This window comes from Brevundimonas sp., assembly GCF_046299535.1.
GTDB lineage: Bacteria > Pseudomonadota > Alphaproteobacteria > Caulobacterales > Caulobacteraceae > Brevundimonas.
Window position 1 is genome coordinate 1 of sequence record NZ_JBKBIB010000007.1, and the last position, 109527, is coordinate 109527.

Consider the following 109527-nt stretch of genomic DNA (forward strand, 5'->3'; position numbering starts at 1 on the left):
CGGAAGGCCGCGCCTTTTTGCACGCCGCCCTGCGGGCCCGGCCGGGCGGCGACTATCGCGCTCTTGGCGAGCCGGTGTCGCGGGAGGTGGAGGCGGTGCGCAAGGCCATGTCCGAGTATGCCGACGCCGTGCGCTCAGGCGAGGAGACGGGCGCCACGGGCAAGCGGCTCAAGGCGGTGGTCCATGTAGGCATCGGCGGCTCCGACCTTGGGCCCCGCATGATCTGGGACGCCCTGTCGCCCCGCGCGCCGGACATCGAGGTCCGCTTCGTGGCCAACATCGACCGGGCCGAGATGGACCAGACCCTGACGGGGCTGGATCCCGAAACCACCCTGATCATCGTGGTCTCCAAGACCTTCACCACTCAGGAGACCCTGGCCAACGCCGAGCTGGCCCGCCAGTGGCTGGCGGCCGCCCTGCCCGCTGACGGTCTGGACCGGCACTTCATCGGCGTCACCGCCGCGCCGCAATTGGCCGAGCGGTTCGGGTGCGGCCGCACCTTCGCCTTCCGGGACTGGGTCGGGGGACGCTATTCCCTGTGGTCGGCGGTGGGTCTGTCGTGCGCCATCGGCCTGGGGCCGGACGTGTTCCAGCGCATGCTGGACGGGGCGGCGGACATGGACGCCCACTTCCGCGACGCGCCGCTGGAGCGGAACGCGCCGGTGCTGATGGCCGCGGCGGAAATCTGGAACGTCAACGGACTGGGGCGCGGGGCGCGCACGGTGGCCCCCTACGCCCACCGCCTGCGCCGCCTGGCCGCCTTCCTGCAGCAGCTGGAGATGGAGTCCAACGGCAAGCGCATTCGCGATGACGGATCGCCCGTGCCGCGCCAGACCTGTCCGGTGGTGTTCGGCGAGCCCGGCACCAACGGCCAGCACGCCTTCTTCCAGCAACTGCATCAGGGGCCGGAGACCGTCCCCGCCGATTTCGTGGTGGTCGCCCGTGACGACGAGGGCCGGCCCCAGCCCGCCCTGTGGGCCAACGCCCTGGCCCAGGCCGAGGCGCTGATGATGGGCAAGTCGCTGAAGGCCGCGCGGGACGAGCTGATCGCCGCCGGTCATGCGCCCGCCGAGGCCGACCGCCTGGCGCTGCACAAGACCTTCCCCGGCAATCGGCCGTCCACCGCCATCCTGATGGAGCGCCTGACGCCCGAGACCCTGGGCGCCCTGCTGGCCCTGTACGAGCACAAGGTGTTCGTGGAGGGGATCATCTGGCGCATCAACAGCTTCGACCAGTGGGGCGTGGAGCTGGGCAAGGCCATGGCCCGCACCATCCTGGGCGAGGTGGAAAGCGGGCAGAGCCGTCCTCACGACCCCTCGACCGCCGCCTTGATCGAGCGCCTTTCTGACTGACCGCAAGAGAAAGGGGCGGACCCTTGCGGACCCGCCCCCTGGAGAGAGACGATCTGACGTCGTCCTGAAATTCTACCAGCGACGATCGTTGCGGCGATCCTGGCGCCAGTCGCGGCGGTCATCCCGACGGTCGTGACGCACGTCCCGCCGATGCTCTCGACGGTCATAGCGCTGGTTGTGACGACGCCACTCGTCCGAATTCCGCCAATAGCGTCCGTCGCGGTAATAGCGGCCGTCGCGGTAGTGGTTACGGTCGTCGTCGTTGTTCGAGACAGCATAGCCAAGTGCGGCGCCGGCCAGGGCCCCGCCTGCCACATAGGCGCCGTCGCCATTGCCCAGCAGGGCGCCGGCTAGGGCTCCGACGCCGGCCCCTATGAGGGCGTCGCGGCCTCGATCATCGGCCGACACGGGAGCGGCGGAGGCGGCGGTCAGGGCCAGGGCGCCCGCGGCGCCAGCGGCCAAGGTGCGGAAATTGATCATGATGGGCTCCTTTCAGTCGCATTCGCCGGAACAGGGGGATGTTCATTGAGCCCCATCATGGCCGCCCGGCCTGAATACGACCGGAGCCTTTCGTTCATCGGGCGTTCAGGGCCGGGGCGTCGGCGCGCCGCGTTTTTCTGCCCCGGGACGCCGTGGGAAATTCTCAAAAGCCTTGACCTGCAGGGGGCCGGGGCCTATCTCCCGGCTGCATTAGCACTCGGGCATGGCGGCTGCTAACAGACGGCGGCCCGGGCAGGAACTCGATCCTTTAAGGAGATCATAAAGATGGCGTTTCGTCCTCTCGGCGACCGCGTGCTGGTCAAGCGCGTGGAAGAAGAATCCAAGACCAAGGGCGGGATCATCATCCCCGACACGGCCAAGGAAAAGCCCCAGGAAGGCGAAGTCGTCTCCGTGGGCCCCGGCGCCCGTGACGACAGCGGCAAGGTCAACGCCCTGGAGCTGAAGGCCGGCGACCGCATCCTGTTCGGCAAGTGGTCGGGCACGGAAGTGAAGATCGACGGCGACGACCTGATCATCATGAAGGAATCCGACGTCCTGGGCGTGCTGTCCTAAGGCGAAATCGGTCGGGACCCGCAGCGGCCCGGCTCAGATCATTCGCTTCGAATAAAGCACCCGACGTCTGATTTCTCGAACACAATCATCTAGATAGGAGCTGCCCACCATGGCCGCCAAGATCGTACATTTCAACACCGACGCGCGCGACAAGATGCTGCGCGGCGTCAACGTCCTCGCCAATGCCGTGAAGGTCACCTTGGGTCCCAAGGGCCGCAACGTGGTCATCCAGAAGTCCTTCGGCGCCCCGCGCTCCACCAAGGACGGCGTTTCGGTGGCCAAGGAAATCGAGCTGGAAGACGCCTTCGAGAACATGGGCGCCCAGATGATCCGCGAAGTCGCTTCGAAGACGAACGACAAGGCGGGTGACGGCACCACCACCGCCACGGTCCTGGCCCAGTCCATCGTTCAGGAAGGCCTGAAGTCGGTCGCGGCCGGCATGAACCCGATGGATCTGAAGCGCGGCATCGACAAGGCGGTCACCGCCGTCCTCGCCGAGATCAAGGCCAACTCCAAGAAGGTTTCGGCCAACTCGGAAATCGCCCAGGTCGGCACCATCTCGGCCAACGGCGACGTGGAAGTCGGCGAGATGATCGCCAAGGCCATGGACAAGGTCGGCAACGAAGGCGTCATCACGGTTGAAGAAGCCAAGACCGCCGAGACCGAACTGGACGTCGTGGAAGGCATGCAGTTCGACCGCGGCTACCTGTCGCCGTACTTCATCACCAACGCCGACAAGATGGAGGCCGATCTCGAGGAGCCTCTGATCCTGCTCCACGAGAAGAAGCTGTCCTCGCTGCAGGCCATGCTGCCGATCCTGGAAGCCGTGGTTCAGTCGGGTCGCCCGCTGGTCATCATCGCCGAGGACATCGAGGGCGAGGCCCTGGCCACCCTGGTGGTCAACAAGCTGCGCGGCGGCCTGCGGGTCGCGGCGGTCAAGGCGCCGGGCTTCGGCGATCGCCGCAAGGCCATGCTGGAGGACATCGCTGTCCTGACCGGCGGCCAGGTGATCTCGGAAGACCTGGGCATCAAGCTGGAAAACGTCACCCTGGACATGCTGGGCAAGGCCAAGAAGGTCACCATCACCAAGGACGACACCACCATCGTTGACGGCGTCGGCGAGAAGGACGCGATCGAGGGCCGCATCGCCCAGATCAAGCGCCAGATCGAGGACACCACCTCGGACTACGACAAGGAAAAGCTGCAGGAGCGTCTGGCCAAGCTGGCCGGCGGCGTCGCGGTGATCCGCGTCGGCGGCTCGACCGAGGTCGAGGTCAAGGAGAAGAAGGACCGCGTCGACGACGCCCTGAACGCCACCCGCGCGGCCGTTGAAGAAGGCATCGTCCCCGGCGGCGGCATCGCCCTGCTGAAGGCGACCAAGGCGCTCGAAGGCCTGAAGGGCGACAACGCCGATCAGACCGCCGGCATCGCCATCATCCGCCGCGCCATCCAGGCCCCGATCCGGCAGATCGCCGAGAACGCGGGCGTCGAAGGCTCCATCGTGGTCGGCAAGGTGCTGGAGAACAAGGACGCCTCGTTCGGCTTCAACGCCCAGACCGAGGAGTACGGCGACCTGGTGAAGATGGGCGTGATCGACCCCGCCAAGGTGGTCCGCACCGCCCTGCAGGACGCCGCCTCCGTGGCCGGCATCCTGATCACCACCGAAGCCGCCGTGGCGGACGCTCCCAAGAAGTCCTCGGGCGGCGGCGCCCCGGACATGGGCGGCGGCATGGGCGGCATGGGCGGCATGGACTTTTAAGTCCGTCATCCCGGCCAACGAGCGGGTCGCCTGGCGACCCGCGAGGCCGAGCCGGGACATTCGCTCAAACTGAACAGAGGGGCGGGGCCGAGAGGCTCCGCCCTTTTTCGTGGGCTCTCCCCGCTTGCCCCTCATGCCTGCCCGCCGTAAGTCGGGGCATGGCGAAAACTCCCCTGATCTGTCCGTCGATCCTGGCCAGCGACTTCGCGAAGCTGGGACAGGAAGTGGCGGCCATCGAGGCCGCGGGCGCCGACTGGGTGCATGTGGATGTGATGGACGGCCATTTCGTGCCGAACCTGACCATCGGCCCGGCGGTGGTGAGGGCGCTGCGGCCCCATTCGACCCTGCCGTTCGACGTGCACCTGATGGTGGCGCCGGTGGATCCGTGGCTGGAAGCCTACCGCGAGGCGGGCGCCGATATCCTGAGCGTTCATCCCGAGAGCGGGCCGCACCTGCACCGGACCCTTGGCACGATCCGGGGTCTGGGAGCCAAGGCGGGCATCGTGTTCAATCCCGCCACGCCGCTCAGCATCCTTGAGGAGGTCTTGGACCTCGTTGATCTGGTGCTGATCATGTCGGTCAATCCGGGCTTCGGGGGCCAGAAATTCATCGACACCGCCCTGACCAAGATCGGCCGCGCCCGCGCCATTCTGGACCGGGCCGGCAGCCCCGCGCACCTGCAGGTGGACGGCGGGGTGGTGGCGGCCAATGCGGGCGCCTGTGTCGCCGCAGGGGCCGATGCGCTGGTGGCCGGGTCCTCGGTGTTCAAGGGCGGGCCGGGCGCCTACGCCGACAACATAAAGGCTTTGAAGGCCGCCGCGTGAAACTGCCCAGCGCCCCCTTCGCCGATCCCTCGCGCCCGCCGGCGCCCGCGCCGGTGAAGGCTGCGCCGAGCCCGGGCGGCTGGAGCCTGGCCCCGGCTGTCGCCGGACGCCTGCTGACCCGCCAGTCCTTCATCGAGCTGTACGGCCTGCCCGGCTATCACCAGACCCTGAAGTGGCCCCGCGCCGAGGGCTTCGCCGCCACGCCGCGCGACTTCCGGCCCAGCGACGCCGAGATCGGCCGCGCGCTTCTGGCCGGGCGCATGATGCTGTCGGGCGTGTCTATGGACCTGAGAAGTCCCGAGGACCCCTGGAACCGGGCCAGCCCCAGCCGGTCGTTCGCGGTCGCCCTGCATGAGTTCGCCTGGCTGCCGTCGCTGATGCTGGCCGGCGAGAAGGGCGCACGCGAAGCCGTGCGTCTGACCCTGGGCTGGCACGCGGTGTTTTCCCACTGGTCGCCTTTTTCGTGGCAGCCCGACATTCTGGCGCGGCGGGTGTTCAACCTGGCCTGCGCGGCGCGGCGCATGGCGGCGGTGGCCAATGAGGCCGACCGCGCCCTGCTGGCCGACATTCTGGCGCGGCAGGCGCGGCAACTGCTGCGCCCGCCCGGCGGGCTGGCCGAGAACGCCCTGCAGCGCACGGCGGCGGCGGTGGCCGGATGCGCCCTGGGCGGCAAGGCGGGGGCGTCGCTGCGCCGCCGCGCCCTGAACAAGCTGGCCTCCGCGCTCAGGCACACGGTGCGCGAGGACGGCGCCCACGCCAGCCGGTCGCCGCAGGCGGGGCTTGAACTGCTGCTCGACCTGCTGACCCTGGACGACGTCCTGCTGCAGCTGGCCGAGACGCCGCCGCCGGAGCTGGCGCTGGCCATCGGGCGACTGACCATGGGCCTGCGCACCCTGACCCTGCCCGACGGGCGGCTGGCCGCGTTTCAGGGGGGCGGGGCGCTGGACCCGGCGCTGGTGGCCGCCGCCCGCGCCCACGACGAGGACGACCCCGGCCCGGTGGAGGGCGTCGGTCCCGGCGGATACGCCCGGGTGCACACGCCGCTGCTGACCCTGATCGCCGACGCGGCGCCGCCCGCGACCGGTCCGTGGAGCAGTTCCGCCTGCGCCCAGACCGGGGCCATGGAGATCATCTGCGGGCGCGACCGCATCGTCACCAATTGCGGCTGGACCCCCCGCGCCCATGAGCGGCAGGCCATGCGGCTGACCCCGGCCGGCTCGACCCTGTGTCTGGGCGACGGGGCCATGGCCCAGCCCCTGACCGGCTGGAAGGCGGACCTGCTGGGCACGCGTCTGGTGGGACCCGCGATCCATGTGGACGCCCAGCACCGCGCCGCCGAGGGCGCCGTGTGGCTGGAGATCGAGCACGACGGCTGGGTCCCGCGCTATGGCCTGAAGCATCAGCGGCGGCTGTATCTGGACCAGCGGCTGGACGAGCTGCGGGCCGAGGAGCGCCTGTATCCTTCCGACGGCCACAAGGACGCCGCCAGGCCGCTGGCCGCCCCCTACGCCGTCCGCTTCCATCTGGAGCCGGGGGTTCAGGCGTCTCTGGCGCGGGACAAGCGCAGCATCCTGCTGCGCGGGGCCTCGGGCCGGGGCTGGTGGTTCCGGAGCGATGCGCCGGACGTGGACATCGAGCCTTCGGTCCATGTGGCGGACGGCCTGACGCGGCGGTCGCTGCAGCTGGTCCTGCGCGGCTCGGCCCGCACCGACGCCGAGACGAAGATCCGCTGGAAGATGAGCCCGGCCGGGGCCAGCGGCGAGGCGGGTTAGGGCGCGGCGAAGGTGGCGAAATCGGGCGGCGCGTGTTAACGGCGCGCCGTTCCCGCCTCCCCCGCCCCAAGCTCGCCAGAACGGATGCCCATGCCCGCCGCGCCCGACTTTCCGCCCGCCCCCGACGCCGTCAAACCCGTCCGGGCGCTGATCTCCCTGTCCGACAAGTCCGGGCTCGAGGACGTGGCCCGCGCCCTGGCCGAGCTGGGGGTGGAGCTGGTGTCCACGGGCGGCACCCGGGCGACCATTCAGAAGGCCGGCCTGCCGGTGAAGGACGTGGCCGATCTGACCGGCTTCCCCGAGATGATGGACGGACGGGTCAAGACGCTGCACCCGGTGGTGCACGGCGGCCTGCTGGGCGTGCGCGACGCGCCCGAGCACGCGAAGGCCATGGCCGAGCACGGCATCGCGCCGATCGACCTGGTGTGGATCGATCTGTACCCGTTCGAGGCGACCATCGCGGGCGGCGGCGACTTCGCCTCGGCGGTGGAGAACATCGACATCGGCGGCCCGGCCATGATCCGGTCCTCCGCCAAGAACCACGGCTATGTGGCCGTCTGCGTGGACCGGGAGTCCATCGACGAGGCCGTGGCGGCCCTGAAGGCGGACGGGACCACGTCGCTGGCCCTGAGGAAGCGGCTGGCGGCCCGGGCGTTCGCGCGCACGGCGGCCTATGACGCGGCGGTCTCCGGCTGGTTCGCCGGGCAGGTGGACGACGCCGCCCCCGCCCGCAAGACCATCGCCGGGACCCTGGCCCAGACCCTGCGGTACGGGGAGAACCCGCACCAGGCGGGCGCCTTCTACCGCACCTCCGAGACCCGCCCCGGGGTGGCCAACGCCCGCCAGCTTCAGGGCAAGGAACTGGGGTACAACAACATCGCCGACGCGGATGCGGCCTATGAGCTGGTGGCCGAGTTCGATGAGCCCGCCTGTGTCATCGTCAAGCACGCCAACCCGTGCGGCGTGGCCGTGGGCGAGGATCTGTCGGAGGCCTACGCCCGGGCGCTGGAGTGCGACGCGGTGTCGGCCTTCGGCGGGGTGGTGGCCGTCAACCGGCCCCTGACCGAAGCCGACGCGAACCTCATCACCGGGATCTTCACCGAGGTGGTGATCGCGCCCGGCGCCGACGAAGCGGCGAAGGCCGTGTTCGCGGCCAAGAAGAACCTGCGCCTGCTGATCACCGACGGCCTGCCCGATCCCCTGCAGCCGGGTCAGGTGTTCCGCTCGGTGGCCGGGGGCCTGCTGGTGCAGTCGCGCGACCTAGCCCGCATCACGCCGGCGGACCTGAAGATCGTCACGAAGCGCCAGCCCACCGACGAGGAGGTGCGCGACATGCTGTTCGCCTTCACCGTAGCCAAGCACGTGAAGTCCAACGCCATCGTCTATGCGAAGGCGGGCCAGACGGCGGGCATCGGCGCGGGCCAGATGAACCGGCGCGACTCCGCCCGCATCGCCGCCATCCGGGCGAAGGAAGCGGGCGAATCCAAGGGGTTAGCCCACTCGCTGGCGCAGGGCTCGGCCTGTGCGTCGGAGGCCTTCTTCCCCTTCGCCGACGGCCTGCTGGAGGCCGTGGCGGCGGGAGCCACGGCGGTGATCCAGCCCGGAGGTTCGATCCGCGACGAGGAGGTCATCGCCGCGGCCGACGACAAGGGCGTGGCCATGGCCTTCACCGGGGTGCGGGTGTTCCGGCACTAGGTTTCGGACTCCGGGCGCGCAAAAACAGAGTCCGAATTGTCCGAATTGTCCGAAATCGTCCTCCCGCGTCATGACCGTCGACGGCCATTGTAAGGGCGCCGAAAACAGCGGGACGAAATAGAGGATTGTCCCGCCCATTCCATTCGTCATTCCCGGCCTCGTGCCGGGAATCCAGACGCGCGGGACGGGCCGGGGTCGCTCGGACAGGGCGGAGTTTATGGATCCTCGGGACAAGCCCGAGGATGACGGATTAGGGTGGGCTGACGGTCTGCCGCTGTTGCTGAAGGAGCCTCCATGGACACCACCGCAGAGCGCTGGGCGATGCTGGAGCCGCACATGCGGCAGGTGGGGCCGGATGACGACCGGGCCCGGCCGGCGGTGCTGCTGTTCCACGGCTGCGGGGGCTTGAGGGATCACCTGCCCCTGTACGCCGAGGCGGCGAAGGCGGCCGGGATCCGGGCCTTCATCATCGACAGCTACGCCCCCCGGGGATGGAGCCGGGCCTTCGCCCTGGCCACGGTCTGCACCGGGATGCGCCTGCGCGGCTGGGCGCGGGCGGGGGATGTGATGGCGGCCATCCACGGACTATCGCAGCGGCCCGATGTGGATGGATCCCGGATGGCCCTGGCGGGCTGGAGCCACGGGGGCTGGGCCATCATGGAGGCCCTGAGCGCGCCGCGCGCCATGGCGGGCGAGATGCTGCTGCGCGATCCGGCGGCGGCGGACCTGTCGGGGGTGAAGGCGGTGTTTCTGGCCTATCCCTATGTGGGCGTTGCGGCGACGGGGCGTTTCCGGGCCTGGCGCCACTGCCCCAAGACCCTGGCGATCATCGCCGCCCGGGATCACCTGACCACCGTGCGCAACGCCGAGCGGGTGCTGGACGTGGCCTGCGGCCATGTGGAGATCGAGCGCTGGACCGTGGACGGCACCCACGCCTTCGACGAACCCACCGGCGCCGGCCCCATGCGCCACGACCAGGCCCTGACCGACGAGGCGCTGAAGCGGTTCGCGGGGTTTCTGGGGGCGGCGCTCGAGCTTGACGGGCCAGTCCCGCCTGAAAGCGGCGGTTAGCCTCCTTGCGTGTAATGCCGGTCACAAGGGGTAGGCGGCGGCGCTGCATGCAGTCTTGAATATACGGCTTCATCCGTACGATCGCCGCCAAGCGCAGGACCCGTCATGAAGGCGAGAGGGATTTCCACGTTCTGGACGGGGTGGCGGAGTGCGAATGCATAAAACAAGCCTGGAGCGTCAAATCGGTACACGGAGACGGACATGTCACGGCGCACTAACGCCCCGGCATCCGGGGAAGGGGCGCCGGGTATGTAGCCCGGCAGAATGACGTAAGAGCCTCGGCTGCTCTCGATATGGATTCCATCGCTGTCCTCGCGCACAATCCGCTCGCCTTCGCTGACTTCGAAGTATCCGGCAGGCAGGCACACAAGCAGAGGGCCCGAGCTCGCATCGCCACTCGCCCGGGCGCTTGCATCCCCGTTCTGAGACGCAAACGTCATGACGGCAGGCTGCTCATAGACCGTGGTAGCGGCGGCGGCGAACAACGCCGAGGACACCAGAAACGCCAGCATCGTGAAGCCCAAAATAGACCGGTTGAAAGGAAATGCGAGCGAGATGTCGTACGCATTTCATTGTTCTACTGCGCTGGGGCGGCCCTGTCCCGTGGGAATTTTTGAGCCTCATCCGGACGCAGCGTCAGCACCCGGACGCCGCTTTTGGTCACAGCGACGGTGTGTTCGAACTGGGCGGAGAGCTTGCCGTCGGCGGTGACCACGGTCCAGCCGTCGTCCTCGGTGCGGACCGCCGCGCGGCCCTGGTTCAGCATGGGCTCGATGGTGAAGGTCATGCCCTCCTTCAGGGTCAGGCCGGTTCCGGGTTTGCCGAAATGCAGCACCTGGGGCGCCTCGTGCATCTCGCGGCCGATGCCGTGGCCGCAGTACTCCCGCACCACCGAATAGCCGGCCCGCTTCGCATGCCGCTCGATGGCGTGGCCGATGTCGCCGAGACGGGCGCCAGGGCGGACGGCGGCGATGCCCTTCCACAGGGCTTCATAGGTGGTCCTCGCCAGCCGGCGGGCCGGGGCGGACACGGTTCCGATCAGGTATGTCTTGCTGGAGTCGGCGATGAAGCCGTTCTTCTCCAGCGTGATGTCCAGATTGACGATGTCGCCGTCGGTGAGGATGTCGTCTGCGGACGGCACGCCGTGGCAGACCACGGCGTTGCGCGAGCTGTTGAGCACGAAGCCGTAGCCGTACTGGCCCTTGCTGGCGGGCCGGGCGTTCAGCGGACCTGTGATGAAGGCCTCGACCCGGTCGTTGACCTCCAGGGTGCTCATGCCCGCCAGCGGCAGGCCGTCCAGATGGGTGAACACAGAGGCGAGCAGGCGGCCGGACTCGGCCATGAGCTCCACCTCGGCCGGGCTTTTGGTCATGCAGCGGCGGTCAGATCGGGGGCGGTCAAGTCGGGGGCGTCGACGCCCGCCGCCTTCAGCTCGCGAGCCACCAGCTCCTGAAAGGTGAGGCCGGGGTACAGCTCGCACAGCATGCCCAGCCTGATCCAGAACGCGGCCTGGCCGTTGATCGACCGACAGGAGGCTCGACTGGCCCGGCGCAGCTGTTCGTGCAGCTCATCCTCGATGTTGACGATGCCCATGGAGCGCCCCGGAATATATGATTTATATGCGCATCATATATAGGCGCTCAGGCCTGGGCAACGCCCCACCCGCCCCCACCTTAAATCCGCTCCGTTTTGTGCTATAGGGGCGGCCTTCCTCCAACGCATGGACCTTTGCCCGTGGGCGTGACCCTCGATCTTTCGCGTGTTTCCGGCGCGGCCGTCGCCGCCCCCGTCAATCTTTCCGGATTGACGCGCGCGGGCCTGCGTCAGGCCCTGATCGACGCCGACATCTGCCCACCGGAGAAGGCGAAGATGCGCGCCTCGCAGGTGTGGGGCTGGATCCATCACTACGGCGTCACCGACTTCGCCGCCATGAGCAACATCGCCAAGGACACCCAGGCCAAGCTGGCCGAGGCCTTCACCCTGGCCCGCCCCGAGATCGTCGAGCGTCAGGTGTCGAAGGACGGCACCCGCAAATGGCTGATCCGCACGGCGCCGGGCATCGAGGTCGAGGCCGTCTACATCCCGGACGTGGGTCGGGCCGGCGCCCTGTGCGTGTCGTCGCAGGTGGGCTGCACCCTGAACTGCACCTTCTGCCACACCGGCACCCAGAAGCTGGTCCGCAACCTGACGGCGGCCGAGATCGTGGCCCAGGTGCAGGTGGCGCGGGACGACTTGGACGAATGGCCGTCGCCGAAAGAGGACCGTCGCCTGTCCAACATCGTCTTCATGGGCATGGGCGAGCCGCTCTACAATCTCGACCACGTGGCCGACGCCATCGACATCATCTCGGACAACGAGGGCATCGCCCTGTCGCGCCGCCGGATCACGGTCTCCACCTCGGGCGTGGTTCCGCAGCTGGAGGCGCTGGGCGCGCGGACCCAGGCCATGCTGGCCATCAGCCTGCACGCCACCAATGACGCCCTGCGCGACGTGCTGGTGCCGCTGAACAAGAAGTACGATCTGGAACAACTGATGGCGGGCATCCGGGCCTATCCGGGCCTCTCCAACGCCCGCCGGGTGACGTTCGAGTACGTCATGCTGAAGGGCGTCAACGACAGCCCGGAAGAAGCCTGGGCCCTAGTCAAGCTGATCCAGGGCATTCCGGCCAAGGTCAATCTGATCCCGTTCAATCCGTGGCCGGGCACTGATTATGAGTGCTCGGACTGGAAGACCATCGAGCGCTTCGCGGCGATCCTGAACAAGGCGGGCTACGCCAGCCCCATCCGCACCCCGCGCGGACGCGACATCCTGGCGGCCTGCGGCCAGCTGAAGTCCGAAAGCGAGAAGCTGCGGGCCAGCGCGCGGCGCGCGGCGACCGCTTCCGAAGCGGCGGCCTGAACCAGTCGCCGGACAACCCATCAGCGAATTCCTCGCGGTGTGTCCCGCACGCGCTTGCGGATTGGGGCGGGATTCGGGCAAGGCTTTCGACACCCATCGCCCCTATATGAAGCCCATGGATCCCCAGACGCTCGTTCCCAGCCTGTCCAGCCCCGAAGTCCAGGCCTTCGCCGCAGGGTTTCCGATCGCGCTGATGCATGCGGCGGTGACGCTGGGCCTGCTGTTCGCCGGGACCACGGTCTACGCCCTGCTGACGCCGTGGAAGGAGATCGCCCTGATCCGCGAGGGCAACGCCGCCGCCGCCGTGGCGCTGGGCGGGGTGCTGATCGGTCTGGCGATTCCGCTGTCGGTCTCGCTGTCGGTGTCCACCTCGGTGCGCGACATCCTCATCTGGGGCGTGGCCACCATCGTCATGCAGTTGCTGGCGTTCCGGGTCGTGGACATGGTCCTGACCGGCCTGCCCCAGCGCATCCAGGACGGCGAGGTTCCGGCCGCGGTGCTGCTGGTCGCCGCCAAGATCGCCACGGCCCTGATCCTGGCTGCGGCCCTGACCGGCTGACGGAGGTCCAGACCCCATCGTGCGCTTTCCCAGGGTTCCAGACTGGCTGATCTACGGGATCGTGGTGCTGGCCCTGTTGATGGTCGCCACCACGCGGCGCGAGCGTGTCTACAACCCGCCCGCCCCGCCGCCGCCGGACGAGGCGGAGGGCGCGTTGCTGGGCCCCATCACCCCGTTCGATCCCACTGTGATGGTGGAGGCCCCGCCGAATTTTCAGCCCGCCATGGGCACGGCCTTCGCCATTTCCTCCCAGGGACGGTGGCTGACCGCACGCCACGTGGTCGAGGGCTGCCGCCGACCGGCGCTGATCATCGGCGGCGGACGCGCGGTGGCGGCCGACGTGCGTCTGGCGCCTCGCGCAGACGTGGCCTTGCTGATCACCGACGGCGGGCCGACGGCCATGCCGCTGGCGGTGGAGGCGCCCCTGCATCAGGGGCAGAGGGCCTTTCATCCCGGCTATCCGCAGGGCGTTCCGGGCGAGGTGACCTCCCGGCTGCTGGGCCGCGAGACCCTGCGCATTTCCGGACGGGGCGCGCGGGACGAGCCGGTTCTGGCCTGGGCCGAGGTGGGGCGCACCGACGGCCTGGCCGGCACCCTGTCGGGACTTTCCGGCGCGCCGGCCATGGACCGGCAAGGCCGGGTGATCGGCGTGACCATCGCAGAGGCGCCGCGCCGGGGTCGAATCTACACCACCTCGCCCGACACCCTGGCTCCGGTGCTGCGCGGCACGGTGCGCGCCGGAGAGCCCGCCCTGGGCGAGCCGGTCACCATCGACAACTATTACCGCGTCGCCGACCGCCTGCGGCGCGACCTGCGCGTGGCGCAGGTGGTCTGTCTGGAGTGACGCGGCTCAGGCCCGGTCGGGCCTGTCCCGATAGCGGGCCAGCACCGCCTCCGTGTGTTCGCCAAGGGCGGGCGGCGGCCGGTCGCTGACGGCGGCCACGCCGTTCATGCGGATGGGGCTGGCCACCGTGCGGACGGGGCCGTCCAGGTCGGGGCGGGTCTGTTCGATGGTGAGGCCCCGCGCCACGGCCTGGGGCTCGGCGAAGACCTGATCCACGGTGTTGACGGGCCCGCAGGGCACGCCCGCCGCCTCCAGCCGCTGCATCAGGGCGACCATGGTCAGGGGCGCGGTCAGGGCCGAGAGGATGGGCCCCAGCTGGTCGCGGTTGGCCACACGTCCGGCGTTGGCGGCGAAGCGGTCGTCGGTCCCCAGCTCCGGCTCTCCCAGGGCCTGGCACAGGGCGCGGAACTGACCGTCATTGCCCACGGCGATCACCACCATGCCGTCGCTGCAGGGGAAGGGCTGGTAGGGCGACAGGTTTGGATGGGCGTTGCCCATGCGGGTCGGGGCTTTTCCGGACACGAACCAGTTGGCGGCCTGATTGGCCAGCATGGCCGCCTGGACGTCGAACAGGGCGATGTCGATGTGGCGGCCCTGACCCGTCTCGCGCGCCGCGTAGAGGGCGGCGAGAATGGCGTTGGAGGCGTACAGGCCGGTGAACAGGTCGGCCACCGCCACGCCGACCTTCATGGGCTCGGCGCCCGGCGCGCCGTCAGGCTGGCCTGTGATGGACATCAGCCCGCCCATGGCCTGGATCATGTAGTCATAGCCCGCCTGACGGGCGCGGGGACCGGTCTGGCCGAAGCCGGTGATGGAGCAGTAGACCAGCCGCGGATTGACCGCCTTCAGGCTGTCGAAATCCAGGCCGTACTTCTTCAGGCCGCCGGTCTTGAAATTCTCGACCACCACATCGGCGTCGGCGGCCATGCGGCGGACGAGGTCCGCGCCCTCGGGGGTTGCGATGTCCAGGGCCACCGACTGCTTGCCCCGGTTGGCGCACAGGAAATAGGCGGCGTCGCCGGGCCCGCCATCCGTGCGGGTCGTGAAGGGGGGACCCCAATGGCGAGTGTCGTCGCCCGCGCCCGGTCGCTCGATCTTGATCACATCGGCGCCCAGATCCGCCAGCAGCTGGGTCGCCCAGGGTCCGGCCAGGACGCGGGACAGGTCGAGGACGCGGACGCCGGCGAGGGGGGCGGAGGGCATGGAGGCGTCTGGGGCGCTGGTCATGCCCTCCGTCTAGCCCATTTCCGCCGCCGGGCGAATCCGCAGCGTCAGTCGCGGTTCGCGCGCTCGGCCGTCAGACGCCCGCCGTCGCGGATGTCACACTGGTAGTCCAGCGCCGGACGCCCGGACGACGGGCCCGAGGACGGCGTGAGCATGCCGCCCCGCTCCTGGCAGGATGCATTGAGGCGGCTGTATTCGGACTGATAGGTTTCGCCGCCGGTGCTGGCGCACGCGGTCAGGGCGGCGACGGCGAGAACGGCGGACACGGTGGTCGGAATCATGCGCATGGCGCTCTCCATTCGGGATACCAGCTTTATCATAACATATGGCCTCACCGGGTGCGGAATTGAAGGTCCGCCAGATGGGCGTAGAGCCCGCCCCGCGCCATCAGTTCGGCGTGTGCGCCTTCCTCGACCACCCGACCGTCGTCCATGACGACGATGCGGTCGGCGCGCAGGACCGTGGCCAGGCGGTGGGCGATGACCAGGGTGGTGCGAGCCTCCATGGCCTTGTCCAGAGCGGCCTGGACCAACCGCTCGTTTTCCGCGTCCAGGGCGCTGGTGGCCTCGTCCAGCAAAAGGATCGGAGCTTCCCGCACCAGGGCCCGGGCGATGGCCAGCCGCTGCCGCTGTCCCCCCGACAGGGAGCGGCCGCGCTCGCCCAGCGGGGTGTCGAAACCCTCGGGAAGGGCGTCCAGGAAGGTCAGGGCCTGGGCTCGCCGGGCCGCGTCGCGCGCGCCCTCCAGCGTCACGTCCTCGCGCCCGAACCGGATGTTCTCCAGCGCGGATCCCGAGAACAGGGGCGCCTCCTGAGACACCCAGGCGAAGCGCTCCCGCACGGCCTCCGGATCGGCCTCGCGCACGTCCACCCCGTCCACGAGAATCCGGCCGGCCTGGGGGTCATAGAAGCGCAGCAGAAGGCGGAACACCGTGGACTTGCCCGCGCCGGAGGGACCCACAAGGGCCACGGTCTCGCCGGGACGCACGGTCAGATTGAAATCCTTCAAGGCGGGCAGGTCCGGCCGCCCCGGGTAGGCGAAGGACACGCCCGACATGGCCAGCTCGCCGCGTGGCGGCGACGGAAGAGGGCAGGGTTTGGGCGGCGCGGCGATGGAAGGCTCGGCCTTCATCAGCTCATCAATGCGGGCCATGGCCCCGGCGGCCTTCTGCACATCGCCCCAGCTTTCGCCCAGGGCGCCCACAGCGCCGGCGGCGAACACGGACAGCAACACGAACTGCAACAGGGCGCCCGGCGTCATGACCCCGGCCACCACGTCGCGGGCGCCGAGCCACAGAACCAGGCTGACGCCGCCGAACATGACAACAATAACCAGGGCGGTCATCCAGGCCCGGGCGTTCATGCGCCGCAGGGAAGCGGCGAAGGCCGCCTCCACCGCGTCGTTGAAGCGCGACCGGGCCGAGGGTTCGCGGCCGAACGCCTGGACCGTCTCGATGGCGTCGACGCTTTCACCTGCGAAGCCCACGGCTCCGGCGAACCGGTCCTGGGACTCCACTGTCAGGGTGCGAACCTTGCGACCGAACAGGAACAGCGGACCGATCAGCAGGGGCGTGATCAGCATCACCATGCCGGTCAGCTTGGGGCTGACGATCAGCAGCAGGATGGTGGCGCCGATCAGGGTCAGCACATTTCTGAGCGCATAGGAGATCGAGGTGGTGAGCAGGGCGTCCACCAACTGGATGTCGGTGGTCAGTCGCGACAGCACCTCCCCGGTGCGCATGTGGGTGAAGAAGGCCGGGTCCAGTCTCAGGATGCGGCCGAACAGCGCCTGACGCAGGTCCGCGATCATGCGCTCGCCCGTCTTGGTGACGTAGAAATAACGCAGCGCCGTGGCCAGCCCCAGGCCCACGGCATTGGCGCCCAGAACAAGGAACCAGACGTCCAGGTCCGCCCCGCCCTCGGCGAAGCCGTTATCGATGGCGCCGCGTGCGGTGATGGTCAGGCCCAGCGAGGCCATGGTCGACATGGTCAGCCAGAAGGCCGCGGTCAGGGCGCTGCCCTTGTGACGGGCGAGGAACGGCAATAGGCGTCCGAGGGGACGGACGTCGCGCCGACGCTCCCGGCGATCTGCCGCCTCGGTTATGGATTCAGCCAGAACCGCCCCCGGACTGGGGCGGTCGAGATCGGCGCGGGATGGCGGCGGCGTGGCGGTCATGGCCGCGCCTCTTGCCTCAGAAGGTCCATGGGTGTAAACGCCGCCCCTCTCCCGCCGGGGCTTCCGGCGGGTTTCCATTTTCTGCGCGCGGACGGTCGGTATCGTCCCGACCCAGTCACGGGGCGCTAATCAGGACACGCCGGACCGATGAAAAAGGACACCCATCCCGACTATCACTTCATCACCGTGGTGATGACCGACGGGACCACCTATCAGACGCGCTCGACCTACGGCAAGGAAGGCGCGACGCTGAACCTGGACATCGATCCGTCCACCCACCCGGCCTGGACCGGCGGCAACCAGACCCTGCTGGACCGCGGCGGCCGCGTGTCGCGCTTCACCAACAAGTACGGCGGCTTCCTCAAGAAGTAAGGCGCGGCCTGCGGGCCACAGCCGTGACCAACAAGGGCGCCGGTCAGCCGACCGGCGCTTTTTGTTTGCCCGGAACGCCGTTAAGGTTCGGGTGTTGGAAAACTGGGGCGTCCCGTCGGCGGCGCCGGCGAGGCTGGATTGCATATGGTCATGAATCGACGGGAACTGGGGCTGGGCGTAGCGGCGGCCGCCCTGGCCACGACAGCCCGGGCCCAGACCCCCTATTCCGCCATGCCCGGCGCCCCGTCGCAGGCGCCGCAGGATCCGGCGGCCCGCGCCTTCTACGATGGATTCAACGTTCAACTGAACCGCGCGCCCGCCGCGCTTCAGCCCGAACTGCGCCGTCTTTACGAGATGGCGGGCTGGCGGCCCATCTGGACGACGCAGCGCGTCCGGGTGCTGGGCCAGGTGGCGGAACGGTCGGAGCGCCATGGCCTGTCCGGGAGCGACTACTTCGATTTCGCCGGCCTCGCCTCAGACCCGGCCACTTCCGACATTCGCACCTCAATCGCCGCGCTCGGCTATGCGCGGGTTCTGGCCGAGGGCGCGGTTCGTCCCGAGACGGTCGAAAACCTCTGGGAAATGCAGAAGAACCGCGTCGATCTGGCGGGCGGGCTGCACGAGGCCGTGTCGCGAGACCGGCTGCTGGACTGGTTCGAGGCCCTGGCCCCCACGGACATCGGCTACACCAATCTGTCTGCTGGCTATGTGCGCTATCGCCGTCTGATCCGGGAAACCGGCGGCTGGCCGGCGTTCCCGCAGGGCGGGACCATAGAGCCGGGCGCCCCGGACCGGCGCATCGCCGCCCTGCGCGCCCGTCTGGTGGCCGAGGGAGATCTCGAAGCCCGTGCGGATCGGGCCATCGCGCTGAACGGCGACATCTATGGGCCTGAACTGGTCGAGGCGGTGCGCGGCTTCCAGCTTCGGCACGGTCTGGGCGTGGACGGCCGCATCGGCCCGGCCACCCAGCGGTCCCTGTCGGCGTCGGCCGAGGACCGCGCCCGCCAGATCGCCCTGAATCTGGAGCGGCGACGCTGGCTGAAGCGGGAGCTGTCGCCCGAGCGCATCGAGGTGAATACCGCCGCGGCGATCATGGTCTACTGGAAGGACAACCGACCGGTTCACTCCAACCGCGTGGTGGTGGGCACCGCCGCCAACCAGACGCCCAGTCTGGAAAAGCCCTTCGCCTCCGTGGTGGCCAACCCGCCCTGGTATGTGCCGGCCTCCATTGCGCGCAACGAGATCCTGCCGCGCGGCCCGGCCTATCTGGCCTCCCAGAACATGTACATCGCCCCCGCCGGCAATGTGGTTCAGCGAGCCGGACCTAACGCGGCGCTGGGTTATGTGAAGTTCGAACTGCGCGACAGCCACGCCATCTTCCTGCACGACACCCCGTCCAAGGCCGCCTTCGACAGCGCTTTCCGTCACCGCAGTCACGGCTGTGTGCGAGTCCACAACGCCGTGGATTTCGCGCGCCTTCTTCTGTCGCCCGACCCGTCGCGCCTGAACCAGTTCGACACGGCGCTGGACAGCCGCCGTACGCAGCGGGTGGAGACGGGCCGGGAGATCAGCGTGCGACTGCTCTACTGGACGGCCTTCGTGGACGGGCAGGGAAGAGTGGCGTTCCGCGAGGACGTATACGACCGCGACGCCCGTCTGGCGGAGGCCCTGGGCATCAATCTCAGCCTGCCCCAGCCCGTGGAAGCCGCGCGCACGACCGAGGACGACGTCGGTCCCTGACCTGCCTGCGGCCCTCAGGCCGTAAAGGCTGCGGCCAGGCGATCAATCTGGGATTGCACGGGGTTGGGGGCGGCGGCTGAAACGCCGTCGCCATACATGCGCTGGTCCAGATACAGGACCCGGTCGTAAAGCTTCTCGGACCGCACCAGATACTCCACCAGGGCGATGGGCAGTTCGGCGTGGCTGGGCGCGGCCTCGATCCTGCGCTCGGCCAGACGATAGCGGGCCTCGCCCGCCGCTTCCGGGCCCATGTCGCCCTCCCGCACAGCCCTCTGGATCAGCAGCCATGACGCGACCTGCATCAGGCGGGTGGTCAGCTTCATGCTTTCGGCGGCGTAGGCCAGAGCGGCCGAACGCGACAGCAATTTTGAATCGCGTCGACCGTCGCCATCCAGATAGGCGGCGGTGTCCTCGACCAGCTCCATGCCCTCCTGGAAGGTCCGGTCGAAGAGCTCCGAGCGGGAGAAATCACCCGGGCCAGGGCCCTGGACGGTGTCGCTCCCCGTGGTTTCGGCGGTCAACTCAGACATGCACTCTTCCTGGCTCGCGCCCGATTCCTGCGCCCATGCTGGCGCCCTGCGCCCCCTGTTTGCAACCCGCGTGCCAGATCAGCGGCAAGACATTGGACAATTTCAGGATTTGAACCTGAACAGGGCGTCGGCGGCGCTCTTCTGGGACTGTTTGCCCTGGCGCGCCCTTTCGCAGCGGGCGATCTCGATATTCAGTCCCTCGATGCGTTCGTCCAGTTCCTCGACCGAATACAGGTCTAGGTCCTCGCGGCCCAGGGCGGCGACGGCCGCACCGCGGGCCGGCCGGGGGTCATGATCCTCGAACACCATTGCCGTCTCCCTCGTCTTTGCGCTCGCTCCCCGAACGCCTATGAAAGCGCCGTGACGCCAAGGATTGCAAGGGTCGGGCATGCGGGTGATCGAGATCAGGAACGGCAAGGGCGACGCCCGGGCCCTGCAGCCCGGCGAACGACCGGTCCCGGACGTCTGGCCCGGGGAGGTCCTGATCCGCGTGCGCGCGGCGGGGATCAACCGACCGGATATTCTGCAGCGCAAGGGCCTGTATCCGCCTCCCCCGGGCGCTTCCGACATTCTGGGGCTGGAGGCGGCGGGCGAGATCGAGGCGGTCGGGGCGGGCGTAACCCGCTGGCTCCCGGGAGATCGGGTATGCGCCCTGCTGGGCGGCGGCGGTTATGCGGAGTACGCGGCGGTCGACGCCCGCCACGCATTGCCCATTCCCGCCGGGCTCGATTTCGTTCACGCCGCAGCCCTGCCCGAGACCGCCTTCACCGTCTTCACCAACGTCTTCGAGGATGGTCGGCTGGAAGCCGGCGAGACTCTTCTGGTTCACGGCGCCACCTCGGGCATCGGGGTCATGGCGATACAGGCGGCCCGGGCGGCGGGCGCGAGGGTCATCGCCACCTCGCGGGGGGCGGCCAAGGCGGAGGCGGCCCTGGGTCTGGGCGCCGAGGTCTCCATCGACGCCGAGGACGGGCGGTTTCTGGAGGCCGTGAGAGACGCGGGGGGCGCGGATGTTGTGCTGGACATGGTGGGCGCCGCCTATGCCGGGCAGAATCTGCAGGCGCTGAAGCCAGGTGGTCGCTGGGTGGTGATCGCCTTCCAGTCGGGGAATCTGGCTGAAGTGGACCTTGCCCGGTTGATGCGCGGCCGTCTGACCCTGACCGGATCCACGCTCAGAGGCCGCGACGCAGACGAGAAGGCGCGTCTGGCGGAAGCGGTCGAGGCGCGCCTGTGGCCGTGGGTCGCCGACGGGCGTGTCCGGCCCGTGGTGGACAAGGTTTTCCCGCTGGAGGAGGCCGCCGGCGCGCATGCGCACCTGGAGTCCGGGGTTCACACGGGCAAGGTGGTTCTCAGGGTGGGCTGAACCGCCTAGTTGAGAACCCGCCGTGCGTCGGGAACGTCCAGCGAGAACGGCGGGATGGCCACGTCGAAGCTGGCGCCCGACTCGTCCACCATGCGGTAGGCGCCCTGCATGGAGCCGGAGGATGTGGCCAGGGGACAGCCCGAGGCGTAGGCGTAGGTGTCGCCCGGCGAGAGCACCGGCTGTTCGCCCACCACCCCCGATCCGCGCACTTCCTCCACATGACCCATGGCGTCGGTGATGATCCAGTGACGGGCCAGCAGCTGAACCTCGGCGTCGCCACGGTTCTCGATCTCGATATGATAGGCCCAGATCCAGCGCCCTTCCTCGGGTTCGGATTCACCGTCCAGGTACATGGGCGTGACCCGGACCCTGATGCCCCGTGTTTCGGCTTCGTAGGAACCCTTGCGTTTCATGTCGCCACCCTTACGGACCCATACACAGGGTGCAACCGCGACCGTGCGCCTTTCCCTCTCGTCCCTCCGGAATCTGTGTAAGCTTTGGCCATGACCTTCGATTTGTCCCACCCCGGAATTCTGCCCTGCCAGGCCATCGAGGCCCTGATCGCCGCCGGCGCGGTGACCTCTGCCACCCCGTTTGACGCCGACCAGGTTCAGCCCGCCAGTCTCGACCTCAGGCTGGGCGCGCGTGTCTGGCGGGTGCGGGCCTCGTTCCTGCCGGGCGACCGGCGGGTGGAGGAGCGCCTCAAGGACGTGGCCATGCACCAGATCGACCTTGAAGGGGGGGCTGTTCTGGAGAAGGGCTGCGTCTACATCGCCGAGCTTCAGGAGCGGCTCAAGCTGCCGGTCGGCCTGCTGGCGCGGGCCAATCCCAAGAGCTCGTCGGGCCGCGTGGATGTGTTCGTGCGGCTTCTGACCGACCGGGGCCTGGCCTTCGACGATGTGGCTGAGGGCTATGACGGGCCGCTGTATCTTGAGATCGCACCCCAGACCTTCTCGGTTCTGGTGCGGCCAGGCACACGGCTGAACCAGTTGCGTCTGAAGGCGGGCGAGCCCCCCCGGCTGGAGACCCGCAGCGTGGGGGTGGAACTGAGCGAGGGAATCATCGGCTTCCGGGGCCGTCGCCACGCCGGGGTTATCGACCTGGACCGGGAGGACGGCCACGACCCGCGCGATTTCTGGGAGCCTCTTGAGACGCGCAGCCGGAACGGCCGCCCCGGCGAGCTGCTGCTGGATCCGGGCGAGTTCTACATCCTGGCCTCGATGGAGGCGGTGGAGATCCCCGTCGATCAGGCTGCGGAGATGACCCCCATCGACCCGTCGGTAGGCGAGTTCCGGGTTCATTACGCCGGCTTTTTCGATCCGGGCTTCGGCACCGACGAGGCGCACGGGGCAGGATCACGCGGGGTGCTGGAGGTGCGCACCCATGACACCCCGTTCCTGCTGGAGCACGGCCAGACGGTGGCGCGGCTGGTCTACGAGCCCCTGACCGAGCGGCCGTCGCGGCTGTATGGCGAGGGCGGGTCGCACTATCAGCGCCAGGGCCTGAAATTATCGAAGCATTTCAGGGCGTGGCCCGGCGCCTGACGCCTTTTTTGGACAAGGTCGTTTGATTTTATGTCAATGACGCTTGACATGCTCGCCGTCGGTTAGGTAAAGGTAGCTTGTCACATTGACAAGGACCATTGCCATGACGCCTGCGAAAGCCCCTCGACGAAAACTGAGCAGCGCCGCCCGCTTCTGGGTGCTCATGGGCGCAGCCCTGATTGCCGGGCTCGTCCTTGGCTTCAGCCAGGCGTTCTTCTTTCCTGAGGGCGCATCGCCCTCTCCGGCCCTGGTCGGCGCGGGGCTTCTGATCGGGTTCGCCATCCTGCTTCTGGGAACCTGGTGGTGGTGGGTCCGTGCGGACGAGGCCGCCCGGGAGGCTCACAAGTGGGCCTGGTACTGGGGCGGCTCCATCGGCATGACCCTTGGTCTGATCGGCCTCGTGATGCTGAGCCTCTACGCGCCTGATGCGCCCCTGCCCGCAGGGGCCAGCTATGCCGACGCCCTGCTGACCGGCGCCTTCGGCCTGCTGTTCCTCATGATGCTGGGCTACGGCGTCGCGTGGGCGGCCTGGTGGATCTCCAGGAGGCGCTGAGCATGAACAACCGCCTCAAGGTCCTGCGCGCCGAACGGAACTGGAGCCAGGCCGACCTGGCCGACCAGCTCGGCGTCTCCCGCCAGACCGTCAACGCGCTGGAGACCGGCCGCTACGACCCGTCCCTGCCCCTCGCCTTCAAGATTTCCAGGACCTTCGGCCTGTCCATCGAAGACATCTTTTCCGAGTGAAGGAGGACACCATGACCACTCTTGAGAAATCCGCCGACACCCGATCCAGACTGCTCAAACTGGCCGGCATGGCCCTCGCCGGCGGCCTCTTCGGCTACGGCTCGGCCTGGCTGGTGATCCAGTACTCAGGCTTGCCGTCGCCTGACAGTGTGCGCTGGAGCGACCTGGGGGCCATGCTCGTGGCGCTGATGCTGGTCGCCGGCGGCCTGTCCGTCCTGGCGGCTTCACGCAGCGGCCGCGCCCTGGCCGCCGCCACCGCCGCCGATGCGCCGGCCGGTCCTGCGGAGATGCGCGACATGCGGCTTCAGGGGGCGGTCCTGATCCTGTCAGGGCTGCTGCTTGCGGCGCCGCTGGTGGCGGTGCTGTCGGGCAATGCCGCCCCGGTGCTGACCCTCGTCGCCATAGGGGTGGTCTTCGTCCTGCACACGGCGATGAACCTGAGCCTTTGGCGGCGCGGCGACGAGATGGTCCGGCGCGTCGTTCTGGAGGCCGGGGGCATGGCCTTCTGGATCGGCCAGGCCGCCCTGTTCGGCTGGGCCGTGGCCGAGCGGCTGGGGGTCGCCCCGCCCCTGACGGCCTGGGACATCCTGGTCGTCGTCATGGGTCTGTATCTGACCTGCTCCGTCATCGTGGGGCTGCGCCGCGGCCTCAGCTGATCCTCTTTTCCAACGCCGACTATCCATCAATCTGTCCCTTCAAGAAGGAAGCCGACCATGACCCTCATCAACCGCCTCAAGCACGCCGGAAGCCTGACCGCCCGTCTCGCCGCAGGAACCGCCTTGGGCGTCGGCCTGTTCGCCGCCGTCGCCGGAACCCCCGACTTCGCCCTGGCCCAGAACGCCGCCCATCAGCCCGGCCCCGCCGTCTGGGTGGTGTCCGACGAGGACTCCACCATCTATCTGTTCGGCACGGTTCACCTGCTGAAGCCCGACGTCCAGTGGCGCAGCGCCGAGCTGGACGGGCTGATGGCGGAGGCGTCGGAGCTGTGGCTTGAGCTGGACAATCTGGACGACCAGGCCGCCGCCATGCCGCTGATCCAGCAGTACGGCCTGAATCTGGGCGGGCCGCCCCTGTCGAGCCTGCTGAGCGACGAGGAGAACGCGCAGCTTCGGGTCGCTGCGGGCGTCATCGGCGTGCCGCCCCAGGCCATGGAGGTGATGCAGCCGTGGCTGGTGGGCCTGCAGCTGTCCATGGCCGCCGCCGTGAAGGCCGGCTACGACCCCACCTCGGGCGTGGACATGGTTTTGAAGGCTCAGGCTGACGCGGCCGGCACGCGGGTCCGGGGGCTGGAGACCATGGAGCAGCAATTCCGCTTCTTCCATGACCTGCCGCAAGAGGTGCAGCTGCAGTTCCTGCGCCAGTCCCTCGCCACATGGGAAGAGGCGGACGTCCTGCTGGACCGCATGGTCGAGCTGTGGGCCGCCGGCGACGTGGACGCCTTCGACCAGTTGATCGTCCAGGACATGAAGAACGAGTGGGGCGAACTCTATGACGTGCTGCTGACCCGTCGCAACGCCGACTGGGCCAACCAGATCCAGACCATGCTGGAAGGCTCGGGCACCACCTTCATCGCCGTGGGCGCCGCTCACCTGGCGGGCGACGACAGCGTCCAGTCCATGCTGGAGGACCGGGGCGTCACCGTAACGCGTCGCTGAACCTGACATCCCGAAACGGAGAAGGCCCGGCGAAAGCCGGGCCTTTTCATGTGCGGCTGGAGCGGGCAGCGGGAATCGAACCCGCACGAGCAGCTTGGGAAGCTAGAAGAAGACAAGCAAGATCAAACAGAAAGCGACAAAACAGGCGCTTTAGGCACCTTTGTCGATCAATGGCTTACGGTCGCATCGCAAAACCGAAAACTGCGTAAGCACCTCGCGAAGGGCGACCTTTCGACCCTTCTCGAACTGCATGATTTTTTCGCCAGCGGACGCGCTCTGGCTGAGCTGGGAGAGACTGCTCATCTGCCGGCCATCGTCGGCTCCGCCCAGCAGATCGAAGATGAACTGATCCGCCGAGGCCAGCCGCTGGCGCCAGGCTCAGCCATCCGAGGCCTGAAAATCCGGGTATCTGTTACACCCGGATTTCTTCCCACAGGTGAGAGCTGACCTGTGGCGGTAATGATCGACTGGATCACCGCACGAGTGCCTGTTCAGCTGCCTCGACCGATCTGGGGCGGCGAGTTCGTTTCGCTACGCCCAGATGGAAGCGTCGAATTCGCCGTGAAAAAGCGGGTCAGCGTCCCGGGATCCTACGCGTCCTCGATTCAGGTCCGCGCCATTCGAACGGACCAGCTGGAAATTGACGGCAACCCCGCCAAAATGCTGCGGGGCCACAACCTCTGGGGAAGCGGCGATCTGCCCACGCTCCTCGCGGCGATGGTGCGAAAAGCGATGGTCGCGACGCTCGGGGAGGAGTTCCCGTTCTCCATTCCCTGCGCGACGATCTCGCGCGTGGACTGCACCGAAATGCTGGAACTCCCTCATGCGGCCGACGTGCGCGCTTGGCTGAAGGCGGCAGCAGCCCACGGGACGGTCCGCTATCGAGGAAGGGGAACGTTCAAAGATGGGGTGCTGCGCTTCGGAGACTTCAGCGGGAAGGCGGCGGATTCCTGGCAGCTAAAGCTCTACCACAAGGGTGAGGAGGTTCGGCATCGACGCGACTTCCGGGATCTCGACGCCCCGCTACGTGACGAGGCGATTGGATGGGCTGATCGATGCCTTCGCGCAGAGGTTATGCTAAAACGAAAAGAGCTCGAGAAGCAGGGATTACGGTACGGAATCGGCTGGTATGGAGCCGACATGGACAAGAGCACAGCAGCCGCGCGGATTTGGGCTGAGAAGGTGAAGTTGATGGAACTGTCAGACGTGCGCATGGTCGAAGCTGAGCGCCTGGAGGGCCTGCCTCCCGGCGTCATTGGAGCCTACACCGCGTGGCGGAGCGGCGTAGATCTTCGGCAGATGTTTCCGAAGCAATCGACCTTCTATCGCTATCGGAAGCGGATTCGGGACACCCTCGGGGTGGACATCCAAAGCGCGCCGCCGACAAGCAATGTGGTTCCCATGGTGCGCGTGCTCGAAGCGTCCCCCGCACGACGGCCAGAGTGGGCTGGTGAGTTCGAAAGGGCGCTCACCGCCGCATGACGACGTACCTTCTCACTAACTATGCGTGGTTCGCTTTTGGCTTTCTGCTTTTCGGCTGGATCGTTCTCCTGGCGGCTCCGCTCATCGGCCATAAATGGCGGCCGGGGTGGCTCATCTTCATGACGGTGGTTTGCGGGCTCTGTCTTGCTGGGCTGATCTACAACGAGCTATGGGGCCCTGCCGCTGCTCACAGTCGTCAATGTGAGAGCCTGCGGGAACGATATGAGGCAGCCGAGACGATAGTGGATCTAGAACGCGCTCGGGATCGATTGCGCGCTTCGCGGTGTAATCTGGTCGCCAGTTAAAGCCGCCGCATACCACTGGAGCTAAACCGCAAATACACGGGGCTCGAGCCACATGGGGATCCGAGAGTGCGTCCCAGCGGCGGCCCATTGGCGCGCTGGCGAAAATCCTCTAACCAACTTGAACACCGCGCGGGAGCTATCGTGTCTGAAAAACTGTCCTTCCTGACCCCGGATACCGCCCAGATCCGCCACCAAATCAGAGGCGTTCTGGAGAGCTACAGCCATGAGTGGGACGTACTAGCGGAACTTAGTCAGAACGCTGTCGACGCCGTCGTGCGCGCAAATCCAACTCGCGGCCACATCGTCTTGGATATCAATGCTCAGCATCGAACGATTGAAATTCGCGATAACGGAGCAGGCATTGATCCGTCTGATCTGCTCAGGCTTCTAAGGCCATTTGGCAGCGACAAAGGCGGCCACACCAACCAGATCGGTCAGAAGGGGGTGGGCCTGACGTTCGTCCTGTTCTCGACCGTTTCGTTCGAACTGGACACCCACTCTCCGCACGGATCCGCTTCTGCTAAGGTACACTCCGCCAGGGCTTGGGCAGATTCCGAGGAGGATTCGGAGTTGCTCGTTGAGGTGGACAGCATCGAACCCGCCGCCCCGGGCACCACCATTAAAATCAAACTTGCCGATCTTGAAGCTGGGTTGTTCGACCTTAGCTTCGATGAGCTAACCTTCGCTTTGCGTACGCGGACGGCGCTCGGCAGCACCAACTTTATCTGGGGAGAACCCCTAAAATGCGACGTTACTTTTCGACACGTCGATGTCTCCGGAAACGCTAACGAGGTCGAGTTTGACTGCAACTACCTTCTCCCGATCGAAGGCTTGAAATCTGATGATTTCATCGCGGTCGATCAGTATCTTGATTGGCGAAATGAAGGTGACCGCAGTGATGCCGAAAAGCGCCGAAAGCTAAAAGACAAGATCGTCTATACGGTTGGAAAGAAATATCAGGCCGGACGCGACATTAAGTACTGGTCCTGCTTCGTACCAAACAGAGCTGTATGGCAAAAATTATCAGAATTTCGTGGTCTTTCCGACCCGTCTGACTCTGATGGCACTGCCAACGGAGACGACATGTTTCGGGGTTTCAAGTTCAGCGGGGGCTTGGCGACGTCTTCCAAAGGGATGCCTACAGGTATCTTCCTGGAGCTTAAGCCAAGGGGGTCAGCCGGGTATTTTCCGAACTTCTTTATAATCGTTGAAGATCCATCTCTTAGTTTCGACATTGGACGGAAGTCCATTCAGGGACGTCAGCAAGGGATGCTGCGCGAAATCGCTTATGAGCAGTTTAGAGCATACATAAACGATTTCGTTAAGTACATCAGCGGTAGTATAGACGATCCCGATCCGTCATATGACCGGGAGGAGCTTTTCGCTGAAATCGCGTCCATTGCTGAACTGGAGTCCACTGCTTCAAGATTTGTAAAGCGGCCAAACTCGCAAGAGGCCACGGTCGCTGCTATGTTTTTTGAGCAAGTTGGCAAGGGAAAGTTCGCGTCCTTCAGTCCTCATATTTCTGGCTACCGGAATCGATATGATCTTTACGGCCGGATCGGGGCGCGGAGCCAAGTAGTAGAGTTTAAGTTCGACTTGTCCGGCTTGTTCAGAGATTTCTCCGATGAACGAAAGATGTTCGATGAGATAAACACGGTGGTCCTTTGGGAGGTTACCGAACGCGACAGAGCCATCGTTGCTAAGCGTGGACTTACCCTGACCGAAATAGGCACTGGCCTGCTCTCAGCGGCCTCTAGCAAGTTCCCGGACGCGCATTTCAACCTGAACCTGGACGGGGTAAAATCGATCGAAATCGTTTCGATGCGGAAGATCCTGAAGCCGAACGAATAGACAGCGCTACCCCTACACTCGACCGCGTGGTTTGACCGCTGCGCGAGTCGGACACAGCCGGCTCTCTAGGCCCAGAGTGGGCGTCTAGCTCCCGAGGTCCCAGACCTTTGGGCGATTATCATTCGCTATTTCTGAGTAGCAGAGGCATTGGCGGCTGCACGATCCGCCGTGCGCCGTGCGATCTCCTTGCCGAACTCGACCACAACATCGAGGTCGTCCGCTGCAATATTCAAGCGATCGCTCCAGCGGCGATAAACCTTGAAGACAATCGACTCTGCTTGGTCATCGTCGATGGGTTTAGCTGGCTGACGGGGCCCATGTACGGGCCCGTTACCACTGTAAAGCCAGCTCGGGTTGATGTTGCGGGACCGCTCCAGCGCGAAAAACGCGGCCGCAGGAATGTCATTCTTCGCCTGCTCCCACCGTTTGTAAGTCGGGAGTTGGACGCCCAGCTCAGCAGCCATTTCAGCCTGAGTTAGCCGGTACGTCTCTCGGACCGAGCGGAGCCGTTCGGCGATAGCATCGTCAGCCACTTGACAGCCTCCTACATCTAAGGACACATAAGTGATCCCTTTTGGGATCATACATGCTTCGTTCAGTGCCGTCATGCCCGACGAATCTTAGGAGAATATCAGATGCCCGCTGCTGCCTCATCCTCGATCCCCGAATTTACCCTGTCCGGCCGCGCCGTCTATGTCCGGGAAGTCCCGCCCCGGGACCCCAAATGGCCCCCCACCTTCTACACAGACATCGTGGTTCCGGCGGCCGATGAGTATTCATCGCCCGCGACCTACCAAGTCCGCTCGCGCCATAGATTGGCGGAGAAAGACCAGGACGTCTCCGTAAAGGTTGCGCTTCGCTCCTTCGCCGGCCGTCGAACCATCCAGACACAGAGCGGTCCAAAGGAAGTGCCGAACCTGACGCTCTCGCTCCAAGCGCTCGAAAACTAAGGGGCGCAGATGTCGGGCTCGACGGTAACAGCCTGCGTTCCCGGAGAGGGCGAGGCTGGACCCTGCCCGGTGGGGTTCATACCCGCCGAGGCGGAGCCCATCGTGGCGGTGATCGGGACGCAGGACGCGCCCGTCGCCAGCTTCGGAACCGCTTTCATGACAGGGTTCGCGATCTGCTGGATGCCCATCTTCATCGCGTGGTGCATCCAGCAAATCTACTCGACGTTCGCGAGCACCCGTCTCGACTGAATTACGCGGACTCCGCGTGATCGGAAGCCGCCCTGTAGGCGGCATTTCAAGAGGGGCTTCAATGAAGACCATGATTACTCGTGTGGCGGCACTCGCCATCCCGTTTACTGCAGCTGCGGCTCCCGCCCTGGCAGGGCCGGTGGCTGACCCCTTCTCGGGCATGTTCAGCGACATGATGAACTACATCCCGTTCGTGATCGCAGGGATGGTCGGCATCGCCGGCATCAAGTTCGCGCCGTTGGCGGTCCGCTGGGGCATCAAACTGATCACTGGCTTCGCCCGCGGGTGAAGCATCGAAGAGGGGCGCTGCGGCGCCCCTCTTTTCTTCCGGTCGAGGATAAAGGGATGGCCGCGTTATGGACGATTGTAGGTTGGACCGTCGGCGCTTGTTGCGGGCTGGTTTGTGCGTACTTGGTGTTTCGGCGCTGAACGCACTGGCCTTGCCCGCTGCTTCGCAAACGCCCCCCGTCATCGACATGGTGAGGAACCCGACTACCGGGGTGTGGTCCGCACCCTCGCAGATCGGCGGCACTGCGCTCACCCGGGCGGACCGGTACGTGATTTCACAGGTCGGCGGCCGGGCCGCCTCAACTGGCATGTCGAGGACCGCCCTCTCTCGTGTGGTCGGAGCCGTTGCGAAGGGGGTGCTGGGAAGGGCCCTGGCAGTCGGAGGATTGGTCGGCGTGGCGATCAATGAGCTGCACAATCTAGCCACCGGGGAACGTCTGTTCAGCTACGACGGGATGTTAGGCCTCGGGTATGAATCGGCTTCCGACACCATAACGGTGGTTCGGCCAGGCTACGACGCTGGTCAGACCTGCGCGGGCGCGCCCCCCCTGCCTAGCAACTGGCCTCAAATGACCTCTGGGGCCTATCTCGACCCAACTGGCGCGAACCCTTGCCGACTCCGGCATGTCAGCGTGGTGGAGATTCACGCGACTTCGCCCATTGCCCTCGCGAACTACCGGCCGGTCGGATGGCAAACTGGCTATTCGGTAGCCATCACGCCGATGCCGCCTGCCACGTATGCACAGAGGGTGTGGTGGTACACGTACGGAACACCCAGCGGGACTCGCATTCAGCTTCCCGGCGTTCCCGTTTCGCAGCTTTATGAGACGCTTACGGCTGACGAGCTCGCCAAAGAAAGCAGCCGCGAAGTTGCCGTGGATGTCAGCAATGCCCTGCAGGGAATGTTCGCGCCCTCTGCCGACATTCCAACGTTGCCGCTCTCGCCTTGGGTGCCGGATGTGCCGGTACCCTACGTGCATGATTGGTTGACGTCTCGCCCGGCGATCATCGCTCCGGGGGTCGACCCCGTCGTAAACTGGCCAGGGATGCCGGAAGAGGGTGAGCCAGCGCCTGGCGGCGAGGGCGACCAGTCGAGTTTGGTGCGTATCGACACGAGCGGAGAGCCCGACTTGTCGCCTGATGCACCGCCCGATCTGCCCACTGTCGCGGACTGGCTGAATCCGCTGCAGACGCCCTTGGGCGGCTTCCTTTCGCCTGATGCGACAGCAGTTGGCGCTAGCTGCCAGCCGCTGGGCACGTTCGACTTGGCGGCGACCTTTCAGATCGGAAGTGACCCCCAAGTTCTGGATATCTGCCCGGCTTTTCTGAACGACCGTGCGGTCTCTTTTATCGATCTCATCTCGACCTATGGCCCGCCCGCCGCAGCGGCGGGCATCGTTCTCAAATCCTGAGGTAAGCCATGCCGCTTGTGGGCGTAATCATTTCGGGACTGGTTGGAGCGTTCAACCGCCTGCTCGTGACTGGGCTGGTCGGCAAAGCGATATTCGGCGTGGTGTTCTTCTACGTCATCTCGGTGCTGCTGAAGGCCGTCACCGATATCGGCGCCCCCTATTTCACGCCGCCAAGCTTCTCCGGCGCGTTCGCTGGCATGGGCTTCTACTGGGACTATTTTCAGGTCCACCGCTGGATCAATTTCATCCTGCCCGCCGTCGCCGTCCGGTTCATCATTCGACGCCTTCCAGTGGTGGGCTGAGCCATGGCGGTAAAGGTGTATTTCGGGGGTACAGGTGACGGCAAAACCTCAGGCGTTATGCGTCAAGAGATCGTACCGGCGCTTCGGCGAGGCCAGCGGGTCTGCCACAACATCGAAGGCGTAGATCCCGGCCGTTTGGCGGAATACTGCGGCCCGAACGTCACCCCTGATATGATCCGGGCCTACAGTGACGAGCAACTGAGCCAAGCCGATTTCTGGCCCGCCTTCGTCGGCCTCGGACGCAATGGCGTCCGGCTCTATGACGATGCTCACAGCGTCTTCAAAAAGGGCGACCTTTTGGTCGTGGACGAAGCCCGTCAGTTCTTCGGCTACAAAACCGTCGATGGATATCGCGAAAGGGCGCTGGAGTATCATCGCCACTGGGCTGCGGATGACACCAAGCTCGTGTCCGATATCGTGCTCATCTGCCAAACGTATGGCGACTTGGCCAAGAAGGCCCGCGACCTGGCGAAGAAGGTCTATGGCTGGCAGAAGCAAACCGATATCGGCCGTGATCACTGCTCCTGGCGAAGGGAATACGCCTCTCCCGGTGACGCACTGCCGAAGAAGGCTCCGATCCGAGAGACTGTAGAGTTCGATCCCGAGATATTCGAACTCTACGCCAGCCACGGAACACCAGGGGCCGTGCAGACCGAAACGGGCGGTAAGACGGTTTGGCAGACCCCGAAGTTTCGCAAGATCGTGGCGGTGTTCGTCGTCTGCGCTGCTGGTGGGGTGGGCCTCTTCGCATGGGCTTTCGCGGGGTTTGGCAAAGCTGGATCGCCCCGTGAGGCAGACTCCTCTGAGCCCCCGCCGACTAACGCGCCGGAATCGCGTCGGCCGGCTGAAGCAGCCGCCGAAAGAATCCGTATTGCGGGCCTGATTCACGAAGACGGCAGGGCGAAAATTCTCCTCGAACGCGATGGCGAGTTTGAGGTCATCGACTCGGCCGACTTCGTCGTAACGGCGGGACGCATTGAGGGAATCGTTGATGGAGTTCAGGTGCAATGGCCATGATGCGAACAGTGCTTATTGGTGCGGCGATGGCGCTCGTGGCCACAGCACCCTCAACCTCGGCCAGCCCCAGACACACTGAGCAATTCAGCAGCTCCGCTGGGCGGCCAGCACTCATACTCGACCGGGTGCCCATTTCGTTCGCCGTGGAAACCTTCTTCCAACGGATCTCTCGTGAGCCTTTCATCCTCTGCTCCGAGGTGCTGTCGGATGACCGCCTGGTGTCGCTTCGTTTGCCCGGCCATTTGGTGACCGCTCGAAGCTTCGAAACCTTTCTCCAGACGCGCGGCTACCAAGCCTACGTCCAGGGCGGCGTTTACATGGTGTGCGGCACTGGAACCGCCGAGGCGGTAGGTAGCACCAGCAGGGGGGCTGGCGAGCCGTTTACGGCTTCATACAGTCCCCAACCCGAAATCTACCCGTCGCCAGCGCCACTAGCCGCTGACCTTGATGCCGAGCTCGTTGAGATCGCGTCTGCTCCTGAAACAGGTGTGTACCTGACGAAATATCGTTCGGCGCAGGAGTTGGCCCAGGTGGCTAGGCCCCTAGTCCCCGAAGTTCGCATGGTCGCATCGAATGAAGGCGCTCGATCAGGTGAGGTCCTCGGGGTGTCGGGCGGAGAGATCGCCTACGCCGGTCCGGAAACCCATGTCGCGTCCCTGCTCGCTCTCCTAGAGCAGCTCGACGCCCGTCCGGACTCCGTCGAGATCCAAGCTGTCCTGGTCGAGGTGAGCCGCACCCAAAACCAAAGCTGGGGCATAGAGGTCCTGGGTGACCTCCTTCGCGACACGTTGGGGGTTTCCATCAGCGCTGATCGCAATCGGCAGCAGCTTGAATTCCAATTCGGCGACGTTTCCACCTTGCTCTCGACCCTATCTGGTGACGCGCGGGTGAAGGTAGTTTCGGCGCCCTTCGTGACTGCCGAGAACGGGCGGCGCACTCAGCTCACGGTTGGTGAGGAAGTGCCTGTCCTCGGCGCTGTTCACACCTCCGGTGATGGCACATCGCAACAGTCCGTGGAGTACCGATCATCCGGTATGATCCTGGGCGTCGTTCCGCGCATATATCGTCGGGCGCTCTACCTCGATCTTGAGCAGGAAGTCTCGTCGTTCGCCCGGACGCAAACCGGCGTCAACAATTCCCCTACGCTCACCAAGCGCCAGCTGACGACCTCACTCGAAATCCCCGAAGGGTCATGGGTCGCCCTTGGAGGGCTTCTGTCAGATCGAGAAGAACGGGGCGGTGATCGTCTGTTCCCACGAGGCCCGCGTGTCGGCGGCCGGGAAACAACGGCCCAAGCCGAGCTCGTCCTCTTGGTGCGCGCTGTGCGTCGCGAATCGGGGGAGCCGTGATGTCGCCCCCACAGAATGCAGTGGCAAGCGCGACTGGCCGGTGCGGAGGACGCCGCCGCAGTTGCGGCGTCGGCCGTTGCGCCGGCCGCCCCGACAGGGGCCATTGATATGAGGCGGAAGACATCGTTGCCGAACCGCGCCGTCATCAATCGCGCCTGGAAGATCCTCAAGGATCTGGGCGAAACACCCAGAGTTCTCGAGCTCCTGGAAGATGGGACTGTCAGGCTTCACCTTTCCGGTGGGGCTTCGGTCATGCCTTCATCGGACGATGAAGCCCTAGATGAAGAGCTTCAGAAGTTCAGGGCGCGCCGTGGTTACAACTAAGCTCAAGGGCGTATGCAAGGTCCGCTCGAAGGGCAGGATGTACTGGTACGCTTGGCGGGGCGGTCCCCGGCTTAAGGGGGCACCGGGCAGTCCTGAGTTCGTTACGAGTTATGCGGAAGCTCACCAATCGCGAACACGCCCCAACGACAAACGCATCAGCGGCCTAGTGTCCCTTTATCGCGCAAGCCCGGCATTCTCACGATTGGCCCCAACGACGAAACGGAACTGGTCGCGATGGCTTGATCGCATCAGCGACCACTTCGGCCCCCTTCGGGTTGCGCAGTTTGATCGACCCGAGAAGATACGGCCGGTCATTCGACACTGGCGCGATCAATGGTCTGACCGCCCTCGCACTGCGGACTATGCAGTCCAGGTGCTATCGCGTGTCCTGAGCCACGGCGTGGACCTCGATCTGATCAGCACCAACCCGTGCGAAGGGATAAAATCGCTCTACAGCGTGAACCGCGCCGCGATCATCTGGACGCCGGACGACATCAAGGCGGTGAAGGCCGTTGCGTCTCCTGAGGTTGGCTACGTCATCGACCTGGCAGTTCATACGGGACTAAGAGCTGGCGACCTCGCAAGGCTATCGTGGGCCCATATCTCAGCCGATGCGATCTGCATCCCGACCGGCAAGAGCCGTGGCAGCGTAGAGGCTGTGGTGCCGCTCTACGACGGTCTGAGGGCAGTGCTGGCGACCATTCCCAAGCGAAGTACCGTGGTCCTGACGAACGAGGCTGGAAAGCCCTGGAAGGCTGTAAACGGCACTTCGTTCTCAAAGGCCCGCGACAAGGCGCTTCCTGGCAAGGATCTGCACTTTCACGACCTTCGCGGCACCGCCGCCACCAAGTTCTACCTGGCCGGGCTCAAGCCGCCCGACATCGCGGAAATTATGGGGTGGGAGACGGCAAAGGTCGAAAAGATCATCCGCCGCTATGTGGGCTCGGACGCCCGCACGGCAGCGATCATTCAACAGCTCAACCAGACCCAAAGGGGAACGTAAAATGCAAAACCGCGTGCAAAACCGCCGCCGAAAATCGGCTAAGTGTTGGAGCGGGCAGCGGGAATCGAACCCGCACGAGCAGCTTGGGAAGCTGCCAGGCTACCACTACATCATGCCCGCGGCGGCCAGCGGCCTGTTCTAGGTCAGGCCGGTGCGCAATCCAAGCGGCGGCGCATGTTCAGCCGTAGAGATCGCCCAGATAGACGCGGCGCACGTCCGGGTCGCTGATGATCTGGCCGGGGGTGCCCTCGAACAGAACCTCTCCGCCATGGATGATCGAGGCCCGGTCGATGATGTCCAGGGTCTCGCGCACATTGTGGTCGGTGATCAGCACCCCGATGCCGCGATCGGCCAGATAGCGGATCACCTGCCTGATGTCGGCGATGGCCAGCGGATCGATGCCGGCGAAGGGTTCGTCCAGCAGCATGAACGACGGCTTTCCCGCCAGGGCGCGGGCGATTTCGACCCGGCGTCGTTCGCCGCCCGACAGGGCCGTGGCAGGCGCCTCGCGCAGATGATCGATGTGCAGTTCTTCAAGAAGGCGGCTGACTTCCGCGGTGACGGCCTTGTCGTCCCGGGTGTTCAGTTCCACCACCGCGCGCACGTTCTGCTCGACGGTCATGCCGCGAAAGATGGAGGCTTCCTGCGCCAGATAGCCCAGACCCATGCGGGCGCGCTGGTACATGGGTTGACGGGTGATGTCCTCACCGTCCAGCCAGATGCTGCCCGAATCCGCCGGGATCAGGCCGGTGATCATGTAGAAACAGGTGGTTTTGCCCGCCCCGTTGGGTCCGAGAAGTCCGGCCACCTCGCCCCGGTTCACGTGCAGCGAGACATTGCGCACCACCTGGCGCTTGCCGAACGACCGGGCGATGTTCTCGATACTGAGGCCATTGCGGCGCGGAGCCTCGGACGGCGCCGTGTCGGCGACCTCCGCCCTGTCGGCGCCCGGGATCGGCGCACCGGTGGCCGCAGCGCGACCGCGGCTCGGCCGGGGCGGTCGGTTCAGGGCTGAGAGTTCCTTGCGCGCCAAGAGCCGGCTCAGTTCCGGTCGGGGTAGAAGACGCCCTGCACCCGGCGTCCGGCGTTTCCGGTCGGCGCGCCTTCCATGCGCGCGCGGCCGGTGCCGATGTTGATGCTGAGATTGGAGCCCGTCAGAACATTGTCCCCTTGGCGCAGGATCACGTCTCCGGTCACGGTCAGGGTGTTGTTGGCGGCGGTGTAGACGGCGCGGTCGCCGCGCGCGACCTGCTCGGGGGTGACAAAGAAAACCTCGCCAATGGCCTCTATGCGTTCCGCCGCGCCGAAGCCGCCGTCGCGCGTCTGGTGGTAGACGCGGATTTCCCCCGCCCGCAGACGGTTCTCGCCCTGGGAGGCTTCAGCCCGTCCACGCCAGATCTGCAGGCCGTCGGCCTGGATCAGCTCCAGATCGTCGGCTCCCACCATGAAGGGCTCTCCGCTGGAGGAGATCTGCGTCCACGCCGCCGTGGCCAGGCTCATGGCCCCCAGGGCGCCGATCGCCAGTCCGATTGTCATGCGCCGCATGATCGTGGTTCCTTATCCCGCCTCGCGGGTGTTGATCGTCGCCCGTACCTTATCATCGCCCGAGCCGCTGAACACGACCCGGCCGCCCTGTTCATAGATGGCATAGGACGTCGCGTTGATTGTTCCAAGGGCGCCCGCGCCCTCGATGCCCTTGTCGCCGGTGACGACGCCGCTGCGTGTGTCCACCACGGCCTCCGGCGTAACGAAGCGGAAGCCCGCGCCGCCGTCCTCGATGATCACCTGGTTGCGCAGGATCAGGGTGCGGGACGGCTCGTCATACAGGCCCTGTCCGGCGGACAGTTCACTGGTCTTGCCGGCCTCCAGCGTCAGCCGCATGACCGGGGCGTCCAGCCGGAACATGCCGGTGTCCGGATCGCGCACCGCCTGGGCCGCGCCGATGATGAAGGAGCGGCCCTGATCGTCCTGGCCATGGAACATGGGGTTGGACAGGCGCACCTCACGGGACTCGACCCGGCTGCGCTCGACCCCGGCGATGATGCTCCGGGTTCCAACCCACAGGGCGGTGCCCCCCGCCAGCACGACGATGGCGATGGGCAGAACCCGGCGGAACAGCATGACCCGTCGCGAGCGCGCGCGCCATTTTCGTCCCGCCAGCACGACCCGGCGCTCGTCGGCCGCCTTCAGGTCATCGCTGGGGGCAGGTTCGGTCATGATCAGGTGTGGGCGAAGATGTCGGCGTCTTCCCAGCCTTGCAGATCGAGCCGGGCGCGGACGGGGAGGAAGTCGAAACAGGCCTGGGCCAGCGCGGTGCGGCCCTCGCGCGCCAGCATGACGTCCAGCCGCTCGCGCACCACGTGCAGGTGCAGCACGTCCGAGGCCGCATAGGCCAGTTGCTCCGGGCTCAGCACGTCCGCTCCCCAGTCCGAGGATTGCTGGGCCTTGGACAGGTCCACGCCAGCCAATTCCCGCACCACGTCCTTGAGGCCGTGCCGGTCGGTATAGGTGCGCGCCAGTTTGGAGGCGATCTTGGTGCAGTAGACCGGGCCCGTCTCGATCCCCAGGTGGTTCTCGAACATGGCGATGTCGAAGCGGCCGAAGTGGAACAGCTTCAGGACGTTGCGATCCGCCAGGACCCGCTTGAGATTGGGGCAGTCATAGGCGGGACGAGCCAGCCGCACCACATGGGCGTCGCCGTCGCCGGAAGAGAGCTGGACCACGCACAGGTCGTCGCGGTTGTGACGCAGGCCCATGGTCTCGGAATCCACCGCCACCACCGGACCCAGGTCCAGATCGCCGGGCAGGTCGCCTTCGTGCAGGTGAACGGTCATGAGGGCCTCGTGCAGAATCCGCTGGGCGTGGTCCGGATCATCATAGACGAACGGCGCCGCGTCCCAAGACACGGCGCCGCCGAAAAATATGGTGCCCAGGAGAGGACTCGAACCTCCACGACCTTTCGATCACTGGCACCTGAAGCCAGCGCGTCTACCAATTCCGCCACCTGGGCCCGAAGGTTTCCCCTCGGAAGGCGCGGACCCTTAAGGCAGGCGAAACCTGCGGTCAATGCCGGTTCTCATCATATTACGCCTGACGGGCCCCGCGCGCGTTGCGGGCGCCGATGGCTTGGTCTATCCCCGGCGCGCCGGAGGCCCTCAAATCCGGCACAAAGCGTCGACCCGGAGCATTCGTCATGACCGCATCGTCCAGACTCGTCACCGTCTTCGGGGGCTCGGGATTCATCGGCGGACAGGCCGTGCGCGAACTGGCCCGGCTGGGCTGGCGCATCCGGGTGGCCGTCAGGAAGCCCAACACCGCCCATGACCTGCGCCCGCTGGGCGACGTGGGCCAGATCCAGCTGATGCGTTGCGATGTGACCCGGCAGGCGGACGTCGAGGCGGCCCTGCGCGGCGCGGACGCGGTGGTCAATCTGGTGGGCACCTTCAACACCCGCCGTTTCCAGGCCATGCACGTGGACGCGGCCCGCTATATCGCCGAGGGCTGCAAGGCCAACGGCGTCACGCGGCTGGTCCAGGTGTCGGCCAACGGCGCGGACGCCGGGTCCCCCGCCGCCTATGGCCGCTCCAAGGCCGAGGCCGAGGCGATCATGCGCGAGCACGTCCCCGGCGCCGTGATCCTGCGGCCCTCGGTGGTGTTCGGCCCCGGTGACGCCTTCCTGAACCGTTTCGCAGCCATGGCCCCCATGTCGCCGGCCCTGCCGCTGATCGGCGGCGGCGAGACGCGGTTCCAGCCGGTCTATGTGGGCGACGTGGCCCAGGCCATCGCACGCGCGGTGAACCAGCCGGCCCTCGCGGGCCAGACCTTCACCCTCGGCGGCCCCACGATCTACACCTTCCGCCAGATCCTTGAGTTGATCCTGCGCGAGACCTATCGCGAGCGGATTCTGGTTCCCGTGCCGTTCTTCGCGGCCCGGCCGCTGGGCGGGGTTCTTCAGCTGGCCGAACTGTTTGGCATGGCGCCGCCGCTGACGCGGGATCAGGTATTGATGCTGGAAAGCGACAATGTGGTCCCTGAAGGTGCGCCGGGTCTCGCCGCCCTGGGCGTCGCCCCCACGGGCCTCGAGGCCATAGCGCCGTCCTATCTGTGGCTGTACCGCCGGGGCGGCCAGTTCGCGGAACCCGTCGCGGCCTGACGCCTAGAGCATGGCCGGTATGACCCGGTCCGGAGGACGGTGGCCGTTGGCGTAGGTCATGATGTTCTGGATCACCCGCTCGCCCATTTCGCGCCGCGTCTCCAGGGTGGCGGACCCCATGTGCGGCAGCAGCACCACATTGGCGTGACCCACGAGCCCCGGATGCACCCGGGGCTCGTGCTCGAACACGTCCAGACCGACCCCGGCGATGGCCTTCTCGCGGACCGCGTCGGCCAGGGCCGCCTCGTCGATCAGTTCCCCGCGCGCGGTGTTCACCAGAATGACGTGCGGCTGAAGCAGGGCCAGCCGCTCGGCGGAGATCAGATGGTGGGTCTCCTTCGTCGCCGGGCAGTTCAGGGAGATCAGATCCATGCGGCCCAGCATCTGGTCAAGATCGTCCCAGTAGGTGGCGCCCAGCTCCGCCTCGATGGCGGCGCTGACCGGCTTTCTGTTGTGATAGTGAACCTGGAGGCCGAACGCCCTGGCCCGGCGGGCCAGAGCCTGGCCGATGCGGCCCATGCCGACGATGCCCAGCCGTTTGCCCCACAGCTTGCGCCCGTTCATCCAGGTGGGCGTCCAGCCGGTGAAGCGGCCCTCGGCCATGACCTGCGCGCCCTCCACGACCCGGCGGGACACCGCCAGGATCAGGGTCATGGCCAGGTCGGCGGTATCCTCGGTCAGGACGCCGGGTGTGTTGGTGACGATGATGCCCCGCGCCGTCGCCGCCTCCACGTCAATATGGTCCACGCCCGCGCCGAAATTGGCGATCATCTTCAGCTGGTCGCCCGCCCCGGCGATCAGGTTTGCGTCGATGCGGTCGGTGATGGTGGGCGCCAGCACGTCCGCGCGCTGCATCGCCGCCTGAAGCGCGGCCCGGTCCATGGGGGCGTCGGTCAGATTCAGTTCGGCGTCGAACAGTTCCCGCATGCGGGTCTCGACCGCGTCGGGCAGCCGTCTGGTTAGCACGACCTTAAGATTGCTGGCGGACATAAAGGCTTTCAGGCTGTGGCGACGGCGCATCGCGCCGGACGCCGAGGAATGGCCGAGGGAACGGGACGTGTCTAGCAAAGCGTCGGGAAGGATCAAAAGCCTGCGCGCGGTTCTGCTGGCCGCAGCCATGACGCTGGGGCTGGGCGCCGCGGTCCAGATGCCGGACGGACGGCCAACGCCGTCGGGCTTCGACGTGCCGCGCTGGGTGTCCATCAAGTCCTCGCCGGCCCGCGCCCGGCAGGGGCCCGGCCTGGACCACCAGATTCTCTGGGAATACCGGGCTGCAGGCCTGCCGGTGCAGGTCGTGGCCGAGACGCGGGACTGGCGCAAGGTGTGCGACCCGGAAGGTAATGTGGCGTGGGTTCACCGCACCATAACCTCGGGCCGCCGCACCGCCTTCAACCGCACCGAGGCTCCGCTGGACCTGCGCCGCAGACCGGATGCGCAGGCCGGGGTGCGTGCGCGGCTGGCGCCCCGCGCGGTGATCACCCTGGATCGCTGTGAGGACGGTTGGTGCCGCCTGCAGTCCGGCCGCCTGAGGGGCTGGGCCCCGCAGGAGGCCCTGTTCGGGGCCCAGACGCAGCCCCAATGCGCCGCCTCCACCCCCGCCGGGCGCGCCGCCGGGCGCTGATCTTCCACCGACGGAAGGTTGAGCCCCGCCCCGGCGTCGTGTAACCGCCCGGTCACCAGCCATGTCGCCCGTACGGCGCGACAATCCTGAACGGAGCCGCCCCGTGACCCAGTCGCCCTATCCCTCGTCCTTCGATCACGCCGGCCTTCTGGCCAGCGGACGGGGTGAGTTGTTCGGGCCGGGCAACGCCCAGCTGCCGGCGCCCCCGATGCTGATGTTCGATCGCATCAGGACGATCAGCATGGACGGCGGCGATCACGGCAAGGGTTATGTGGAGGCCGAGCTCGATATCCACCCGGACCTCTGGTTCTTCCAGTGTCACTTCATCGGCGATCCGGTCATGCCCGGCTGCCTTGGCCTGGACGCCATGTGGCAACTGGTGGGCTTCTTCCTGGGCTGGACCGGCGCGCCGGGCCGGGGCCGGGCCCTGGGCGTGGGCGAGGTGAAGTTCACGGGCCAAGTGACGCCTGACATCAAGCGCGTGGTCTACAAGGTGCATCTGAAGCGGGTCATCAACCGCCGTCTGGTCATGGGCATCGCCGACGGCGTGCTGGAAGCGGACGGCGTGCCTATCTATACCGCCAGCGACATGCGTGTGGGCCTGTTCGGCGCCCCGGCGCCGGCCACGCCTGAAACCGCCGGCTGAGTTGCGGATTAGGCTTTCAACGACCGGAAACCGGCGACAAGGGTGAGGATGAATATGCGGCGTGTGGTGATCACGGGTCTGGGGATCGTCTCCTCCATCGGCAAGGACGCCGGGGAGGTCACCAAATCCCTTCGCGAGGCTCGCTCGGGCGTCGTGGCTGCGCCGGAGTACGCCGACCTGGGATTCCGTTCCCAGGTCCACGCCCCGCCGAAGATCGAGGACTGGACCGGCCTGGTGGATCGCCGCGCCGCCCGCTTCCTGGCCCCCGGCACAGCCTGGGCCCACATCGCGTTTGAACAGGCCCTGGCCGACTGCGGCATGACCGCCGAGGAAATCCGCCACGAGCGCATCGGCCTGATCGTCGGCGACGGCGGCCCCTCCACCCGCACCATCGTCGAGGCGGCCGAGACCACGAAAACCCGCGGCCCCAAGCGCATTGGCCCGTTCGCGGTGCCCAAGGCCATGTCGTCCGGCCCGTCGGCGGTTCTGGCCACCTGGTTCCAGATCAAGGGCATCAACTATTCCATCTCCTCGGCCTGCGCGACATCGGTGCACTGCATCGGCGCGGCCGCCGAACAGATCGCCTGGGGCAAGCAGGACGTGGTCTTCGCCGGCGGCTGCGAGGAGATCGACTGGACCCTGTCGAACCTGTTCGACGCCATGGGCGCCATGTCGTCCAACTTCAACGAGACGCCCGCTGTGGCCAGCCGCGCCTATGACAAGGACCGCGACGGCTTCGTCATCGCCGGCGGCGCGGGCATCGTGGTGGTCGAGGAGTATGAGCGGGCCAAGGCGCGCGGCGCGAAAATCTACGCCGAGATCGTGGGCTACGCCGCCAACTCCGACGGCTTCGACATGGTCGCCCCGTCCGGGGAGGGCGCCGAGCGCTGCATGAAGCTGGCGCTGGAGCAGGCCGGGAACCGCAGGATCGACTATCTGAACCCCCACGGCACCTCGACGCCGGTGGGCGACGCCCGCGAGACCGACGCCATCCGCAACGTTTTCGGGGCCGACAAGGCGCCGATGATCTCGTCCACCAAGTCCCTGACCGGCCACAGCCTGGGGGCCGCCGGGGCGCAGGAGGCGATCTACTGCCTCCTGATGATGCAGGACGATTTCGCCGCCGAGAGCGCGCACATCGAGAACCTGGACCCGGACTTCGCCGATCTGCCCATCCTGCGCGAGCGCAAGGACGGCGAACTGACCACCGTCATGTCCAACTCGTTCGGCTTCGGCGGCACCAACGGCTGCATCATCCTGTCGAAGGACGACCTCTAGATTACCAGCCGCTCTCGGCGGCGGCGGACGTCAGGCATCCGGCGGCTTCGGAGACCTGCTCAGGGCTGAACCGGCCTTCGGCGCGCCAGCCGAGGAAGTCGACGGAGATGCGCTGACGTTCGGGCTGGAAGGCGCGCTCGCCGACGCCCACACAAGTCCAGCTGATGCTGAATCCCGGTCCCGGACCGATCAGCACGACAACCGTCGGCGGGGTCATCTGCGCGGAGCCGCGCGCAGCCAGCACCTCCCGCACGCAGCCCTCATCTGCGACTCCGGCTGATGTGCAGGCGGCGAAGTCGGCGGAGGTGAAAGCCGGATCGGCCACGCGCAGCCATCCGCCGCCGTCCGCAGGCGAAACCGCGGCGAGCAGATCGTCGCTCTCGTTGATCGGTCCGGGATCTGCGCCGCCGGGCGACAGGACCAGCACCGCCACTTCCGGCGGCGGCGGGATGGCGGCCGCCGGGGGTGCCAGCAGGGCCACGGCGAGGGCGGAAAGGGCGAAACGGTTCATGGGTGGCCTCCCGATCAGAACGCCAACCTAGCGAACCATTGTTGCTGCGCCAGCCTTCCGGATCCTGATCCGACGCTTCCCCCTCGCGCCTGCCCCTGCTAACCCTCCGGCTCGAATTCGAAGGAGCAAGATCATGGCCGCTGAATCCGCCTGGACCATGCCCAAGGGCGACCTCATGAAGGGCAAGAAGGGCCTGATCATGGGGGTGGCCAATTCCAACTCCATCGCCTGGGGCATCGCCTCGCAGCTGGCGGCCCAGGGCGCCGAGCTGGCCTTCACCTATCTGGGCGAGGGGTTGGAGCGCCGGGTGCGCCCGCTGGCCGAGAGCGTGGGCGCCAAACTGCTGATCCCGGCCGACGTCACCGACGACGCCTCCATGGATGCTGCGTTCGAGCAGCTGGAGAAGGAGTTCGGGACCATCGATTTCGTGGTCCATTCGGTGGCCTTCGCCAACAAGGATGAGCTCAAGGGTTCGTTCGTGGAGAACACCAGCCGCGACAGCTTCTTGCTGGCCATGAACATTTCGGCCTTCAGCTTCGTGGACGTGGCCAAACGGGCGTCGAAGCTGATGCCCAACGGCGGGGCCATGATCACCATGACCTATCTGGGCTCCGAGCGCGCCATTCCGAACTACAACACCATGGGCGTGGCCAAGGCCGCGCTGGAGGCCGCGACCCGCTACATCGCCCGCGACCTTGGGCCCAAGGGCATCCGCGTGAACGCCATCTCCGCCGGCGCCATGCGCACCCTGTCGCTGGCCGGCATCTCGGGCGGGCGGGGCATGATCGCCCAGGGCCGCGCCATGAGCGCCATGAAGGAGGACACCTCCATGGAGGGCGTGGCCGGCTGCGCCCTGTGGCTGTGCTCGGACCTGGGCCTGTCGACCACGGGCGAGATCATCCATGTGGACGCTGGTTTCCACATGATGGGTCTGGCCGCCGACGACGAAGGCTGACGCCTTCGGGCGGCCCGCGCCATGTTCACCGCCACGGTCCTGACCATGTTTCCCGAGGCTTTCCCGGGGCCGCTCGGCGTGTCGCTGATCGGCACGGCGTGGCGCGAGCGAAACCTGTGGTCGCTCGAAACAGTGGACATTCGCGACTTTTCGACAGATAAGCGCGGCTTCCTGGACGACACCCCTGCGGGTGGCGGCCCTGGACAGGTTCTCAAGGCGGACGTGGTGGCCAGGGCGCTCGACAGCGTGACAGGGCCGCGGCGGCCGCTTTTGTACATGAGCGCGCGGGGCCGGCCCCTGACCCAGGCGCGAGTGAAGGACTGGGCCAAGGCGGACGGGATCACCGTCCTCTGCGGCCGGTTCGAGGGGGTGGACCAGCGGGTGCTCGACGCCCGCGGGTTCGAGGAGGTCTCGGTCGGAGACGCGGTCCTCGCCGGTGGCGAGGCGGCGGCGATGGTCGTGATCGAGGCGTGCGTACGACTGATCCCCGGAGTGCTGGGCCAGGCCGAAAGCCTGAGTTCGGAGAGCTTCGAGGACGGGCTTCTGGAGCATCCGCAGTACACCAGGCCGCGGACGTTCGAGGGGCTCGACATCCCCGAGGTCCTGTTATCGGGCGACCACGCAAAGGTCGCCGGATGGCGTCAGGACCAGAGGGAAACCACCACGCGGGAGCGGCGCCCGGATCTCTGGGAGCGGCATCTCGCCAAATCACAGCTAAAGGGCGCAAAAGCCCGAGGAGAAGAGACATGAATATCGTTCAGCAGCTCGCTGCCGAAGAAAAGGCCCGCGTCCTCGAAGGTCGCGAGATCCCCGATTTCCGCCCCGGCGACACCCTGCGCGTCAATGTGCGGATCAAGGAAGGCGAGCGCGAGCGCGTCCAGGCTTTCGAGGGCGTGTGCATCGCCCGCGCCGGAACCGGCGTCAACGAGACCTTCACCGTGCGCAAGATCTCCTTCGGCGAAGGCGTGGAGCGCAAGTTCCCGATCCTGTCGCCCAACATCGAATCCATCGAGGTCAAGCGTCGCGGCGTCGTGCGGCGCGCCAAGCTCTATTACCTGCGCGATCGTCGCGGCAAGTCGGCCCGGATCGCCGAGCGTCAGACCGTCCGCAAGGAAAAGGTCGTGGCCGTTCCGGAAACCGGAACCGCCGAGAAGCCGGGCGACGACTCCTGATCCTTCCTGCCTTCTCGGCATGAAGAAGGCCCCGGTCCTCGCGGACCGGGGCCTTTCTCGTTTCAGAGCCGACTTTTGGCGCTGATCAGTTCTTCGCCTGCATGGCGTGCTTGATGTCGCGCATCTGGTCGTGGCCCTCACGCACCGAGCCGTAGGCGCGGGTGATGGTCTCGCGAGTGGTGGCCGACAGGTCGGTGTCCTCGATGGCCTTTTCGTACTTGGCCTTGATGTGATCCTCGCCGTTCTCGACCGAGTTCACCACGGCCTGCTCATCCTTGAGGATGGCGTGCTTGACGTCCAGGAAGGCGCGGTGGGCCTTGGCCAGGACCGTGCCGTCGTCCTCGGGCTCGCCGCCAAGCTGGCGAACGGTTCCCTGAAGGTCGCCGGCCACCTTCTGGCGCTCGAAGCTGCGTTGCTCGAACAGGGCGCGGAACCCGGCGTTCTCGGTTTCCTTGGCGGCCTCGCGATAGCCGTCGGCGCTGTCGAGGGTGGTTTCGATCAGGCCGTTCAGAACCTTGATGTCGTGATCGTTGGGGGTGCTCATGGCGTCCTCCTTGGAGTGGGGATGGTGAGCCTGAACAACCGCTGCGGAGGCCAAATGGTTGCGACCGACCTGAACGCCAGGCCGGTCGCCTGTACAGTCTCCCGTCGATCAGGGCCGTCCGCTGCCGCCTGAGATCCAGGCCTCCACATTGGCCTCCAGCACGTTCAGGGGCACCGCGCCGTCGCCCAGAACCACCGCATGGAAATCCCGTACGTCGAAGTCGTCGCCCAGCGCCGCCTCGGCCCGGCGACGCAGCTCCATAATCCGGATCTGGCCGATCTTGTAGCTGACCGCCTGGCCCGGATTGGTGATGTAGCGCTCCACCTCCTTGACGATGTCCAGCTCGGACAGGAGCGAGTTCTGCTGGAAGTAGGCGATCGCGTCCTCACGGCTCCACCGCATGGCGTGCAGGCCCGTGTCGGTCACCAGGCGCGCCGCCCGCCACAGCTCCAGCGACAGCCGGCCGAAGTCCGAATAGGGATCCTGATAGAACCCCATCTCGCGGCCCAGCCATTCGGAATAAAGACCCCAGCCCTCCGAATAGACGCCGTAGCCGCCGAAGCGGCGGAAACTGGGCACGCCTTCCAGCTCCTGGGCCGCCGCGATCTGGAAGTGATGGCCCGGCGCGCCCTCATGGTAGCTGATGCCCTCGATCTGGGGCCGCAGCACCTGGGTCATGTCGGCCAGGTTGACGTAGTAGATGCCCGGCCGCGATCCGTCGGGGGCAGGGCGGTTGTAGAACGCCACCGACGCCGTCGCCTGACGCCACTCCTCGACCGCCCGCACCTCCAGCTCGGCCTCGGGCAGGGTGTGGAAAAAGCGCGGCGCCACATCCATGGCGTTGGCCACATGCTGGCGCGCCTCGGCCAGATAGGCTTCGCGGCCCTCGGCGGTGTTGGGAAACTGGAACTGCGGGTCGGTCTTGATGAAGGCGAAGAAGTCCTGCAGCGAGCCGTCAAAGCCCACGGCGTTCTTGATCACCTCCATCTCGCCCTGGATGCGGGCCACCTCGTCCAGGCCGATCTGGTGAATCTGCTGCGGCGTCAGGTCAGTGGTGGTGGAGGCCGCCACTCGCTGGGCGTAATAGGCCTCGCCATCCGGCAGGCGCCAGACGCCCTCATTGCTGTCGGCGCGCGCCTGGAGGGTCGCCAGCGTGCCCAGAATCTGCTGATAGCCCCGCAGCCACGGCCCGGTCAGGGCAGCGCGTCCCGCCTCGATCAGTTCGGCCTTTTCGCTGTCCGACGCGTCCAGCGCCGCGATCTTGCGCTGGAAATCGGCCCACACCGGATTGTCCGCGCCGTCATCGAACGGCGCGCCGGAAACCACGTTGCGGGTGTCGTTGATGGTCGGTTCGAACACGAAGGCCGGCGAGACGATGCCCGCGTCGGCGGCGGCCAGCACATTGGCCGAAATCTCGCCCATGACCCGCTCCGCCTCGGCGAGGCGCGCCACATAGGCGCGGGCGTCCTCGACGGAGTCCACCCGGTGGCTGTTGATCATGAACACCGGCAGGGAGCTGGTGGGATTGCCGTTGGCGGCGAAGGGGAAATTGTGACGACGGAAGGGGAAGGCGGCGCGTTGCTGCTCCACCCCATGCTCGAACAGGCGCCAGCTCAGCTGGTTCTGGTGGTTCAGGGCCTCGTAGTCGATTCGGCCTGGAGCCGCGCCAGATGGCGCTCGGCCATCTCCAGACGGTCTGCCGCCGCCGAGTCGCTGTAGTCATTGAGCCGGTCATAGTCGCGCTTGATGCCAAGGGACGTCATCTGCTGGGGGCTCTGCGCGATCTGCTCCTGAAACGCCGCTTCGAAGAAGGCCAGCAGGCGCTCATCCTGCGACTGGGCCGGCGCCTGGGCGGCGGCGGTCTGGGCCTGTTGCGCCAGGACCGGCGAAGCGGCGGCGAAGGCGGTCAGAACCGCGGTGGTGAGCAGAAGACGACGCATGGGCGTTTCCCTGAAAGCCTGATTTTTGATGGATTCACCGTATGGACCGGGTCCGGTCGGGGCAAGCGCGCTTGAGGCCCGGGCCAAGCCGGGGGATAGAGGCCCATGACCCAACCTGCAGACATGACCTACGCCCGCTATCTGACCCTGGATCAGGTGCTGGGCGCGCAGAATCCGCTGACGGACCAGCACGACGAGATGCTGTTCGTGATCATCCACCAGGCCAAGGAGCTGTGGCTCAAACAGATCCTGCACGAGATCGGCTACGCCCAGACCCTGGTCCGGGCGGGCGACCTGATCCCGGCCTACAAGAGCATGGCCCGCGTTTCGCGCATCCAGAGCGTTCTGACCCAGACCTGGGACATCCTGGCGACCATGACGCCCGCCGATTACCTGCGGTTTCGCGACGCCCTGGGCACGTCCTCTGGTTTCCAGAGCGACCAGTTCCGCCGCATTGAGGCCATGCTGGGCCTCAAGGACGCGCGCTTCCTGCGCTTCCATGAGGACCGGCCCGACGCCCATGCGGCGCTCAAGACGGCCATCGAGGCTCCAAGTCTCTATGACGACGCCATTCATCAACTGGCGAAAGCGGGGCTTCCCGTGCCCGACGCGGTGCTGACCCGCGACGTCAGCCAGCCTTACGAAGCCCATCCCGAGGTCGAGGCCGCGTGGCTGGAAGTCTACCGCGACACCGCGCGCTGGTGGGAGCTGTATCAGCTGGCGGAGAAGCTGGTGGATCTGGACGATGCGCTGATCACCTGGCGGCACAAGCACGTCATCACCGTCGAGCGCATCATCGGCCGGCGCCCTGGAACAGGCGGCACCGAAGGCGTCGCTTATCTGGCGAAGACGCTGGAGAAACGCTGTTTTCCCGAACTGTGGTCCCTGCGCACGAAACTGTAGGCGCGCCTGCCCGTTGCGGCCATGGCTACGAAAAGGACCCGCCATGAGCGTCTTCCGGATATCCGCCTTCGTGATGGGCGCCCTGCTGCTGGCGGCCTGCGGCGACAGCGAGCCTCTCGCGCCCCAATCGCCCACGACCCGGACGAAAGGCGTCGCCCCTGCGGCGGAGCCGCCATTCGCCGGGGCGGACTGGTCGCGGATCACGTCAGGAGAGGGCGTCGCCCTCAGGCTGGAGGAAGAAGGCGACCTGATCGCCGCCGTCGCCTGTATACGCGCCCCGGCCCGGCTGCGGGTCGAAAGCGATCGCTTCCAGCCGATCATGAGCGAGGACCGGTTCACGATCGGCGCGGGTGACGAGGCCTACGCCTTGGCGGCGAATCTGGAAGCGGTGCGGGAACGGGGCGTGGAGGCGTCCGGCGATATTCCCGCCGACCTGCTGGGGAGGATCGAGGCCGGCGGCGAGATCGCCTTCAATTACGGCGCACAGAATCTGGGGCCGTTTCCCGCCGTGCCCGAAACGGACAGGGCCGCCTTCGTTGCGGAATGCCGGGAGATCGCAGGCTAGAAGCGGCCGATGGCGTAGAACCGATCGGCGCGCTGGGCCTTCAGGGCCTCCGGCGACAGGGCCATGAGCGCTTTCAGCTCCTCCTCGACCACATCACCCACCGTCTGGATGGCGGCTGCGGGGTCGGCGTGCGCGCCGCCGAGCGGTTCGGGGATCAGGCGGTCCACGATCTTGAGGTCGATCAGGTCCGGGCCGGTAATCTTCATGGCGGCGGCCGCGTCCTTCGCCCGCGCGCCGTCGCGCCACAGGATCGACGCGGCGCCCTCCGGCGAGATCACCGAATAGATGGAGTGCTCCAGCATCAGCACCCGGTTGGCGGCGGCGAGCGCAATGGCGCCGCCCGATCCGCCCTCGCCGGTCACCGTAGCGATCATGGGCGTGGCCAGGGTCAGGCCCCGTTCGGTCGAGCGGGCGATGGCCTCGGCCTGGCCGCGCTCCTCGGCGCCGAGGCCGGGATAGGCGCCGGCGGTGTCGACAAAGGTCAGCACCGGCAGGCCGAACTGCTCGGCCATGTCCATCAGGCGCACCGCCTTGCGGTAGCCCTCGGGCCGGGCCATGCCGAAATTGTGCGTCAGGCGGGAGGCGGTGTCGTGGCCCTTCTCGTGGCCCATGACCACGCAAGCCTGGCCCCGGAACCGGCCCAGCCCACCGATGATGGCCTGATCGTCGCCGAATTTGCGGTCGCCGTGCAGTTCGGTGAAGTCGGTGAACAGGCCCGCCAGATAGTCGCCCAGGTGCGGGCGCTGGGGGTGGCGCGCCACCTGTGTCTTCCGCCACGGGTCAAGCTCTGCGTAGGTCTTCTTGCGGAGTTGTTCCGCCTTTTTCCGCAGGCCGGCCACCTCGGTCTCGAACGACCCGGCGGATTCGGACAGCAGGCTCAGTTCCTCGATCTTGGCCTCGAGATCGGCGATCGGCTTTTCAAAATCGAGGTAGTGACGGGCGGCCATGGATGTCCGGTGGGCGGCTGATCGGGAAGCGGCGGAACCTAGAGCCGTCAACGCGTGCGGGCAAGCACGGGTTCAGAAGGCTCAGTCGCCTTTGGCCAAGGGGTGCTTGCTGGTCATCACCTGGGTCAGGCGGTCGGTGGCCACGTGGGTGTAGATCTGGGTGGTTGCGATGTCGGCGTGGCCCAGCAGGGTCTGGACGATGCGCAGGTCTGCGCCCCCTTCCAGCAGGTGGGTGGCGAAGGCGTGGCGCAGCACGTGGGGGCTGACCCGGGCAGGGTCGATCCCGGCGTCCATGGCCGCCTGGTCCAGCAGTTGGGCGAACCGGCGGGGGGTCAGATGGCCGCTCCTGCCGCCCGAGGGGAACAGCCACGGACTGTCGGCCCGGGCCTTGTCCGCGTCGCGCTGGACCAGCCAGGCCTTCACCGCCGTGCGGGCGGCGTCATTCAGGGGGGCCAGTCGCTCCTTGCCGCCCTTGCCGCGCACGATCAGATGGGTGGGATCGCGCCGGACGGCCTGAACCTTCAGGCCCAGCAACTCGGAAACCCGCAGGCCCGAGGCGTAGGCGAGCTCCATCAGGCAGATGAGGCGCACGCCTGCGGCGCCCTCCCGCGCCGAGGCGGCGGCGATCAGGCGCTCGATCTCGTCGCGGCTCAGGGTCCTGGGCAGGGAGCGGCCCTGTCTGGGGGCGTCCAGACGGCGGGACGGGTCGTCCGCGCGCCAGCCCTCCGCCAGAGCGAAGCGGTAGAACTGGCGGACGGCGGAACGGCGCCGGGCCTGGGTGGCGGGCGACAGGCCCCGCCGCGACAGGTCCGCGAACCAGCCCTCGATGGCCGTCTCGTCGGCGGCCATGAGCCCCCCTGAGGTGGCCCCCTCGGCGTCGTTCAGGTCGCGAGCGTACGCCGACAGGGTGTGGGGCGAGGCGTCGCGCTCCACCGCCATCATCTCAAGGAAAGCCTCGATCTGGGGCGTGGCGGGGGAAACCGTCACGAAAGCCTCATCGGCGGTTGGCGGCGAACGACGGGTCGTGCAAGGGTTTCACCGATCATGACCGCCGTCCTCTCCGCCTCGGAACTGAAACGCCTGAACACGCGCACCATAGCCCTGGTCGGGCTGATGGGGGTGGGAAAATCCACCGTGGGCCGACGGCTGGCGTCGCGGCTGGGCATGAAATTCTGCGACGCCGACGACGAGATCGAGGAAGCGGCGGGCATGAGCGTGTCCGACATCTTCGCCACCCTGGGCGAGGCCGCCTTCCGCGACGGCGAGGCCCGCGTCATGCGCCGACTGCTGGAAGGCCGGCCTATCGTGCTGGCCACCGGGGGCGGGGCCATGTTGAATCCCGACACCCGGGCGCATCTTAAGCGCCACGCCGTCACCGTCTGGCTGAAGGCGGATTTGAGCATCGTCGCCCGGCGGGTCGCCAGGCGGGACACCCGGCCCCTGCTGCGCGGCAAGGACCCGACCGAGATCCTCAAGGGTCTGGCCGAGGCGCGCTATCCCATATACGCCGAGGCCGACCTGGTGGTTGAGACGGGCGGCGGCGCCCACGCCGAGGCGGTGGAGGCGATCATCAAGGCGCTGAAGGATCACCAGGCGGAGCCCGGCGCATGACGGCGATTTCAGTCTCCGGCGCTGGCTTTGCCCCCTATGACGTGGTGGTCGGGTCCGGCCTTCTGGCAGATGCTGCGGCGGGCCCCGCGCGCATCGCCGCCCTGCTGAAACAGCCCCGCGTCCTGATCGTGTCGGACGAGACGGTGGCGGCGCTTCACGCCCCGGTCCTGATGGCGGGACTGAAGGCGCACGGCGTCGAGGCCGGACTGGCCACGGTTCCGGCGGGCGAGGCGTCCAAGTCGTTTACGCATCTGGAGCGGGTTCTGGATCAATGCGCCGAGGCGGGGCTGGACCGCAGAGACATGATCGTGGCCCTGGGCGGGGGCGTGGTGGGCGACCTGGCCGGGCTGGCGGCGGCGCTCTACATGCGCGGGATCGATTTCATTCAGGCGCCCACGACCCTTCTGGCCCAGGTGGATTCCTCGGTGGGCGGCAAGACCGCCATCGACACCCCGCGCGGCAAGAATCTGGTGGGCGCGTTCCACCAGCCGCGTCTGGTGCTGGCTGACATCAATGTTCTGAAGACCCTGCCGGACCGGCAACTGCGCTCGGGCTGGGCCGAGGTGCTCAAGCACGGCCTGATCTGCAACGCTGATTTCTTTGACTGGCTGGGTGGAGAGGGGGCCGGCGGCGCCTCGGGCGATCCGGCCGCCCTGACCGAGGCTGTGGTGCGCTCGGTGCGGATCAAGGCGGCCGTGGTCAGCGAAGACGAGAAGGAGGCGGGCCGCCGGGCCCTGCTGAATCTGGGCCACACTTTCGGCCACGCGCTGGAGACCGCGCGGGGCTACGACGCGGCGCTGACCCACGGGGAGGCCGTGGCCCTGGGCTGCTGCATGGCGTTCCGGTTCTCGGCGCGGCTGGGCCTGTGCGATGAGAGTGACGCCTGGCGCGTGGAAGCCGTCACCGCGGCGGCGGGTCTGCCCGTCCGGCTGAATGAGGCGGGCGCCTTCGACGCGGACCGCCTGATCGCCCTGATGGCCGGGGACAAGAAGGCCGAAGGCGGCGCCCTGACGTTCATCCTTGCGCGCGGGATCGGCCGGGCCGAAGTGGTCAAGGGAGTCGATCCGGACAAGGTGCGTGCGTTCCTCATCGCAGAGGGCGCGGCCTGAAGCCCGCCTGTCCCCTGTGCGCTGCGGCGAACGGGCCGTCCTTCGCCGACATCGGGGGCTTGCGCTATTTCCGCTGCGAGACCTGCGACCTGACCTTCCTTGATCCGGCGCAGCGTCCGTCGCCGGAAGAGGAGCGCGCCGAATACGCTCTGCACCGGAACGACCCGGGCGACGTCCGCTACCGCGCCTTCCTGCAACAGGCTCTGGATCCGCTGCTGCCGCGCCTGAAGCCGGGTGCGCAAGGGCTGGATTTCGGCTGCGGGCCGGGGCCGACCCTGTCGCTCATGCTGGCCGAGGCCGGCCACCCGACGGCGGACTATGACCCCGTCTTCCGGTCAGATCCCGCCATGCTGATCCGGATCTATGATTTCATCACCTGCACGGAGGTCGTGGAGCACCTGCACCGGCCCGGAGAAGTGTTCGCGCATCTGGACGCCATGCTGACGCCCGGCGGTTTCCTCTCGGTCATGACCGAGCGCCTGACGCCCGGGCGGGACTTCGCGGGCTGGCGTTATCGCCGCCAGCCCAGCCACGTGGTGTTCTATTCAGATCGGACCATGACGTGGATCGCACACCGGTTCGGTTGGCGGGTGGGTCTGCATGGCCCGCTGGTCGCCCTCTTTGAAAAACCGGCCTAGTCGACGGCCCGGCAGGTGGTGGCTTCACGATTCTCGGCGGTCCAGGTGGCCATGGCCCCTTCGCCCCGCAGTTCGTAGCCGCTGGCTGTGTACCAGATTCCCTCGCCGGCCTGTTGCTGGCGCAAATCCACCGCCTGACCGCTGGCCTGGCGCACCGTGGCCATGCGGCGGGCGTTGTCGAAGTCCACGCTGAGGCGTTCCCCGTTGTTGCACAGATAGACCGCGCGCACGGTGCGGGTCAGGATGCGCTCCTGAATCTCGGCACCTGTCCGCTTTCGCGCGGTCTGCGCCTCCAGCGCCCGCTCGCGCACCTCGTCGCTGTCCGTGGGCGCCTCGCCCGGTTCAGGACCACAGGCCGCCAGGACCGCGAAGGACAGGGCAAGGGGAATAATCAGGCAAGCGCGCACCATGGCGACCTTTGCTGTTTCAGGCTGAAGCTCAACGCGGCTCGGGCGATCCCTGTTCCTCCGGGCGCTGTCCGGATTTTCGACGCGCCGCGAAGAAACCCTTCAGCAGGGCGCTCGCCTCTCCGGCCAGGACGCCGCCTTCCACGCCCGGCCGGGAATGGCAGGTGGGTTGATCGAAGAAGCGGGGGCCGTGGATCACCGCCCCGCCCTTGGGGTCGTCGGCGGCCCAGACCACCCGGCCGATGCGGGCGTGGCTGATGGCGCCGGCGCACATGGCGCAGGGCTCCAGCGTCACATAAAGGGTCAGGTCGGTGAGGCGGTAATTCTGCAGGCTCTCGGCCGCCTCCCGGATGGCGCGCACCTCGGCGTGGGCGGTGGGGTCGTTGAGGGCGACCGGGCGGTTGGCGCCGGTTCCGATCACCTTTCCGGTGGTCTCATCGACGACAATTGCGCCCACAGGGACCTCTCCGGCCTCCGCTGCGGCTTGCGCTAGATCAAGCGCCGTGCGCATGAACCGCTCATCATGGTCCGCCATTTCAAAGACACCGACAAGACGCCCCGACCGGGCCAGGCCGAAAAGCGTTTCGGCGGCCCCGGCGGCAAGAAGAGCCCCCCTCATAGCGGGAAAAGGGACGACTCCAAGTCCTCGTTCTCCAAAGGACCGGGGCGGCCCGGCGGCAAGCCGGGCGGCAAGGACGACCGGGACGCCCCCAAGGCGCCCTTGCGTCAGGAGCGCATCGCCAAGGTCATGGCCCGCGCCGGCATCGCCTCGCGCCGCGAGGTGGAGCGCCTGATCGGCCTTGGCAAGGTGGCGGTGAACGGCCGCATCCTGGACACGCCCGCCACCCTGGTCACCCGCGACGACGTCATCACCGTGGACGGCAAGCCCATCGGCACCATCGCCGCCACCCGGGTCTGGCGCTACAACAAACCGGTGGGTCTTCTGACCACCCACAACGACCCCGCCGGGCGACCGACCGTGTTCGACGCCATGCCTGCGGGCCTGCCCCGCGTGATCTCGGTGGGGCGGCTGGACATCAACACCGAAGGCCTGCTGCTGCTGACCAATGACGGGGAGCTGGCCCGGGCGCTGGAGCTGCCCACGTCGGCGCTGGTGCGTCAGTATCGGGCCCGCGCCCGGGGCCGCATCACCCAGGAGCAACTGGACAAGCTGAAGGACGGCGTCACCGTCGACGGCGAACGCTACGGCCCCATCGAGGCGACCCTGGACAAGGTCAAGGAAAAGGCCGCCGACGCCGACAGCCGGGCGCCGGCCAATCTGTGGATCAGCGTCTCGATCACCGAGGGCAAGAACCGCGAGGTCCGCAAGGTGCTGGAATCCGTCGGGCTGACGGTGAACCGGCTGATCCGTCTGGCCTATGGCCCGTTCCAGCTGGGCACGCTGGACACCGGCCATGTGGAGGAGGTGGGCCCCCGCGTGATCCGCGAGATGCTGGCCCAGTACATCCGCCCCGAGAATCTGCCCCAGGGCAATACGGTCGAGACCCCCGCGCCGGTTCCCGGCCGCCGCCCGTCGGGATCGGTGGTGCGCGGCAAGTCCGGCTCGCCCATGTCGGACCCCTCGCGCAAGCCCAGCCGCACCCGCGCAGCCGAGGCGGCGGTCGAGGAGGCCGAGAAGCGTCCCGCCAAGAAGGAAGGCTGGGCCAAGGCCAAGCCCCGCAGCAGCCCGGGCGGCGACCGGCCCAAGCGTCCGTTCAAGCCCCGCGAGGAGCGGGCGGACGGCGAACGTCCCCGCCGCGATTTCAAGCCGCGTGAAGACCGCGCGCCCCGCGCCGGGGGTGATCGTCCCAAGCGCGACTTCAAGCCCCGCGATGACCGCGCGCCCCGCGCCGACGGCGACCGACCGAAGCGCGACTTCAAGCCTCGTGACGGCGGCGCCGACCGACCGCGCGGCGGTAAGCCCGGCGCAAAGCCGGGCGGACGTCCCTTCGCCCCGCGCTCAGCGGGTCCGCGCTCTGGCAGCGACCGTCCTTCCGGCGGCGGCAAGCCCCGTGGTCCCGGCGGCCCGCGCGGACGCTCGTAAGCCTCCATGCGGATCGTCGCCGGACAGTTCAGGGGCCGGGCCATCGTCGCACCGGAGGGGCAGGGCACGCGTCCCACCTCCGACCGCGCCCGTCAGGCCGTCTTCAATGTGATCGAGCATGCCTCGTGGGGCCGTAGTCTCGACGGCGCGCGGGTGATCGACCTGTTCGCCGGCTCCGGCGCCTTGGGGTTCGAGGCCGTGTCGCGCGGCGCGACCTTCGCGCTGTTCGTGGAGACCGACGACGGGGCGCGCGGCGCCATCCGCGACAACATGGAGGCGTTCGGCCTGTTCGGCGCCTGCCGCGTCCATCGCCGCAGCGCCGTGGATCTGGGCGTGAGACCGGGCTCGGCGGGCGAGGCCTTCGACATCGCCTTCCTTGATCCCCCCTATGGTCAGGGCCTCGGTGAACAGGCGCTGGCTCGTCTGCTCGAGGGAAGCTGGCTGGCGCCGGACGCCCTCGTGATCCTCGAGCGCGGATCGGACGAGCCGGAGATCAAAACCCCCGGCTACGAGCGCCTGGACACCCGCGACTATGGCGCCGCGCGGGTGCTGTTTCTGAGAGTCGCGGGCGGCGCATAACCGGGTTAGGCTCACGCCCATGATCAGCCGCCGCACCCTCATGACCGCCGCCGGGGCCGTGGCCCTTACATCTGCCGCCGCCCATGCGCGGCAGGGCGCCCACTGGGCGCCGCGCGCGCCCATGCCCTGGGCTATCCAGGAAATCTACGCCGCCGCCTGGGGCGAGCGGATCATCACCGCGGGCGGACTGGCCATGACGCCCGAAGGTTTCCACGTCAGCGATCGCACAGCCCTCTATGACACCCGCTCCGATGCGTGGGTGGAAGGCCCGCGCCTGCCCGAGGCCCGTCACCATCCGATGATCGTGGCGGCGGACGGCAAGCCCTATGCGCTGGGCGGCTACCGCCGGAGTGAGCGGGGCGACTGGACCTCGACCACCGACATATGGGCGCTTGAGGAGGACTGGACGCCGGCCGGAACCATGCCCGCGCCCCAGGCCGAGACTGTGGGCGTCGAGTACGCCGGGCGAATCCATCTGATCGGCGGGCGCGCCCCGCACGGGTCCGGCGACGGCGGTTGGAACGACCAGGGTGACGTCGCCGCGCACCGGATCCTCGATCCCCGGGACGGTCGATGGGAAGAGGCCGCGCCTTTGCCGATGGCGCGCAACAGCGCTGCGGCCTGCGTGCTCGACGGTGTCATCTGGGTGGCCGGAGGACGCACCGTGGCGGAGGGCGGCACGGGCCGTCTGGACCGCTACGACCCGGCCGCCGATCGCTGGGACACCCTCGCGCCCATACCGGTGTCTCCGTCCACAGGACGACAGGTCGGGGGCGGTCTGGCCATGGGACCCACGCGCGGCCAGCTGGTCGTCTTCGGCGGCGAGTGGTTCGGGGCTGACAACACGTCACGGCAGGGCGGCGTGTTCGCAGAGACCTGGATCTACGATCCCATGCGCGACGCATGGACTGAAGGCCCGTCCATGCTTACGCCTCGCCACGGACTGGCGGCGGCGGCCGTTGGCGGCGCGGTCTACGCTATCGGCGGCGGGTCGGTGGTGGGCGGTGGGCAGGCCAGCGCGTCGGTCGAGGCGTTTTCACCCTGATCTGACCGAATCTTTCAGAACTTTAATGATGGCTGAATTGCGCCGGACCGCTCGCCTGCTAGGGTTCATGCTTCCAACGCCTTGGGGGTATCGCGCATGCGTCGTGTTCTGACTTTCCTTTTCGCCGCGCTTCTGGTCGCGCCCGGCGCGGCCCGGGCACAGCCATCTATCGAGGCGGCGCCGGTCTCCGAACTGGTGGCGCGCGTCGACATCCCCTACGAGCGGTTCACCCTCGACAACGGCCTGACCGTCGTCGTTCACGAGGACCGCAAGGCCCCGGTGGTTGCGGTGTCCATCTGGTACAATGTGGGTTCCAAGGACGAGCCCCAGGGCCAGACCGGCTTCGCCCACCTGTTCGAGCACCTGATGTTTGCGGGCTCGGAGAACGCGCCGGGCAGCTATTTCAACTACACCCGCGCCATGGGCGCCACGGACCTGAACGGCACCACCTGGTTCGACCGCACCAACTATTTCCAGACCGTGCCGACTCCGGCGCTGGAACAGGCGCTGTATCTGGAAAGCGACCGCATGGGGCACCTGCTGGGCGCGGTCAGCCAGGAGCGTCTGGATAACCAGCGCGGCGTGGTCCAGAACGAAAAGCGCCAGGGCGACAATCAGCCCTACGGCCTTGTCTACTACCAGATGCTGGAGGACCTGTTCCCGGAGGGGCACCCCTACCGGCACTCGACCATCGGCTCCATGGCCGATCTGGACGCCGCGTCCATGGACGACGTCCGTCAGTGGTTCACTGACAACTATGGCCCCAACAACGCTGTTCTGGTTCTGGCCGGCGACATCGACGTCGCCACCGCGCGGACCCTGGTCGAGCGCTATTTCGGCGGCATCCCCGCCGGCCCCGTGAATACGCCGGCGCAGGCCGACGTCCCGACGCTGGAAGCCCCCATCAACCGCGTGATGCACGACCGGGTCGCCAATGTGCGCCTGTACCGCAGCTGGATCGTTCCCGGCATGCTGGACGAGGACGCGATTCCCCTGAGCGTGGCGGGATCGGTGCTGGGCGGCCTGGCCAGCTCGCGGCTGGACAATGAACTGGTGCGCGGCGACCAGACCGCCACCTCGGTTTCGGCCTCCATGCAGGCCTTCCAGCGGGTGGGCATGTTCAGCGTGACCGTCAACGTCAAGCCGGGCGAGGACGCCGATGCGGTTTCACAGCGCCTGGACGCCATCATGGCGGATTTCATCGCCAACGGCCCGACCGCCGACGAGGTCCAGCGTGTGGCCACCAATCAGGTGGCGAGCCGCATCTACGGCCTGGAGCAGGTCGGCGGGTTCGGCGGCAAGGCCACGGCCCTGGCCGAGGGCCAGCTCTATGCGGGCAACCCGTCCTTCTATCGCGAGCAACTGGACGCCTACGCGGCCGTGACGCCCCAGGCGGTGACGGCGGCCATGCAGCGCTGGCTGACCCGCCCGGTCTGGACCATGCGTGTGGAGCCCGGCGAGCGTGAACCCTATGTGGAGGCCGCCCGCGATCCTTCCGGCGCTGCGCCGTCCGCCGCGCCGCAGGACTACACACCCACGCCGCGCCAACCGATGCCGCAGATCGCCCAGGTGGAGAACCTGGACTTCCCGGACATCCAGCGCGCCACGCTGTCGAACGGCGTCGAAGTGGTCTACGCCCAGGCGGACACGGTTCCGGCCGTTCGGGTGGCTGTTGAGTTCGACGCCGGACTGGCGGCCGATCCCTCGGACGCCCTGGGCACGCAGCGCCTGATGCTGAACCTTTTGACCGAAGGCACCACCAGCCTGGATTCGGTTCAGCTGGCTGAGGCGCGCGAGCGTCTGGGCGCCTCGATCAACGCCGGTTCCACGATGGACCGCACCGTCGTCAGCCTGGGCGCCGTGAGCCCCAACCTTGAGCCGTCGCTGGATCTTCTGGCCGACGTGATCATGAATCCCGCCTTCGACCCTGCGGAGGTGGAGCGCCTGCGCGCCACCCAGCTGGCTTCCATCGCCAGCGAACTGACCCAGCCCGGCGGCCTGGGCGGACGGGTCACCCCGGTCGTTCTGTACGGCGCCGATCATCCCTACGGCCGTCCCGGCAGCGGCCTTGGGGACCCCGCCACCGTTCGGGCGATCACGCGCGAGGACCTGGTCAATTTCCATCAGACCTGGATCCGCCCGGATAACGCCCGCATCTTCGTCACGGCGGACGTGCCGCTTCAGACCCTCGTGCCCATGCTGGAGGCCCGGTTCGGCTCCTGGACGGCCGCCTCGACCCCGCGCGGCGTCAAGAATTTCGACGTCGCCATTCCTGATCCCCGTCCCCGTGTGGTGCTGGTCAACCGGCCCCAGTCGCCCCAGTCGATCATCTTCGGGGGCACGATCCTGCCGGTGACGGGCCAGGACGACACGCTTGTTCTGGAAACCGCCAACGAGGTTCTCGGCGCCAGCTTCCTGTCGCGCATCAATACCGAGCTGCGCGAGGTTCGGGGCTGGTCCTACGGCTCCTCGGCCTCGATCAGCAATCGCGAGCATCAGACGCCCTACCTGTTCCAGGCGCCGGTGCAGGCGGACCGCACGGGGGACTCCATCGCCGCCATGATCGAGCAGTTCAACACCTTCCTGACCGAGAACGGCGTCAATGAAGAGGAACTGACCCGCACGATCTCCGGCCGGACCCGCCAGCTGGCCGGTCAGTTCGAGACCTCCAACGCGGTGCTGGCGGCCATGCGCTCCAACGCCCTGTACGGTCGTCCCGACAACTACTGGGAGACCGTGGCCGGGCGCTACAACGCCCTGACCGCCGCGGAACTGGACGCCGCCGCCCGCGCCGTCATCGATCCCTCGCGCTTCGTGTGGGTGGTGGTCGGCGACGCCGAGGTGGTTCGTCCCCAGCTGGAACAGCTGGGCCTGCCTGTGGAGGAGGTGACCGTCGGCGAGTGATCGCCGTCATCATCCGGAAGAACGGCCCGGTCGCCTCGGCGGCCGGGCCTTTTTCTTGTCTGCGGCCACGCTTGGCGCGCGTCGACGACGGCGCTTCAATGGGGGCCTCAGTGAAAGGCTTTCCATGCGCACCCTCCTCGCCCTGCTTCTGACCGCCGCCGCCACGCCCCTGATGGCCCAGTGCCCCGCCGACGCGGCGTTCCTCACCGTGAACCGGCCGCTGGACGCCGCGCGCGCCGCGGCGGCCGACGGCCGCCTGACCATCCTGGCCATGGGATCCTCCAGCATCGAGGGCGTCGGCGCCTCGGCGCCTGAACGCAGCTTCGTTCCCCTGCTCGAGCGCGGACTTGCGGCGCGTCTTCCCGGCGTGGATGTGACCGTCGTCAACCGGGGTATCGGTGGTGAGAACGCGGGGGAGACCGCCGCCCGGTTCCCCGCCGCGATCGAGGCGGCTCAGCCCGACCTGATCCTGTGGCAACTGGGCGCAAACGATGTGCTGCAGGACCGCAGCGAAGACGCTTTCCTGACGGACTTCCGCGCGGGCCAGGAATTGCTGGCGGACAGCGGGGCGGACGTGATCGTCATCGATTCCCAGCGGGTGCCCGAAGACCGGGACCTGGACTTCATCCGGGGACGCAACCCCGCGCTGGGCGCCTTCGCCGCCCTGACGGCGCTGGAAGCCGGGCGCGTCGGCTACGGCGTGTTCCACCGGTTCGGGACCATGGCCGGCTGGAGCGGACTGGAGGCGGGCGGCGTGGGGCCGGACGGGCTGCATCTGAACGACGCGGGCTATGCCTGCTGGGCCGAATTGACGGCTGAGAGCCTGGCCCGCGCCCTGCGTTGACCCCTCTATGTAAACGTTTACCCTGAACACCGGAAACGCTCACGGACAAGAACAACAATGGCGAACGTCACGCTCGAAGGGGTCAGGAAGAACTTCGGAACCACGGAGGTCATCCGTGGCGTGGACCTGACCATCGAGGACGGCGAGTTCGTGGTCTTCGTCGGCCCCTCCGGCTGCGGCAAGTCCACGCTCCTGCGTCTGATCGCGGGCCTTGAGGACCTGACCGGCGGCGACGTTCTGATCGGAGGCCGCAATGTCACCGGCGAGGCGCCGGCGGACCGGGGCATCGCCATGGTGTTCCAGTCCTACGCCCTGTACCCGCACATGACCGTGCGCCAGAACATGGGCTTCGGCCTCAAGCTGGCGAAGACGGACAAGGCCGAGATCGATCGCCGGGTGAATGCGGCGGCCCAGGTTCTGAACATCACGGACCTGCTGGATCGCAAGCCGAAACAGCTGTCCGGCGGTCAGCGCCAGAGGGTCGCCATCGGCCGGGCCATTGTACGCGAGCCCCAAGTCTTCCTGTTCGACGAGCCCCTGTCCAATCTGGACGCGGCCCTGCGCGTGCGTATGCGCTACGAGTTCGCCCGGCTGCATGGCGAGCTGAAGACCACCATGATCTACGTCACCCACGATCAGGTCGAGGCCATGACCCTGGCGGACCGGATCGTGGTGCTGTCGGCGGGGCGCATCGAGCAGGTGGGCGCGCCCATGACCCTTTACGAACATCCTGACAATCTGTTCGTCGCCGGCTTCATCGGCAGCCCGCGCATGAATTTCCTGAAGGCCGGGGTGGTGGAGGCGTCCGCCGCCGGCGCCGTCGTTCGAACGGCCGCGGGTGAGACGCTGACCGTGTCGGTGGACGCGGCGCGGGCGAAGCCGGGCGACCCGGTCACGCTCGGCGTTCGCCCGGAGCACCTGACCCTGACGGGCGGGGCCAACGCCCTGACCGCCCGGGCCGATTTCGTCGAAACCCTAGGCCACGCCACCTACGCCTATCTGGCCCATGACGCTGCCGGGGAAGGGATCACCTGCCAGTTGCCGGGCGACGTGCGGCCCAAGGCAGGTGAGGCCCTGACGGTTCACGTGCCGCAGGATCAGGCGCACCTGTTCGACGCGGACGGTCGGGCCTTTCGCCGGACGCGCTGACGTCGGCTACTCGACACCGGTGTCATAAGGCCGTTAGGCTTCCTTGAAAGATCACAGGAAGCGCCGCCATGACCCTCAGCATCAGCCGCCGAAGTCTGGCCGCAGGTCTGGCCCTTACCGGCCTGTCCGCCTGCGCATCGATGCCGACCCGCACGGGCGGCGTGAGTGAAAGCCGCTTCGGCCAGATGCTCGATGGCCGGCCAGTGCGGGCTTTCGACATCACGGCCGCCAATGGAATGGCCGCCCGGATCATCGAATACGGCGCCATTGTCGTCTCCCTGACCGCGCCGGATCGCGACGGGGTCATGGGTGATGTGGTGCTGGGGCTGGACACCCTTGAGGACTACATCGCGCGCAACCGCAATTTCGGCACCATCGTGGGCCGCTACGCCGGGCGCATCGCGGGCGGGCGGTTCGAGCTGGATGGGCAAACGGTGCAGCTGGACACCGGCGGCGGCGCCCATTCCTCCCATGGCGGGCCGGACGGGTTCGCCAGACGTCTGTGGCGGGGCGTAGCGATCCACGACGACATCGGGCCGGGCGTGCGCCTGACCCTGATCAGTCCGGACAGGGACCAGGGCTTCCCCGGCGAACTGACCACCGAGGTGATCTATCGCCTGACGCCGGGCGGCGCCCTGCGCATCGACATGACCGCCACGACCACCCGGCCCACGGTCGTCAACCTGACCCACCACGGCTATTTCAACCTGACCGGCGACGGGTCGCGCCCGATCCTGGACCACGAGTTGATGATGGCCGCCGACGCCTTCACCCCCTTCGACGCCGACAAGGTGGTGACCGGCGAGATCCGGCCCGTGGCGGGCACGCCCTTCGACTTCCGCCGGGCCAAACCCATTGGTCGTGACATCGACGCCGATGACGAGCAAATCCGCATCGGAAACGGCTACGACCACAATTTCGTGGTGCGGGGCGAGCCGGGCGATTTCCGCCTGGCGTCGTGGTCGCGCGATCCATCCAGCGGCCGGGTCATGGAACTGCACACCACCGCGCCGGGGGTGCAGTTCTTCACCGCCAACGGCATCCGCGACTGGCCGGCCAAGGGCGGCGTGGTCTATCAGCCGCGCACCGGCTTCTGCCTGGAGCCCCAGCACTATCAGGACAGCCCCAACCGGCCCGAGTTCCCCTCCACCGTCCTGCGTCCGGGGGAAACCTATCGCCAGCGGCATGAGTATCGGTTCGGGGTTCAGGCCTGACGCCCCTTGCATGACGGGGCCATTGGTTCTTTAAGCGCGGCCATCCTCCCCCGCCTTCTTCAGGTTTGCGCCCATGTCCGCCGATCAGGCCCCCAAGAAAGTCGTCCTCGCCTACTCCGGCGGTCTGGACACCTCCATCATCCTGAAGTGGCTGCAGACCGAATACGGCGCGGAGGTGATCACCTTCACCGCCGATCTGGGCCAGGGCGAGGAGCTGGCGCCGGCGCGTGAGAAGGCGCTGAAGATGGGCATCAAGCCCGAGAACATCTTCATCGACGACCTGCGCGAGGAGTTCGTGCGGGACTATGTCTTCCCCATGTTCCGGGCCAACACGGTCTATGAAGGCCAGTATCTGCTGGGCACCTCCATCGCCCGGCCGCTGATCGCCAGACGCCAGATCGAGATCGCCCGCCAGATGGGCGCGGACGCCGTCTGTCACGGAGCCACGGGCAAGGGCAACGATCAGGTGCGCTTCGAACTGGGCTACTACGCCCTGGAGCCCGACATCCGCGTCATCGCCCCCTGGCGCGAGTGGGCGTTCAAGTCCCGCGAGGCGCTGCTGGAGTTCGCCGAGAAGCACCAGATCCCCATCGCCAAGGACAAGCGCGGCGAGGCCCCGTTCAGCGTCGACGCCAACCTTCTGCACTCCTCCTCAGAGGGCAAGGTGCTGGAGGATCCGGCCGTCGAGGCGCCCGAGTTCGTGCACCAGCGCACCCTGTCGCCGGAAGATGCGCCGGACACGCCCACCGTCATCACCATCGGCTTCGAGAAGGGCGACGCGGTCTCCATCAACGGCGAGGCCATGAGCCCGGCGACCCTGCTGACCGCCCTGAACCAGTACGGCCACGACAACGGCGTCGGGCGACTGGATCTGGTGGAGAACCGCTTCGTCGGCATGAAGTCGCGGGGGGTCTATGAGACGCCGGGCGGCGCGATCCTGCTGGCCGCGCACCGGGGCATCGAGTCCATCACCCTGGACGGCGGCGCCATGCACCTGAAGGACGAGCTGGCGGTCAAATACGCCCACCTGATCTACAACGGCTTCTGGTTCTCGCCCGAGCGCGAGATGCTTCAGGCGGCCATCGACCACAGCCAGACCAAGGTGTCCGGCGAGGTGCGGGTCAAGCTCTACAAGGGCAATGCGACGGTCATCGGCCGCGAGAGCCCCAACAGCCTGTACGATCAGGAACTGGTCACCTTCGAGGACGGCGCCGTGGCCTATGACCAGAAGGACGCGGCCGGCTTCATCAAGCTGAACGCCCTGCGTCTGCGGGTGCTGGCCAAGCGCGAGAACCGCGATCGGGCCTGACCGGTCTTGGAGCAAGGCGGCCGGTAGGGCATTCTGGGGGCCGCCCCTGTTTCCGGAGTTCCCGTCATGCTGACCCGCACCCTCCTCGCCGCGACAGCCGTCGCCGTTCTGGCGGGGGTCGCTCACGCCCAGCCCGCGGCCGCCCCGCAAGTCGTGCAGGAGGCCCCCGCGCCGCTGGACGAAGCCGCGTTCGAGGCTCGGGCGGACCGGTTTGACGCCCAGGTGGACCAGATGAGCCGCGAACTGGACGCCGCCGTTCGCGCGAACACAGGCGACCGGGCCGCGACCCTGGCTGCTGTGGATGAGATTCTGGCCCGCTATCGCCCTGAGATTGAGGGGTTCGCCGATGACTTCGACGCCTTCATCGCCGGCCAGGCGGCCCAGGCCGCCGACGACCCCGAGGCTCTGGCGCAGCTGAATGCGGCGCGGGATTCGGCCATCCCGGTCATCCGGTCTATCCCCGACCAGATTCGCGCGGGGCTGATTCAGAACCTGGACGCTCCGGCCCCCGACGCGGCGCCGACGCAGTAGGCTTCACCTTACCGCGTTGTCACTTGCCTTGAAGGCGCTGCGGGCGGACTCTGACTCGCCGACGAGGAGGGTTCCCATGCTGCGTCTGACCGCTGTCGCGATATCCGCCCTGATGTTGACCGCCGCCCCTGCGCTCGCGCAGGACGCCGAGACCCGGTCCATGGCCGGCGTCATCCCCGGCTATGAACCCAGTGCTTTCGAACAGGATCTGGCCGGCGTGGAATCCCGCATGGCCGCCTTCGGCGCCAGGGTCCAGGCGCTGGACGAGGACGACACCCTGACCGAGGCGGAGCGACAGACCCGCATGGCCGCCCTCTGGACCGAATACGGCCCGGACGTCATGGCCTTCACGGCGTCGGCCGCCGAGATGGGCCTGAACACCGCCGGAACCATGATGCAGACCATGAACATCGGCGCCCTGGTCGAGGCCGCCCTGTCCCAGGCCGACATCGCCGGCGCCATGGCGTCCGTCGAGGTTCAGGCCGCCCTGGCTGAAGCCTTCGCTGAGGTCACGGAGGCCTTTGGCGCGGCGAACGCCGAAAGGTCCGCGAACCCCGCCCACGACCACCCCTGATCCCGCTTGACGGCTGACCGGGGCGCGCGCACAGGGCGGCCATGAACGCCCTGCCTGTCGATCCGCACCTTTACCTGGCCTTTCTCGGCGTGATGGCGGTGATGGCCATGACGCCCGGTCCCGCCAATGTCTTCGCCGTGGCCACCGGCATGCAGAAGGGTCGCGCGGCCGTCTTCATGGCGGTGGCGGGCATGAACGCGGCCACCCTGGTCTGGTTCTCCGCCGCTGCGCTCGGCCTGAGTGCGCTGGTCAAGGCGTTCCCCGAGGCGTTCCGGGTGATGGCGGTGGGCGGGGCGCTTTATGTCGCCTGGCTGGGCGTGCAGGCGATCCGCGGCGCTTTCCGCACCGCCGCCGAGCCTTCGGAAATCCCGGTCAGGAAAGGCCGCAGCGCCTTCATCGACGGCTTCACCGTCCAGATCGCCAATCCCAAGGCCATCCTGTTCTTTACGGCGGTCCTGCCGCCGTTCCTGGACGTGAACCGCTCCGCCGCCCCGCAACTGGCCCTTTTCGCCTGCGCCACCATCGGCATGGATATGATCACCATGACCGCCTACGGCATGGGCGGAGCGGCCTTGAAAGCCCGGATGACGGACCCCAGATTCCAGCGTAACTTCGGCGTCAGCGTCGGCGCTCTACTGCTCCTGGCCTCGGTTCTTATTCTTCTGAGATTATAAGGACTTCCGGATCAGCGGAACGGAGCTGTTCATCCACCGTTCAGTCAGCGGCGGATATAATCGAGCTAAATGGGAGAGAGTTTCATGAAACGCGTCATCCTGGCTTCGGTCGCCGCCCTGGCCCTCACGGCCTGCGCCACCGCAACCCCGTACCAGGCCGCCAGTCCGCAAGCCCGCGGCGGCTATTCCGAAATGCAGATCGAGCAGAACCGATTCCGGGTCGGTTTCGCCGGTAACTCCGTGACCTCACGCGAGACAGTGGAGATGTATCTGCTGTACCGGGCTGCCGAACTGACATCCCAGAACGGCTTCGACTGGTTCCAGACCGTGGACCGCTCTACGGAACGCGACACCCGCTACGTGGGCACGCCCGACCCCTGGTTCAGCTCACGCTATGGCCCTCACTGGGGCCCGTCCTGGCGCTTCTATCATCGCGGCTCCTGGAGTCCGTGGAGCCCCTGGGGGCCGAGCTGGGATCGCAGTTTCGACGTTCGGGAAGTGACGCGCTTCGAGGCCAACACGGAGATCGTGATGGGTCGTGGCGCCAAGCCCAGTGACCCCAACGCGTTTGATGCCCGCGAGGTGCTTCAGAACCTGGGTCCGAACGTCGTGCGTCCGCCGATGAACTGATCCCTTCGATCAGAACAGTCTGAGCGATTTCATCCGCCGCTTGTTGACATGGTCAGCAGGCGGCGGCGTCGTTTCGTCCGCATACTCTCCCTTGAAATAGAACCGCTGCCACGCCTCCCTGGCTGCGTCCGGGTCCCCCGAGGCCAGACGGTTGTTGAAGCTGGTGCGCTCCCGGTTCCAGGCGTCGAACTGGCCCTTCATGGCGGGGTTGGCGTCCAGGGTCTTCATGACCGGCTGGAACTGCTCCATCCTTTTGTGCTCGACGATGGTGATGAAGCAGAAGGGCTCGCCCTTGGCGAACTTCACCCGGCCCGGCCGCGTGAAGATCCAGTTCATGGTGAAGGGGAAGGGCAGCCAGTCGGTCTCGATCAGGCCGGTCAGGGCCTGGATGCCGTCCTTCACATGATTGGGCGCCCCTGACGCCACCACCGCCCACCCCGGCGGCGTGCGGAACAGGTAGTGAGGGTGCATGGTCACCACCCCCCGCGAAAAATGCGACTGCACGAACCCTGCGAAATCCGGGTGCGGCCGATCCGGGGTCAGGGTGATGTCCGCCTGCGACGGTCCGCCGTTCCATTCGGCGGTGAACCCCATGGGGCACAACAGCTCCCACCCGGTGGTGTTGGCCATGCTCAGCGGCAGGCAGCGATAGGGGTGCCGCGCAGCGAAGGCGTCCATCCAGTCACGCGAGGGCCGACCGGGCACGATCTCCGGCGGGCGGGGCGACATGGGGTAGCATTCCAGTTCCAAGGGAGGGCTCCGGCGGTCTAGTCTGAAAGGTGCGCGACCCTATCCCCGCCACGCCCGACGCCTCAAGCTCCCAATGGCCCCATGACCCATCCCCTCCCGCCCGCCTTCGACCGCGATCGCCTGCTGGCGTGGTTCGCCGAACAGGGGCTAGGGGCCGTGACTCACGACCATCCTCCGGTCTTCCGGGTCGAGGAAGGGCTGGAGATCAAGGCCGCCATGCCGGGCGCCCACACCAAGAACCTGTTCCTCAAGGACAGGAAACAGCGCCTGTGGCTGGTCTCGGCGCGTCAGGACACGGCCATCGACCTGAAGTCCGCCCACCGCCTCATCGGCGCTGACCGGCTGTCCTTCGGCAATGAGGCGCTGATGTACGAGACCCTGGGCGTGCGCCCCGGTTCGGTCACCGCCTTCGGCCTCATCAATGACACGGCCCGCCGCGTGGCCTTCGTGTTGGACCATCGTCTGGCCGGGGCGGACATCGTCAACTTCCATCCCCTGACCAACACCGCCACCACCGCCATGGGCCAGGCCGACTTCCGCCGGTTTCTGAACCTGACCGACCACCCGCCCCTGATCGTGGATTTCAGCGCGTCCGTCTGATTGCACTTCACGCCAGGGGCGACCATCTGGGTTTGAACGCGTTAGACTGACCGACCACACTTGCCGGAAACGACACTGATGACCTTCGCCGACCCGCTCGCCGCCAACACCCCCGATCCCGTCAAGGACGGCTCCGACGCCGAATTCATGACCGACGTGGTCGAGGCGTCGAAAGTCCAGCCGGTCATCGTGGACTTCTGGGCCCCCTGGTGCGGGCCCTGCCGCACCCTGACCCCCGCCATCGAAAAGGCCGTGCGCGCCGCCAAGGGAAAGGTGAAGCTGGTCAAGATCGACGTGGACGCCAACCCCGCCTTCGCCGGCCAGCTGCGGGTCCAGTCCATCCCCACCGTCTACGCCTTCAAGGACGGCCAGCCGGTCGATGGCTTCCAGGGGGCCATCCCCGAAAGCCAGATCACCGCGTTTATCGAGCGCCTGACCGGCGAATCCTCCGGGACGTCGGATCTGGACCAGATCCTGTCTATGGGTGAGGAATCGCTGGGGCTGAACGATCTGGGCGGCGCGGCGCAGGCCTTCGCCCAGGCGCTCCAGCTGGACCCCAAGAACGAAAAGGCCATCGCCGGCATGGCCCGGGTCTATCTGGCCGACGGCGACGCGGATCAGGCGCGCCAGACCATCGCCATGGCCCCGGATCCGTCCAAGGAGCCGATGGTCAACAGCGTGCGGGCCCAGCTGTCCCTGGGCGCCGGCGCCCCCGCCGCCCTGACATCGGAACAGGAAGCGAAGGTGGCCGCTGACCCCGCCGACCATCAGGCCCGCTTTGATCTCGCCCTGGCCCTGGCCGCAGGCGGACAACTCGAGCCGGCGGTGGACCACCTGCTGAAAATCGTCGCCGCCGACCGGGACTGGAACGATCAGGCGGCCCGCAAACAACTGCTGACCATCTTCGAGGCGGCGGGCGCCAACTCCGAGATCGCCCGTGACGGCCGCCGCCGCCTGTCCTCCATCCTGTTCGCCTGATCGATGGCCCACAGCTACATAAAGACCACGGACCTGCCGCAGGTGATCCCGGTGTTCCCGCTGGCGGGGGCCATCGTCCTGCCGCGCGGACAGTTGCCCCTGAACATCTTCGAGCCGCGCTATCTGAACATGATCGACGACGCCATGGCCGGCGACCGCCTGCTCGGCATGGTCCAGCCCTCGGGCGGTCCCGACGCCATGCCGGCCCTGTCGCCCGTTGGTTGCGCCGGGCGCATCACCAGCTTCGCAGAGACCGCGGACGGCCGCTATCTGATCACCCTGACCGGCGTGGCCCGGTTCCGGATTCTGGGGGAACTGCCCGTCCAGACGCCCTATCGTCAGGCGCGCGCAGACTTCGAGCCCTTCGCCCTGGATCTGAAGGCGCCGGACGAGAACGACGCGTTCGACCGTGATGATCTGCTCGCCGCCCTGCAAGGCTATCTGAACCCTCGCGGGCTCGACATCGACTGGGACGCAGCGCGCGAGGCCCCGCCAGAGGCCCTGGTCAACAGCCTGTCCATGGCCCTGCCGTTCGAGCCGGCCGAGAAACAGGCCCTGATCGAGGCCCTGACCTTGGGCGACCGCCTCGCCTGCCTCACGGCGCTGCTGCGCATCGACGCCGCCGAACCCGGTGACGACGAACCGCCCACCATGCAATAGTCGTCCCCGCTCGCGCCTCCTTCAGCGGGTGCGCACATACGAAAACGTCAGGGCTCCCAACGCCCTCAAGCAGCGAGGCGCCGCGCGCCGAGCGGTAGGGCACGAAACAATGTCAGAGAATTTCAACACCCCCACCACCGTCGATCCCCGCCTGCTGGAGGTGCTGGTTTGCCCGGTCACACGCGGTCGCCTGACCTATGATCGGGCGGCGGGTGAGCTCATCAGCAAGGGCGCAAAACTGGCCTTCCCTATCCGCGACGGGGTGCCGATCATGCTGGCCGAAGAAGCCCGCGCGCTGGACTGATTTTAGTCCGTGAGCGGCGATTTCAAATCGCCTCGCCCCGCAGCAGTCTCGGCAGATCCCCGGCCCCGCCGCCGGCCTCGGTCATGAAGGCCCGGCGCAGGGGCGCGATGCGATTGACCGCCGCCATGCCCACGCCGCGCGCCAGACGCGTCAGCGGATCATCGTTTGAGAACAGCCGCACGAAGCCGTCGAACCCGGCCGCCAGGGCCGCGTTGTCGAACCGCCGCCAGCGGGCGTAGCGCTCCAGCACGCCCAGCGAACCGATGTCCTCGCCCAGCCGCGCGGCCTCGACCATCACCTCGACCAGGGCGGCCACGTCCTTCAGCCCCATGTTCAGCCCCTGCCCCGCCACAGGGTGCACCCCGTGGGCTGCGTCGCCGATCAGGGCCACGCGCGGCGCAGCGATGCGCTCGGCCAGCGACAGGGACAGGGGATAGACGAAGCGCGGCCCCTCCACCGTGACTTCGCCCAGGAACTCGCCGAAGCGCCGGTTTAGGTGGCTCAGGAACGCCTCGTCCGAGGCGTCGCGCAGGGCCTCACCCCGCCGCGTGGTCTCGGTCCACACCAGACTGGCGCGGCTGTCGGTCAGGGGCAGGATGGCGAATGGCCCCGACGGCAGGAAATACTCATGGGCCACATTGCCGTGGTCCCGCTCCATGCGGACGGTGGCCACCACCCCGCTCTGGCCATAGGTCCAGCCGGTGGTCCCGATACCGGCCGCCTCGCGCACAACCGACCTGCGCCCCTCGGCGCCGACGATCACCGGCGCGCTCAGGGTGCGGCCGTCCTTCAGCACGGCGTGAGCCGCGAATTCCTCCAGCCGTACCGCCTCCACGGCGGCGGGCGCCAGCACCGGCACCCCCGCCGCGCGCACCGCCCCGGCCAGGGCCGCACGGATATGGCGGTTCTCGATCATGTAGCCCAGCGGCTCTCCGCCCGTGCGCTCGCCGATCTCGTCCGCGTCAAAGCGCAGGAAGGCGGGCAGGGCCCGGTGCGAGGCCGCGCCGGGCCGTGTTCCGTCGGTCACCAGAATGCGGTCCATGCGGCAGGCGTGCGGCTCCAGCGCCGCGCCCACGCCCAGCGCCTTCAGCATGCGGAAGGTGGACCAGGCTACCGCCGTGGAGCGCCCGTCGAATGTGGGGGCCAACTGGTCCTCGAACGGAAACGGATCCACCAGCACCGGTTTCAGGCCGGCCCTTGCGGCGGCCAGGGCGAAGGTCGCCCCCGCCATGCCGGCGCCGGCCACGATGACATCGAGATCGGAAAGATCGTCCTGGCTCATGCCGCCCTTGTCGCGCCCCCCCGCGTCCACGTCCAGAGGCGGCGCCGTCGCAGGGCTGGTAAACGCGGGCTTAACCCTGCGCGGGCGATGATCGGCGGAGTAATTCAGTAGCCCCACCGGAGCCCGCCCATGTCCGCGGCCCTCGCCATCGGAACCCGCGTTTATGACGGCGCCCGCATCCTGTGGGGCGCGCCCATCGCCGTGCGTTTCCGGGGCGGCTTCCTGGCCATCGCGGCGACCCTTCTGCTGGCCTCGCTGGTGTCGTGGAATCCGGCGGATCCCAGCCTCAATGCGGCGGCCTCGGTCGCCCCCACCAACTGGATGGGCGCCAACGGGGCGGTGTTCGCCGACCTGCTCTATCAGTCCCTCGGGGTGGCCGCCTGGCCCGCCGTCCTGCTCATGCTGGCCTTCGGCCTGTCGGCGGCCCTGGGCGAGGTGGTGCAGACGCGCCTGCGCCCGACCCCGCTCAAGGCCCTGGCCGCCCTGCTGGGCGTGCTGCTGCTGGCCGGCGCCCTGTCCGCCCTTGTCATCCCCGCCATCTGGCCGCTGGCGGCGGGCCTCGGCGGTCTGTGGGGCGACGCCCTGCTGTGGGGGCCGGCCAGCCTGTTCGCCTTTGTCGGCATCCCCTTCGCGGCACCCTTCGCGGGCGTCCTTCTGGCCATCGCCGCCGTGGCTCTGCTGGCCTGGACCCTGGGCCTGCGCTGGCGCGACTTCACCGAGGTCCGCGTCGCCCGCCCCGCGCCGAGGGGCGTGAGAAAGGCCCGCGCCGCTCCGAAGCCCGCCGTGAATGCGCGCCCCCGCGCCGTCGCCCCCGAACCGGAAATCGATGACGACCCGGCCGAGCCCGCCCCGCCATGGGAGGAGCCCAAACCCGCTCCGCGCGCGCCGAAGGTGGCGGGCGTCAAGGCCCCGCGTCCTTCGGGCCGCGAACAGAACGAGATGCAGGGCGCCTTCGAGTTCGCCCGCACAGAGGGTTTCGAACTGCCGCCGCTCGGCTTCCTGTCCAAGCCGAAGACCCGCGTCGCAGCCGTGGACGAGGAGGCCCTGAAGCAGAACGCCCAGATGCTGGAGAGCGTGCTGGCCGAGTTCGGGGTCAAGGGCGTCATCGACCAGATCCGCCCCGGCCCGGTGGTCACCCTGTATGAACTGGCGCCCGCCCCCGGCGTGAAGCACGCCCGGGTGGTGGGCCTGTCCGACGACATCGCCCGCTCCATGTCCGCCCGCGCCTGCCGGGTCAGCGTGGTTCAGGGCCGCAACGCCATCGGCATCGAACTGCCTAACGCCAAGCGCGAGACCGTCTATCTGCGCGACCTGCTGGCCTCCGCCGAATACGCCAAGCCCGGGCACCTGCTGCCGCTGGCCCTGGGCGAGACCATCGGCGGCGAGCCCTATGTGGCGGACCTGGCGCGCATGCCCCACCTGCTGATCGCGGGCACCACCGGCTCGGGCAAGTCGGTGGGGGTCAACGCCATGATCCTGTCGATCCTGTACCGCCTGTCGCCGGAACAGTGCCGCTTCATCATGATCGACCCCAAGATGCTGGAGCTCAGCGTCTATGACGGCATCCCGCACCTGCTGACCCCGGTGGTCACCGATCCCAAGAAGGCGGTCGTGGCCCTGAAGTGGACCGTGCGCGAGATGGAGGACCGCTATCGCCGCATGTCCAAGCTCGGCGTGCGCAACATCGCCAGCTACAACGAGCGGGCCAGCGAGGCCCTCGCCAAGGGCGAGCATTTCGAGCGCACGGTCCAGACCGGCTTCGACGACCAGGGCCGCCCCGTCTATGAGTCCGAGAAGATCCGTCCCGAGCACATGCCCTATCTGGTGGTGGTCATGGACGAGATGGCCGACCTGATGCTGGTGGCGGGCAAGGACGTGGAGGGCGCGGTCCAGCGTCTGGCCCAGATGGCCCGCGCCGCCGGCATCCATCTGATCATGGCCACCCAGCGCCCGTCGGTGGACGTCATCACCGGCACCATCAAGGCCAATTTCCCCACCCGTATCAGCTTCCAGGTCACCTCCAAGATCGACAGCCGCACCATCCTGGGCGAGCAGGGCGGCGAGCAGCTGCTGGGTCAGGGCGACATGCTCTACATGGCGGGCGGCGGCCGCATCACCCGCCTGCACGGCCCCTTCGTGACCGATCAGGAAGTGGAGCAGGTGGCCCAGCACCTGCGCGAGCAGGCCGAGCCGGAATATCTGGACCTGATCACCGAGGGCGGCGACGAGGACGAGGGTGCGGGCGACTTCGGCGGCAACAGCGGCTCCGGCGACGACCTCTACGACCGCGCCGTGGCCGTGGTCACCCGTGACCGCAAGGCGTCCACTTCCTACATCCAGCGCCGCCTGCAGATCGGCTACAACCGCGCCGCCTCCCTGATCGAGAAGATGGAGCAGGAAGGCGTCGTCAGCCCCGCCAACCACGCCGGAAAGCGCGACGTCCTGGCCGGCCCGCCGCCTGTATAGTTAGGGCGCTAACGCTCGCGTCGAGGACGCTCGCTGCTTGAGCGCATCTCTGGGCGCTACCGCTCGCCGCACGGCGGCTCGCTGCTTGAGCGCGAACTCCGTCTCCTCCCCATTCATGGGGAGGGGGACCGCCCCGGCGACCCGGCCGGGGTGGTGGAGGGGGCGGCCGGGTGTGTGCCGGACGATCTCGACAGAAACCCATGCCCCGATTTCAGATCGTTCAGTCCCTGTTTTTCCACCCGACGTCTGAAACCATGCCGCCAGGATGCTATGGAAGCCCATGATCGACATCCACGGCCACTGCCCCGACCGCTTCTCCGGCGTGAAAGACGCCTTCGCCGCCAATTTCACTAACGCCCCTGAAGGGCTCGATGAACTGGCCGCCCGCTTTTCCGTCTGCATCGGCGGGGAGACGGTCATCGACCTCTGGGCCGGTCACGCGGACGCGGCGAAGACCACGCCGTTCACCGACCGGTCGCTGGTTCCGGTGTTCTCCACCGGCAAGGTGGTCATGAGCCTGATGATCGCCACCCTGGTTGAGCGGGGTCTGACCACCTACGACACGCCGGTGGCCGACATCTGGTCGGCCTTCGGTCAGGCAGGCAAGGGCGAGATCACCCTGGGCCAACTGATGAGCCATCAGGCGGGGCTGGCGGGCTTTGACCAGACTGTGGACCCGTCCGTCTGGTTCGAGCCCGGGGCGGTGCTGGAGCGGCTGGCCGCCCAGGCGCCCCTGTGGCCGCCCGGCAGCGCGTCCGGCTATCATCCCATCACCATCGGCTATCTGGCGGGCGAGGTGTTCCGCCGGCTGGACGGGCGGACCATGGGCACGGCCTTGCGCGAGGACTTCGCCGACCCCTTCGATCTCGACCTGTGGATCGGCCTGCCCGAGGACCAGCACGACCGCGTGGCCCAGCTTAGGAAGCCCTCGGCCGCGCCCGATCTGGGGACCATCGACCCCATCAAGAAGGCCGCCTTCCTCGACCGGGGTTCGGCCCCCGGCGGACGCGGCTCCACGGAATGGCGCAAGATGGAGATTCCGTCGGCCAATATGCACGCCCGCGCCGACGCCCTGGCCCGCCTCATGGGCGTGCTGGCGGGCGGCGGCCTGCTGGACGGCAAGACCATCCTGTCGCCGGAAACCCTGGCCGAGGCGACACGCGAACGCATCCACGGCCCCGACCGCGTCCTGCCCTTCACCATCCGCTGGGCGGCGGGCTGGATGCGCAACGAGGGGCTGGACATCTTCGGCCCCGATCCACAGACCCTCGGCCACTGCGGCTGGGGCGGTTCGTGCGCCATGGCGGACCCGACCACCAATGTCTCGGCGGCCTACGTCATGACCCGCCAGTCGCCGCACCTGATCGGCGACCCGCGCGCGCTGCGCCTGTTCGAGGCGCTCTACGCAGCCGTCTAGGCGGGGCCTGCCGCGTCCTTCAGGGCCCGGCGCGCGGCGCGGGCCCGGTGCATGGCTGCGGCCAGGAACACCGCCGCCCCGCCCCAGATGAAGGCGAAGCTGACCAGCCGGGTCAGGTTGAACGACTCGCCCTGGGACACCCCGATCACGAAGCTGAGGGTCGGGGCGAGGAACTGGATGAAGCCGATGGTCGACAGGGGCAGCCGCCGCGCCGCCCATGCGAACAGCACCAGCGGCCCCACTGTCATGGGCCCGGCCAGGAACAGCCAGAAGGCCGCGACCGGACTGTCGGTGAAATGTCCCAGCCCCTGATGGTTCAGCCAGATCAGCCAGGCCAGGCCGAACGGCGCCATGATCAGGCATTCCACCAGCAGCCCCGTCTGGGCGTCCGCCTGCACCCGTTTCCGGATCACCCCATAGGCGGCGAACGATACGGCCAGCGCCAGCGACACATAGGGCAGGCCGCCGATGGCCACCCCCTGCAACACCACCCCCATGGCCGCCAGCGCAACGGCTGCATAGCCCAGCCGACTGATCCGTTCCCGGAACAGCCAGGCCCCCAGCGCCATGTTGAACAGGGGATTGAGATAGTAACCGAGGCTGGTCTCCAGCGTCCGCCCGCTGTTCACGGCCCAGACGAAGATGAACCAGTTGACCGCGATCAGGGCGGTGGACAGGGTCAGCCACATCAGGGTGCGCGGGTTGCGCAGCACCCGCCGGACCTGATCCGACTGTCCCGCCAGCCACACCAGTCCGGCCGCGAGCAGCACGCCCCACACGGCCCGGTGGCCCATGATCTCGCCGGAGTCCGCCCCCAGGCGGCCCATGGGCTGATAGACCAGTGGGGACAGGCCCCACAGCACGTAACAGGCGACCCCCGCGATCAGGGCCGCGCGGGCGGAGTCGTCCCCGCCCGCCGGTTGGCCGGTCATGGCGAGGTTCCTATCCCACCGTCAGGGTGCGGTATCCGCTGGCGGTCTTCAGCATGCCCTGCTCGTCCAGAAGCTGGGCGATCTGCACGGCGTTCAGGGCCGCGCCCTTGCGCAGGTTGTCCGACACCACCCACAGGCTCAGACCGTGCTCCACGGTGGGGTCCTTGCGGATGCGCGAGACGAACACGGCGTGTTCACCGGCCGCGTCCACGGGGGTGATGTAGCCGTCGTCCTCGTGCTTATCGATCACCATGATTCCGGGCGCCTCGCGCAGGATGGCCCGGGCCTCCTCCACCTCGATGGGGCGCTCGAACTCCAGCGTCACGGCCTCGGAGTGGCCCACGAACACCGGCACCCGCACGCAGGTGACGGTCAGCTTGATGTCGGGGTCCAGCATCTTGTGGGTCTCGTCCCACATCTTGGCTTCCTCGTCGGTGTAGCCGTCGTCGCGGAACTCGCCGATGAAGGGCAGCACGTTGAAGGCGATCTGTTTGGGGAATTTCTTCGGCGTGGCGTCGCCCAGGCCATAGATGGCCTTGGTCTGGTTCCACAGCTCATCCATGCCTTCCTTGCCCGCGCCGGACACGGACTGATAGGTCGACACCACCGCGCGCCTGATCTTGGCCGCGTCATGCAGGGGCTTCAGCGCCACCACCAGCTGGGCGGTGGAGCAGTTGGGGTTGGCCACGATATTCTTCTTCGTCGCCAGCTTGATGTGGTCCGGGTTCACCTCGGGCACGATCAGCGGCACGTCCGGGTCCTTGCGGAAGGCCGAGGAGTTGTCGATCACGATGGGGCCGGCCTTGCCGATCTTCTCGGACCATTCCCGCGACACCGCGCCGCCCGCCGACATCAGCACCAGATCCACCGTCGAGAAATCGAACTGCTCGATGTCCTGGCAGCGGACGGTTTTTTCGCCGAACGCCACCTCGATCCCCTTGGATTTGCGCGAGGCCAGGGCGTGCATCTCATCCACCGGGAAGTTCAGCTCTTCCAGGATGGACAGCATTTCCCGGCCCACATTGCCGGTGGCGCCAACGATGGCGACGCGATAGCCCATGATCTCGATCCTGTTCCGAAGGGGGAGGTTTGCGCGCGGACGCGCATGCCCATTGCATTTAGTCCTTCGCACCCGCGAAGCAATCGCTTTGCAGCCCCGTTTTGACCCTTTAAGCGCATTTTCCTTGCTTGGGTGATGTGGAGGCTAGCGGATAAGCGTCTGGGTCGCGCGAACGAGCGATTCCCTTTCTCGCCGTTCGCCTCCTGCTTCTATCAGGACGCGGAACACGCAGTCGATTTCGACAGCCAGTCCGGTGGCCAAGTCAATGACGTAATCGCATTCCCGCCGGTTCTCGAGCCTCGCGCCGGCGATTGCCTCGTCCATATCGGCCAAGACATCCTCCTGCTCTTCTTCATCTGCGTTTCCGGCAGACATCAATGCGCTGGTCATCGAAGGAAGGACGGCCAACAGCGACTCCGGATCGATGGTCATCTCCCACCGCACCACCGCTCGCCCGGCCGCGACGTCCACGTTTTCGAGCCGGTATATCCCCAGCATCGTCATGCTTCCCCCACCCCAAGGCAGCGCACCCTCGACCTCGTACATATGGTCTTGGCCCACATAGAGTTCGGTGCCTTGGCCCTGCGCAATCAAGGTCGCATCTCGTGCGAAAAGGGCAGCCCCCTCGGGGGTCATAGCGGCGAGTGCGGCCATCCCGCTCTCAAGGCCATGTTCTCCCGACGCTTCCATAACTCGCCGGAGCGCTACTAGGATCGCCTCGAAATTCTCAACCCGGATTGGAGTCAGGTTGACGTCAACGGTCATCACGACGTCGAAATCGGAAAGGGAGAAAGCTCCAGCATCCCCGGAATTCACCTCCTGCAGACGCCAGGTCATCGTGCGCATGTCATCCTCGTCAGGCGCTTCTAGGATGACATCGTACCTAAAATCGGTTTGCCGCCACTCGCCCCCGTCCGAACGGTCGGATTTCGTCAACATCAGCTCGATGTGGGCGCTTTCTGGAAGTCGGACGGGGAGTGGCACGGTTTCTGCCTCTATCGGCGTCAGCAACGCCGCCAGGGCGGTGATCGTGTTCAACATGTCAGTTCCCCCAGGCCCGCAGCCTAGCTAGGCATCAGGCAGTTGAGAAGATAACAGCAGCGAATGCCTTCCTTGACCCGCGCCGCCTATGACCGCCGCCTCCAATCCGGCGCGCTGACCGCCGACCCCGCCCAGGAAACCGCCATCGCGGCCCTGGGCCGTCTGGAGCGCGATCTGGACAGGGGCGGCGGGCTGTTCCGCAAGGCGCCGCAGGTGAAGGGGCTGTACCTCTGGGGGCCGCCGGGCCGGGGCAAGTCCCTGCTGATGGACCTGTTCTACGCCGAGGCGCCGGAGCCGCGGAAAATGCGCGCCCATTTCCACGCCTTCATGGCCCGGGTCCACGACCTGATCCGCCAGTGGCGCGAGGGCGACGCGGCCCAGCGCAAGGCGGTCTTCGGCCAATGGAAAGGCGACGACCCCATCGCGCCTGCCGCCGCACTGATCGCCTCGGAGGCGCGCCTGCTGTGCTTTGACGAACTGCAGGTCACCGACATCGCCGACGCCATGATCCTGGGCCGTCTTTTCGAGGCCTTGTTCCAGCACCGGGTGGTTCTGGCCATTACCTCCAACCGGGCGCCCGAAGATCTCTACCTCAACGGCATCAACCGCCCGCTGTTCGAGCCCTTCATCGACATCATCAAGGACCGCTGTGCGGTGGTCCAGATGGCGGGCGGGCGCGACTGGCGGCTGGCCCGCATGGCCAATTCGCGTCTGTGGTACTCAGGCCTGGACATGGGCCGCGCCCAGGCCTTTGAGCACCTGTGGGAGGACCTCAAGGGCGACGAGCCCGAGGAGCCCGCCCATCTGTCGGTCACCGGCCGCGACGTGATGATCGCGCGCACGGCGGGCGGGCTGGCGCGGGCCACCTTCGCCGAGTTGTGCGCCCGGCCGCTGGGCGCGTCTGACTATCTGGCCATGGCCGAACGATTCCACACCCTGTTCCTGGAAGGCGTGCCGGTTCTGGGGCCTGACAGCCAGCAGGAGGCCCGCCGCCTCGTCACCCTGATCGACGCCCTCTACGAGGCGCACACCCGGCTGGTGGTCCTGGCCGAGGCGCCGCCGGAAGCCTTGTATCCAAAGGGCGTCGGCGCTTTTGAGTTCGAGCGCACCGTGTCGCGCCTGAACCAGATGTCGTCCACCGACTGGCTGGAGCAGGCCGACGCCGCCTGACGGCCTCTTTCCCCCGGCGCGGCCTCAAGGCTAGAGTGTCGCCAACATCGGGAGGTCCTTCATGCGCACGTTCCATCTGGCCGCCGCCGTGGCGGCCGTGTTCCTGTCCGCGGGCGCCGCCTCCGCCCAGGTGACGCCCCAGGCCGTGTCCGGCTGGCTGTCCGGCCAGGACCTGACGGCGGAGCTCGTGACCGAGGGCGAGGACCCCTTCATCCGCGTTCGGGAGGAGGGCCTGACCTGGCTGCTGTTCTTCTACGGTTGCGAGGCCGACGGCTGCGACAGCCTGCAGTTCGGGGCGGGTTTCACCAACGAGGAGATCACCGTCGAATCCGTCAACGCCTGGAACCGCGACCGCCGCTTCCTCAAAGCCTATTTCGAGGCTGGCGCCGAGGGGTCGGCCATCGTCCAGTACGACGTGATTCCGACCCGGGGCGCGCCCATGGACCATCTGGGCGATCACGTGGAGCTGTGGCGCAACTTCCTGAACGCCTTCGCCGTCCACGTCGGCTATTTCGAGGCGGCCTCCGGGACGGCTCAGTAGATCAGGTCGTCCGGCCCGGCCCGCTCTCCCGGTCCGCGCCGGACATTGGCCGCCAGCGCCAGCCCGAACGTCAGCACGCCCACACGCCCCATGAACATCAGGGCGATGATCGCAGCCTTGCCCGCGTCGGTCAGGCCGCCGGTGACGCCGGTGGACAGCCCCACCGTGCCGATGGCCGAGATCGCCTCGAAGGCCAGGGCCTCCAGCGGGGCGTCCTCCACCCAGACCAGACCAAAGACCGCCACGAACAGGACCAGCACGTAGAACGAGATGGACGCCGCCGCCAGCTGGATGCGCTCAGGCGGCACGGCGTGCCCGAGCACCCTGACCTGGGTCCGGCCCCGAAGCGTGGCGAGGACAAGAGCGACGAGGGTCGCCAGGGTGGTGGACTTCAGGCCGCCGCCGGTGCCCGCGGGCGACGCCCCGAACATCATCAGCAGATACATCACCATCACCGACCCTACCGCCAGCGGTCCCATGGGCACTGTGTTGAAGCCGACGGTGGTGGTGGCGGTCATGGCCTGGAAGAAGGCGGCCAGGGCGCGCTCGTCGCCGGGCAGGGCGGTGATGCTGGGCTCGAAAACATACAGCAGAAGCGCCCCGAACACCGAGAACGCCAGCGTCGTCACCAGAATGACCCGGCTGACGAAACCCAGCGCCCGCCGCCGCCCGCGCACATTCTCCCAGACGTCGGCGAAGACCAGAAAGCCGATGGCGCCCAGATAGGCCAGCGCCGCCACGACCAGATTGACCGCCGTGTCGGCGCGGAAGTCCTCAAGGCTGTTGGCGAACAGGCTGAACCCGGCGGTGCAGAAGGCCGACACGCTGTGAAAGATCCCTGCCAACAGGGCGTTCTCCACCCCCGCCCGCGCGAACAGGATCCAGAGCAGGACGGCGCCGACAGCTTCCACGCACAGCACGAAGCCGCCGATCTCGCGAAGGAATCGCCGCAAATCGAAGTCGGCCGGCAGGCCGAAGGCGCCGATGGCCGCGTGCTGCTGCGCCAGGCTCAGTTTGCGCTTCAGCGCCAGGGCCGCGATGGATCCGAGGGTCATATAACCCAGCCCGCCCGCCTGGATCAGGGCGAGGATCACCACCTCTCCGAACAGGTTGAAGGCGCCGCCCGGGTCCACGGACACCAGTCCGGTGGTGGACACGGCCGAAACCGCAATGAACAGGCTGTCGATCAGCCTTACCGGCTTGCTGTGGGCAAACGGCAGGGACAACAGCGCCCAGCCCACGAGCATGTAGACCCCGTAGCCGAGGAACAGCAGACGCGGCGTGCTGAGAGACCCCAGCCAAAGCCGCAAACCCCGAAGCACGCGTGTCATTCTGGATGTCTCCGGACCTCATGTCCGAAAAGGCGCACCATGCGCCGGAAAGCAGAAGGGGCGGCCGGGGCCGCCCCTTTGTCAGTAGGTCAGGCCAGCGATCCGTCGATGTCCTGACAGGCCTTGATCAGGCCCTTCACCGAGTCCACCGATTTGGCGAACATGGCCTTCTCGTCGTCGTTGGTGTCGAACTGGATGATCTTCTCCACCCCGTTCGCGCCGATCAGGGCGGGCACGCCCACATACATGTCGGAAACGCCGTACTCGCCCGACAGCCAGGCGGCGATCGGCAGGACGCGCTTCTGGTCCTTCAGATAGGACCGGGCCATGGCGATGGCGCTCTCGGCCGGGGCGTAGAAGGCCGAGCCGGTCTTCAGCAGGGCCACGATCTCGCCGCCGCCCTTGCGGGTGCGCTCGACGATGCCGTCCAGATCCGCCTGGCTCATGAAGCCCTGCTTGACCGCGTCGGGCAGGGGCAGGCCGCCGATGGTGGAGTGGCGCACCATGGGCACCATGTCGTCGCCGTGGCCGCCCAGGGTCCAGGCGTTGATGTCCTTGATGGACACGCCGGTCTTCTCGGCCAGGAACCAGGCGAAGCGGGCCGAGTCCAGCACGCCGGCCATGCCGACCACCTTCTCCTTCGGCAGGCCCGAGAACTTCTGCAGGGCCCAGACCATCGCATCGAGGGGGTTGGTGATGCAGATGACGAAGGCGTCCGGCGCGTGGGCCTTGATGCCTTCGCCCACGGCCTTCATGACCTTCAGATTGATGCCGATCAGGTCGTCGCGGCTCATGCCCGGCTTGCGCGGCACGCCGGCGGTGACGATGCATACGTCGGCCCCCGCGATGTCGGCGTAATCATTGGCGCCCTTCAGGGTCACGTCCGAGCCGAACACGGCGGTGGCTTCGACGATGTCCAGCGCCTTGCCCTGCGGCGTGCCCTCGGCGATGTCGAACAGGATCACGTCGCCCAGCTCCTCGCGGGCGGCGATGTGAGCCAGGGTGCCGCCGATCATTCCGGCGCCGATAAGGGCGATCTTGGCGCGAGCCATGGGCAAGTCTCCATTCTGGTGGCCTGACGCGCGGTCGCGCTGCTTGAGGCCGTTGGGTGTCTGGGCGGATCCGCAGGCCAGAAGTCGTCGGAACCGTCGAGGCAGGGGGAGGTTGAAACCGTGGCGGCGGTCTAGACCCGTGCGGGCGCGGCTGCAACCGCCAGTGATCACAGCTTTACGGTTCCGCCTCCTGTCGGCACTGTGGACGCCCAATGGAGGCTTCATGACCCGATATCTGATCCTGGCGATGGGCGTAGCGGTCATCGCGACGCCGGTCCTTGCCCAGACCCCGCCCGCCACCATCGGCGAGCCCTATGTTCCCGCGCCGTGGTGGATGCGGGACCCGGTGATCGCCTCCGTGGGCCATGTGCGGGTCGAGGTTCCCACCAATCGGGCGGCCTTCTCGGCCACCTTCCAGGTGGTGGAGCGAACCGCCGAGGAAGCGTCGCGCCGCGCCGCTGATCAGGTGCGGGCCCTCAGCCAGACCCTCGCCGGCTTCGGTGAGGACGCGGTCCGGGTCGAGACCACCCTGACCACGCGCCCCCTCTACGACCAGTACCGCGACGCCGACGGCAATCTGCGCGACAACGCCCGGGCGGACCGCATCGCCCGCTATCAGGTGGACGCGGTGATCAGCGTCACGGTCCAGGACACGGCGGTGCTGGAGCGGGCCTACGGGATCGTGGTGGCGGCTCGGCCCACCAATATAGGCCAAGTCAGTTTCTCGCTGCAGCCGGACAACGAGACCGTCACCTGGCTGGCGAACGAGGCGGTGCGCGACGCCGCCGCACGGGCCCGGGTCGCCGCCGGGGCCGCCGGTGCGCGCCTCGGTTCCGCGCGCGTCATCGACCCTTCCGGCCGCGCGTGCCAGACCGACGTGCTGGCGGGCTGGCCGTCCTATGGCGCGGCGCCCCTGCCGACGACCCTGGACGAGGTGGTCGTGACCGGCGCCCGCGCCTCCGCGCGCACCGCCGCCGCTCCTCCGCCCCCGCCCGCGCCAGGCGGCGGGACGGATCAGGCCGAGGGCGCCAGCCTGGCGCTGCAGCCGCCCCTGCGCTGGCTCTCGTCCCAGGCCTGTATCGTCTACGGCCTGAACTGACCCATGGCCGGATTCCAGCCTGACCCCGCCTTCGACGCCGGTTCCCTCGTGGCCGGCGACTGGCCGCTGTGTCAGGTGCGGCTGCAGGATGACGCGCGCTTTCCCTGGCTGGTCCTGATCCCCCGCCTTGAGGGCGTGATCGAGCTCGATGACCTGACGGCCGCACAGCGCGCCGTGCTGATGGAGGAAGCGGTGCGTGCAGGAGACGTCGTGCGCGCCATCGGCCAGCGGTCCATGCGGCCCGTGGAGAAGCTGAACATCGCCGCCATCGGCAATGTCACCGCCCAGCTTCACATTCACATCGTGGGCCGACGCCGCGACGACGGCCTGTGGCCCGATCCGGTGTGGGGCCGGGGCTCCGCCAGTCCCTATGCGCCCGAGGTTCGGGACGAGGTCCTGGCCTTGATCCGGAAGGGCTGAGCCCTATTCGGGCGCTTCCGCATAGGGCGACGAGGCGGCCAGATTGATGAAGCCGTTGGTCGACTCGCCCAGCCCGATGATGATGAACTGGATGGCGAGGGCGCACAGGATCAGGCCCAGCACCCGCACCACCACCGCCATGCCGACCTCGCCCAGCAGCCGGCTGATCAGGCCGGACAGGGAGAAACAGACGAAGGTGACCAGAGCCGCCGCGCCGATGGCGGCCAGGCCCGCCGCCGTGCCCGCCGGTCCGATCCGGGTGGCCTCGCCCGCCTGGATGATCACCGCCGAGATGGCGCCCGGCCCGATCAGCAGGGGGATGGCGATGGGCACCACCAGCCGCTGGAACCGCCGCCGGGCATAGCCGCGCACGTCGCCGGGATCGGTGGTGGGATCCACGTCGGCGAAGGTCTTCAGGAAGTCCTCGCGCGCCATGTCCAGACCCAGCAGCAGCAGCAGGATGCCGCCCGCGATGCGGAACGCCGCCAGCGAGATGCCGAAGAACTCCAGCAGCGCCAGACCGGTGAAGAAGAAGAAGGTCAGGAAGGCGACGATGAACAGGGAGATGTACAGGCTCACCCCGCGCCGCTGGGCCGCGGTCGCTCCCGCCGTGGCCGCAGCGAAGATGGGCACATTGCCGATGGGGTCCACAAGGGCGAACAGGGCCACGAAGAGGTTGACCCCGAGATCGACGGCGTTCATGTCCATGTCCTGGCCTGAAAATCTGTTCTGCCCCGCGTTCCGCCTCTATCGGCCGGGCCGCGCCGCTTCGCAACCCGCGTTCACTGACCTGGGCGCCCGGAGACCTCGCCATGTCCGACCCGCGCCTGATCTGCGCCCTCGATTTTCCCACCACGGATGAGGCCCGCGCCCTGACCGAACGGCTGGGCGACGCGTTGGAATTCTACAAGGTGGGGCTGCAACTGTTCCCCACCGACGGCATGGCCCTGGCCCGCGATCTGAAAGGGGCGGGCAAGCAGGTGTTTCTGGACTGGAAGCTGCACGACATCGGCGCGACCGTGGAAAAGGCCGCCGCCGCCCTGGCCGGTTCGGGCTGCGACCTGCTCACCGTCCACGCCCGGCCGCAGGTGATGGCGGCGGCCCGAAAGGGCGCCGAGGGCTCGGGCCTCAGGATTCTGGGCGTCACGGTGCTGACCAGCCTGACCGACGCGGACCTGACCGCCGACGACCACAGCCTGTCCGCCGCCGATCTGGTGGCGCTGCGGGTGCGTCAGGCGCTGGACGCCGGGATCGACGGGGTGGTCTCCAGCCCCCACGAGGCCGCGCAGGTACGCGCCCTGGCGGACGCCGCAGGCCGCCCGGACTTCCTCATCGTCACCCCGGGAGTCCGTCCTGCCGGCGCCGCCCTGGACGATCAGGCCCGCGCGGCTACGCCCGCCTCAGCCCTGCAGGCGGGCGCGACCCATCTGGTGGTGGGCCGCCCCATCACCGCCGCGCCCGATCCGCGCATCGCAGCGGAAAGGATCGTTCAGGAGATGACCGCCGCCTGACGACCTCAGCGGTCGTACAGATAGACGTCCTGGCAGTAGCAGTCCCGGTCGTAGCGGTAATCGTTGTCATACCGGTACTCCGCGCGATGGCGGATCGGCGGCCGGTCGTCGTGATAGCCATGCCGGTCGCGATAGCCGGGCTGACGCTGGTCATGGCTGTAGCTGCGGCTGTAGCCGTATCGCCCGCCCCGATCGTAGCCGTACTGTCTGTAGCCATGGGTCGGCTGGCTGTAGGTGTAGCTGTAGCTCCGGGTCCGGGCGTAGGGATAACCGACCCCGCCGTAGCCGTGACTGTAGCCCGTCAGATGGGCGCTGTTCACGCCGTAGGAATTATAGGTGGTGTAGGGCGCCGGGCGCTGGGGCGGGTCATACCGCTCGTGACGGCGCTGGTCGCGATGGTCGCCGCGCGCCCGGTCGTCATACCCTCGGTCGCCATAGCGTCTGCCGTAAGAATCGCGCTGGTCGTAACCGTAGGACTGGTTCTGGCCCGCATAGGCGTTCCCGTAGGCATAGGCGCCCCGGTTATAGTCATACCCTGCCCCATAGCCGCCGCCGTAGTAGCTCTGGCTCAGGGCAGGGGCGGCGGACAGCATCAGAGCGCCCAGCGCTCCGGCTCCGGCGATCGTCAGCACAGATTTCATGGCGGTTCTCCAAGCTCGGCCGCAAAGGTTAACGCAGCCGCCCTGACTTGGTTCGTTTATCGCCAATCCGGCGAATTCAGCCCGCCGTCTTCTTCGGCGGCAGAGGGAAAAACCCGCTGGTGCGCGCCACATAGTCCGCATAGCCGGGCCGGGATTTGTGCATCCCGCCCTCGGTGGTGGGCGCGCCGGACCATTTGGTGAGGGTGAAGGTCAGGAAGATCGGCCCCAGGATGGCGAACAGGCCCGGGATTGTCTCCGCCGCCACCAGCCACAGACCCCACCAGACACAGGCGTCGCCGAAATAGTTGGGGTGGCGGGTATAGCGCCACAGGCCGGTGTCCAGCACCTTGCCCTTGCTATCCGGGTCCCGCTTGAACGCCGCCAGCTGGGCGTCGCCCACCGTCTCGAACACGATTCCGAACACCGCCAGAGCCGCGCCGGTCCAGCCGATCCAGCCCACGGCCGGCGCCGCCGAGACCTGGCCCAGTTGCACCGGCAGACAGGTCAGCCAAAGCAGCACCGCCTGGGGCAGGAACACGAACATCAGCGAGGCCGGGGCGAACCCCTGTCCCTTGTTCGCGCGATGCTTCAGCAAGGCCTGATAACGCCTGTCCGGCCCGTGGGCGCGCCAGCGTTTCAGCAGGTGAACGCCCAGCCGGATGCCCCACACCGCGCACAGGCCGGTGAGAAGGCCCTTGCGCAGGGGATCGCCGTCCGTCTGAAGGAACGTGGCCCCCGCCAGCAGCACCATGCCCAGACCCCAGACCGCGTCGATGAAGCTGACGTCCTTCAGCCGCAGCGACAGCGCCCAGAGGGCCAGCATCACGACCACGATCAGGGCCAGGTTCACGGCGAGAAGCAGCAGGATATCGGTCATGGCGTCAGAAACGCTCCATCATTGGGCGCGGATGCGCTGTCGGGTCAGTCCACGCACAGGGTGGCTGCGGCCCGGCCATCCTCGACGCGGGTGAAGCAGCCGAAGTTCGACGTGTTCGCCTGGCAGATTCCGGTGACGGGCTCGCCTTCGGCCGGACGCTTGTCATCCCCCAGCCGGCAGTCGCCCGCGCACTGGTCGCTGTCGGTGCAGGGCTGACCGGCGTCCGCATGGGGCATGACGCAGGTCATCAGACCCAGCCGCCCTTCCGCGCGCCAGATTCCGCCCCCCGTTTCACACGCAGCCTGTGTCCCGGGTACGGTGGTGGGAGACGCCGGGCCGTCGTCAGGCCCCGTGGCGGTGTTGGGCATGCAGGCGCCGAGGATCAGGGCGGCTGCGGCTGCGGCGAGGATCCGGAAATTCATGGGGGGGAGGCTCCGTTTGGTCCGCTCCCATAGCGCACGCATGGGCGCATCGATCAACGATCGAGTCGCCTTAGAGCGGCGTTAACCCTCCGGGAGCATGGTCGTCAGCAAGTTTCGGGCCACATGGCGCGGGACGTGCGCCACGCGACAGGGGACGACGCCGTGATCGGGCAAAGGCTGGAGATCAGACAGGGGCAGGGGCTGGTCATCACGCCCCAACTGCAGCAGGCCATCAAGCTTCTGCAACTGTCCAATCTCGAACTCGACGCCTTCGTCGACGCCGAGCTTGAACGCAACCCACTGCTCCTGCGCGACGAGAGCGACGGCGAACCGGAGGAACGCAGGGACACGGACGCGCCGGTCGAGATCGCTGACGACCGTGACGCGTCGGAGCGCGATCTGACAGAAGGCTCCGCCCGCGACGCGGAAGGCGCCATGGACGCCCGCGACGACGATCTGTACGGCGACGCCGCGCCGGGCGAGCGCACCGGCGACCGCGCCGCCGACGAGGCCGGCCAGCCGGGACTGTCCGAATGGTCTTCCGCGGGCAAGGGCGACGGCCTGCCCGCGGGCGAGGGCTCGGACGACCGGCCCGACCGGCGCGAACAGACCCTTTGGGAGCACCTGCAGGACCAGGCCGCCGTGGCCGGGTTCAGCCCCGCCGACCACGCGGTGGCCCAGGCCCTGATCGACATGACCGACGAGGGCGGCTACCTGCGCGGCGACCTGAACGAGGTGGCCGACCGGCTGGGCTGCGGCCTGGACAAGGTGGAGGCCGTGCTGGCCGTCTGCCACGGTTTCGAACCCACCGGGGTCATGGCGCGCTCGGCCCCGGAGTGTCTGAAACTGCAGTTGATCGAGCGTAACCGTTTCGATCCGGCCATGGCTTGCCTGCTGGACAATCTGGAACTGTTGGCCCGGCGGGACATGGCGGCGCTGAAGCGCGCCTGCGGGGTCGACGACGAGGACATCCGCGAGATGGTCTCGGAACTGAAGGCCCTGACGCCCCGGCCCGGCGCGGCCTTCGGCGGCGAGCCGGCCCAGACGGTGGTCCCGGACGTCTTCGTGCGCCCGGATCCGGCGGGCGGCTGGCGGGTCGAGCTGAACGGCGACACCCTGCCCAGGCTTCTGGTGGACAAGCGGTATCACGGCCTGGTCTCCGGCGGTGCGCGCGGCGAGGAGGAGAAGACCTTCGTGGCCGAGTGCGCGGCCCAGGCCAACTGGCTGGTCAAAAGCCTCGATCAGCGGGCGAAGACCATCCTCAAGGTGTCGTCCGAGATCGTGCGCCAGCAGGACGCCTTCCTCGCCTTCGGGGTGGAGTTCCTGCGGCCGCTGAATCTCAAGACCGTGGCCGACGCCATCGGCATGCATGAATCCACCGTCAGCCGCGTCACCTCCAACAAATATGTCGCCACTCCGCGCGGGGTGTTTGAGCTGAAATTCTTCTTCACCGCCTCCATCGCCGCCACCGACGGCGGCGCGGCCCATTCGGCGGAAGCCATCCGTCACCGGATCAAGTCCATGATCGACAGCGAGGCTCGCGACGGGGACGTGCTCAGCGACGACCGCATCGTCGACATCCTCAAGGAGGCCGGCGTCGACATCGCTCGCCGCACCGTGGCCAAGTACCGCGAGGCCTTGCGGATTCCCTCGTCGGTGGAGCGTCGGCGGATGCTGAAGTCCGCCTGAAACGGTCCCGCTTTCACACCCGCGTGAGCGCGGCGCGAAAACCCCTGTTCGGCTTGACACCAAACGCGCGCGGGCGCGTTCTTGGGCCATGCAGATTCAAGTCAGCGGCAAGCATGTGGATGTCGGCGACGCGTTAGGCTCGCGCATCTCCCAGGAACTTGAAGACGGGATCGGAAAATACTTCGAACGCGGCGGAGAGAACGCCGAGGTCGTGGTGTCCCGCGACGGGCATCAGTTCAAGGTGGACTGCTGGGTCCGGCTCGCCTCGGGCCAGACCCTGGTCACCCACGGCCTTGGGGGCGACGCCCATGCGGCCTTTTCCGAATCCTTGGACAAGCTGGAAAAGCGGGTCCGCCGGTACAAGCGACGCCTCAAGGACCATCACGCCGGGCCCCGGGGCCTGTCGCCCGAGCAGGAGGAAAATGCGGCGCGTGAAGTCGCTTCCCTGACGGTTTTCCGCGACCCCGACAGCGTTGAGGACGAGGATTTCGGGGACGCGGGAGCCCCGGGCGACGCTCCGGCCGCCATGGTCATCGCCGAGAGCCATTCCGAGATCAGGACCATGACCGTCGGCCGCGCTGTGCTTGAACTGGATCTTACAGGTTACCCGGTTCTGATGTTCCGCAACGCCGGCCACGGCGGGATTTCCGTGGTTTACCGACGGCCCGACGGCAACATCGGCTGGATCGATCCCGAACGCACCGTGACTTCACGTAACGGTCAGGGTTCCCCGGTATAGGCTTCCACCCGAGGCTATATGCGTCTACAGGGGCGCCGCCTCCCGGCAAAAGTTAACAGCGTTTCGGGGTAACGATGGACATCGGTGAATTGCTGGCGCGTGACGGCATTGTCATGCGCGGCGGGGCCTCGTCCAAGAGACAGGCCCTAAACATGGTGGCTGACGCCGCCGCGGGCGTCCTGGGCATCGATCACGCCCGCATTCTGGACGCCCTGCTGGAGCGTGAGGCCCTTGGCTCCACCGGCCTGGGCGGCGGCGTGGCGGCGCCCCACGCGCGTCTGGCCGGTCTCGACCGGGTCGTGGGCGTCTTCGTGCGTCTGGATCATCCGGTGGCGTTTGACGCGGTGGACGACCGGCCGGTGGACCTGCTGTTCGGCCTGTTCGCCCCGCCGGAATCCGGCGCCGAGCACCTGCGCGCCCTAGCGGCGGTGTCGCGTCTGCTGCGCTCGTCGGAAATGCGCGAACAGCTGCGCAAGGCCCGCACCACGGACGCCATCAACGCCCTGTTCGTGCGCGAAACGCCCGTTCAGGCGGCCTGATCAGAAATCTGAGCCTGATCGGTTAAGGGGGAATCGCTTCGCGATTTCCGCCGAGGCCGTAAATCAGGCTCTCGCATTATGCTGAACCGAAATCTGAGCCCGGTTGGGCGCACTCCAACCGAACCGATTTCGGTCTAGGCGTGTGCTCATAAAATCGCCGACACCACGGTCGGCTCAAAAGCAGCACCTCAAAGTGTGCTCCCGACCCTTTGCGGACGTTACTGCTGTCTGCAATGATACCAGATGGCCTCCATCGACAACGAAGCCCGGCACTGGATTTGCGTCGCGATGTACGCGAGCGCAGCCGTTCTCCTGGCTTCCTGTAATGAGCCTCAAGGTAGGGCCCAAGCATCGCGCCAAGAGATCGCAAATGCCGGTGAGCAATCTGTGCATTGTAACGGCGATATGGCGACCATCAGGGCCTATTTCACGCGCTTGGACCTACATCTCCGGAACTCCACGGAGCCCGTGCCCATCGTATTTTATGCAGACGCGGTAACCCTCACTGAGCACGGCAGGACGCGCCAATTTCCCGCTGTAGAGATGGGCCCGCAAGCTAGGCGTCTGCCTACGTTAGACGACTGGCGAGAGATATCGCGAAGAGGGTCAGACAGCCTTCAAGATGCAGGGTATCGCGGGTGTTTTTTCAGCACCGGCAAAGCATGGTTCGACATCAACCACACGGACGGCAGGTTTGCTCTTATGGGGTTCGACAAAGATCGGGACTGGTCCCCCGATTGATCGTAAACGTCCGCGTCCGACCCGTAGGCGGCGTCTGCTCTCCACCCATTGCGGCGGTACGGCAAACCTGCTGTTCGGCAGCCGCCCTGCGTCATTTATGAGGACATGACCTAGTGCACTGAAACCGGCGCCAGCTCGTGAGCCACGGCGGCGGCGAAGGCCGTTTCGCGGTCGATCATGACCGCCAGCCGCTCGCCGTCCGCGCCATGCACGGCGTACAGGGTCTGGTCGGGCTCCAGATCCAGCCCCCGGATGTCGTCCACCCGCGCGTCGGTCAGCACATCGGCGGCCTTGATTTCGCGCACATAGACCAGGTCCGGTGCGCCCAGGGCGGTGAAGTCGTCTTTGGTCATGACCGGGGTCATGGGAATCTCCTTCAGTAAGCGAACGCCTGGACGGGCGCGCGGTTCGACGCGCGGCGGCCGTCAGGCGAAAAGAATCCGGCTCAGCCCGAGGTGATCGGAATGCGCTTGATGGTTTCAGCGCGCTCGGGACGCTTCAGGTCCACGTGCAGCAGGCCGTGCTCCAGCGCCGCGCCGGTGACCTCCAGCCCGTCGGCCAGAACATAGCTGCGCACGAAGCCACGCGCGGCGATGCCCCGGTGCAGATAGGCGTTGTCGGCCTTGCCCGCGTCCTCGCGTTTTCCGGCGATGGTCAACTGTCGGCCTTCCAGAGTCACGGTCAGATCGTCCGGCGTGAACCCGGCCACCGCCAGGCTGATCCGGACGCCGTCCGGCCCCCGGTCCTCGACATTGTAGGGCGGATAGCCCTCGGCGGCCGCCTTGGCGGCCCGGTCGATCAGGGCCCGGGTCTGGTCGAAGCCCAGCAGGAAGGGGCTGTCGAACAGCAGGGTTCGCGTCGTCATTCCAGTCCTCGCAACAAGCGACTGTCTTGCCGGTCCGCGTCCTCCCGTCATCGGCGAGGACGCCCGGCGTCTCCGTTCAGATAGGAAACCCTGCAGGCCGGATCAACGTGCGTCGAACGAACGCCAGTTTGCGGCTTCTTAAGTTTTCCATGGTGCTTTGCGGGCGCGTCCCGTTCCACAAACCGGGCGCCATACTGGAGCGATATATTTTGTCCATGTTCAGCGCCTTGTCCCTCTCGGCCAAGGTCACCCTGATCTCGATTGTCGGGCTGATCGTTCTTGGCCTGTCCCTGACCCTGACCGCGTCCCAACTGATGACGCGCGAGGCCGAGGCCCGCGCCCTGGAGCGGCAGGAAACCAACATGCGCGTGGCCTGGGAAGTGCTGAACGGCTACGGCGACGCCTTCACCATCCGGGGGGAGGCCATGTATGCAGGCGACACCGCCCTGAATGACAATTTCGAGCCCGTCGACCGGATCAAGGCGCTGGTGGGCGGCACCGCCACCGTGTTCCAGAATGACGTGCGCGTCACCACCAATGTGTCGCGTCCAGAGGGCGGCCGCGCTGTGGGCACGCAGCTGGCGCGCGGACCGGTGTGGGACGCCGTGCTGCGCGACGGCCGGCCCTATCGCGGCGAGGCCGACATCCTGGGCACGCCCTTCTTCGTCGCCTACGACCCGATCCTGAACGCCGCCGGCCAGGTGATCGGCGTGCTCTATGTCGGCATCCCCAGGGCCGACTTCATGGCCTCGGTGGAGCAGACGCGGCTGTGGCTGCTGGGTCTGGGCCTGCTGACCACCCTTCTGATCGCCGCAGTCGGCGGGCTGGCCGCGGGGCGCATGTTTCAACCGCTGGGCGCGCTGGGCGTCGCCATGACCGCCCTGGCCGACGGGCGCGCGGATATCGAGACGCCGGGCGCGTCCCGACGTGACGACGTGGGCCGCATGGCCCGGGCCGTGGTCGCCTTCCGCGATGCGGAGCTCGCCCGCCGACGCCTCGAAGGCGAGGCCGAAGGGGCCCGCGCCGAAGCGGAAGCCCAGCGTCTTTCGAACGAACGCGCCAGGGCCTCGGAGGCCGAAGGCGACCGCGCCATCATCACGGCCCTCAATCGCGCGCTCTCGGCCCTGGCCGACGGCGACCTGACCCACCGCATCACCTCCGACCTGCCGCCCAAGGCCGCGCAGTTGAAGGAGGATTTCAACACCGCCGCTGACAGGCTGGCCGACACCCTGCGCACCATCATGGCCGCGGTGGACACCCTGACGTCCGGCGCCGGAGAGATTCGCGGCGCCGCCGATGACCTGTCGCGTCGCACGGAGCAGCAGGCCGCAGGTCTGGAAGAGACCGCCGCCGCCCTGGACGAAATCACCGCCACGGTGCGCCACGCCTCCGAAGGCGCCGGCGAGGCCACCCGCGAGGCGCGCTCGGCCCGTGAAGCCGCTCGCTCCAGCGGCGATCTGGCCATTCAGGCGGTGGAGGCCATGGGCGACATCGAACAGTCTTCGACCGAGATCAGCCAGATCATCGGCGTGATCGACGAGATCGCCTTCCAGACCAACCTTCTGGCCCTGAACGCCGGCGTCGAGGCGGCGCGGGCCGGCGACGCGGGCCGCGGTTTCGCTGTGGTGGCCTCCGAAGTTCGCGCCCTGGCCCAGCGCTCGGCCGACGCGGCCCGGGAAATCAAGACCCTGATCTCCACCTCCGGCGCCCAGGTGGGATCTGGCGTGAAGCTCGTTCGCGAAACCCGGACCGCCCTGGACGGGATCGTGGCGCAGGCGGGACGCATCGACGGCCTTGTGGCCGAGATCGCGGCGTCCGCCCAGGAACAGTCGACCGGGCTGCATGAGATCAATACGGCCGTGAACCAGATGGATCAGGCGACCCAGCAGAACGCGGCCATGGTCGAGCAGACCACCGCCGCCAGCCATCGTCTGGCCGAGGAAGCCCAGCGCCTGGCCCGGCTGGTGTCCACGTTCCGCCTCGACGCCGCCCGGGAGTCCGACGTCCGGCTGGCCGCCGCCTGAGCCGTATCAGCTGCGGCTGAACCGGTGGTCCAGCGACCATCGCCCGGCGCCGTACGTGGCGAGGATCAGTCCGATGAAGATGAGGATCGCGGGCGGAAACAGGCCGCGCCCGTCAGCACCGGCGCTCCACAGCAGCGCCACGGCCACGATGAAATTGAGGCTGAGCAACAGGCCTGCCCAGCGGGTCAGCACCCCGGCGATCAGGGCCGCTCCAATGGCGAACTGGACCCACACCGAAACCGGCGCGGCGATGGCGGGCAGGGGACAGTTCACACCGGCCAGAAACGCCTCGAACTCGGCCATGCGGGCGCTGGAGGTGATGTTGTCCCAGACGCCCCAGATCAGGAACCCGCCCACATAGAGCCTCAGGGCCAGCATGGCCCCGGACTGCAGGGTGTTCAGACGGCTGATGTCGATCATGGCGTGATCCTCCCGGCGACATCAGCCGACAGGTCCTGACCGGCGTCAAGGCGCTGGTCAGGTGGCGGCGAACTCGCTCAGGGCGTCCATGACCGCGCGGTTCTGGTCCTCGGTGCCCACGGTGATGCGCAGGGAGTCGTGCAGGCCGTAGCCGCCGACGGGCCGCACGATGATGCCCCTGGAGTTCAGATAGTCATTGGCCGCCCTGGCCCGATCCGCGTCCTTGAACCGCACCAGCACGAAATTGCCGGCGCTGGGCGGGACCTCGAAACCAAAGCCCTTGATGGCCTGTGTCAGGCGCGGCCGCCAGGTCTGGACCAGCTCGCGCGACGCCTTCACGTGGACCTCGTCGGCCAGCGCCGCCACCGCCGCCTCGATGCCGGGGACCGAAACGTTGAACGGCAGGCGGATGCGGTCCACCGCCTCGGCCACGTGCAGCGGCGCATAGCCGAAGCCGACGCGCAGGCCCGCCAGGCCGTGGATCTTCGAGAAGGTTCGGGTCACCACGATGTTGGCGCTGTCCCGGGCCAGCGGGAAGGCTGTGGCCCAGTCGGGCTCCGTCACGAACTCCGCATAGGCTTCGTCCACCACCAGCAGCACCGAGGACGGCAGGGCGGCGTGCAGGCGCTCGATCTCCTCGGCCGCGTTCCACGACCCGGTGGGGTTCGACGGATTGGACACATAGACGATGCGCGTGCGCTCATCGACCTGCGCCAGCAGGGCATCGACTTCCGCTTTCAGCTTCGGCTCGGGCGCCGACTTGACCTCGGCCTGGTTGGCGAGAGCCGAGATGCGGTAGGCCAGGAAGCCGTACTGGCCGGTGACGATGTTGTCGCCCGGCGTCAGATAGGTCTGGTTCAGAAGGGCGAACACCTCGTCCGAGCCGTTGCCGAAGATCAGGCGCTCGGGCTCCAGCCCGTGGTGGTTCGCCACCGCCTCGCGCAGCTTCGCGGCCCGGCCGTCGGGATACAGCGCCAGATTCTTCATGGCCGCCTCATAGGCCTCACGGGCCAGCGACCCGGCGCCCAGGGCGTTCTCGTTGGAAGACAGCTTCATGGGCTCGGCCACGCCGTCCACCTTCGACTTGCCGCCCACATAGGGGGCGATGTCCAGAATCCCGCTCTTGGGGGCGGGTCCAATCGGCGCGGCGCCCTTGTCGGTGTCGGTCATCAGCGTCTTTCCTGTCGAATGTTCAGAACACTGCGGCGGCGCCGATCACGCCGCTCAGTCGTCCCCTGGGGGCGATCAGGCGCCCGTCGTCGGGCTGCACATAGCCCGCCAGCATGAACAGCTTCAAGCCGCCCGCCGTCTCCAGCGGGGTTCCGGCCAGACCGCGCCGGGCCAGAAGGTCCGTGATCTTCGTCTCGTCTCCCGGCGCCTCGATGACCCAGAAGGTGCGGTCATCCCCCGTCGGACCTGTGTCCTCGCCCGACACCACCAGGGCCAGCGGACGGCCCGAGGCGTCGTCGGGAAGGGCGGCGGTGACCCTCAGATCCGGCTGAGCCAGCAGCCGGGCCCACCATGGCGTGGAGCGGCCAAGGTCCAGCACCGCCCGCCCGCCCTCGCGCGCGGCTTTCAGCGCCGCCTCCGGGTCATGGGCCGAGCGCACGCCATGGCCGTACCGGTCCGCCGCCAGCAGCGCCGACAGAGGACCCCAGACGCTGACCGGCCCGGCGCAGCGGGCCTCGATCCGGCTCCACAGAACCCGGACCAGATCGCGCGGCAGGGCGCCGGAATCCTTCAGCACGGCGCGCAGGGCGATCACCGCCTCGTCGCGGGATCGGGGTCGTTCGACCTCGACGCGGGCGGACAGGGCGGCCAGCAATGTCCGGTCCAGATTTCGGGTCGAGCCCATCAGAACAGCTCGGGCGCGGGCGCCAGGTTGAACGGCCCCATCCACGCGCGGCCGTCGCGGAATTCCACCTCCAGCTCCACGTCGCCGGTCAACGCCTCGCTGGCGCCGGCCGCCGCCGCCGCGCCCACGGTTGCAGTCCGGTTCACCGTGTCGGATCGGGACAGGGCCGTCAGCGCAGGAGCCGCCCGGTCCGCAGCCAGTCGCAGGACGCCCGTCAGACGCCCGTCCTCGTCGGCGCGCAGTTCATCGGATTCCAGCCGCGCGGCGCTGTCCCCCGCCCGCATCTCGCCGCGCACATGCAGGAATCGTCCGCCCGAGGCGGTCCAGGCCGCCAGCAGGCTGGGCGCGTCCGGCCCGCTCAGGCCCTGGAAATTCTCCACCACCGTCTCGGCCTGCAGGCTGAACAGTCCGCCCCGCCCCATGAAGTCGATGGGTCCGCCGGGCCGTCCCGTCGCGTCGATCAGGCGAAACAGCACATCCACATTGCGCCGCGAGGCGGGCAGGGCGGTCTGCACCGCCGTGTCGCCCGGCCCGTCGCCGGCCTCCCGGTCCCGTCCGGGTTGCAGATAAAGCTCGATCCGCTCCGCCCGGGCCAGCGGGAACGGCTCCGCGTCCGGCAGGGCCGTGAACCCGACGTCCAGCAGCTCCAGCGCCAGGGTCGGGAACGACTGGGTCAGGCCGCTGGCCGAAGCGCGGATCACCGGCGCGTCCACCGCCACCCTGCCCTTGTCGCCCCGGGTCAGCACCAGCCCGTCGCCCGCGATCACCACCCAGCGGTCGGGCCGATAGGCGTTGGCCTCGGCGATCAGTCGCGGCGCCGCGATCTCGTGCCCCGTGGGCGCGGTCAGCCGCACATGCCGGCTCTCCAGCCGCGTGCGGAACGGCCAGCCGGTCAGGGCGGGCTCGGAATAGGCCACCTCCCAGCCCTGGGCGCGCAGGCCCTCGGCGGCCAGGTCCAGCCGCTCGCGCACCTGCTGCGACAGCCAGAACCACCACGCGGTCCACACGACCAGAACGATCAGGACGATGGCGAACGGAATGATCAGGGGCGCATAGCGCGCGCGGGCTTGGGTCATGGACGCTCCGTTAGCTTGGCTTGAGGAACGCGCCAACCGTCTCGATGGCTTCCACCAGTCCCATTCGCTGCACCTCGGCCCCCGGCGGGAGGCCCGCGAACAGCCGCGTGGGGCTGGCGGCGTCCAGCATCACGAACACGCCCTTGTCGTCGGCCCGGCGGATCAGGCGGCCGAACGCCTGGCTGACCCGCCCCCGGGCGATGGCGTCGTCATAGCCGCGCCCGCCGAAGGTCTCGCGCCGCGCCTTGTGCAGCAGGTCCGGCCGCGGCCACGGCGCCCGGTCGAACACCAGGATGCGCAGCGACCGCCCCGGCACGTCGACCCCGTCCCGCACCGCGTCCGTCCCCAGCAGGCACGAGTCCTCCTCGGCCCGGAACACGTCCACCAGCCCGCCCACCTCCAGCGGGTCCATGTGCTGGGCGTAGAGCGGGATGCCCGCCCGGGCCAGATCCGGCCCCAGCCGCTCATAGACCGCCTTCAGCCGCCGAATGGCGGTGAACAGGCCCAGCCCCCCGCCGCCCGCCGCCAGGAACAGCTCGCGCATGGCCGCCGCGATCTGGCGCGGATCGTCGCGCGCCACGTCGTTCACGACAATCACCCGGCTGTTGGCGGCATAGTCGAACGGGCTCTCCACCTTCAGGGTCCGTGGCCGCTCCACCAGCCGGGCCGAGCCCGTGCGCATCCGCGCCATGTCGAACGGGTCGTCGGCCATGGGGTCCGACAGGGTGGCCGAGGTCACCAGCACCCCGTGCGCCGGGGCGATCACCGCCGCCTCCAGCGGAATGGTCGGATCGATCCAGTGCCGCCGCAGGGCCACGTCATGGATGCGGCCGAACGCGACCTCCGCCGACAGCCAGTCCACGAAGTCCGGGTCCGGCGCCGCGTCCCCGTCCTCCAGCGCCGCCAGCATGGCGCGCCAGCCGGGCAGGGTCATGCGCGCGCGCCGCTCCAGCCCCCGCAGCGCCCCCTCGATGCGCGCCCGCGCCCCGCCGTCCAGCTCGGCCGCCTCGTCGTCCAGAATGTCCTCGAGATGCCGGGCCAGCGCCAGCAGGGGCGCCTCCACCGCCGCCAGCGCCCGCGCCGCCCCGCGCGCCGCCTCCACCACCGGCTCGGCGGACGGCCGCACCGCGCACTCCATGCCGAACTCGCCGCCGCCATAGGTCGCCGCCTCCGACGTCCGCGCCCTAAGTTGCACCAGCGCCGCGGCCAGAAAGCTCTCGATGGGGCCGATGGGGTTCACTTCCCCCGACGGCGGCGCGATCCGGCCCGAGGCGCCTTCCCCCGGCAGCTGCGCCGCCGCCCGCACCGCATCGGTCAGCGCCTGCCGCGCGGCTTCGGAGTCCGCCACCAGATCGCCCAGTCTCTGCTCCAGCCCGCGCCCGCGCCGTCCGCGCCCCTCCGGCCCCCGGATCCAGCGCCGCAGCTCGGCCGCCTCCTGCCCCGAGAGACAGGCGGAGAATGCGCTGTCCGCCGCGTCGAACAGATGGTGCCCCTCGTCGAACACCACCCGCTTCAGGGCCGCGGTCTCGGTGTCGCCCTTGATCCCCCGCGCCGCCCGCGCCCCGTCGAACGCCGCCTGGCTCATCACCAGCGCATGGTTGGCCACCACCAGATCGGCCCGGCGGCTGGCGCGGATGGTCTTCTCCACGAAACACATGCGGTAGTGCGGACAGGCGGCGTGCACGCACTCGCCGCGCCGGTCCACCAGATTGGCCGCCCCCGCCTGCTGCGCCGGGGCCACGGCGAACAGCCCGGGCAGCCAGCCGGGGAAGTCCCCGCCGGTCATGTCCCCGTCGCGGCTGTGCATGACCCAGCGCGCGGTCAGGGCCGCCCCGATCAGGTCGCCGTTCCCCAGCTGCGCCCCCTGCACCAGCTCCTGCAGGTTCAGCAGGCACAGGTAATTCTCGCGCCCCTTGCGCACCACCGCCTTGACCCGCCGCACCTCCGGATCGGGCCAGATGGCGTGGCTCTCCCGGTCGATCTGGCGCTGCAGGGCGCGGGTGTAGGTGGACACCCACGCCGCCCCCTGATTGCGCTCGGCCCACAGCGAGGCGGCGGCCAGATAGCCCAGGGTCTTGCCCGTGCCCGTCCCCGCCTCGGCCAGCAGCACCCGGGGCCGCCCCTCCTCGTTGCGGGGCGAAAAGGCGAAGGCCGCCTCGGCCGCATAGTCCGACTGGGTCGGCCGGGTCTCGTCCAGCCCCGACGCCTCCAGCAGCTTGGCCAGACGGATGCGCGCGGACTCCGAATCCACCGGCGCCGAGCCCGCCTCCCCGCGCGGCGCCTCGTCCTCCCATTCGGTCAGGCGCGACCAGACGTCGAGGCCCGAGCCCCGGTACTGCCGGTCCCGGATCGGCTGCGACTTCAGCGCCGCCAGCACCCTCGGCGCCCAGGCCCAGCCCGCCTTTTCCAGCGTCTCGGCCAGGGTCACCGCCGCCTCGCGCCCCGGCCAGGCCGGATCGGCCATTTCCTTCAGCAGGCTCTCCGCCGCCTCGCGCAGGGCCGCGGCCTGCTCCGGCGCGGTCTTCGGCGCCTCGCGCCCCAGCGCCAGCGCCAGCCCGGTGGGCGACGGCGCGCAGAATTCCGCCGGCCGCACGAACGCAAAGAGTTCCAGCGCATCCATCAGCTGCGGCGACCGTCCCGGCGGCGTCAGACCCAGCCGCCGCGCCGTCAGGCTGGCGTGGGCCACCAGAACCGCCCCGCCGGTGAACAGCCCCTCGGCCGCCCCCCGCCCGATGGCCCGCGCCCCCGCCTCATCCGCCACGGCCCCCGCCCCCGGCGGAACCGCCAGCGCCGGCGGCAGATCCCGCCACGCGGCGGCCGCGTCGGTCTGGATGGAGGGGGTGTGGAGGGCGGTGGTCACCGGTGTTTCATAGCCGGGCGGCGGCGGAAACGAAACCGGAACGTGGGCGGCTGGCGCTTATCCCGTCGGAGCATGTGGCCATCGTTGAGGCTGTGATGGTGCCGGCGGTCCTAGGTCAGGGAGCTGCCGATTTGAAGGTGACGAACCGAACTGACTTCCCAAGGGCCATCATCGCTTGGGAAGCCCTTTTTCCCTTGTGGGGAAACCATAAATATCTTGAGCGAACTGCCGGAGAAGCTTCGCGTTCGGTACAAAATTCCTACCCAACACTCGAAGCTGAACCCTCCGTCCTTACCTTTTATGAGTTCTGCGGCGGGGATGATGTCATGAACCGTAATAAGTATGTCCTCTCCGGGAGCCAAGCCTGTGCTGAGGATCCCACTTTTTTGCATACCCCCGAGAGACTCAAAGAATTTATCCGCGTTGATCTTCCGGGGTGTGAACAGGTGGTAGAAAGAGGCCGAGTGGGCACCCGCTGTAATCGGTGAAGACCCCACGTTCTTTATTTCGTAGACTACAGCGGCTTTGACGACCTGATCTTCGCCGCGCCAAACTGGGCCAATGCTCCTTACCGAGACGGCAACCCATCCGCGAGCGGATTCTTCCGCTATTTTATTCGCATCAAGCATGGCCTTCGTGGCGTGGCTTGTTTCACCGACTGCGCGATTGGTCGCGTCGAGCGTTCCTTTAAGGAGCCATATGGCCACGACAGTGAGCAGAAGCTGTAAGAGCGCCGCGAACGCCATAGCTTCTTGGGCATCGACATCGCGCCTTTGAATGTCGTTGGCGTGGTCCTGGTGTGTGGCCTGTTCTTGAGCGCCGCGCCCCTCGCCCGCAAAAGCCCCCGCTACGGATGGCTGATGATCATAGGCCCCCCAACTTGGGCGCTGGCTATTCTCGCTCTTTTGCGAAGTTGACCCAAAGAGTCCCAGCGCCAACACAACGACGCAGATGATCTGTAGTGCTCGCCCCATGAGCGCGAGCTAAGGCCGGAAACGGGCGAAAGGCAACGCTTCGCCCGTCCCGGTTCATCCCAGACCCCCTCAGATCGCGTTCAACGGCATCTTCAGAAACCGCTTCCCCGACGGCTCCGCGGGCGGCAGGGCGCCGGCGCGGATGTTCATCTGCAGGGACGGCAGGATCAGCTTGGGGACCGCCAACGTCGCGTCGCGGGCCTCGCGCATGGCCACGAAATCGTCCTCGCTGACCCCGCCCCCCACATGGATGTTGCCCGCCTTCTGGGCGCCCACGGTGGTCTCCCAGCGATAGTCCTCGCGGTCCTTGGGCAGATAGTCGTGGCCCACGAACATGCGGGTCTCTTCCGGCAGGGCCAGCAGCTTGTGGATCGAGCGGTACAGGGTGCGCGCGTCGCCGCCGGGGAAGTCGGCCCGGGCGGTGCCGTAGTCGGGCATGAACAGGGTGTCGCCCACGAACACCGCGTCGCCGATGTGATAGCTGACGCAGGCGGGGGTGTGGCCGGGCGTGTGCATCACCTCCACCGCCAGCGATCCCAGCATGAAGCGTTCGCCGTCGGTGAACAGGCGGTCGAACACCACCCCGTCCGGCGTCACGTCATGGGCCTCGAACAGGGCGCCGAAGACCTTCTGCACCTTGGTGATGTGGCCGCCGATGCCGATGGGCGCGCCGGTGCGGTGGCGGATCTCGTCGGCGCCGGACAGGTGGTCGGCGTGGGCGTGGGTGTCCAGGATCAGCTTCAGGTCCAGGCCCTGATCGCGCACGGCGTCCAGCACCTGGACGATGGAGGCGTCGTCCGTGCGCGCCGCCGCCGGATCATAGTCCAGCACCGGGTCGATGATGGCCGCCGCGCCCGTGGCCGGGTCGCTGACCAGATAGGTGACGGTGTTGGTGGGGCCGTGAAAGAAGCCCTGCACGCGGGGGGAGGTCGTGTCGTTGGAACGGGTCATGGCGTTCTCCTTCTGGTGGCTAACATATTAGCTATTGCTAAATTAGCAAGTCTGAATATATTGGCGTCATGACCGATCTGAAAATCGACCACGCCATCGACCCCGCCGCCTTTCAGGCCGCCGCCGGCAAGGCGTCGCGCCTGCTCAGAACGCTGGGCAATGAAAGGCGCCTGATGATCCTGTGCCGTCTTGGCGAGGAGGAGTTGCCCGTGTCCGCACTGGTCCAGGCCTCCGGCCTGTCCCAGTCGGCCCTGTCGCAACACCTGGCCCTGCTGCGCGAGGAGGGCCTCGTGGCCACCCGGCGCGAGGGCCAGTCCATCTTCTACCGCATCCACGATCCCGCCGTGCTTCAGGTCATTGCGACCCTGGCGGCGATCTTCTGTCCCCCCGAGATGATGCCCCCCAAAATGATGAAAGGGTCCTGACCCATGACCGCCACCCTCACCCCCCTGAACCCCGCCGATGTGCAGGCCCGCCTCAGGTCCGGCCGCGCCCGTCTGGTGGACATCCGCGAGCCCGATGAGTTCGCCCGCGAGCACATCCCCGGCGTCGCCCACGCCCCCCTGTCCGGCTTCGAGGACGCCCACCTCGGCATCAAGGCCGATCAGGACGTGATCTTCATGTGCCGCTCGGGCATGCGCACCCAGAGCAACTGCGGCCGTCTCGCCGCCCGCGTCGACGGCGAGGCCTTCGTGCTCGACGGCGGGCTGCAGGGCTGGAAGGACGCCGGCCTGCCCACCTCCGTGGACAAAAAGGCGCCGCTGGAGCTGATGCGTCAGGTCCAGATCATCGCCGGCTCGCTGGTGGTGATCGGCGCCCTCATGGCCTGGCTGGTCCATCCCGGCTGGATCGCCTTGCCCGCCTTCGTCGGCGCGGGCCTGTTCATGGCCGGCGCCACCGGCTTCTGCGGCATGGCCCGGCTGCTGATGCTGGCCCCCTGGAACCGGCCGCGAGTCGCCTGACCATGGACGTCTCCCTCGCCACCCTGCTGCTCAGCGCGGCCAGCGGGGTGGTGGTCGGCCTGTTCCTCGCCGTCTTCGGCGGGGGCGGGTCGGTGCTGGCCGCGCCCCTGCTGATCTATGTGGTGGGCGTCCGTGATCCCCACATCGCCATCGGCACCTCCGCCGCGGGGGTGGCGCTGAACGCCCTGGCGGGCCTGTCCGGCCACGCCCGCGCCGGACGGGTCAAATGGCCCTGCGCCGCCCTGTTCGCCGTGGCCGGGATCACCGGCTCCATCGCCGGCTCGACCCTGGCCAAAATGGTGGATGGTCAAAGTCTGCTGCTGTTCTTCGCCCTGGCCATGGCCCTGATCGCCCTGTCCATGCTGCGCCCGGCCAAGTCCGAGGGCGATCCCGCTGTGCGGCTGGACCGCGCCCTGACGTTGCGGCTCGCGCCCATGGGTCTGGCCGCCGGGTTCGCGGCGGGCTTCTTCGGCATCGGCGGCGGCTTCCTCATCGTGCCCGGCTTGATGGCCGCCACCGGCATGACCCTGGCCCACGCCCAGGCCTCGTCCCTGCTCAGTGTCGCCGTGTTCGGCTCGGCCACTTCCGCCAACTATGCCGTGTCGGGTCTGGTCAACTGGCCGGTGGTGGCCGCCCTGACCGTGGGCGGCGCGGCCGGAACCCTGATCGGCCTGCCCGTCGCCCGCCGCCTCGGCGAGCGCGCCGCCCTGGGTCGCCGCCTGTTCGCCGGTCTCATCCTGATCGTCGCCGCCTGGGTCGCCGCCAACGCCTCGGGACTGATTCCGCCGCGCATCTGACGACTTTCACCCCCGCCCTTTCCGCACCCCTATGATGGTCGCTCGATCAGGCGCGCGGAGGGCCATTTGATACCATTGATAGGATTCAGACCCTGTTTTTCCGCGCGCCGGAGTCCGAAATCAGGGCGACGATTTCGGACTCTCCGGACTCTGTTTTGAGAGCGGATTTCGGACATTTCGGACAATTCGTACTGTCTTTTTCGGGCCCCGAGTCCGAAATCAGGTCCGCCGGAACCAGGCCGAGGCCGCCCACCCCGTGAAGGCCGCCAGGATCACGGCGAGGATGCCGTAGAGCCATGAGCGGTCGTGGGCGAAGTCATAGATGGCCCGCTCCACGCCCACCTTGTCCACGGTCAGCTCCATGCGGCTGACCGACACGGCCTGCCCCTCCTGGAACAGCCAGACCTCGGCCTCATAGGTCCCGGTGGGCGCCTCGGCGGGCAGCTCCACCTCGGCCCGGAACAGGCCCTGATCCACGAAGCGCACCCCGTCCGGGTCGGTGGCGTAGAGGGCTGCGTCCTCCTTCAGGCGGATCACCGCCCGGCGCCAGTCCAGATAGTCCTCGCCCAGCCGGTTGATGACCACGTCCCGCACCCCGAAGCGGGTCACGGTGGTCTCCTCCTCCGGGGCGTTGATGCGCAGGTGGTCCACGCCCACGCCCAGGCGGCGCAGCACGCTGAAGCTGGCGATGTCGCTGAGCGGCCGGGTCGAGGCGGTCATGTAGAAGCCGGGCGCGCCCTCGAACACCACCGGCCGGCTGTTCAGCCACAGGCCCGCCACGCGCACCTTCCTGACCAGCCGCAGGGGCTGGTCAGGGCCCCGCACCACCACCACCACGTCGGCGGGGGTGTCGGTGGGATTGAACACGGCCCCGTACAGCACCATCGAGGCGCCGGCGAAGCGGGTGTCGATGTCCACGGTGGTCTCGGTCAGGGCGGCGGCCACCCGCGCCTGGGTCACCGGCGTGATGGTCTGCATGCTCTGGGCGGGCGCCTCGACCACGACGGCGGGCGGCTCGGGCGGGGGCGCGGCGTCCTGAAACATCAGTCCACCCCCGGCGCCAGGACGAACATCTCGGCGGGCCGCACGAACAGCTCCAGCCCCATCTGGATGCCCACCAGAAGCACGATCAGGCCCAGCACGGCCCGCATCTCCTCCGCCCGGAACCGGCCCGCCATGCGCGCCCCGTACTGGGCCCCCACCACCCCGCCGAACAGCAGCAGGGACGACAGCACGATGTCCACGGTCTGGTTCCGCCCCGACTGCAGCACAGTGGTGATGGCCGTGGTGATGATGATCTGGAACAGGCTGGTGCCCACCACCACGCTGGCCCTCATGCGCAGCACGTACAGCATGGCCGGCACCAGGATGAAGCCGCCGCCCACCCCCATGATGGCCGACAGGATCCCGGCGAACACGCCCAGACCCAGCGGCGGAATGGCGCTGATGTACAGGCCCGAGCGCGGGAACTTCATCCGCCACGGCAGGCCGTACAGCCACAGGGGCCGGCGGTTCTGGGGCCGGGGCGCGGGCAGGCCCTTCTTGCGGCGGATGATGGCCTCCAGGCTCTCCTTCAGCATCAGCCCGCCGATGGCGCCCAGGAAGATCAGATAGGACAGGGCCACCACCAGATCCGCCTGACCGAGCAGGCGCATCAGGCGGAACAGCTCGACCCCGCCGATGGCCCCCATGGCCCCGCCCAGCGCCATGATCCCGCCCATGCGGTAATCCACGCCCTTCTTGGCCGTGTAGCTGATCACGCCGGAGGTGGAGGAGGCGACCACATGGCTGGCCTGGCTGGCCACGGCCACGGGCGGCGGCACGCCCATGAAGATCAGGACCGGCGCCATCAGGAAGCCGCCGCCGATGCCGAAAAGGCCCGAGATGAAGCCCACCGCCGCGCCCAGCAGGATCAGCAGGGGAGCGTTCACCGACACTTCGGCGATCGGCAGGTAGATGTCCAAGGCGCTCGCCTTCGGCTCAGGAACTCGAAACAACCTCCGAAGGGGAGGCGTGAAAGGCTGGTCTACCGACCCCGCCGATGATGCGCCAGCGCGGACCCCAAAAAGGGCGCGTCAGGCCGACATCAGGCCAGCGGCGGGGCTTCGAAAGCGTCGGCCGCCTGACGTGCGGTGCGGCGCACGCCCGGCGACAGCTCGGCCGTCAGGCGGTCCGCGTCGGCCTGGGCCTGCTCGTCGCCCGCGCGTCCCGCAATGAGGTACCACTTGTACGCTTCGCCGGCATTGGCGGCCACGCCGTCGGCGCCCTGCTCATAAATCCGGCCCAGGTTGTACTGGCTGTCGGTCAGGCCGCGCTCGGCCGCCTGACGGAACCAGCGTACGGCCTGCACCTGGCTGCGATCACCGCCCAGCCCGTCAAACAGATAGAGGCCAAGGTTGTGCATGGCCCGCACCTCGCCGCCCTGCGCGGCGCGCTCGGTCCACACCCGCGCTTCCGCCGCGTTCTGGGTCACTCCGTTCTCGCCGCCTTCGTAGAGGCGAGCCAGATGGAATTGCGCCGTGACATTGCCCAGGTTCGCCGCCCGGGTCAGGGTCTCGATCGCTGTCTCGTCGCCGGCTTCCAGCTGGGCCTCGGCCTGCTGGTACAGGGCTTCCGCCTCGCTCTCTTCCGCAGGCCGTGCGGCCGCGTCCAGGTCCGGCAGCATCGCGGCGGCCAGAAGGGTGGTCTCCCCCTCCTCACCGCCGGTGCGCGGTCCCAGGCCCGAGGCGTCCGTCAGGCGGGTGTAGCCGAACACGGCTCCGGCCAGGGCCGCCACGGCCACCGAAGCCAGGAACGCCTTCTTGACCGTGCCGCCGTCGCGCCGCGACTGGCGATCCATGCGCTCCTGCAGCCGGGACTTGCCGCCCCGTTTCAGGCCGAAGCCGCTGCTGGCCGGCTCCGGCTCGGCGGCAGCCATGGCCGCCCGTGCGGCGTTGATGGTGTCGCGGGTTGCGTTGATGCGCTGGCTGGCGCCGGGTCCCACAAATTCCGTCTCGCCGGCGAAGTCGTCTTCAACGGCCAGGGCGTCGCTGACGTCCGCGCCGCCGAAGGCGCCGAAGGGCTGGGTCGCAGGTTGGGCGGACACGCCTTGGGGTTCCGCATCCGCCTCGGAGGGGATCGTCACCGGCGACGGCGCCGTTTCGACGGCCGCAGGTTCGGCGAGCGGGGCCTCAGCCTCCGGCAGGCGCGCGAAAGGCTCGGCGGCGGCCCGCGTCGGGGGAGCCTTGTCCTCGATCTCCCCCGGATCCTCGCCCGGCCAGGCCAGGGGGTCTTCGTCGCTGAAAGCGTCGGGAAAGGCTGCGGCGCGCCAGTCGGGCTCCGGACCGGCCGCGGGCGCGACGTCGTCAGCGGGCCGTTCGCCCACACGGCGTTCAATGCTTTCGCGGGCCTCGGCCAGCAGCCTGGCGGTCCGCTCCTCGCTCTGGCGCATGCGCTCGGCCAGTTCGCCCGAGGCGCGGTCGTATTGCTGCTCGATCTTGTCGGACGATCGCTTCAGCCTCTCGCCGATGTCATCCAGCGCCTGCGCCGAGCGGCGCTCGGAATCCGAAATGCGTTCGGCCAGCCGTTCGGAGATGCGGGTGATCTCGCCGCCCAGCTTCTCGATGGCGAGGGCGTGACGATCCTCGGACCGCACCAGCCGCTGCTCGACTCCCTGGGCCAGCTTGACCATGTCCTGCTCGACCTGGCGTGACAGGTCCTCGCCCAGGGACTGGAAGCGGCGCCCGCCGTCGTCCTCGGCCCTGACCATGCGCTGGTTCAGGTTCTGGGCGATACGCAGGACTTCCTTGCCCATGGCCTCGACGGCCTGGGCCGAGCGGCGCTCGGAGGCCTGCACCTGTTCGCCGATGGCCAGCACCGCCCGCTCGACCCGGTCCACGCGCCCCTCGGCGGCGGCGGCGTCCAGTCGCCGCATCATCTCGGCGCGGTTGGTCTCCACCTGGCGGCTGAGGGATTCCGCCAGCTTCTCGAAGCGCGCGGCTTCCCCTGCGCCCTCCGGTCGCGGTCCGCTTTCGGCGGCGCGCATGCGCTGGTCCAGTCCGGCGAAGGACTGCTCCAGCGCGCGCAGGGCGTCGGTGGTGCGGGACTGGGCCGCGTCGAGGCGGGCGCCCACCTGCGCCAGGATTTCTGCGCCCGAGAAGCGCGACACCGCATCCTCGGCCTTGTCCATCCGGCCGCGCAGCTCGATGAAGCCGCCGCGCTGACGCTCCTCCAGATCGTAGAACCGCCCCGCCAGGGCGCCGACGGCGCTCTCCACCTTCTTGAAGGCTTCGGCGGTC

The 109527-nt window shown here is 67.8% G+C and carries 117 protein-coding genes and 2 tRNA genes (1 of these 119 only partly in view); 71 read left to right on the forward strand and 48 right to left on the reverse strand.

Annotated elements, in window-relative coordinates; genetic code table 11:
• On the forward strand, positions 1–1352 hold a 1352-nt coding region (gene pgi / locus ACK4FB_RS06715; RefSeq protein WP_409749544.1), incomplete at its 5' end, for a glucose-6-phosphate isomerase.
• A 72-nt stretch (positions 1353–1424) separates the two neighbouring features.
• Here the strand turns inward: pgi and ACK4FB_RS06720 are convergent.
• Entirely contained in the window at positions 1425–1832 is a 408-nt protein-coding gene (locus ACK4FB_RS06720) for a hypothetical protein (RefSeq protein WP_409749546.1), read from the reverse strand.
• 285 nt (positions 1833–2117) lie between these two features.
• On the opposite strand from ACK4FB_RS06720, the gene groES reads away from it, so the two are divergent.
• The 6 genes from groES (at position 2118) to ACK4FB_RS06750 (ending at position 9526) form a co-directional block, all read left to right on the forward strand.
• Positions 2118–2405 (forward strand): co-chaperone GroES, encoded by a 288-nt coding sequence (groES, locus tag ACK4FB_RS06725; protein ID WP_021698725.1) that lies wholly within the window; start codon positions 2118–2120, stop codon positions 2403–2405.
• A 109-nt stretch (positions 2406–2514) separates the two neighbouring features.
• Entirely contained in the window at positions 2515–4164 is a 1650-nt protein-coding gene (gene groL / locus ACK4FB_RS06730; protein WP_409749549.1) for a chaperonin GroEL, read from the forward strand.
• A gap of 158 nt (positions 4165–4322) precedes the next feature.
• On the forward strand, positions 4323–4988 hold the full coding sequence (gene rpe, locus ACK4FB_RS06735) for a ribulose-phosphate 3-epimerase (RefSeq protein WP_409749552.1): 666 nt from the start codon (positions 4323–4325) through the stop codon (positions 4986–4988).
• Entirely contained in the window at positions 4985–6760 is a 1776-nt protein-coding gene (locus tag ACK4FB_RS06740) for a heparinase II/III family protein (protein ID WP_409749555.1), read from the forward strand. The genes rpe and ACK4FB_RS06740 overlap by 4 nt, the downstream gene beginning before the upstream one ends.
• Before the next feature lie 90 nt (positions 6761–6850).
• A complete protein-coding gene (gene purH, locus ACK4FB_RS06745) occupies positions 6851–8455 on the forward strand; it encodes a bifunctional phosphoribosylaminoimidazolecarboxamide formyltransferase/IMP cyclohydrolase (RefSeq protein ID WP_409749558.1) in 1605 nt (534 codons plus the stop codon).
• Between the two features lie 294 nt (positions 8456–8749).
• Positions 8750–9526: a dienelactone hydrolase family protein gene (locus ACK4FB_RS06750; RefSeq protein WP_409749560.1), complete on the forward strand. Its 777-nt coding sequence runs from the start codon at positions 8750–8752 to the stop codon at positions 9524–9526.
• A 577-nt stretch (positions 9527–10103) separates the two neighbouring features.
• On the opposite strand, the gene map is transcribed toward ACK4FB_RS06750, so the two are convergent.
• Both map and ACK4FB_RS06760 read right to left on the reverse strand, forming a co-directional pair.
• Entirely contained in the window at positions 10104–10898 is a 795-nt protein-coding gene (map, locus tag ACK4FB_RS06755) for a type I methionyl aminopeptidase (RefSeq protein ID WP_409749563.1), read from the reverse strand.
• Positions 10895–11119: a ParD-like family protein gene (locus ACK4FB_RS06760; protein WP_409749566.1), complete on the reverse strand. Its 225-nt coding sequence runs from the start codon at positions 11117–11119 to the stop codon at positions 10895–10897. Before ACK4FB_RS06760 ends, map begins: the two co-directional genes overlap by 4 nt.
• A gap of 141 nt (positions 11120–11260) precedes the next feature.
• Here ACK4FB_RS06760 and rlmN point away from each other — a divergent pair, with 141 nt between their 5' ends.
• The 3 genes from rlmN to ACK4FB_RS06775 all read left to right on the forward strand — a co-directional run bounded on the left by rlmN (position 11261) and on the right by ACK4FB_RS06775 (position 13827).
• Positions 11261–12424 (forward strand): 23S rRNA (adenine(2503)-C(2))-methyltransferase RlmN, encoded by a 1164-nt coding sequence (gene rlmN, locus ACK4FB_RS06765; RefSeq protein WP_409749569.1) that lies wholly within the window; start codon positions 11261–11263, stop codon positions 12422–12424.
• A 115-nt stretch (positions 12425–12539) separates the two neighbouring features.
• Entirely contained in the window at positions 12540–12983 is a 444-nt protein-coding gene (locus ACK4FB_RS06770; protein ID WP_409749572.1) for a DUF350 domain-containing protein, read from the forward strand.
• Between the two features lie 19 nt (positions 12984–13002).
• Positions 13003–13827, forward strand: coding sequence for a serine protease (locus tag ACK4FB_RS06775; RefSeq protein WP_409749575.1), 825 nt, complete (start codon positions 13003–13005; stop codon positions 13825–13827).
• A gap of 6 nt (positions 13828–13833) precedes the next feature.
• On the opposite strand, the gene ACK4FB_RS06780 is transcribed toward ACK4FB_RS06775, so the two are convergent.
• From ACK4FB_RS06780 to ACK4FB_RS06790, 3 genes are read right to left on the reverse strand one after another with little or no spacing between them, the layout of a single operon-like run.
• Positions 13834–15054, reverse strand: a complete 1221-nt coding sequence (locus ACK4FB_RS06780; RefSeq protein WP_409749578.1) for a CaiB/BaiF CoA transferase family protein — start codon at positions 15052–15054, stop codon at positions 13834–13836.
• A 44-nt stretch (positions 15055–15098) separates the two neighbouring features.
• Positions 15099–15338: a hypothetical protein gene (locus ACK4FB_RS06785; RefSeq protein WP_409749581.1), complete on the reverse strand. Its 240-nt coding sequence runs from the start codon at positions 15336–15338 to the stop codon at positions 15099–15101.
• Positions 15339–15382: 44 nt separating this feature from the next.
• Positions 15383–17224 carry an ABC transporter transmembrane domain-containing protein gene (locus ACK4FB_RS06790; RefSeq protein ID WP_409749584.1) on the reverse strand — a complete coding sequence of 614 codons (1842 nt, stop codon included), beginning with the start codon at positions 17222–17224 and terminating at the stop codon, positions 15383–15385.
• Between the two features lie 147 nt (positions 17225–17371).
• On the opposite strand from ACK4FB_RS06790, the gene rpmE reads away from it, so the two are divergent.
• Entirely contained in the window at positions 17372–17596 is a 225-nt protein-coding gene (gene rpmE, locus ACK4FB_RS06795; RefSeq protein WP_021696940.1) for a 50S ribosomal protein L31, read from the forward strand.
• Positions 17597–17746: 150 nt separating this feature from the next.
• Positions 17747–19336 (forward strand): murein L,D-transpeptidase, encoded by a 1590-nt coding sequence (locus ACK4FB_RS06800; RefSeq protein WP_409749587.1) that lies wholly within the window; start codon positions 17747–17749, stop codon positions 19334–19336.
• Between the two features lie 14 nt (positions 19337–19350).
• On the opposite strand, the gene ACK4FB_RS06805 is transcribed toward ACK4FB_RS06800, so the two are convergent.
• On the reverse strand, positions 19351–19866 hold the full coding sequence (locus tag ACK4FB_RS06805) for a DUF1465 family protein (RefSeq protein ID WP_409749590.1): 516 nt from the start codon (positions 19864–19866) through the stop codon (positions 19351–19353).
• A 102-nt stretch (positions 19867–19968) separates the two neighbouring features.
• Positions 19969–20175: a DUF1192 domain-containing protein gene (locus tag ACK4FB_RS06810; protein ID WP_409749593.1), complete on the reverse strand. Its 207-nt coding sequence runs from the start codon at positions 20173–20175 to the stop codon at positions 19969–19971.
• Between the two features lie 79 nt (positions 20176–20254).
• Between ACK4FB_RS06810 and ACK4FB_RS06815 the strand changes: the two genes are divergently transcribed.
• Positions 20255–21229: an NAD(P)H-quinone oxidoreductase gene (locus ACK4FB_RS06815; RefSeq protein ID WP_409749596.1), complete on the forward strand. Its 975-nt coding sequence runs from the start codon at positions 20255–20257 to the stop codon at positions 21227–21229.
• Positions 21230–21234: 5 nt separating this feature from the next.
• On the opposite strand, the gene apaG is transcribed toward ACK4FB_RS06815, so the two are convergent.
• Positions 21235–21642, reverse strand: coding sequence for a Co2+/Mg2+ efflux protein ApaG (gene apaG, locus ACK4FB_RS06820; RefSeq protein WP_409749599.1), 408 nt, complete (start codon positions 21640–21642; stop codon positions 21235–21237).
• 90 nt (positions 21643–21732) lie between these two features.
• Between apaG and ACK4FB_RS06825 the strand changes: the two genes are divergently transcribed.
• The 8 genes from ACK4FB_RS06825 (at position 21733) to ACK4FB_RS06860 (ending at position 28813) form a co-directional block, all read left to right on the forward strand.
• Complete coding sequence (locus ACK4FB_RS06825) at positions 21733–22773, forward strand: 2'-deoxycytidine 5'-triphosphate deaminase (protein WP_409749602.1); 1041 nt, start codon at positions 21733–21735, stop codon at positions 22771–22773.
• Positions 22774–22876: 103 nt separating this feature from the next.
• Positions 22877–23326, forward strand: coding sequence for a hypothetical protein (locus ACK4FB_RS06830; RefSeq protein WP_409749605.1), 450 nt, complete (start codon positions 22877–22879; stop codon positions 23324–23326).
• A 2-nt stretch (positions 23327–23328) separates the two neighbouring features.
• Positions 23329–23517: a helix-turn-helix transcriptional regulator gene (locus ACK4FB_RS06835; RefSeq protein ID WP_409749607.1), complete on the forward strand. Its 189-nt coding sequence runs from the start codon at positions 23329–23331 to the stop codon at positions 23515–23517.
• A gap of 11 nt (positions 23518–23528) precedes the next feature.
• Positions 23529–24173, forward strand: coding sequence for a hypothetical protein (locus ACK4FB_RS06840; protein ID WP_409749610.1), 645 nt, complete (start codon positions 23529–23531; stop codon positions 24171–24173).
• Between the two features lie 57 nt (positions 24174–24230).
• Positions 24231–25172, forward strand: coding sequence for a TraB/GumN family protein (locus ACK4FB_RS06845; RefSeq protein WP_409749613.1), 942 nt, complete (start codon positions 24231–24233; stop codon positions 25170–25172).
• 48 nt (positions 25173–25220) lie between these two features.
• Positions 25221–25619 (forward strand): hypothetical protein, encoded by a 399-nt coding sequence (locus tag ACK4FB_RS06850; RefSeq protein WP_409749616.1) that lies wholly within the window; start codon positions 25221–25223, stop codon positions 25617–25619.
• A gap of 12 nt (positions 25620–25631) precedes the next feature.
• The gene (locus ACK4FB_RS06855) at positions 25632–26654 is read left to right on the forward strand and encodes a phage/plasmid replication protein, II/X family (RefSeq protein ID WP_409749619.1); all 1023 of its coding nucleotides are present in this window, start codon (positions 25632–25634) and stop codon (positions 26652–26654) included.
• A 446-nt stretch (positions 26655–27100) separates the two neighbouring features.
• On the forward strand, positions 27101–28813 hold the full coding sequence (locus ACK4FB_RS06860; RefSeq protein WP_409749622.1) for an ATP-binding protein: 1713 nt from the start codon (positions 27101–27103) through the stop codon (positions 28811–28813).
• A 125-nt stretch (positions 28814–28938) separates the two neighbouring features.
• Here ACK4FB_RS06860 and ACK4FB_RS06865 read toward each other — a convergent pair whose 3' ends face one another.
• On the reverse strand, positions 28939–29346 hold the full coding sequence (locus ACK4FB_RS06865; RefSeq protein WP_409749625.1) for a helix-turn-helix domain-containing protein: 408 nt from the start codon (positions 29344–29346) through the stop codon (positions 28939–28941).
• Positions 29347–29448: 102 nt separating this feature from the next.
• On the opposite strand from ACK4FB_RS06865, the gene ACK4FB_RS06870 reads away from it, so the two are divergent.
• The 8 genes from ACK4FB_RS06870 (at position 29449) to ACK4FB_RS06905 (ending at position 35707) form a co-directional block, all read left to right on the forward strand.
• Positions 29449–29763, forward strand: coding sequence for a hypothetical protein (locus tag ACK4FB_RS06870; RefSeq protein ID WP_409749628.1), 315 nt, complete (start codon positions 29449–29451; stop codon positions 29761–29763).
• 69 nt (positions 29764–29832) lie between these two features.
• Positions 29833–30012, forward strand: coding sequence for a hypothetical protein (locus ACK4FB_RS06875; RefSeq protein ID WP_409749631.1), 180 nt, complete (start codon positions 29833–29835; stop codon positions 30010–30012).
• Between the two features lie 61 nt (positions 30013–30073).
• Positions 30074–30301 (forward strand): hypothetical protein, encoded by a 228-nt coding sequence (locus tag ACK4FB_RS06880; protein WP_409749634.1) that lies wholly within the window; start codon positions 30074–30076, stop codon positions 30299–30301.
• 394 nt (positions 30302–30695) lie between these two features.
• Positions 30696–31712 carry a hypothetical protein gene (locus tag ACK4FB_RS06885; RefSeq protein ID WP_409749637.1) on the forward strand — a complete coding sequence of 339 codons (1017 nt, stop codon included), beginning with the start codon at positions 30696–30698 and terminating at the stop codon, positions 31710–31712.
• An 8-nt stretch (positions 31713–31720) separates the two neighbouring features.
• Positions 31721–32014 carry a hypothetical protein gene (locus ACK4FB_RS06890; RefSeq protein ID WP_409749640.1) on the forward strand — a complete coding sequence of 98 codons (294 nt, stop codon included), beginning with the start codon at positions 31721–31723 and terminating at the stop codon, positions 32012–32014.
• Positions 32015–32017: 3 nt separating this feature from the next.
• A complete protein-coding gene (locus ACK4FB_RS06895; protein WP_409749643.1) occupies positions 32018–33031 on the forward strand; it encodes a zonular occludens toxin domain-containing protein in 1014 nt (337 codons plus the stop codon).
• Positions 33022–34380 carry a type II secretion system protein GspD gene (locus ACK4FB_RS06900; protein ID WP_409749646.1) on the forward strand — a complete coding sequence of 453 codons (1359 nt, stop codon included), beginning with the start codon at positions 33022–33024 and terminating at the stop codon, positions 34378–34380. Before ACK4FB_RS06895 ends, ACK4FB_RS06900 begins: the two co-directional genes overlap by 10 nt.
• Before the next feature lie 724 nt (positions 34381–35104).
• Positions 35105–35707: a site-specific integrase gene (locus ACK4FB_RS06905; RefSeq protein WP_409749649.1), complete on the forward strand. Its 603-nt coding sequence runs from the start codon at positions 35105–35107 to the stop codon at positions 35705–35707.
• A gap of 46 nt (positions 35708–35753) precedes the next feature.
• Here ACK4FB_RS06905 and ACK4FB_RS06910 read toward each other — a convergent pair.
• The 6 genes from ACK4FB_RS06910 to ACK4FB_RS06935 form a co-directional block, all read right to left on the reverse strand.
• Positions 35754–35827: transfer RNA gene (locus ACK4FB_RS06910), tRNA-Gly, on the reverse strand.
• Positions 35828–35885: 58 nt separating this feature from the next.
• Positions 35886–36590, reverse strand: coding sequence for an LPS export ABC transporter ATP-binding protein (gene lptB, locus ACK4FB_RS06915; protein WP_409750023.1), 705 nt, complete (start codon positions 36588–36590; stop codon positions 35886–35888).
• A gap of 158 nt (positions 36591–36748) precedes the next feature.
• On the reverse strand, positions 36749–37252 hold the full coding sequence (locus ACK4FB_RS06920; protein WP_409749652.1) for an LptA/OstA family protein: 504 nt from the start codon (positions 37250–37252) through the stop codon (positions 36749–36751).
• A gap of 12 nt (positions 37253–37264) precedes the next feature.
• The gene (gene lptC / locus ACK4FB_RS06925; protein ID WP_409749655.1) at positions 37265–37924 is read right to left on the reverse strand and encodes an LPS export ABC transporter periplasmic protein LptC; all 660 of its coding nucleotides are present in this window, start codon (positions 37922–37924) and stop codon (positions 37265–37267) included.
• Positions 37925–37926: 2 nt separating this feature from the next.
• Positions 37927–38541, reverse strand: a complete 615-nt coding sequence (locus ACK4FB_RS06930) for a ribonuclease D (RefSeq protein ID WP_409750026.1) — start codon at positions 38539–38541, stop codon at positions 37927–37929.
• An 89-nt stretch (positions 38542–38630) separates the two neighbouring features.
• Positions 38631–38717: transfer RNA gene (locus ACK4FB_RS06935), tRNA-Leu, on the reverse strand.
• A 183-nt stretch (positions 38718–38900) separates the two neighbouring features.
• Between ACK4FB_RS06935 and ACK4FB_RS06940 the strand changes: the two genes are divergently transcribed.
• Positions 38901–39860, forward strand: coding sequence for a complex I NDUFA9 subunit family protein (locus ACK4FB_RS06940; RefSeq protein ID WP_409749658.1), 960 nt, complete (start codon positions 38901–38903; stop codon positions 39858–39860).
• A 3-nt stretch (positions 39861–39863) separates the two neighbouring features.
• Here ACK4FB_RS06940 and ACK4FB_RS06945 read toward each other — a convergent pair whose 3' ends face one another.
• A complete protein-coding gene (locus tag ACK4FB_RS06945; protein WP_409749661.1) occupies positions 39864–40850 on the reverse strand; it encodes a 2-hydroxyacid dehydrogenase in 987 nt (328 codons plus the stop codon).
• 67 nt (positions 40851–40917) lie between these two features.
• Here ACK4FB_RS06945 and ACK4FB_RS06950 point away from each other — a divergent pair, with 67 nt between their 5' ends.
• The 3 genes from ACK4FB_RS06950 to fabB all read left to right on the forward strand — a co-directional run bounded on the left by ACK4FB_RS06950 (position 40918) and on the right by fabB (position 43405).
• Positions 40918–41481, forward strand: coding sequence for an SH3 domain-containing protein (locus ACK4FB_RS06950; RefSeq protein WP_409749664.1), 564 nt, complete (start codon positions 40918–40920; stop codon positions 41479–41481).
• A gap of 103 nt (positions 41482–41584) precedes the next feature.
• Positions 41585–42127 carry a 3-hydroxyacyl-[acyl-carrier-protein] dehydratase FabA gene (gene fabA, locus ACK4FB_RS06955; RefSeq protein ID WP_409749667.1) on the forward strand — a complete coding sequence of 181 codons (543 nt, stop codon included), beginning with the start codon at positions 41585–41587 and terminating at the stop codon, positions 42125–42127.
• 54 nt (positions 42128–42181) lie between these two features.
• Entirely contained in the window at positions 42182–43405 is a 1224-nt protein-coding gene (gene fabB / locus ACK4FB_RS06960) for a beta-ketoacyl-ACP synthase I (RefSeq protein WP_409749670.1), read from the forward strand.
• Position 43406: 1 nt separating this feature from the next.
• Here fabB and ACK4FB_RS06965 read toward each other — a convergent pair whose 3' ends face one another.
• Positions 43407–43916 (reverse strand): hypothetical protein, encoded by a 510-nt coding sequence (locus tag ACK4FB_RS06965; protein WP_409749672.1) that lies wholly within the window; start codon positions 43914–43916, stop codon positions 43407–43409.
• A gap of 133 nt (positions 43917–44049) precedes the next feature.
• Between ACK4FB_RS06965 and ACK4FB_RS06970 the strand changes: the two genes are divergently transcribed.
• Genes ACK4FB_RS06970 through rplS form a run of 3 tightly spaced genes read left to right on the forward strand, consistent with a single transcriptional unit; the run spans position 44050 to position 46043 of the window.
• Positions 44050–44871 (forward strand): enoyl-ACP reductase, encoded by an 822-nt coding sequence (locus ACK4FB_RS06970; protein ID WP_409749675.1) that lies wholly within the window; start codon positions 44050–44052, stop codon positions 44869–44871.
• Between the two features lie 21 nt (positions 44872–44892).
• On the forward strand, positions 44893–45621 hold the full coding sequence (gene trmD, locus ACK4FB_RS06975) for a tRNA (guanosine(37)-N1)-methyltransferase TrmD (protein ID WP_409749678.1): 729 nt from the start codon (positions 44893–44895) through the stop codon (positions 45619–45621).
• A complete protein-coding gene (rplS, locus tag ACK4FB_RS06980) occupies positions 45618–46043 on the forward strand; it encodes a 50S ribosomal protein L19 (protein ID WP_021697322.1) in 426 nt (141 codons plus the stop codon). Before trmD ends, rplS begins: the two co-directional genes overlap by 4 nt.
• Before the next feature lie 85 nt (positions 46044–46128).
• Here rplS and ACK4FB_RS06985 read toward each other — a convergent pair whose 3' ends face one another.
• The 3 genes from ACK4FB_RS06985 to ACK4FB_RS06995 all read right to left on the reverse strand — a co-directional run bounded on the left by ACK4FB_RS06985 (position 46129) and on the right by ACK4FB_RS06995 (position 48527).
• Positions 46129–46587 carry a PA2169 family four-helix-bundle protein gene (locus tag ACK4FB_RS06985; protein WP_409749681.1) on the reverse strand — a complete coding sequence of 153 codons (459 nt, stop codon included), beginning with the start codon at positions 46585–46587 and terminating at the stop codon, positions 46129–46131.
• A gap of 108 nt (positions 46588–46695) precedes the next feature.
• Complete coding sequence (locus ACK4FB_RS06990; protein WP_409750029.1) at positions 46696–48237, reverse strand: DUF885 domain-containing protein; 1542 nt, start codon at positions 48235–48237, stop codon at positions 46696–46698.
• Positions 48219–48527 (reverse strand): hypothetical protein, encoded by a 309-nt coding sequence (locus ACK4FB_RS06995; protein ID WP_409749683.1) that lies wholly within the window; start codon positions 48525–48527, stop codon positions 48219–48221. The genes ACK4FB_RS06990 and ACK4FB_RS06995 overlap by 19 nt, the downstream gene beginning before the upstream one ends.
• Before the next feature lie 105 nt (positions 48528–48632).
• Here ACK4FB_RS06995 and ACK4FB_RS07000 point away from each other — a divergent pair, with 105 nt between their 5' ends.
• The gene (locus ACK4FB_RS07000) at positions 48633–49430 is read left to right on the forward strand and encodes a tryptophan 2,3-dioxygenase (RefSeq protein ID WP_409749686.1); all 798 of its coding nucleotides are present in this window, start codon (positions 48633–48635) and stop codon (positions 49428–49430) included.
• Between the two features lie 43 nt (positions 49431–49473).
• Entirely contained in the window at positions 49474–49995 is a 522-nt protein-coding gene (locus ACK4FB_RS07005; protein WP_409749689.1) for a hypothetical protein, read from the forward strand.
• Here ACK4FB_RS07005 and ACK4FB_RS07010 read toward each other — a convergent pair.
• Together ACK4FB_RS07010 and ACK4FB_RS07015 are read right to left on the reverse strand one after the other, a co-directional pair.
• Complete coding sequence (locus tag ACK4FB_RS07010; protein ID WP_409749692.1) at positions 49992–50942, reverse strand: acetyl-CoA carboxylase carboxyltransferase subunit alpha; 951 nt, start codon at positions 50940–50942, stop codon at positions 49992–49994. The genes ACK4FB_RS07005 and ACK4FB_RS07010 overlap by 4 nt on opposite strands.
• 81 nt (positions 50943–51023) lie before the next feature.
• Positions 51024–51929 carry a site-specific tyrosine recombinase XerD gene (locus tag ACK4FB_RS07015; protein WP_409749694.1) on the reverse strand — a complete coding sequence of 302 codons (906 nt, stop codon included), beginning with the start codon at positions 51927–51929 and terminating at the stop codon, positions 51024–51026.
• A 57-nt stretch (positions 51930–51986) separates the two neighbouring features.
• On the opposite strand from ACK4FB_RS07015, the gene ACK4FB_RS07020 reads away from it, so the two are divergent.
• Genes ACK4FB_RS07020 through ACK4FB_RS07030 form a run of 3 tightly spaced genes read left to right on the forward strand, consistent with a single transcriptional unit; the run spans position 51987 to position 54300 of the window.
• Complete coding sequence (locus ACK4FB_RS07020) at positions 51987–52553, forward strand: shikimate kinase (RefSeq protein ID WP_409749697.1); 567 nt, start codon at positions 51987–51989, stop codon at positions 52551–52553.
• Positions 52550–53662: a 3-dehydroquinate synthase gene (gene aroB / locus ACK4FB_RS07025; RefSeq protein ID WP_409749700.1), complete on the forward strand. Its 1113-nt coding sequence runs from the start codon at positions 52550–52552 to the stop codon at positions 53660–53662. The genes ACK4FB_RS07020 and aroB overlap by 4 nt, the downstream gene beginning before the upstream one ends.
• A 59-nt stretch (positions 53663–53721) precedes the next feature.
• Complete coding sequence (locus tag ACK4FB_RS07030) at positions 53722–54300, forward strand: class I SAM-dependent methyltransferase (protein WP_409749703.1); 579 nt, start codon at positions 53722–53724, stop codon at positions 54298–54300.
• Here the strand turns inward: ACK4FB_RS07030 and ACK4FB_RS07035 are convergent.
• On the reverse strand, positions 54297–54710 hold the full coding sequence (locus ACK4FB_RS07035; protein ID WP_409749706.1) for an MliC family protein: 414 nt from the start codon (positions 54708–54710) through the stop codon (positions 54297–54299). The genes ACK4FB_RS07030 and ACK4FB_RS07035 overlap by 4 nt on opposite strands.
• Positions 54711–54738: 28 nt before the next feature.
• Entirely contained in the window at positions 54739–55218 is a 480-nt protein-coding gene (tadA, locus tag ACK4FB_RS07040; protein ID WP_409750032.1) for a tRNA adenosine(34) deaminase TadA, read from the reverse strand.
• Between the two features lie 12 nt (positions 55219–55230).
• On the opposite strand from tadA, the gene ACK4FB_RS07045 reads away from it, so the two are divergent.
• The 12 genes from ACK4FB_RS07045 to ACK4FB_RS07100 all read left to right on the forward strand — a co-directional run bounded on the left by ACK4FB_RS07045 (position 55231) and on the right by ACK4FB_RS07100 (position 68204).
• On the forward strand, positions 55231–56751 hold the full coding sequence (locus ACK4FB_RS07045) for a pseudouridine synthase (RefSeq protein WP_409749709.1): 1521 nt from the start codon (positions 55231–55233) through the stop codon (positions 56749–56751).
• Between the two features lie 6 nt (positions 56752–56757).
• Positions 56758–57330: a 16S rRNA (guanine(966)-N(2))-methyltransferase RsmD gene (gene rsmD / locus ACK4FB_RS07050; protein WP_409749712.1), complete on the forward strand. Its 573-nt coding sequence runs from the start codon at positions 56758–56760 to the stop codon at positions 57328–57330.
• Between the two features lie 19 nt (positions 57331–57349).
• Complete coding sequence (locus ACK4FB_RS07055) at positions 57350–58375, forward strand: Kelch repeat-containing protein (RefSeq protein WP_409749715.1); 1026 nt, start codon at positions 57350–57352, stop codon at positions 58373–58375.
• A gap of 96 nt (positions 58376–58471) precedes the next feature.
• A complete protein-coding gene (locus ACK4FB_RS07060) occupies positions 58472–61279 on the forward strand; it encodes a M16 family metallopeptidase (protein WP_409749718.1) in 2808 nt (935 codons plus the stop codon).
• Between the two features lie 124 nt (positions 61280–61403).
• A complete protein-coding gene (locus tag ACK4FB_RS07065; protein ID WP_409749721.1) occupies positions 61404–62123 on the forward strand; it encodes an SGNH/GDSL hydrolase family protein in 720 nt (239 codons plus the stop codon).
• Positions 62124–62180: 57 nt separating this feature from the next.
• Positions 62181–63272 carry an ABC transporter ATP-binding protein gene (locus ACK4FB_RS07070; protein WP_409749724.1) on the forward strand — a complete coding sequence of 364 codons (1092 nt, stop codon included), beginning with the start codon at positions 62181–62183 and terminating at the stop codon, positions 63270–63272.
• Positions 63273–63340: 68 nt separating this feature from the next.
• A complete protein-coding gene (locus tag ACK4FB_RS07075) occupies positions 63341–64486 on the forward strand; it encodes an aldose epimerase family protein (protein ID WP_409749726.1) in 1146 nt (381 codons plus the stop codon).
• A gap of 73 nt (positions 64487–64559) precedes the next feature.
• On the forward strand, positions 64560–65795 hold the full coding sequence (locus tag ACK4FB_RS07080; protein WP_409749729.1) for an argininosuccinate synthase: 1236 nt from the start codon (positions 64560–64562) through the stop codon (positions 65793–65795).
• Positions 65796–65861: 66 nt separating this feature from the next.
• Complete coding sequence (locus ACK4FB_RS07085; protein WP_409749732.1) at positions 65862–66326, forward strand: translation initiation factor IF-2; 465 nt, start codon at positions 65862–65864, stop codon at positions 66324–66326.
• Positions 66327–66402: 76 nt separating this feature from the next.
• On the forward strand, positions 66403–66900 hold the full coding sequence (locus tag ACK4FB_RS07090; protein ID WP_409749735.1) for a hypothetical protein: 498 nt from the start codon (positions 66403–66405) through the stop codon (positions 66898–66900).
• A gap of 41 nt (positions 66901–66941) precedes the next feature.
• Entirely contained in the window at positions 66942–67574 is a 633-nt protein-coding gene (locus tag ACK4FB_RS07095; protein WP_409749737.1) for a LysE family translocator, read from the forward strand.
• An 84-nt stretch (positions 67575–67658) separates the two neighbouring features.
• A complete protein-coding gene (locus ACK4FB_RS07100; RefSeq protein ID WP_409749740.1) occupies positions 67659–68204 on the forward strand; it encodes a CC0125/CC1285 family lipoprotein in 546 nt (181 codons plus the stop codon).
• A gap of 9 nt (positions 68205–68213) precedes the next feature.
• Here the strand turns inward: ACK4FB_RS07100 and ACK4FB_RS07105 are convergent, their stop codons facing one another.
• Positions 68214–68954 (reverse strand): DUF6065 family protein, encoded by a 741-nt coding sequence (locus ACK4FB_RS07105; protein ID WP_409749743.1) that lies wholly within the window; start codon positions 68952–68954, stop codon positions 68214–68216.
• Positions 68955–69035: 81 nt separating this feature from the next.
• Here ACK4FB_RS07105 and ACK4FB_RS07110 point away from each other — a divergent pair, with 81 nt between their 5' ends.
• From ACK4FB_RS07110 to ACK4FB_RS07125, 4 genes are all read left to right on the forward strand, one after another.
• Positions 69036–69554: a prolyl-tRNA synthetase associated domain-containing protein gene (locus ACK4FB_RS07110; RefSeq protein WP_409749746.1), complete on the forward strand. Its 519-nt coding sequence runs from the start codon at positions 69036–69038 to the stop codon at positions 69552–69554.
• A gap of 78 nt (positions 69555–69632) precedes the next feature.
• Complete coding sequence (gene trxA, locus ACK4FB_RS07115) at positions 69633–70532, forward strand: thioredoxin (RefSeq protein ID WP_409749749.1); 900 nt, start codon at positions 69633–69635, stop codon at positions 70530–70532.
• Between the two features lie 3 nt (positions 70533–70535).
• Positions 70536–71192 carry an LON peptidase substrate-binding domain-containing protein gene (locus tag ACK4FB_RS07120; RefSeq protein ID WP_409749752.1) on the forward strand — a complete coding sequence of 219 codons (657 nt, stop codon included), beginning with the start codon at positions 70536–70538 and terminating at the stop codon, positions 71190–71192.
• 109 nt (positions 71193–71301) lie between these two features.
• Positions 71302–71496: a Trm112 family protein gene (locus ACK4FB_RS07125; protein ID WP_409749755.1), complete on the forward strand. Its 195-nt coding sequence runs from the start codon at positions 71302–71304 to the stop codon at positions 71494–71496.
• 22 nt (positions 71497–71518) lie between these two features.
• On the opposite strand, the gene ACK4FB_RS07130 is transcribed toward ACK4FB_RS07125, so the two are convergent.
• On the reverse strand, positions 71519–72778 hold the full coding sequence (locus tag ACK4FB_RS07130) for a UbiH/UbiF/VisC/COQ6 family ubiquinone biosynthesis hydroxylase (protein WP_409749758.1): 1260 nt from the start codon (positions 72776–72778) through the stop codon (positions 71519–71521).
• A 129-nt stretch (positions 72779–72907) separates the two neighbouring features.
• On the opposite strand from ACK4FB_RS07130, the gene ACK4FB_RS07135 reads away from it, so the two are divergent.
• On the forward strand, positions 72908–75244 hold the full coding sequence (locus tag ACK4FB_RS07135) for a DNA translocase FtsK 4TM domain-containing protein (protein ID WP_409749761.1): 2337 nt from the start codon (positions 72908–72910) through the stop codon (positions 75242–75244).
• Positions 75245–75524: 280 nt separating this feature from the next.
• The gene (locus ACK4FB_RS07140) at positions 75525–76661 is read left to right on the forward strand and encodes a serine hydrolase domain-containing protein (RefSeq protein WP_409749764.1); all 1137 of its coding nucleotides are present in this window, start codon (positions 75525–75527) and stop codon (positions 76659–76661) included.
• Here the strand turns inward: ACK4FB_RS07140 and rarD are convergent.
• The 3 genes from rarD to ACK4FB_RS07155 all read right to left on the reverse strand — a co-directional run bounded on the left by rarD (position 76658) and on the right by ACK4FB_RS07155 (position 79694).
• Positions 76658–77593: an EamA family transporter RarD gene (rarD, locus tag ACK4FB_RS07145; RefSeq protein ID WP_409749767.1), complete on the reverse strand. Its 936-nt coding sequence runs from the start codon at positions 77591–77593 to the stop codon at positions 76658–76660. The genes ACK4FB_RS07140 and rarD overlap by 4 nt on opposite strands.
• Positions 77594–77603: 10 nt before the next feature.
• Positions 77604–78653, reverse strand: a complete 1050-nt coding sequence (locus ACK4FB_RS07150) for an aspartate-semialdehyde dehydrogenase (RefSeq protein WP_409749770.1) — start codon at positions 78651–78653, stop codon at positions 77604–77606.
• Positions 78654–78797: 144 nt separating this feature from the next.
• Positions 78798–79694 (reverse strand): hypothetical protein, encoded by an 897-nt coding sequence (locus ACK4FB_RS07155; protein ID WP_409749773.1) that lies wholly within the window; start codon positions 79692–79694, stop codon positions 78798–78800.
• Between the two features lie 63 nt (positions 79695–79757).
• On the opposite strand from ACK4FB_RS07155, the gene zapE reads away from it, so the two are divergent.
• Positions 79758–80864 (forward strand): cell division protein ZapE, encoded by a 1107-nt coding sequence (gene zapE / locus ACK4FB_RS07160; RefSeq protein WP_409749776.1) that lies wholly within the window; start codon positions 79758–79760, stop codon positions 80862–80864.
• A 61-nt stretch (positions 80865–80925) separates the two neighbouring features.
• Positions 80926–81405, forward strand: a complete 480-nt coding sequence (locus ACK4FB_RS07165; protein ID WP_409749779.1) for a YbjN domain-containing protein — start codon at positions 80926–80928, stop codon at positions 81403–81405.
• Here the strand turns inward: ACK4FB_RS07165 and ACK4FB_RS07170 are convergent.
• Both ACK4FB_RS07170 and mdh read right to left on the reverse strand, forming a co-directional pair.
• On the reverse strand, positions 81399–82736 hold the full coding sequence (locus ACK4FB_RS07170) for a TrkH family potassium uptake protein (protein ID WP_409749782.1): 1338 nt from the start codon (positions 82734–82736) through the stop codon (positions 81399–81401). The genes ACK4FB_RS07165 and ACK4FB_RS07170 overlap by 7 nt on opposite strands.
• A gap of 89 nt (positions 82737–82825) precedes the next feature.
• Positions 82826–83788 (reverse strand): malate dehydrogenase, encoded by a 963-nt coding sequence (mdh, locus tag ACK4FB_RS07175; RefSeq protein ID WP_409749785.1) that lies wholly within the window; start codon positions 83786–83788, stop codon positions 82826–82828.
• Between the two features lie 223 nt (positions 83789–84011).
• Here mdh and ACK4FB_RS07180 point away from each other — a divergent pair, with 223 nt between their 5' ends.
• Together ACK4FB_RS07180 and ACK4FB_RS07185 are read left to right on the forward strand one after the other, a co-directional pair.
• Positions 84012–84887, forward strand: a complete 876-nt coding sequence (locus ACK4FB_RS07180; RefSeq protein ID WP_409749788.1) for an SIMPL domain-containing protein — start codon at positions 84012–84014, stop codon at positions 84885–84887.
• Positions 84888–84890: 3 nt separating this feature from the next.
• A complete protein-coding gene (locus tag ACK4FB_RS07185) occupies positions 84891–85307 on the forward strand; it encodes an HIT domain-containing protein (RefSeq protein WP_409749791.1) in 417 nt (138 codons plus the stop codon).
• Positions 85308–85310: 3 nt separating this feature from the next.
• On the opposite strand, the gene ACK4FB_RS07190 is transcribed toward ACK4FB_RS07185, so the two are convergent.
• Positions 85311–86009 carry a MarC family protein gene (locus ACK4FB_RS07190; protein WP_409749794.1) on the reverse strand — a complete coding sequence of 233 codons (699 nt, stop codon included), beginning with the start codon at positions 86007–86009 and terminating at the stop codon, positions 85311–85313.
• Positions 86010–86119: 110 nt separating this feature from the next.
• On the opposite strand from ACK4FB_RS07190, the gene pyrF reads away from it, so the two are divergent.
• Entirely contained in the window at positions 86120–86818 is a 699-nt protein-coding gene (pyrF, locus tag ACK4FB_RS07195; protein WP_409749797.1) for an orotidine-5'-phosphate decarboxylase, read from the forward strand.
• A gap of 5 nt (positions 86819–86823) precedes the next feature.
• On the opposite strand, the gene ACK4FB_RS07200 is transcribed toward pyrF, so the two are convergent.
• The 3 genes from ACK4FB_RS07200 to ACK4FB_RS07210 form a co-directional block, all read right to left on the reverse strand.
• Complete coding sequence (locus tag ACK4FB_RS07200; protein ID WP_409749800.1) at positions 86824–87459, reverse strand: hypothetical protein; 636 nt, start codon at positions 87457–87459, stop codon at positions 86824–86826.
• A 76-nt stretch (positions 87460–87535) separates the two neighbouring features.
• Positions 87536–88336 (reverse strand): DUF1295 domain-containing protein, encoded by an 801-nt coding sequence (locus ACK4FB_RS07205; RefSeq protein ID WP_409749803.1) that lies wholly within the window; start codon positions 88334–88336, stop codon positions 87536–87538.
• Between the two features lie 44 nt (positions 88337–88380).
• On the reverse strand, positions 88381–88758 hold the full coding sequence (locus ACK4FB_RS07210; RefSeq protein WP_409749806.1) for a hypothetical protein: 378 nt from the start codon (positions 88756–88758) through the stop codon (positions 88381–88383).
• 162 nt (positions 88759–88920) lie between these two features.
• Between ACK4FB_RS07210 and rpoN the strand changes: the two genes are divergently transcribed.
• From rpoN to ACK4FB_RS07225, 3 genes are all read left to right on the forward strand, one after another.
• The gene (rpoN, locus tag ACK4FB_RS07215) at positions 88921–90447 is read left to right on the forward strand and encodes an RNA polymerase factor sigma-54 (RefSeq protein WP_409750035.1); all 1527 of its coding nucleotides are present in this window, start codon (positions 88921–88923) and stop codon (positions 90445–90447) included.
• 88 nt (positions 90448–90535) lie between these two features.
• On the forward strand, positions 90536–91186 hold the full coding sequence (hpf, locus tag ACK4FB_RS07220) for a ribosome hibernation-promoting factor, HPF/YfiA family (RefSeq protein WP_409749809.1): 651 nt from the start codon (positions 90536–90538) through the stop codon (positions 91184–91186).
• 74 nt (positions 91187–91260) lie between these two features.
• Entirely contained in the window at positions 91261–91725 is a 465-nt protein-coding gene (locus ACK4FB_RS07225) for a PTS sugar transporter subunit IIA (RefSeq protein ID WP_409749812.1), read from the forward strand.
• An 851-nt stretch (positions 91726–92576) separates the two neighbouring features.
• Here ACK4FB_RS07225 and ACK4FB_RS07230 read toward each other — a convergent pair.
• Together ACK4FB_RS07230 and ACK4FB_RS07235 are read right to left on the reverse strand one after the other, a co-directional pair.
• Positions 92577–92831, reverse strand: a complete 255-nt coding sequence (locus ACK4FB_RS07230; protein ID WP_409749815.1) for a DUF1150 family protein — start codon at positions 92829–92831, stop codon at positions 92577–92579.
• Between the two features lie 80 nt (positions 92832–92911).
• Complete coding sequence (locus ACK4FB_RS07235; RefSeq protein WP_409749818.1) at positions 92912–93331, reverse strand: Hsp20 family protein; 420 nt, start codon at positions 93329–93331, stop codon at positions 92912–92914.
• Between the two features lie 215 nt (positions 93332–93546).
• Between ACK4FB_RS07235 and ACK4FB_RS07240 the strand changes: the two genes are divergently transcribed.
• The gene (locus ACK4FB_RS07240; protein WP_409749821.1) at positions 93547–95355 is read left to right on the forward strand and encodes a methyl-accepting chemotaxis protein; all 1809 of its coding nucleotides are present in this window, start codon (positions 93547–93549) and stop codon (positions 95353–95355) included.
• 6 nt (positions 95356–95361) lie between these two features.
• On the opposite strand, the gene ACK4FB_RS07245 is transcribed toward ACK4FB_RS07240, so the two are convergent.
• From ACK4FB_RS07245 to ACK4FB_RS07275, 7 genes are all read right to left on the reverse strand, one after another.
• Positions 95362–95775, reverse strand: a complete 414-nt coding sequence (locus ACK4FB_RS07245; protein ID WP_409749823.1) for a DoxX family protein — start codon at positions 95773–95775, stop codon at positions 95362–95364.
• Positions 95776–95832: 57 nt separating this feature from the next.
• On the reverse strand, positions 95833–96945 hold the full coding sequence (gene hisC, locus ACK4FB_RS07250) for a histidinol-phosphate transaminase (RefSeq protein WP_409749826.1): 1113 nt from the start codon (positions 96943–96945) through the stop codon (positions 95833–95835).
• 22 nt (positions 96946–96967) lie between these two features.
• Positions 96968–97630, reverse strand: a complete 663-nt coding sequence (locus ACK4FB_RS07255; RefSeq protein WP_409749829.1) for a hypothetical protein — start codon at positions 97628–97630, stop codon at positions 96968–96970.
• Positions 97630–98706: a DUF2125 domain-containing protein gene (locus tag ACK4FB_RS07260; protein ID WP_409749832.1), complete on the reverse strand. Its 1077-nt coding sequence runs from the start codon at positions 98704–98706 to the stop codon at positions 97630–97632. The genes ACK4FB_RS07255 and ACK4FB_RS07260 overlap by 1 nt, the downstream gene beginning before the upstream one ends.
• A 10-nt stretch (positions 98707–98716) precedes the next feature.
• Positions 98717–101566, reverse strand: a complete 2850-nt coding sequence (locus tag ACK4FB_RS07265; RefSeq protein WP_409749835.1) for a helicase C-terminal domain-containing protein — start codon at positions 101564–101566, stop codon at positions 98717–98719.
• Between the two features lie 110 nt (positions 101567–101676).
• Positions 101677–102504: a hypothetical protein gene (locus tag ACK4FB_RS07270; RefSeq protein ID WP_409749838.1), complete on the reverse strand. Its 828-nt coding sequence runs from the start codon at positions 102502–102504 to the stop codon at positions 101677–101679.
• A 105-nt stretch (positions 102505–102609) separates the two neighbouring features.
• Positions 102610–103491 carry an MBL fold metallo-hydrolase gene (locus ACK4FB_RS07275; RefSeq protein WP_409749840.1) on the reverse strand — a complete coding sequence of 294 codons (882 nt, stop codon included), beginning with the start codon at positions 103489–103491 and terminating at the stop codon, positions 102610–102612.
• Positions 103492–103559: 68 nt separating this feature from the next.
• On the opposite strand from ACK4FB_RS07275, the gene ACK4FB_RS07280 reads away from it, so the two are divergent.
• From ACK4FB_RS07280 to ACK4FB_RS07290, 3 genes are read left to right on the forward strand one after another with little or no spacing between them, the layout of a single operon-like run.
• Entirely contained in the window at positions 103560–103916 is a 357-nt protein-coding gene (locus tag ACK4FB_RS07280) for an ArsR/SmtB family transcription factor (protein WP_409749843.1), read from the forward strand.
• Between the two features lie 3 nt (positions 103917–103919).
• Positions 103920–104453, forward strand: coding sequence for a rhodanese family protein (locus ACK4FB_RS07285; protein ID WP_409749846.1), 534 nt, complete (start codon positions 103920–103922; stop codon positions 104451–104453).
• 2 nt (positions 104454–104455) lie between these two features.
• Positions 104456–105250 (forward strand): sulfite exporter TauE/SafE family protein, encoded by a 795-nt coding sequence (locus ACK4FB_RS07290; RefSeq protein WP_409749849.1) that lies wholly within the window; start codon positions 104456–104458, stop codon positions 105248–105250.
• A 219-nt stretch (positions 105251–105469) separates the two neighbouring features.
• Here ACK4FB_RS07290 and ACK4FB_RS07295 read toward each other — a convergent pair whose 3' ends face one another.
• The 3 genes from ACK4FB_RS07295 to ACK4FB_RS07305 form a co-directional block, all read right to left on the reverse strand.
• Positions 105470–106294 (reverse strand): TIGR02186 family protein, encoded by an 825-nt coding sequence (locus tag ACK4FB_RS07295; protein ID WP_409749852.1) that lies wholly within the window; start codon positions 106292–106294, stop codon positions 105470–105472.
• Positions 106294–107214: a sulfite exporter TauE/SafE family protein gene (locus ACK4FB_RS07300; RefSeq protein WP_409749855.1), complete on the reverse strand. Its 921-nt coding sequence runs from the start codon at positions 107212–107214 to the stop codon at positions 106294–106296. The genes ACK4FB_RS07295 and ACK4FB_RS07300 overlap by 1 nt, the downstream gene beginning before the upstream one ends.
• Before the next feature lie 122 nt (positions 107215–107336).
• Positions 107337–109527: the 3' portion of a hypothetical protein gene (locus ACK4FB_RS07305; protein ID WP_409749858.1), read on the reverse strand. The gene runs 467 nt beyond the window's last position; the window shows 2191 of its 2658 coding nt (coding positions 468–2658); its start codon lies off the right edge, out of view — the gene reads right to left on this strand; its stop codon occupies positions 107337–107339.

Bases quoted from the DNA above. Each gene is read 5' to 3' on its own strand.
- ACK4FB_RS06720 (WP_409749546.1), bottom strand. From the start codon at position 1,832: ATGATCAATTTCCGCACCTTGGCCGCTGGCGCCGCGGGCGCCCTGGCC.
- groES (WP_021698725.1), top strand. From the start codon at position 2,118: ATGGCGTTTCGTCCTCTCGGCGACCGCGTGCTGGTCAAGCGCGTGGAA.
- groL (WP_409749549.1), top strand. From the start codon at position 2,515: ATGGCCGCCAAGATCGTACATTTCAACACCGACGCGCGCGACAAGATG.
- rpe (WP_409749552.1), top strand. From the start codon at position 4,323: ATGGCGAAAACTCCCCTGATCTGTCCGTCGATCCTGGCCAGCGACTTC.
- purH (WP_409749558.1), top strand. From the start codon at position 6,851: ATGCCCGCCGCGCCCGACTTTCCGCCCGCCCCCGACGCCGTCAAACCC.
- ACK4FB_RS06750 (WP_409749560.1), top strand. From the start codon at position 8,750: ATGGACACCACCGCAGAGCGCTGGGCGATGCTGGAGCCGCACATGCGG.
- map (WP_409749563.1), bottom strand. From the start codon at position 10,898: ATGACCAAAAGCCCGGCCGAGGTGGAGCTCATGGCCGAGTCCGGCCGC.
- ACK4FB_RS06760 (WP_409749566.1), bottom strand. From the start codon at position 11,119: ATGGGCATCGTCAACATCGAGGATGAGCTGCACGAACAGCTGCGCCGG.
- ACK4FB_RS06770 (WP_409749572.1), top strand. From the start codon at position 12,540: ATGGATCCCCAGACGCTCGTTCCCAGCCTGTCCAGCCCCGAAGTCCAG.
- ACK4FB_RS06780 (WP_409749578.1), bottom strand. From the start codon at position 15,054: ATGACCAGCGCCCCAGACGCCTCCATGCCCTCCGCCCCCCTCGCCGGC.
- ACK4FB_RS06785 (WP_409749581.1), bottom strand. From the start codon at position 15,338: ATGCGCATGATTCCGACCACCGTGTCCGCCGTTCTCGCCGTCGCCGCC.
- ACK4FB_RS06790 (WP_409749584.1), bottom strand. From the start codon at position 17,224: ATGACCGCCACGCCGCCGCCATCCCGCGCCGATCTCGACCGCCCCAGT.
- rpmE (WP_021696940.1), top strand. From the start codon at position 17,372: ATGAAAAAGGACACCCATCCCGACTATCACTTCATCACCGTGGTGATG.
- ACK4FB_RS06800 (WP_409749587.1), top strand. From the start codon at position 17,747: ATGAATCGACGGGAACTGGGGCTGGGCGTAGCGGCGGCCGCCCTGGCC.
- ACK4FB_RS06805 (WP_409749590.1), bottom strand. From the start codon at position 19,866: ATGTCTGAGTTGACCGCCGAAACCACGGGGAGCGACACCGTCCAGGGC.
- ACK4FB_RS06810 (WP_409749593.1), bottom strand. From the start codon at position 20,175: ATGGTGTTCGAGGATCATGACCCCCGGCCGGCCCGCGGTGCGGCCGTC.
- ACK4FB_RS06815 (WP_409749596.1), top strand. From the start codon at position 20,255: ATGCGGGTGATCGAGATCAGGAACGGCAAGGGCGACGCCCGGGCCCTG.
- apaG (WP_409749599.1), bottom strand. From the start codon at position 21,642: ATGAAACGCAAGGGTTCCTACGAAGCCGAAACACGGGGCATCAGGGTC.
- ACK4FB_RS06825 (WP_409749602.1), top strand. From the start codon at position 21,733: ATGACCTTCGATTTGTCCCACCCCGGAATTCTGCCCTGCCAGGCCATC.
- ACK4FB_RS06830 (WP_409749605.1), top strand. From the start codon at position 22,877: ATGACGCCTGCGAAAGCCCCTCGACGAAAACTGAGCAGCGCCGCCCGC.
- ACK4FB_RS06835 (WP_409749607.1), top strand. From the start codon at position 23,329: ATGAACAACCGCCTCAAGGTCCTGCGCGCCGAACGGAACTGGAGCCAG.
- ACK4FB_RS06840 (WP_409749610.1), top strand. From the start codon at position 23,529: ATGACCACTCTTGAGAAATCCGCCGACACCCGATCCAGACTGCTCAAA.
- ACK4FB_RS06845 (WP_409749613.1), top strand. From the start codon at position 24,231: ATGACCCTCATCAACCGCCTCAAGCACGCCGGAAGCCTGACCGCCCGT.
- ACK4FB_RS06850 (WP_409749616.1), top strand. From the start codon at position 25,221: ATGTGCGGCTGGAGCGGGCAGCGGGAATCGAACCCGCACGAGCAGCTT.
- ACK4FB_RS06855 (WP_409749619.1), top strand. From the start codon at position 25,632: ATGATCGACTGGATCACCGCACGAGTGCCTGTTCAGCTGCCTCGACCG.
- ACK4FB_RS06870 (WP_409749628.1), top strand. From the start codon at position 29,449: ATGCCCGCTGCTGCCTCATCCTCGATCCCCGAATTTACCCTGTCCGGC.
- ACK4FB_RS06880 (WP_409749634.1), top strand. From the start codon at position 30,074: ATGAAGACCATGATTACTCGTGTGGCGGCACTCGCCATCCCGTTTACT.
- ACK4FB_RS06890 (WP_409749640.1), top strand. From the start codon at position 31,721: ATGCCGCTTGTGGGCGTAATCATTTCGGGACTGGTTGGAGCGTTCAAC.
- ACK4FB_RS06895 (WP_409749643.1), top strand. From the start codon at position 32,018: ATGGCGGTAAAGGTGTATTTCGGGGGTACAGGTGACGGCAAAACCTCA.
- ACK4FB_RS06900 (WP_409749646.1), top strand. From the start codon at position 33,022: ATGGCCATGATGCGAACAGTGCTTATTGGTGCGGCGATGGCGCTCGTG.
- ACK4FB_RS06920 (WP_409749652.1), bottom strand. From the start codon at position 37,252: ATGCGGCGCATGACAATCGGACTGGCGATCGGCGCCCTGGGGGCCATG.
- lptC (WP_409749655.1), bottom strand. From the start codon at position 37,924: ATGACCGAACCTGCCCCCAGCGATGACCTGAAGGCGGCCGACGAGCGC.
- ACK4FB_RS06930 (WP_409750026.1), bottom strand. From the start codon at position 38,541: ATGACCGTTCACCTGCACGAAGGCGACCTGCCCGGCGATCTGGACCTG.
- ACK4FB_RS06940 (WP_409749658.1), top strand. From the start codon at position 38,901: ATGACCGCATCGTCCAGACTCGTCACCGTCTTCGGGGGCTCGGGATTC.
- ACK4FB_RS06945 (WP_409749661.1), bottom strand. From the start codon at position 40,850: ATGTCCGCCAGCAATCTTAAGGTCGTGCTAACCAGACGGCTGCCCGAC.
- fabB (WP_409749670.1), top strand. From the start codon at position 42,182: ATGCGGCGTGTGGTGATCACGGGTCTGGGGATCGTCTCCTCCATCGGC.
- ACK4FB_RS06965 (WP_409749672.1), bottom strand. From the start codon at position 43,916: ATGAACCGTTTCGCCCTTTCCGCCCTCGCCGTGGCCCTGCTGGCACCC.
- ACK4FB_RS06970 (WP_409749675.1), top strand. From the start codon at position 44,050: ATGGCCGCTGAATCCGCCTGGACCATGCCCAAGGGCGACCTCATGAAG.
- trmD (WP_409749678.1), top strand. From the start codon at position 44,893: ATGTTCACCGCCACGGTCCTGACCATGTTTCCCGAGGCTTTCCCGGGG.
- rplS (WP_021697322.1), top strand. From the start codon at position 45,618: ATGAATATCGTTCAGCAGCTCGCTGCCGAAGAAAAGGCCCGCGTCCTC.
- ACK4FB_RS06985 (WP_409749681.1), bottom strand. From the start codon at position 46,587: ATGAGCACCCCCAACGATCACGACATCAAGGTTCTGAACGGCCTGATC.
- ACK4FB_RS06995 (WP_409749683.1), bottom strand. From the start codon at position 48,527: ATGCGTCGTCTTCTGCTCACCACCGCGGTTCTGACCGCCTTCGCCGCC.
- ACK4FB_RS07000 (WP_409749686.1), top strand. From the start codon at position 48,633: ATGACCCAACCTGCAGACATGACCTACGCCCGCTATCTGACCCTGGAT.
- ACK4FB_RS07005 (WP_409749689.1), top strand. From the start codon at position 49,474: ATGAGCGTCTTCCGGATATCCGCCTTCGTGATGGGCGCCCTGCTGCTG.
- ACK4FB_RS07010 (WP_409749692.1), bottom strand. From the start codon at position 50,942: ATGGCCGCCCGTCACTACCTCGATTTTGAAAAGCCGATCGCCGATCTC.
- ACK4FB_RS07020 (WP_409749697.1), top strand. From the start codon at position 51,987: ATGACCGCCGTCCTCTCCGCCTCGGAACTGAAACGCCTGAACACGCGC.
- aroB (WP_409749700.1), top strand. From the start codon at position 52,550: ATGACGGCGATTTCAGTCTCCGGCGCTGGCTTTGCCCCCTATGACGTG.
- ACK4FB_RS07035 (WP_409749706.1), bottom strand. From the start codon at position 54,710: ATGGTGCGCGCTTGCCTGATTATTCCCCTTGCCCTGTCCTTCGCGGTC.
- tadA (WP_409750032.1), bottom strand. From the start codon at position 55,218: ATGCGCACGGCGCTTGATCTAGCGCAAGCCGCAGCGGAGGCCGGAGAG.
- ACK4FB_RS07045 (WP_409749709.1), top strand. From the start codon at position 55,231: ATGGTCCGCCATTTCAAAGACACCGACAAGACGCCCCGACCGGGCCAG.
- rsmD (WP_409749712.1), top strand. From the start codon at position 56,758: ATGCGGATCGTCGCCGGACAGTTCAGGGGCCGGGCCATCGTCGCACCG.
- ACK4FB_RS07055 (WP_409749715.1), top strand. From the start codon at position 57,350: ATGATCAGCCGCCGCACCCTCATGACCGCCGCCGGGGCCGTGGCCCTT.
- ACK4FB_RS07060 (WP_409749718.1), top strand. From the start codon at position 58,472: ATGCGTCGTGTTCTGACTTTCCTTTTCGCCGCGCTTCTGGTCGCGCCC.
- ACK4FB_RS07065 (WP_409749721.1), top strand. From the start codon at position 61,404: ATGCGCACCCTCCTCGCCCTGCTTCTGACCGCCGCCGCCACGCCCCTG.
- ACK4FB_RS07070 (WP_409749724.1), top strand. From the start codon at position 62,181: ATGGCGAACGTCACGCTCGAAGGGGTCAGGAAGAACTTCGGAACCACG.
- ACK4FB_RS07075 (WP_409749726.1), top strand. From the start codon at position 63,341: ATGACCCTCAGCATCAGCCGCCGAAGTCTGGCCGCAGGTCTGGCCCTT.
- ACK4FB_RS07080 (WP_409749729.1), top strand. From the start codon at position 64,560: ATGTCCGCCGATCAGGCCCCCAAGAAAGTCGTCCTCGCCTACTCCGGC.
- ACK4FB_RS07085 (WP_409749732.1), top strand. From the start codon at position 65,862: ATGCTGACCCGCACCCTCCTCGCCGCGACAGCCGTCGCCGTTCTGGCG.
- ACK4FB_RS07090 (WP_409749735.1), top strand. From the start codon at position 66,403: ATGCTGCGTCTGACCGCTGTCGCGATATCCGCCCTGATGTTGACCGCC.
- ACK4FB_RS07095 (WP_409749737.1), top strand. From the start codon at position 66,942: ATGAACGCCCTGCCTGTCGATCCGCACCTTTACCTGGCCTTTCTCGGC.
- ACK4FB_RS07100 (WP_409749740.1), top strand. From the start codon at position 67,659: ATGAAACGCGTCATCCTGGCTTCGGTCGCCGCCCTGGCCCTCACGGCC.
- ACK4FB_RS07110 (WP_409749746.1), top strand. From the start codon at position 69,036: ATGACCCATCCCCTCCCGCCCGCCTTCGACCGCGATCGCCTGCTGGCG.
- trxA (WP_409749749.1), top strand. From the start codon at position 69,633: ATGACCTTCGCCGACCCGCTCGCCGCCAACACCCCCGATCCCGTCAAG.
- ACK4FB_RS07120 (WP_409749752.1), top strand. From the start codon at position 70,536: ATGGCCCACAGCTACATAAAGACCACGGACCTGCCGCAGGTGATCCCG.
- ACK4FB_RS07125 (WP_409749755.1), top strand. From the start codon at position 71,302: ATGTCAGAGAATTTCAACACCCCCACCACCGTCGATCCCCGCCTGCTG.
- ACK4FB_RS07130 (WP_409749758.1), bottom strand. From the start codon at position 72,778: ATGAGCCAGGACGATCTTTCCGATCTCGATGTCATCGTGGCCGGCGCC.
- ACK4FB_RS07135 (WP_409749761.1), top strand. From the start codon at position 72,908: ATGTCCGCGGCCCTCGCCATCGGAACCCGCGTTTATGACGGCGCCCGC.
- ACK4FB_RS07140 (WP_409749764.1), top strand. From the start codon at position 75,525: ATGATCGACATCCACGGCCACTGCCCCGACCGCTTCTCCGGCGTGAAA.
- rarD (WP_409749767.1), bottom strand. From the start codon at position 77,593: ATGACCGGCCAACCGGCGGGCGGGGACGACTCCGCCCGCGCGGCCCTG.
- ACK4FB_RS07150 (WP_409749770.1), bottom strand. From the start codon at position 78,653: ATGGGCTATCGCGTCGCCATCGTTGGCGCCACCGGCAATGTGGGCCGG.
- ACK4FB_RS07155 (WP_409749773.1), bottom strand. From the start codon at position 79,694: ATGTTGAACACGATCACCGCCCTGGCGGCGTTGCTGACGCCGATAGAG.
- zapE (WP_409749776.1), top strand. From the start codon at position 79,758: ATGCCTTCCTTGACCCGCGCCGCCTATGACCGCCGCCTCCAATCCGGC.
- ACK4FB_RS07165 (WP_409749779.1), top strand. From the start codon at position 80,926: ATGCGCACGTTCCATCTGGCCGCCGCCGTGGCGGCCGTGTTCCTGTCC.
- ACK4FB_RS07170 (WP_409749782.1), bottom strand. From the start codon at position 82,736: ATGACACGCGTGCTTCGGGGTTTGCGGCTTTGGCTGGGGTCTCTCAGC.
- mdh (WP_409749785.1), bottom strand. From the start codon at position 83,788: ATGGCTCGCGCCAAGATCGCCCTTATCGGCGCCGGAATGATCGGCGGC.
- ACK4FB_RS07180 (WP_409749788.1), top strand. From the start codon at position 84,012: ATGACCCGATATCTGATCCTGGCGATGGGCGTAGCGGTCATCGCGACG.
- ACK4FB_RS07185 (WP_409749791.1), top strand. From the start codon at position 84,891: ATGGCCGGATTCCAGCCTGACCCCGCCTTCGACGCCGGTTCCCTCGTG.
- ACK4FB_RS07190 (WP_409749794.1), bottom strand. From the start codon at position 86,009: ATGAACGCCGTCGATCTCGGGGTCAACCTCTTCGTGGCCCTGTTCGCC.
- pyrF (WP_409749797.1), top strand. From the start codon at position 86,120: ATGTCCGACCCGCGCCTGATCTGCGCCCTCGATTTTCCCACCACGGAT.
- ACK4FB_RS07200 (WP_409749800.1), bottom strand. From the start codon at position 87,459: ATGAAATCTGTGCTGACGATCGCCGGAGCCGGAGCGCTGGGCGCTCTG.
- ACK4FB_RS07205 (WP_409749803.1), bottom strand. From the start codon at position 88,336: ATGACCGATATCCTGCTGCTTCTCGCCGTGAACCTGGCCCTGATCGTG.
- ACK4FB_RS07210 (WP_409749806.1), bottom strand. From the start codon at position 88,758: ATGAATTTCCGGATCCTCGCCGCAGCCGCAGCCGCCCTGATCCTCGGC.
- hpf (WP_409749809.1), top strand. From the start codon at position 90,536: ATGCAGATTCAAGTCAGCGGCAAGCATGTGGATGTCGGCGACGCGTTA.
- ACK4FB_RS07225 (WP_409749812.1), top strand. From the start codon at position 91,261: ATGGACATCGGTGAATTGCTGGCGCGTGACGGCATTGTCATGCGCGGC.
- ACK4FB_RS07230 (WP_409749815.1), bottom strand. From the start codon at position 92,831: ATGACCCCGGTCATGACCAAAGACGACTTCACCGCCCTGGGCGCACCG.
- ACK4FB_RS07235 (WP_409749818.1), bottom strand. From the start codon at position 93,331: ATGACGACGCGAACCCTGCTGTTCGACAGCCCCTTCCTGCTGGGCTTC.
- ACK4FB_RS07240 (WP_409749821.1), top strand. From the start codon at position 93,547: ATGTTCAGCGCCTTGTCCCTCTCGGCCAAGGTCACCCTGATCTCGATT.
- ACK4FB_RS07245 (WP_409749823.1), bottom strand. From the start codon at position 95,775: ATGATCGACATCAGCCGTCTGAACACCCTGCAGTCCGGGGCCATGCTG.
- hisC (WP_409749826.1), bottom strand. From the start codon at position 96,945: ATGACCGACACCGACAAGGGCGCCGCGCCGATTGGACCCGCCCCCAAG.
- ACK4FB_RS07255 (WP_409749829.1), bottom strand. From the start codon at position 97,630: ATGGGCTCGACCCGAAATCTGGACCGGACATTGCTGGCCGCCCTGTCC.
- ACK4FB_RS07260 (WP_409749832.1), bottom strand. From the start codon at position 98,706: ATGACCCAAGCCCGCGCGCGCTATGCGCCCCTGATCATTCCGTTCGCC.
- ACK4FB_RS07275 (WP_409749840.1), bottom strand. From the start codon at position 103,491: ATGACCCGTTCCAACGACACGACCTCCCCCCGCGTGCAGGGCTTCTTT.
- ACK4FB_RS07280 (WP_409749843.1), top strand. From the start codon at position 103,560: ATGACCGATCTGAAAATCGACCACGCCATCGACCCCGCCGCCTTTCAG.
- ACK4FB_RS07285 (WP_409749846.1), top strand. From the start codon at position 103,920: ATGACCGCCACCCTCACCCCCCTGAACCCCGCCGATGTGCAGGCCCGC.
- ACK4FB_RS07290 (WP_409749849.1), top strand. From the start codon at position 104,456: ATGGACGTCTCCCTCGCCACCCTGCTGCTCAGCGCGGCCAGCGGGGTG.
- ACK4FB_RS07295 (WP_409749852.1), bottom strand. From the start codon at position 106,294: ATGTTTCAGGACGCCGCGCCCCCGCCCGAGCCGCCCGCCGTCGTGGTC.